At 42.4% G+C, this 115,343-nt stretch carries 104 protein-coding genes and 3 pseudogenes (1 of these 107 running past the window's edge); 72 read left to right on the forward strand and 35 right to left on the reverse strand.

All coding sequences use genetic code 11. The annotated features are described in order from the left end of the window. Positions 1-31 precede the first annotated feature (31 nt). Positions 32-613 (forward strand): hypothetical protein, encoded by a 582-nt coding sequence (locus JU57_RS01485; RefSeq protein WP_037956105.1) that lies wholly within the window; start codon positions 32-34, stop codon positions 611-613. A 66-nt stretch (positions 614-679) separates the two neighbouring features. On the opposite strand, the gene JU57_RS01490 is transcribed toward JU57_RS01485, so the two are convergent. Further along, positions 680-1,552 carry a carbon-nitrogen hydrolase gene (locus tag JU57_RS01490; RefSeq protein WP_037956108.1) on the reverse strand — a complete coding sequence of 291 codons (873 nt, stop codon included), beginning with the start codon at positions 1,550-1,552 and terminating at the stop codon, positions 680-682. Positions 1,553-1,660: 108 nt separating this feature from the next. Here JU57_RS01490 and JU57_RS01495 point away from each other — a divergent pair, with 108 nt between their 5' ends. Beyond that, complete coding sequence (locus JU57_RS01495; protein ID WP_037956111.1) at positions 1,661-1,885, forward strand: FeoA family protein; 225 nt, start codon at positions 1,661-1,663, stop codon at positions 1,883-1,885. Further along, the gene (feoB, locus tag JU57_RS01500) at positions 1,882-3,978 is read left to right on the forward strand and encodes a ferrous iron transport protein B (protein ID WP_037956114.1); all 2,097 of its coding nucleotides are present in this window, start codon (positions 1,882-1,884) and stop codon (positions 3,976-3,978) included. The genes JU57_RS01495 and feoB overlap by 4 nt, the downstream gene beginning before the upstream one ends. Positions 3,979-3,992: 14 nt before the next feature. On the opposite strand, the gene JU57_RS01505 is transcribed toward feoB, so the two are convergent. Both JU57_RS01505 and JU57_RS01510 read right to left on the reverse strand, forming a co-directional pair. Continuing rightward, positions 3,993-4,901 carry a cation diffusion facilitator family transporter gene (locus JU57_RS01505; protein WP_037956117.1) on the reverse strand — a complete coding sequence of 303 codons (909 nt, stop codon included), beginning with the start codon at positions 4,899-4,901 and terminating at the stop codon, positions 3,993-3,995. Continuing rightward, complete coding sequence (locus JU57_RS01510) at positions 4,901-5,893, reverse strand: agmatine deiminase family protein (RefSeq protein WP_037956120.1); 993 nt, start codon at positions 5,891-5,893, stop codon at positions 4,901-4,903. The genes JU57_RS01505 and JU57_RS01510 overlap by 1 nt, the downstream gene beginning before the upstream one ends. A 121-nt stretch (positions 5,894-6,014) precedes the next feature. On the opposite strand from JU57_RS01510, the gene JU57_RS01515 reads away from it, so the two are divergent. The 6 genes from JU57_RS01515 (at position 6,015) to JU57_RS01540 (ending at position 13,108) form a co-directional block, all read left to right on the forward strand. Next, positions 6,015-7,487 (forward strand): HAMP domain-containing sensor histidine kinase, encoded by a 1,473-nt coding sequence (locus tag JU57_RS01515; RefSeq protein ID WP_037956122.1) that lies wholly within the window; start codon positions 6,015-6,017, stop codon positions 7,485-7,487. A gap of 2 nt (positions 7,488-7,489) precedes the next feature. Beyond that, on the forward strand, positions 7,490-8,167 hold the full coding sequence (locus JU57_RS01520; protein ID WP_037956124.1) for a response regulator transcription factor: 678 nt from the start codon (positions 7,490-7,492) through the stop codon (positions 8,165-8,167). 128 nt (positions 8,168-8,295) lie between these two features. Next, the gene (locus JU57_RS01525) at positions 8,296-8,610 is read left to right on the forward strand and encodes a DUF485 domain-containing protein (protein ID WP_037956126.1); all 315 of its coding nucleotides are present in this window, start codon (positions 8,296-8,298) and stop codon (positions 8,608-8,610) included. Next, a complete protein-coding gene (locus tag JU57_RS01530) occupies positions 8,607-10,247 on the forward strand; it encodes a cation acetate symporter (RefSeq protein WP_037956128.1) in 1,641 nt (546 codons plus the stop codon). The genes JU57_RS01525 and JU57_RS01530 overlap by 4 nt, the downstream gene beginning before the upstream one ends. A gap of 102 nt (positions 10,248-10,349) precedes the next feature. Next, positions 10,350-12,296 carry an acetate--CoA ligase gene (gene acs / locus JU57_RS01535; RefSeq protein WP_037956130.1) on the forward strand — a complete coding sequence of 649 codons (1,947 nt, stop codon included), beginning with the start codon at positions 10,350-10,352 and terminating at the stop codon, positions 12,294-12,296. Positions 12,297-12,418: 122 nt separating this feature from the next. Further along, the gene (locus JU57_RS01540) at positions 12,419-13,108 is read left to right on the forward strand and encodes a SapC family protein (RefSeq protein WP_037956132.1); all 690 of its coding nucleotides are present in this window, start codon (positions 12,419-12,421) and stop codon (positions 13,106-13,108) included. A gap of 66 nt (positions 13,109-13,174) precedes the next feature. Here the strand turns inward: JU57_RS01540 and JU57_RS01545 are convergent, their stop codons facing one another. Then, positions 13,175-13,858, reverse strand: coding sequence for a flavodoxin family protein (locus tag JU57_RS01545; RefSeq protein ID WP_037956134.1), 684 nt, complete (start codon positions 13,856-13,858; stop codon positions 13,175-13,177). Between the two features lie 112 nt (positions 13,859-13,970). Between JU57_RS01545 and JU57_RS01550 the strand changes: the two genes are divergently transcribed. Continuing rightward, positions 13,971-14,333 carry a helix-turn-helix domain-containing protein gene (locus JU57_RS01550; RefSeq protein WP_051906500.1) on the forward strand — a complete coding sequence of 121 codons (363 nt, stop codon included), beginning with the start codon at positions 13,971-13,973 and terminating at the stop codon, positions 14,331-14,333. A gap of 45 nt (positions 14,334-14,378) precedes the next feature. Here the strand turns inward: JU57_RS01550 and JU57_RS01555 are convergent, their stop codons facing one another. Next, positions 14,379-15,065 carry a hypothetical protein gene (locus JU57_RS01555; RefSeq protein WP_037956136.1) on the reverse strand — a complete coding sequence of 229 codons (687 nt, stop codon included), beginning with the start codon at positions 15,063-15,065 and terminating at the stop codon, positions 14,379-14,381. Positions 15,066-15,068: 3 nt separating this feature from the next. After that, the gene (gene rpoD / locus JU57_RS01560; protein WP_037956138.1) at positions 15,069-16,925 is read right to left on the reverse strand and encodes an RNA polymerase sigma factor RpoD; all 1,857 of its coding nucleotides are present in this window, start codon (positions 16,923-16,925) and stop codon (positions 15,069-15,071) included. A 174-nt stretch (positions 16,926-17,099) separates the two neighbouring features. On the opposite strand from rpoD, the gene JU57_RS01565 reads away from it, so the two are divergent. Genes JU57_RS01565 through JU57_RS01580 form a run of 5 tightly spaced genes read left to right on the forward strand, consistent with a single transcriptional unit; the run spans position 17,100 to position 19,897 of the window. Then, positions 17,100-17,903: a flagellar hook-basal body protein gene (locus tag JU57_RS01565; protein ID WP_037956139.1), complete on the forward strand. Its 804-nt coding sequence runs from the start codon at positions 17,100-17,102 to the stop codon at positions 17,901-17,903. An 18-nt stretch (positions 17,904-17,921) separates the two neighbouring features. Then, a complete protein-coding gene (gene flgG, locus JU57_RS01570) occupies positions 17,922-18,710 on the forward strand; it encodes a flagellar basal-body rod protein FlgG (protein ID WP_037956141.1) in 789 nt (262 codons plus the stop codon). 6 nt (positions 18,711-18,716) lie between these two features. Continuing rightward, positions 18,717-18,887, forward strand: a complete 171-nt coding sequence (locus JU57_RS13940) for a hypothetical protein (protein ID WP_294875163.1) — start codon at positions 18,717-18,719, stop codon at positions 18,885-18,887. A gap of 22 nt (positions 18,888-18,909) precedes the next feature. Further along, positions 18,910-19,584 (forward strand): AzlC family ABC transporter permease, encoded by a 675-nt coding sequence (locus tag JU57_RS01575; RefSeq protein WP_037956143.1) that lies wholly within the window; start codon positions 18,910-18,912, stop codon positions 19,582-19,584. Further along, complete coding sequence (locus JU57_RS01580; RefSeq protein ID WP_037956145.1) at positions 19,574-19,897, forward strand: AzlD domain-containing protein; 324 nt, start codon at positions 19,574-19,576, stop codon at positions 19,895-19,897. Before JU57_RS01575 ends, JU57_RS01580 begins: the two co-directional genes overlap by 11 nt. On the opposite strand, the gene JU57_RS01585 is transcribed toward JU57_RS01580, so the two are convergent. The 6 genes and pseudogenes from JU57_RS01585 to JU57_RS01610 all read right to left on the reverse strand — a co-directional run. Further along, positions 19,894-20,235 carry a zinc ribbon domain-containing protein YjdM gene (locus JU57_RS01585; RefSeq protein ID WP_294875379.1) on the reverse strand — a complete coding sequence of 114 codons (342 nt, stop codon included), beginning with the start codon at positions 20,233-20,235 and terminating at the stop codon, positions 19,894-19,896. The two genes, JU57_RS01580 and JU57_RS01585, sit on opposite strands and share 4 nt — an antisense overlap. A 185-nt stretch (positions 20,236-20,420) precedes the next feature. Continuing rightward, entirely contained in the window at positions 20,421-20,903 is a 483-nt protein-coding gene (locus JU57_RS01590) for a hypothetical protein (RefSeq protein ID WP_037956149.1), read from the reverse strand. Positions 20,904-21,005: 102 nt separating this feature from the next. Further along, positions 21,006-22,460: a 2-methylcitrate dehydratase gene (gene prpD, locus JU57_RS01595; RefSeq protein WP_037956152.1), complete on the reverse strand. Its 1,455-nt coding sequence runs from the start codon at positions 22,458-22,460 to the stop codon at positions 21,006-21,008. A 13-nt stretch (positions 22,461-22,473) separates the two neighbouring features. After that, on the reverse strand, positions 22,474-23,601 hold the full coding sequence (prpC, locus tag JU57_RS01600; RefSeq protein ID WP_037956153.1) for a 2-methylcitrate synthase: 1,128 nt from the start codon (positions 23,599-23,601) through the stop codon (positions 22,474-22,476). Between the two features lie 122 nt (positions 23,602-23,723). Continuing rightward, the gene (gene prpB / locus JU57_RS01605) at positions 23,724-24,611 is read right to left on the reverse strand and encodes a methylisocitrate lyase (protein ID WP_037956155.1); all 888 of its coding nucleotides are present in this window, start codon (positions 24,609-24,611) and stop codon (positions 23,724-23,726) included. Continuing rightward, positions 24,608-26,545, reverse strand: a pseudogene (locus JU57_RS01610) (propionyl-CoA synthetase); the annotation flags it as partial. The gene prpB and the pseudogene JU57_RS01610, both read right to left, overlap by 4 nt. Before the next feature lie 131 nt (positions 26,546-26,676). Here JU57_RS01610 and JU57_RS01615 point away from each other — a divergent pair. The 7 genes from JU57_RS01615 to JU57_RS01650 all read left to right on the forward strand — a co-directional run bounded on the left by JU57_RS01615 (position 26,677) and on the right by JU57_RS01650 (position 31,958). Next, positions 26,677-27,627: a hypothetical protein gene (locus JU57_RS01615; protein WP_037956158.1), complete on the forward strand. Its 951-nt coding sequence runs from the start codon at positions 26,677-26,679 to the stop codon at positions 27,625-27,627. Between the two features lie 90 nt (positions 27,628-27,717). Further along, positions 27,718-28,134, forward strand: a complete 417-nt coding sequence (locus JU57_RS01620) for a DUF1924 domain-containing protein (RefSeq protein WP_037956160.1) — start codon at positions 27,718-27,720, stop codon at positions 28,132-28,134. A gap of 9 nt (positions 28,135-28,143) precedes the next feature. Beyond that, positions 28,144-28,599, forward strand: a complete 456-nt coding sequence (locus tag JU57_RS01625) for a diheme cytochrome c (protein WP_037956162.1) — start codon at positions 28,144-28,146, stop codon at positions 28,597-28,599. Continuing rightward, positions 28,596-29,699, forward strand: coding sequence for a cytochrome b/b6 domain-containing protein (locus JU57_RS13945; protein WP_294875176.1), 1,104 nt, complete (start codon positions 28,596-28,598; stop codon positions 29,697-29,699). Before JU57_RS01625 ends, JU57_RS13945 begins: the two co-directional genes overlap by 4 nt. After that, complete coding sequence (locus JU57_RS01640; RefSeq protein WP_037956164.1) at positions 29,700-30,074, forward strand: Spy/CpxP family protein refolding chaperone; 375 nt, start codon at positions 29,700-29,702, stop codon at positions 30,072-30,074. Continuing rightward, a complete protein-coding gene (locus tag JU57_RS01645) occupies positions 30,071-30,742 on the forward strand; it encodes a response regulator transcription factor (protein ID WP_037956166.1) in 672 nt (223 codons plus the stop codon). The genes JU57_RS01640 and JU57_RS01645 overlap by 4 nt, the downstream gene beginning before the upstream one ends. Position 30,743: 1 nt before the next feature. Further along, positions 30,744-31,958 carry an ArsS family sensor histidine kinase gene (locus tag JU57_RS01650; RefSeq protein WP_037956169.1) on the forward strand — a complete coding sequence of 405 codons (1,215 nt, stop codon included), beginning with the start codon at positions 30,744-30,746 and terminating at the stop codon, positions 31,956-31,958. Here the strand turns inward: JU57_RS01650 and JU57_RS13605 are convergent. Further along, positions 31,955-33,892, reverse strand: a complete 1,938-nt coding sequence (locus JU57_RS13605; protein ID WP_051906462.1) for a diguanylate cyclase — start codon at positions 33,890-33,892, stop codon at positions 31,955-31,957. The two genes, JU57_RS01650 and JU57_RS13605, sit on opposite strands and share 4 nt — an antisense overlap. Further along, complete coding sequence (locus tag JU57_RS01660; RefSeq protein ID WP_051906464.1) at positions 33,892-34,725, reverse strand: PhnD/SsuA/transferrin family substrate-binding protein; 834 nt, start codon at positions 34,723-34,725, stop codon at positions 33,892-33,894. The genes JU57_RS13605 and JU57_RS01660 overlap by 1 nt, the downstream gene beginning before the upstream one ends. Before the next feature lie 185 nt (positions 34,726-34,910). On the opposite strand from JU57_RS01660, the gene JU57_RS01665 reads away from it, so the two are divergent. From JU57_RS01665 to JU57_RS01685, 5 genes are all read left to right on the forward strand, one after another. Next, positions 34,911-36,224, forward strand: a complete 1,314-nt coding sequence (locus tag JU57_RS01665) for a DEAD/DEAH box helicase (RefSeq protein ID WP_037956171.1) — start codon at positions 34,911-34,913, stop codon at positions 36,222-36,224. A gap of 130 nt (positions 36,225-36,354) precedes the next feature. Then, entirely contained in the window at positions 36,355-36,828 is a 474-nt protein-coding gene (locus JU57_RS01670) for a hypothetical protein (protein WP_037956173.1), read from the forward strand. Next, positions 36,825-37,328 (forward strand): PaaI family thioesterase, encoded by a 504-nt coding sequence (locus tag JU57_RS01675; RefSeq protein ID WP_037956176.1) that lies wholly within the window; start codon positions 36,825-36,827, stop codon positions 37,326-37,328. The genes JU57_RS01670 and JU57_RS01675 overlap by 4 nt, the downstream gene beginning before the upstream one ends. Further along, positions 37,329-39,116 (forward strand): DNA helicase RecQ, encoded by a 1,788-nt coding sequence (gene recQ / locus JU57_RS01680; RefSeq protein WP_037956178.1) that lies wholly within the window; start codon positions 37,329-37,331, stop codon positions 39,114-39,116. A gap of 32 nt (positions 39,117-39,148) precedes the next feature. Continuing rightward, positions 39,149-39,346 carry a YwbE family protein gene (locus JU57_RS01685; protein ID WP_037956181.1) on the forward strand — a complete coding sequence of 66 codons (198 nt, stop codon included), beginning with the start codon at positions 39,149-39,151 and terminating at the stop codon, positions 39,344-39,346. Between the two features lie 17 nt (positions 39,347-39,363). Here JU57_RS01685 and JU57_RS01690 read toward each other — a convergent pair whose 3' ends face one another. From JU57_RS01690 to phnD, 3 genes are read right to left on the reverse strand one after another with little or no spacing between them, the layout of a single operon-like run. Next, positions 39,364-40,188, reverse strand: coding sequence for a phosphate/phosphite/phosphonate ABC transporter substrate-binding protein (locus JU57_RS01690; protein WP_294875189.1), 825 nt, complete (start codon positions 40,186-40,188; stop codon positions 39,364-39,366). Then, positions 40,178-41,650, reverse strand: coding sequence for a diguanylate cyclase (locus JU57_RS13610; RefSeq protein ID WP_051906467.1), 1,473 nt, complete (start codon positions 41,648-41,650; stop codon positions 40,178-40,180). The genes JU57_RS01690 and JU57_RS13610 overlap by 11 nt, the downstream gene beginning before the upstream one ends. After that, on the reverse strand, positions 41,634-42,494 hold the full coding sequence (gene phnD, locus JU57_RS01700; protein ID WP_037956185.1) for a phosphate/phosphite/phosphonate ABC transporter substrate-binding protein: 861 nt from the start codon (positions 42,492-42,494) through the stop codon (positions 41,634-41,636). The genes JU57_RS13610 and phnD overlap by 17 nt, the downstream gene beginning before the upstream one ends. 156 nt (positions 42,495-42,650) lie before the next feature. Here phnD and JU57_RS01705 point away from each other — a divergent pair, with 156 nt between their 5' ends. After that, positions 42,651-43,238, forward strand: a complete 588-nt coding sequence (locus tag JU57_RS01705; RefSeq protein ID WP_051906470.1) for a DUF2179 domain-containing protein — start codon at positions 42,651-42,653, stop codon at positions 43,236-43,238. Between the two features lie 227 nt (positions 43,239-43,465). Here the strand turns inward: JU57_RS01705 and JU57_RS01710 are convergent, their stop codons facing one another. The 7 genes from JU57_RS01710 to JU57_RS01740 all read right to left on the reverse strand — a co-directional run bounded on the left by JU57_RS01710 (position 43,466) and on the right by JU57_RS01740 (position 48,687). Further along, on the reverse strand, positions 43,466-44,065 hold the full coding sequence (locus JU57_RS01710; RefSeq protein WP_037956187.1) for a LysE/ArgO family amino acid transporter: 600 nt from the start codon (positions 44,063-44,065) through the stop codon (positions 43,466-43,468). A 21-nt stretch (positions 44,066-44,086) separates the two neighbouring features. Next, complete coding sequence (locus tag JU57_RS01715; protein ID WP_051906472.1) at positions 44,087-44,365, reverse strand: type II toxin-antitoxin system RelE/ParE family toxin; 279 nt, start codon at positions 44,363-44,365, stop codon at positions 44,087-44,089. Then, positions 44,362-44,601, reverse strand: coding sequence for a hypothetical protein (locus JU57_RS01720; protein ID WP_037956190.1), 240 nt, complete (start codon positions 44,599-44,601; stop codon positions 44,362-44,364). Before JU57_RS01720 ends, JU57_RS01715 begins: the two co-directional genes overlap by 4 nt. 44 nt (positions 44,602-44,645) lie before the next feature. Next, positions 44,646-45,197, reverse strand: a complete 552-nt coding sequence (locus tag JU57_RS01725; RefSeq protein WP_037956191.1) for a ferric reductase-like transmembrane domain-containing protein — start codon at positions 45,195-45,197, stop codon at positions 44,646-44,648. Beyond that, positions 45,194-46,111, reverse strand: a complete 918-nt coding sequence (gene msrP, locus JU57_RS01730) for a protein-methionine-sulfoxide reductase catalytic subunit MsrP (protein WP_037956192.1) — start codon at positions 46,109-46,111, stop codon at positions 45,194-45,196. Before msrP ends, JU57_RS01725 begins: the two co-directional genes overlap by 4 nt. Before the next feature lie 55 nt (positions 46,112-46,166). Next, positions 46,167-46,985, reverse strand: a complete 819-nt coding sequence (gene nudC / locus JU57_RS13615) for an NAD(+) diphosphatase (RefSeq protein WP_051906473.1) — start codon at positions 46,983-46,985, stop codon at positions 46,167-46,169. Positions 46,986-47,073: 88 nt separating this feature from the next. Next, positions 47,074-48,687 carry a methyl-accepting chemotaxis protein gene (locus tag JU57_RS01740; RefSeq protein ID WP_037956193.1) on the reverse strand — a complete coding sequence of 538 codons (1,614 nt, stop codon included), beginning with the start codon at positions 48,685-48,687 and terminating at the stop codon, positions 47,074-47,076. 188 nt (positions 48,688-48,875) lie between these two features. Between JU57_RS01740 and JU57_RS01745 the strand changes: the two genes are divergently transcribed. Then, positions 48,876-49,277, forward strand: coding sequence for a PAS domain-containing protein (locus JU57_RS01745; RefSeq protein WP_037956194.1), 402 nt, complete (start codon positions 48,876-48,878; stop codon positions 49,275-49,277). 16 nt (positions 49,278-49,293) lie between these two features. On the opposite strand, the gene JU57_RS01750 is transcribed toward JU57_RS01745, so the two are convergent. After that, on the reverse strand, positions 49,294-50,058 hold the full coding sequence (locus JU57_RS01750) for an exodeoxyribonuclease III (protein WP_037956196.1): 765 nt from the start codon (positions 50,056-50,058) through the stop codon (positions 49,294-49,296). Continuing rightward, positions 50,055-50,375, reverse strand: coding sequence for a metalloregulator ArsR/SmtB family transcription factor (locus JU57_RS01755; protein ID WP_051906475.1), 321 nt, complete (start codon positions 50,373-50,375; stop codon positions 50,055-50,057). The genes JU57_RS01750 and JU57_RS01755 overlap by 4 nt, the downstream gene beginning before the upstream one ends. Positions 50,376-50,483: 108 nt before the next feature. Between JU57_RS01755 and JU57_RS01760 the strand changes: the two genes are divergently transcribed. Then, positions 50,484-51,116 carry a LysE family translocator gene (locus JU57_RS01760; RefSeq protein ID WP_037956198.1) on the forward strand — a complete coding sequence of 211 codons (633 nt, stop codon included), beginning with the start codon at positions 50,484-50,486 and terminating at the stop codon, positions 51,114-51,116. Positions 51,117-51,229: 113 nt separating this feature from the next. Here the strand turns inward: JU57_RS01760 and JU57_RS01765 are convergent, their stop codons facing one another. Both JU57_RS01765 and JU57_RS01770 read right to left on the reverse strand, forming a co-directional pair. Beyond that, the gene (locus JU57_RS01765) at positions 51,230-54,340 is read right to left on the reverse strand and encodes a multidrug efflux RND transporter permease subunit (protein ID WP_037956200.1); all 3,111 of its coding nucleotides are present in this window, start codon (positions 54,338-54,340) and stop codon (positions 51,230-51,232) included. 102 nt (positions 54,341-54,442) lie between these two features. Next, positions 54,443-55,348 carry an ORF6N domain-containing protein gene (locus JU57_RS01770; RefSeq protein ID WP_037956207.1) on the reverse strand — a complete coding sequence of 302 codons (906 nt, stop codon included), beginning with the start codon at positions 55,346-55,348 and terminating at the stop codon, positions 54,443-54,445. A 113-nt stretch (positions 55,349-55,461) separates the two neighbouring features. On the opposite strand from JU57_RS01770, the gene JU57_RS01775 reads away from it, so the two are divergent. The 11 genes from JU57_RS01775 to JU57_RS01825 all read left to right on the forward strand — a co-directional run bounded on the left by JU57_RS01775 (position 55,462) and on the right by JU57_RS01825 (position 65,549). Beyond that, positions 55,462-56,250, forward strand: a complete 789-nt coding sequence (locus JU57_RS01775) for an ATP-binding cassette domain-containing protein (protein WP_037956208.1) — start codon at positions 55,462-55,464, stop codon at positions 56,248-56,250. A gap of 66 nt (positions 56,251-56,316) precedes the next feature. After that, positions 56,317-56,805, forward strand: a complete 489-nt coding sequence (locus JU57_RS01780) for a 3-isopropylmalate dehydratase small subunit (protein ID WP_037956210.1) — start codon at positions 56,317-56,319, stop codon at positions 56,803-56,805. Then, positions 56,802-57,875: a 3-isopropylmalate dehydrogenase gene (gene leuB, locus JU57_RS01785; RefSeq protein ID WP_037956212.1), complete on the forward strand. Its 1,074-nt coding sequence runs from the start codon at positions 56,802-56,804 to the stop codon at positions 57,873-57,875. The genes JU57_RS01780 and leuB overlap by 4 nt, the downstream gene beginning before the upstream one ends. A gap of 1 nt (position 57,876) precedes the next feature. Then, positions 57,877-58,125, forward strand: coding sequence for a hypothetical protein (locus JU57_RS01790; RefSeq protein WP_037956214.1), 249 nt, complete (start codon positions 57,877-57,879; stop codon positions 58,123-58,125). Then, positions 58,116-58,493, forward strand: a complete 378-nt coding sequence (locus JU57_RS01795) for a hypothetical protein (RefSeq protein ID WP_037956216.1) — start codon at positions 58,116-58,118, stop codon at positions 58,491-58,493. The genes JU57_RS01790 and JU57_RS01795 overlap by 10 nt, the downstream gene beginning before the upstream one ends. After that, on the forward strand, positions 58,490-59,623 hold the full coding sequence (locus JU57_RS01800) for a CCA tRNA nucleotidyltransferase (RefSeq protein ID WP_037956217.1): 1,134 nt from the start codon (positions 58,490-58,492) through the stop codon (positions 59,621-59,623). The genes JU57_RS01795 and JU57_RS01800 overlap by 4 nt, the downstream gene beginning before the upstream one ends. Further along, the gene (gene purU, locus JU57_RS01805; RefSeq protein WP_025345256.1) at positions 59,610-60,452 is read left to right on the forward strand and encodes a formyltetrahydrofolate deformylase; all 843 of its coding nucleotides are present in this window, start codon (positions 59,610-59,612) and stop codon (positions 60,450-60,452) included. The genes JU57_RS01800 and purU overlap by 14 nt, the downstream gene beginning before the upstream one ends. Positions 60,453-60,547: 95 nt before the next feature. Then, positions 60,548-61,027 (forward strand): tRNA (cytidine(34)-2'-O)-methyltransferase, encoded by a 480-nt coding sequence (locus JU57_RS01810; protein ID WP_037956220.1) that lies wholly within the window; start codon positions 60,548-60,550, stop codon positions 61,025-61,027. A gap of 13 nt (positions 61,028-61,040) precedes the next feature. Beyond that, on the forward strand, positions 61,041-61,745 hold the full coding sequence (locus tag JU57_RS01815; RefSeq protein ID WP_037956222.1) for an SIMPL domain-containing protein: 705 nt from the start codon (positions 61,041-61,043) through the stop codon (positions 61,743-61,745). Between the two features lie 17 nt (positions 61,746-61,762). Further along, positions 61,763-62,908, forward strand: coding sequence for an aminoacetone oxidase family FAD-binding enzyme (locus JU57_RS01820; protein WP_037956225.1), 1,146 nt, complete (start codon positions 61,763-61,765; stop codon positions 62,906-62,908). A 34-nt stretch (positions 62,909-62,942) separates the two neighbouring features. Next, positions 62,943-65,549 (forward strand): EAL domain-containing protein, encoded by a 2,607-nt coding sequence (locus JU57_RS01825; RefSeq protein ID WP_051906477.1) that lies wholly within the window; start codon positions 62,943-62,945, stop codon positions 65,547-65,549. Here the strand turns inward: JU57_RS01825 and JU57_RS01830 are convergent. Next, a complete protein-coding gene (locus tag JU57_RS01830) occupies positions 65,521-65,832 on the reverse strand; it encodes a pyrimidine/purine nucleoside phosphorylase (protein WP_037956228.1) in 312 nt (103 codons plus the stop codon). The genes JU57_RS01825 and JU57_RS01830 overlap by 29 nt on opposite strands. A 118-nt stretch (positions 65,833-65,950) precedes the next feature. On the opposite strand from JU57_RS01830, the gene JU57_RS01835 reads away from it, so the two are divergent. From JU57_RS01835 to JU57_RS01875, 9 genes are all read left to right on the forward strand, one after another. Next, a complete protein-coding gene (locus JU57_RS01835) occupies positions 65,951-66,598 on the forward strand; it encodes a carbonic anhydrase (RefSeq protein ID WP_037956466.1) in 648 nt (215 codons plus the stop codon). A gap of 16 nt (positions 66,599-66,614) precedes the next feature. Further along, positions 66,615-67,550 carry an endonuclease/exonuclease/phosphatase family protein gene (locus tag JU57_RS01840; RefSeq protein ID WP_294875240.1) on the forward strand — a complete coding sequence of 312 codons (936 nt, stop codon included), beginning with the start codon at positions 66,615-66,617 and terminating at the stop codon, positions 67,548-67,550. Positions 67,551-67,623: 73 nt separating this feature from the next. Further along, positions 67,624-67,827, forward strand: coding sequence for a phosphoribosylaminoimidazole synthetase (locus JU57_RS01845; protein ID WP_037956236.1), 204 nt, complete (start codon positions 67,624-67,626; stop codon positions 67,825-67,827). An 88-nt stretch (positions 67,828-67,915) separates the two neighbouring features. Next, positions 67,916-69,967 (forward strand): glycine--tRNA ligase subunit beta, encoded by a 2,052-nt coding sequence (glyS, locus tag JU57_RS01850; protein ID WP_037956239.1) that lies wholly within the window; start codon positions 67,916-67,918, stop codon positions 69,965-69,967. A 70-nt stretch (positions 69,968-70,037) separates the two neighbouring features. Beyond that, positions 70,038-71,711 (forward strand): HD domain-containing phosphohydrolase, encoded by a 1,674-nt coding sequence (locus tag JU57_RS13620; protein ID WP_051906479.1) that lies wholly within the window; start codon positions 70,038-70,040, stop codon positions 71,709-71,711. Between the two features lie 44 nt (positions 71,712-71,755). After that, positions 71,756-73,501: a molybdopterin-dependent oxidoreductase gene (locus tag JU57_RS01860; RefSeq protein ID WP_037956243.1), complete on the forward strand. Its 1,746-nt coding sequence runs from the start codon at positions 71,756-71,758 to the stop codon at positions 73,499-73,501. Next, on the forward strand, positions 73,453-74,199 hold the full coding sequence (locus JU57_RS01865; RefSeq protein WP_294875246.1) for a hypothetical protein: 747 nt from the start codon (positions 73,453-73,455) through the stop codon (positions 74,197-74,199). The genes JU57_RS01860 and JU57_RS01865 overlap by 49 nt, the downstream gene beginning before the upstream one ends. Further along, entirely contained in the window at positions 74,192-75,874 is a 1,683-nt protein-coding gene (locus JU57_RS01870; RefSeq protein WP_051906482.1) for an AAA family ATPase, read from the forward strand. The genes JU57_RS01865 and JU57_RS01870 overlap by 8 nt, the downstream gene beginning before the upstream one ends. Beyond that, positions 75,867-77,156 (forward strand): McrC family protein, encoded by a 1,290-nt coding sequence (locus JU57_RS01875; protein WP_037956246.1) that lies wholly within the window; start codon positions 75,867-75,869, stop codon positions 77,154-77,156. The genes JU57_RS01870 and JU57_RS01875 overlap by 8 nt, the downstream gene beginning before the upstream one ends. 34 nt (positions 77,157-77,190) lie before the next feature. Here the strand turns inward: JU57_RS01875 and JU57_RS01880 are convergent, their stop codons facing one another. Continuing rightward, positions 77,191-77,529 (reverse strand): P-II family nitrogen regulator, encoded by a 339-nt coding sequence (locus tag JU57_RS01880; protein WP_037956249.1) that lies wholly within the window; start codon positions 77,527-77,529, stop codon positions 77,191-77,193. Positions 77,530-77,541: 12 nt separating this feature from the next. Next, positions 77,542-78,858, reverse strand: a complete 1,317-nt coding sequence (locus JU57_RS01885) for an ammonium transporter (RefSeq protein ID WP_037956252.1) — start codon at positions 78,856-78,858, stop codon at positions 77,542-77,544. 170 nt (positions 78,859-79,028) lie between these two features. Between JU57_RS01885 and JU57_RS01890 the strand changes: the two genes are divergently transcribed. Further along, a complete protein-coding gene (locus JU57_RS01890) occupies positions 79,029-80,969 on the forward strand; it encodes a sulfatase-like hydrolase/transferase (protein ID WP_037956254.1) in 1,941 nt (646 codons plus the stop codon). A gap of 28 nt (positions 80,970-80,997) precedes the next feature. On the opposite strand, the gene JU57_RS01895 is transcribed toward JU57_RS01890, so the two are convergent. Both JU57_RS01895 and JU57_RS01900 read right to left on the reverse strand, forming a co-directional pair. Continuing rightward, the gene (locus JU57_RS01895) at positions 80,998-81,873 is read right to left on the reverse strand and encodes an EamA family transporter (protein WP_037956256.1); all 876 of its coding nucleotides are present in this window, start codon (positions 81,871-81,873) and stop codon (positions 80,998-81,000) included. A 1-nt stretch (position 81,874) separates the two neighbouring features. Beyond that, on the reverse strand, positions 81,875-82,495 hold the full coding sequence (locus JU57_RS01900) for a LysE family translocator (RefSeq protein ID WP_037956258.1): 621 nt from the start codon (positions 82,493-82,495) through the stop codon (positions 81,875-81,877). Between the two features lie 198 nt (positions 82,496-82,693). Here JU57_RS01900 and JU57_RS01905 point away from each other — a divergent pair, with 198 nt between their 5' ends. The 16 genes and pseudogenes from JU57_RS01905 (at position 82,694) to JU57_RS01985 (ending at position 105,852) form a co-directional block, all read left to right on the forward strand. After that, positions 82,694-83,875 (forward strand): methyl-accepting chemotaxis protein, encoded by a 1,182-nt coding sequence (locus tag JU57_RS01905; protein WP_037956260.1) that lies wholly within the window; start codon positions 82,694-82,696, stop codon positions 83,873-83,875. A 124-nt stretch (positions 83,876-83,999) separates the two neighbouring features. Beyond that, complete coding sequence (locus JU57_RS01910; RefSeq protein WP_037956262.1) at positions 84,000-85,118, forward strand: ABC transporter substrate-binding protein; 1,119 nt, start codon at positions 84,000-84,002, stop codon at positions 85,116-85,118. 121 nt (positions 85,119-85,239) lie between these two features. After that, positions 85,240-88,710: a methionine synthase gene (gene metH / locus JU57_RS01915; RefSeq protein ID WP_037956264.1), complete on the forward strand. Its 3,471-nt coding sequence runs from the start codon at positions 85,240-85,242 to the stop codon at positions 88,708-88,710. Positions 88,711-88,739: 29 nt separating this feature from the next. Then, on the forward strand, positions 88,740-89,531 hold the full coding sequence (locus JU57_RS01920) for an alpha/beta fold hydrolase (RefSeq protein WP_037956267.1): 792 nt from the start codon (positions 88,740-88,742) through the stop codon (positions 89,529-89,531). A gap of 13 nt (positions 89,532-89,544) precedes the next feature. Further along, positions 89,545-90,246, forward strand: coding sequence for a Sir2 family NAD-dependent protein deacetylase (locus JU57_RS01925; protein ID WP_037956268.1), 702 nt, complete (start codon positions 89,545-89,547; stop codon positions 90,244-90,246). A 120-nt stretch (positions 90,247-90,366) separates the two neighbouring features. Then, positions 90,367-93,068, forward strand: a pseudogene (locus JU57_RS01930) (DNA methyltransferase). Beyond that, positions 93,061-95,022 (forward strand): DEAD/DEAH box helicase, encoded by a 1,962-nt coding sequence (locus tag JU57_RS01935; RefSeq protein ID WP_037956271.1) that lies wholly within the window; start codon positions 93,061-93,063, stop codon positions 95,020-95,022. The pseudogene JU57_RS01930 and the gene JU57_RS01935 overlap by 8 nt, the downstream one beginning before the upstream one ends. Then, positions 95,015-96,220 (forward strand): GIY-YIG nuclease family protein, encoded by a 1,206-nt coding sequence (locus JU57_RS01940; protein WP_037956273.1) that lies wholly within the window; start codon positions 95,015-95,017, stop codon positions 96,218-96,220. The genes JU57_RS01935 and JU57_RS01940 overlap by 8 nt, the downstream gene beginning before the upstream one ends. 134 nt (positions 96,221-96,354) lie before the next feature. After that, positions 96,355-96,798 carry a nucleoside deaminase gene (locus JU57_RS01945; RefSeq protein WP_037956276.1) on the forward strand — a complete coding sequence of 148 codons (444 nt, stop codon included), beginning with the start codon at positions 96,355-96,357 and terminating at the stop codon, positions 96,796-96,798. A 231-nt stretch (positions 96,799-97,029) separates the two neighbouring features. Continuing rightward, positions 97,030-99,297 (forward strand): glucosylglycerol-phosphate synthase, encoded by a 2,268-nt coding sequence (gene ggpS, locus JU57_RS01950; RefSeq protein ID WP_051906484.1) that lies wholly within the window; start codon positions 97,030-97,032, stop codon positions 99,295-99,297. Continuing rightward, complete coding sequence (locus JU57_RS01955; RefSeq protein ID WP_294875271.1) at positions 99,246-100,361, forward strand: mechanosensitive ion channel family protein; 1,116 nt, start codon at positions 99,246-99,248, stop codon at positions 100,359-100,361. Before ggpS ends, JU57_RS01955 begins: the two co-directional genes overlap by 52 nt. Before the next feature lie 129 nt (positions 100,362-100,490). After that, positions 100,491-101,477, forward strand: coding sequence for an AraC family transcriptional regulator (locus JU57_RS01960; protein ID WP_037956281.1), 987 nt, complete (start codon positions 100,491-100,493; stop codon positions 101,475-101,477). A 103-nt stretch (positions 101,478-101,580) separates the two neighbouring features. Next, a pseudogene (locus JU57_RS01965) lies at positions 101,581-103,468 on the forward strand (TonB-dependent receptor). A gap of 104 nt (positions 103,469-103,572) precedes the next feature. Then, positions 103,573-103,782 (forward strand): hypothetical protein, encoded by a 210-nt coding sequence (locus JU57_RS01975; protein WP_294875274.1) that lies wholly within the window; start codon positions 103,573-103,575, stop codon positions 103,780-103,782. Continuing rightward, positions 103,775-105,364, forward strand: a complete 1,590-nt coding sequence (locus JU57_RS01980; protein WP_037956284.1) for a PepSY-associated TM helix domain-containing protein — start codon at positions 103,775-103,777, stop codon at positions 105,362-105,364. The genes JU57_RS01975 and JU57_RS01980 overlap by 8 nt, the downstream gene beginning before the upstream one ends. Further along, positions 105,361-105,852: a hypothetical protein gene (locus JU57_RS01985; RefSeq protein WP_037956285.1), complete on the forward strand. Its 492-nt coding sequence runs from the start codon at positions 105,361-105,363 to the stop codon at positions 105,850-105,852. Before JU57_RS01980 ends, JU57_RS01985 begins: the two co-directional genes overlap by 4 nt. A 63-nt stretch (positions 105,853-105,915) precedes the next feature. Here JU57_RS01985 and JU57_RS01990 read toward each other — a convergent pair whose 3' ends face one another. Then, positions 105,916-106,584 (reverse strand): response regulator transcription factor, encoded by a 669-nt coding sequence (locus JU57_RS01990; protein ID WP_037956286.1) that lies wholly within the window; start codon positions 106,582-106,584, stop codon positions 105,916-105,918. After that, a complete protein-coding gene (locus JU57_RS01995; protein WP_037956478.1) occupies positions 106,581-108,470 on the reverse strand; it encodes an FIST N-terminal domain-containing protein in 1,890 nt (629 codons plus the stop codon). The genes JU57_RS01990 and JU57_RS01995 overlap by 4 nt, the downstream gene beginning before the upstream one ends. A 480-nt stretch (positions 108,471-108,950) precedes the next feature. On the opposite strand from JU57_RS01995, the gene JU57_RS02005 reads away from it, so the two are divergent. From JU57_RS02005 to JU57_RS02025, 5 genes are all read left to right on the forward strand, one after another. Further along, on the forward strand, positions 108,951-111,671 hold the full coding sequence (locus JU57_RS02005) for a molybdopterin-dependent aldehyde oxidoreductase (RefSeq protein ID WP_037956290.1): 2,721 nt from the start codon (positions 108,951-108,953) through the stop codon (positions 111,669-111,671). Between the two features lie 80 nt (positions 111,672-111,751). Beyond that, on the forward strand, positions 111,752-114,115 hold the full coding sequence (locus JU57_RS02010) for a pyridine nucleotide-disulfide oxidoreductase/dicluster-binding protein (RefSeq protein WP_037956293.1): 2,364 nt from the start codon (positions 111,752-111,754) through the stop codon (positions 114,113-114,115). Between the two features lies 1 nt (position 114,116). Then, positions 114,117-114,323, forward strand: a complete 207-nt coding sequence (locus JU57_RS02015; RefSeq protein WP_037956298.1) for a DVU_1557 family redox protein — start codon at positions 114,117-114,119, stop codon at positions 114,321-114,323. A 34-nt stretch (positions 114,324-114,357) separates the two neighbouring features. Continuing rightward, a complete protein-coding gene (gene trsM / locus JU57_RS02020) occupies positions 114,358-115,065 on the forward strand; it encodes a DVU_1556 family methyltransferase (protein WP_051906486.1) in 708 nt (235 codons plus the stop codon). Beyond that, positions 115,058-115,343 carry the 5' portion of a DVU_1555 family C-GCAxxG-C-C protein gene (locus tag JU57_RS02025; RefSeq protein WP_037956308.1) on the forward strand. 161 nt of this gene lie beyond the right edge of the window, so only the first 286 of its 447 coding nucleotides appear in the window; its start codon is at positions 115,058-115,060; the stop codon falls past the right edge of the window. The genes trsM and JU57_RS02025 overlap by 8 nt, the downstream gene beginning before the upstream one ends.

Raw genomic sequence — 115,343 nt, forward strand, 5'->3', positions numbered from 1 at the left:
CGCTCCATAAACGTGCCCTCCACGGCTTTTTATGGAGTCTCAAGCAATTTTTAGACCCTTCTTCGCAACTAGCAGTTTGGGTTATAATAATCCAATAGAAAAGAAGAGGTTGACTACACAATATAGTGAAGCTAATACTTTCAATAAAATATCAATCAAGCTTGAAGAAAATAAAATAACAGAAAAATATTTATCAGCAAATGCGTTTTATAACAATTGTCCCAATAGTATTTATGTACCAACATTTGGAGAAGAACCTTTTTTACAAAAAGACGGGTTTAGTCGTGCTGTAAAAATTAATGAAATCTATTATTTCACTGATATAAAAGATTTTAAATCTAGAGGTTTTAGAGGATATTCGTGCGATAAAGATCATTTATATTTATATTCAGATGCTCATTTTGGACCTAATGGTGATAACTCTTTTATTCTTCAAAAAAGGTCTATTAACGATTTTACACTTATCTCATATGCTAAAATTCATTATGTTGAGGGAAAAAATCTTACGGGGAATGCTAAAATATTATCTGTATATGAACGTGGAGATACTATTTTTATAGATTTATATAATGAAAAAGAAAAGCTACTTACAACTATTTTTACTTCTCTATGAGTATTTTCAAAAGCCTTCAATTAAGGTTTACATGTAAAGCTTTGAGTCTTTACATGTAAAAAGGTTTCAGTCGATAAATCGTTTCGTCAAATCCCCGTACGTCTCGATTCTGCGGTCGCGTAAAAATGGCCAGATGCGCCTTACGTGTTCGCCTCTTTGTAAGTCCACGTCGACGATGAGTACTTCTTCTTGGTCGTGGCTGGCTCGTACGATGATCTCGCCTTGAGGTCCTGCGACGAAGGAGTTGCCCCAAAAACGGATGCCATCAAGCACACCGTGATTGTCTTCTTCTTTGCCGATGCGGTTTACGCTGATGACGGGGAGTCCGTTTGCGATGGCGTGACCTCGCTGTATCGTCTCCCATGCGTCGCATTGTCTGCGTTGTTCATCTTCGGTGTCTTCGTCAAACCAACCGATGGCGGTGGGGTAGATGAGCATTTCAGCACCCTTGAGCGCCATCAAACGGGCGGCTTCGGGGTACCATTGATCCCAGCAGACTAAAACGCCTAGTTTGCCGACACTGGTTTGGATGGGGTTGTAGCCCATGTCGCCTGGTGTAAAGTAGAATTTCTCGTAAAAGCCTGGGTCATCGGGGATGTGCATTTTGCGGTATTTACCTGCTACTGTGCCATCTTTTTCAAAGACGACAGCGGTATTGTGGTAAAGTCCGGCAGAGCGTTTTTCAAAGAGGGAGGTGACTAAAACGACATGGTTGGCTTTGGCGATGCCTGACCAAAAAGCGATGTCGGCTTCCCAGTCGTTTGCCAAATCAAAACATGCGACATCTTCGTTGATACAGAAGTAACGGTCTTGATGCAGTTCTTGCAAAACGATGAGTTGTGCACCGTGTTGAGCCGCTTTTTCGATGAGTGAAACGGTTTTGGTGAGGGTCTTTTCTTTGGTATTTTCAACGGCATGTTGGATGAGTCCGACTTTCATAAAATCCACCTATGTGCTTAATTTTGTTGTTTTTATTATACATTAATGAGCTTTTAATCCCTTTTAACTTAATATCTTGATGAGCATTATCAATTAAGGAACATTAAAATGACACTTTCAGAAATGAATGCTGGCGATAAAGCCATTGTGACACGCGTAGTTGCTGATGGCGAACTGAAACAGAGACTTTTTTCATTAGGACTTCACAAAGGAAGTCACCTCCAAATCAAAGCAACGAGTATCGCAAAAAGTACGATGGAGATCGAAGTGGGAAGCACACTTTTAGCCCTTCGCTTTGAAGAGGCGAAGAGCATCGGGGTGCAAAGAGCATGAATGAGCTGATCATCGCCCTTGTGGGACAGCCTAATGTGGGCAAAAGTATGCTCATCAACTCCATTGCCGATGCTCGCCTTAAGGTGGGAAATTTTTCGGGTGTAACGGTTGAAAAAGCAGAAGTTCAGTTTATGGCGCAAGAGCGGTTTATCAAGATTATTGACCTACCTGGAACTTATTCGCTCAATGAGTACACCCAAGATGAGCGTGTGACGAAAGATTTTTTGGAGAATGAGCATTACGATCTTATCATTAACGTGGTTGATGCGACCAATTTGGAACGCAATCTTTATCTCACCACGCAGCTTTTAGAACTGGGTAAAAAGATGATCGTGGCGCTTAATATGATGGATGAAGCCCATAAAGAGGGGATTTGCATCGATCATGAACAGTTAAGTTCTATCCTTGGTGTGCCCTGTATCAAGGTTTCGGCTGCGACGAAAAGAGGGATTGGGAAACTGCTCAACCGTGCGATTGATGTTTCATTATTTCCGTTTGAAAAATCAAAACTCATATACAGCGATGTCGTCGAAGAGGAGATCCTTCATTTAGAAGGTTTTTTGAGTGGAAAACATTATAAAAGTGCTTTAGATTATCGTGATCTAGCCCTTAAATTACTTCAAAATGATCGAGGTATCTATCAAAAAATGCACGATGAACCCCTTTGGGTTGAACTCTCACCGCTACTCAAAGAGGCGTTGGAGCATCTGTATCTGCACCATGAAACGAAAGATGTGAGTGAAATTTTTGCGCAGGAGCGAGCCGCTTTTGCCAAAGGTGCGGTGACGGAAACGGTTACATGTAAAAAGAGTGTTTCTTTAAATATCACCGAAAAAATTGATACGCTTTTGATTCATCAATTCTTTGGGATTCCTATTTTTATCTTTTTGATGTGGGGGCTTTTTCAACTCACCTTTGAGCTAGGTTCCATTCCGATGGACTGGATCGATGCGTTTTTTGGCGCTCTTGGCAATTACGCCAAAACGATTTTTGGAGAAGGTGAGTTAGGCTCCTTGATTGCCGATGGTGCCATTTCAGGCGTTGGAGCCGTGGTGATGTTTTTGCCCAATATCGTCATTCTCTTTTTTGGTATCGCCCTTTTGGAAACGACGGGCTATATGGCACGTGTTGCCTTTTTGCTCGATGGCTTTTTCCACCGTTTTGGGTTGCATGGTAAAAGTTTCATTCCGCTTGTGACAGGTTTTGGCTGTTCGGTTCCTGCGTATATGAGTGCGCGAACGCTGAAAAATGACAAAGATCGACTCATCACGCTTTTCATCATCGGGTTTATGAGCTGTGGGGCGAAACTTCCGGTGTATGTGCTTTTTGCAGGTGCGTTTTTTGCAGAAAACAACGCAGGCAATGTGCTCTTTCTCATCTATATTGCAGGGGCACTCATCGGTCTGATCGCGGCTAAATTTTTAAAAGTGTTTGTCTTTAAAGGGGTGGACGAACCGTTTGTGATGGAGATGCCAAAGTACCGTTTACCTTCCCTTAAGCTCATTTGGCATACGGTGGTTACCAAGGCGGTGATGTACCTCAAAAAAGCGGGAACATTCATCCTTGGCGCTTCGATGCTCGTTTGGTTTGCGAGCAATTACCCCAAATACCCAAGCCTTGAAGAGCGTTATGATCAAAAAATAGAGTTGGCAAGCAGTGATGAAGAAAAAGTAACCCTCAGCAATGAAAAAGCGCAACGCTTACTTGAAAAGAGTTTCTTAGGCATGCTCGGCAAATCAACCGATGTTCTGTTTCAGCCTATCGGTTTTGACTGGAAGATGACGGTAGCTTTGGAGTCTGGTTTGGCGGCAAAAGAGGTTGTGGTCTCAACGCTTGGGGTTCTCTATGCGCTTGGCTCAGACGTGGACGAGGGCAATGAGGGCTTAATCCGTGAGCTTCAAAAGCAGATTCCTTTTGCTTCTTCGGTTTCGTTTATCATCTTTGTGATGTTGTATCTGCCCTGTATGGCGGCGTCAGTTGTCTTTATGAAAGAGAGCGGAAGTTACAAATACCTTGTCTATCTTTTTGTCTTTACAACCGTGATTGCGTGGGGATTGGCATTTGTGGGGTATCGGATAGCGCTATTGTTTTAAAAAAGGAGAGGGAATTAATCCATCTCTCCTTTGACACGTTGCCTCATATCGTTGATTTCGGAGTCATCGTACGGGTCAAGATGGGCGTTGATGACCCAGTCTTCTTCAGGGATAAGCGCTTTAATCTTCTCTTCGATACGATCTCCTGCATGATGCGCTCGCATGAGTGAAATACCAGGGCTAAAAACCAAATGCACATCGACGAAGTTGGTATTAGCCGATTTTCGGGTTTTGAGAAAGTGAAAATCGCTGAGCTCTTTTTCTTCAAGAATGATGTTTTTAATGCTCTCCACAATCGCTTCATCGAGTGAGGCATCCAGCAAAATATAGACGCCATCGTGAATGATCTCATACGCAGAGTGAATAATGTAGATGGAGATAATCACACCCATAATGGAGTCGATCAGCTCAAATCCCGTGACTTGAATGAGCACCAAAGAGACTAAAATAGCCCCATTGCTGAGCACGTCTGTTTTATAGTGCAGTGCGTCAGACTTAACCACCATACTGCGTGTTTTTTTGGCGACATAATTGAGAAAAACAACCAGAGCAATGGTGAGACAAAGTGAAATCAGCATCACGAGAATGGACTCATCCAGATGCTCAAGCGGTTCATGAAAAATCGCTTTTTTAATCGCACTGTAAAAGATAAAAAGACCCGAAACGGTGATGACTGTGCCTTCGATAACCGCGGCTAACGCTTCGATTTTACCTTTGCCGTAGTTAAATTTTTTATTGGCAGGTTGTTCGGCTTTCGTGATGGCAAAATAGTTGAAGGCTGAGACAATTAAGTCTAAAACAGAGTCGATGGCAGAGGCTAAAACAGCAACCGAACCACTCAAAAGTCCAATAAAAAGCTTGATAACGATAAGAATGGTAGCGGTAGCACTCGATACAACGGTTGCTTTTTTTTGCAAAGTCATTAAGCGTCATCTCTCTCTTTGTAGATATTCATAGAGGCACAATGCAAACTTCCGTGTTCTCGAATCAGCACGGAGGATTCGATGCCAACGACTTCACGATCTGGAAAACAGCGCTCAAAAGTCGCTAAAACTTCGGCATCGCAGGCGTCTGAGTAGGTTGGAACCAACACGGCGTTATTGATCAGTACAAAGTTCATATACGTTGCTGGGATGCGGTGATTGTTAAAGTATTTCGCTGAAGGTAGTGGGAGCGGAAGCAAATGAAAGTCTGTTTTTTGCAGCTCTTTTTCCATCTTACGAAGCTCTTTGTAGTGCTCGTCTTTTTTGTCATAACACTTCACATACGCGATGGTGTTTTTGTTGATGAAACGAGCTAGTGTGTCGATGTGCGAGTCGGTGTCATCGCCCATGAGTGCGCCGTGTTCTACGATAATGAGCTCTTTAAGCCCAAAAAGTTCCATCAGTGTTTTCTTGATCTTTTTTTTGGAAAGATGGGCGTTTCGATTCTCTTCAAAAAGGCAATACGCGGTTGAGAGCATCACGCCTTGCCCATTGCTGTCGATGCTTCCGCCCTCCAATACAAAGTCTAAGCTTTTGAGTTTGCCTTCCAAATGGCCTTCTTCAAAAAGCTGTTTGGTGATGCTATTGTCTAAATTGGCTTCAAATTTATTGCCCCATGCGTTGAAAACAAAGTCATACGTACGGCGTTTATGATTTTTATAAACGTTAATGCCACCAAAATCGCGAATCCACGTATCATTCGTTGGCATTTGGATCAGTTCGATATTTTGCAAATTGGGCAGCGACGTTGCTAAGGCTGTTTTGTCTTCACAAATGACCAAGCACTTTTGAAAGCGTGCAATCGTTGCGATAAAGCTCAAATAGGTTTGATGAATCTCTTTAATGGAGTGTGCCCAATCGCTCTCTTTTGGAGGGAAAACGACGATCAGCGCTTCTTGCTCTTCCCATTCGGCAGGTATTCGGATTTTCATGGTGTCACTCCCTGTAGCGTAGGTTTGAGCCAAATTATACCAAAAATGGCTTGTATCTCCTTTTTTGGGGAGAATATAGGTAAAATAGAGTCTCCAAAAGTTTTACATGTAAAGGATTTTTTTGCTTCAAAAACGTAAAGACACCAAAAGCATTAACCAAATTAATTTTATGGCGATTCTTTTTGCAGGCGTTTTTGCGTTTATCTCCGCGTGTTTGGTCATCGTAAATGAATACATCGATTTTCAAAAAGAGATCAAAATCATCGAAGAGAGTTATATTCAGACACAGCAAAACAGTGCTAAATCCCAACTGCTTCTGCTTCAGAACATCACACAGTACCGCTTCGCACAAAGCCAAGGGCTTTCTAAGGAGCAGATCTATCACAAACTTAAAGAAGATATGAAAGCACTCATTCCTCCTAGCAATGGGCAAAATTACCTTTTTTTACAGCACAGTTCGGGAAAAATGCTCTACCGTAGCGCAGAACTTCCTGTGGAAGATGCGGGCAAAGACATCGTCGTTACGCAAAATTATGCGCCATTGGAGCTCATTTTAGGCAGTGGCGTGAGCACGCATAATATCGAAAATGTACTAGCGGAGAAGAAGAAAGCGTACCAAGACAAGATCATCAATTTTGTGCTTAAAATCTACATGCTGACACTCTTTTTATATTTGGTCAGTACGGTGGAGTACCGTTATGTGAGCGACATTATGAAGCGTGAAATTCGCTTTATCGTCTACTCGTTTCAAAAAGCTTCTCATAGTTATGAGTTCATCGATATGGAGAAGATCAAGTTTCAAGAGTTTCAAGAGATCGTGACCCATGCGAATGTGATGATCGAAGAGATTAAAGTTAAAAACAACGCATTGGTCGAGCTGAACAGCAACCTTGAGGGTATTGTCGAGCAAAAGACGGTGGAGCTGAAACGCTCGGTCGATTTTACGCAGGAGCTCCTTGAAAAGCAGGATCGTTTTGTTAAAAACGCGATTCATGAGATCAACACGCCACTCTCCATCATTCTTATGAATATCGATCTGTATAATCTCAAATTTGAAACCAATCCCTATCTGCTCAAAATCGAAGCGGCGGTGAAGGTGCTTGATAACATCTATGAAGATTTGGCGTACGTCGTGAAAAAAGACAGAGTCGTGTACGAAAAAAGCATGGTCAACTTTTCGACGTTTTTAGAAGAGCGCGTGGAGTACTTTGAAGATGTTGCACAGGGCAATAAACTGCACATCAGCACGAACATCGTACCTGAGCTGTTTATCCTCTTTAACGAGACCGAATTACAGCGCATCTGCGACAATAATCTCTCCAATGCGATCAAGTACAGTTACGAAAATCACCCTTTACATGTAAAGCTCTATGAACAGAGAGATGAGGTTGTATTTGAAGTGGAAAATTGCGGTGAAACGATCAAAGCGCCCGATCAACTCTTCAATCGCTACTACAGAGAAGATGAGGCGCGTGGTGGGTTTGGTTTGGGGCTAAACATCGTCAAAGAGATTTGCGATGCAAACGATGTCAGGATTGAGGTAGACTCGGATGAATCCAAAACCTGTTTTCGCTACCACTTTCTAAAAGGATAACCATGAAAATTTTACTGTTAGAAGATGAGTTGATGCTGCGAAGTTCCATCGAAGAGTATCTCGAAGCGCTAGGACACAAGGTTATCGCTTTTGGTAACGGTGAAGAGGCGTATGAAGCCATTCAACAAGAGGCGTTTGATCTTTTACTATTAGACATTAACATTCCTAAGATGAGTGGGCTGAGCCTGCTCAAAGCGCTCAATGAGATCGAACATGCGTTTCCAACCATCTTTATCAGTGCGAATGTGGACATTGATGACATCAGTCATGCGTTTGAATTAGGCGCTTCGGATTATCTCAAAAAGCCGTTTCATCTTAAAGAGCTGGGGCTTCGCATCGACAAGATCAAAAAAGAGTCTGCAATCAAAAATCTCAAACACATCATTTTAAACTCCAAATATGTCTTCTCTAAAGAGGAGCAGATGCTCTTTTACAACAACAATGTTCAAGTCCTCACGAAGAAACAGTTACAAATAGTGACACTACTGTGCGAGAATATGGGTGTGGTCGTTGACTTCGAAAAATTCCGTACTTATGTGTGGAACGATGAACCTATCGACAATGCCTCTATTAGGGCTGAAATAAGCCGTTTTCGTAAGCTTCTTAAAGAGGATTTTATCATCAATCTTAAGGGTGTTGGGTATAAGATTGAGAAGTATTTTCCTGAGAAAAGTCGATAAAGTTACATTTTTACTCATATTGTTTAGAAAAAAATCTCCTTTGTTAGAAAAATCCAAAATGCTACGTTAATGCTATGTTACTGCTTTAAAATGTCATCAGGCTACCATATCACATAGAAGGAGCATTTATGAGTCAGAACATCTACGACAGAGTACAGGCCAACCCAAAATTCGCCGAACTCGTAAAAAAAAGAAGTAGTTTTGCATGGAAACTAGCGATCGTTATGCTGGTTGTCTACTACTCTTTCATTCTTGTAATTGCTTTTTCCCCTGCTACATTTGCTATTAAGCTTGGAGAGGGCGTTACAACCGTTGGTATCCCTGTGGGACTTGGCGTCATCATCATAGCGTTTGTGCTTACAGGTATTTATACGCAAAGAGCAAACGGTGAATTCGATGAGTTAACCCATCAAATCAAAGAAGAAGCAAGGAGCGAAAAATGAAATGGGGCTTACTCCTCTTAACCTTAAGCAATTTCGCTTTTGCAGCGGATGCTCAATTTAGCGGCAAGCGAGACTTAAACGTTTCAGCGATCATTATGTTCGTCCTTTTTGTTCTTGCAACCCTTGGTATTACGTACTGGGCTGCAAAAAGAACCAAAACGGCTAAAGATTTTTACACCGCTGGTGGTGGCATTACTGGTTTTCAAAACGGTCTAGCTATTGCGGGTGATTACATGTCAGCTGCATCGTTTTTAGGAATTTCAGGGCTTGTTTACCTCAAAGGGTTTGATGGTCTTATCTACTCTATCGGCTTCTTAGTCGGTTGGCCGATCATCCTTTTCTTGGTAGCAGAACAGCTTAGAAACTTGGGTAAATATACCTTTAGTGATGTTGCATCGTATCGATTACAACAAACACCTATTCGCGTGCTTGCAGCCCTTGGTTCATTGGCAACGGTTGCATTTTATTTGATCGCTCAAATGGTGGGTGCGGGTCAGTTGATTCAAATTTTATTTGGACTTGATTATGAGTACGCGGTTATCATGGTCGGTATTTTGATGATTTTATATGTTACATTTGGTGGCATGTTGGCAACCACATGGGTTCAGATTATCAAAGCGGTTTTATTGCTCTCAGGTGCATCGTTTATGGCGATCATGATCATGTACAAAGTGGGCTTTAGCTTTGAAACACTTTTTTCTCAAGCAGTAGCGGCGAAGAAAAGCATTGCAATTATGGCACCAGGTGGCTTAGTCAGTGACCCAATTTCTGCGATCAGTTTAGGTATCGCCTTGATGTTTGGAACCGCTGGACTTCCTCATATCTTGATGCGTTTCTTTACAGTTAGTGATGCAAAAGAGGCTCGAAAATCTGTCTTTTTTGCAACAGGATTTATAGGTTATTTTTATATTTTAACCTTTACCATAGGTTTTGGTGCTATCGTATTACTTACCAATGATCCAACCTATCTTGACCCAGTCAAAGGTGGCATCATCGGTGGTGGTAACATGTCAGCGATTCATACCGCCCATGCGATTGGTGGAAATCTCTTCCTAGGATTTATCTCAGCGGTTGCATTTGCAACGATTTTAGCGGTTGTTTCTGGACTTACACTAGCAGGGGCAAGCGCGGTCAGTCATGATCTTTATGCCAACGTTTTTGCACGAGGTCGTGTGGATGAAATGACAGAGATGAGAGTTTCTAAGTACTCTACGATCGCTCTTGGTATCGTAGCGATTATCTTAGGCATTGCGTTTGAAAAGCAAAACATTGCGTTCATGGTTGGTTTGGCGTTTGCGATTGCAGCGAGTGCAAACTTCCCAATTCTTTTCCTCTCAATGTTTTGGAAAAAGCTGACAACCAGAGGTGCGGTTTATGGCGGTAGTTTAGGGCTGTTTACAGCGATTGTGTTGGTCATTCTCAGTAAAGCGGTTTGGGTGGATGTTTTGGGCAATAAAACAGCGATCTATGCGTATGAAAACCCAGCACTCTTTTCAATGAGTGTTGCTTTTATAGGTATTTGGATTATCTCTTTGATGGATAACAGCGAAAGTGCTGCCAAAGAGATCGCGGCGTTTGACCATCAGTATATCCGAAGTCAAACAGGTATTGGTGCAGAGGGCTCTTCGGGCCACTAATAAGTTCTGCCTCGCAAGAGGCAAGCTTCAAAGCATAGCGAGCGTAGCCTTGTGAGCTTTGCCCACAAGGCATTATAAAATGATAAAAAAAGGATCGTAACGATGTCGCAACTTTTTGAACCAAGTAGAGCTTTAAGTAAAGAAGCAAGAATTAAAAATATGTGCGAATACAAAGAGCTCTGCATTCAAGCGGATGAGGATTTTGAAGGCTATTGGGATAAACTTGCACGCGAAAAAATCGAGTGGTTTAAACCCTATGATAGAGTCTTAAATGAGGATAACGCTCCATTTTACAAATGGTTCGAAGGTGGCAAATTAAACGTTACGCATCAGTGTTTGGGTCGTCATCTAAAATCACGTAAAAATAAAGCAGCGATTATTTGGGAGGGTGAGGACGGCAAGCGTCGCATCATTACCTATCTTCAACTGTTTTATAGAGTCAATCGCTTAGCAAACTTAATGCGCAATAAATTTGGCATCAAAAAAGGTGATCGTGTTGTGCTTTACATGCCAATGATTCCAGAAGCTGCTTTTGCGATGCTTGCGTGTGCAAAAATTGGTGCGATTCACTCCGTTGTTTTTGGTGGATTCTCTGCTGAAGCACTTCGTGATCGTATCCAAGATGCAGAGGCAAAACTTGTCATCACCGCCGACGGTGCATTTCGTCGTGGTAAACCGTATATGTTAAAACCCGTTGTCGATGAGGCACTCAGTGTTGGGTGTGAGTGTTGTGAGAAAGTACTGATCGTTCAGCGAAACTTTGAAGACATTGACTATGTCCCAGGACGTGACTATGTTTACAACGAGATCATCATGAACGAGTCTCAGTACTGTGATCCTGAATGGATGGACTCCGAAGATCCACTTTTCTTGCTCTACACATCAGGCAGTACAGGCAAGCCAAAAGGTGTTCAACACGGAAGTGCTGGGTACATCCTTTGGGCGCAGTACACGATGGAACATGTTTTTGATGTGAAAGAAAATGATACGTTTTGGTGTACCGCGGATGTGGGTTGGATTACAGGACATACGTACATCGTTTATGGACCTCTCGCAATGGGTGCAACGACCATTATGTACGAAGGTGTTCCAACGTTCCCCGATGTAGGTAGATGGTGGAGTATGATTGAAGAGCACCGTGTCAATCAGTTCTATACCGCACCAACAGCGATTCGTTTGCTTCACAAAGAGGGTGCGGATGCTCCTTCAAAGTACGACCTAAGTTCGCTTAAAGTGCTTGGAACCGTTGGTGAGCCGATCAACCCAGATGCGTGGATGTGGTACTATGAGCAAATCGGTGGTGGAAACTGTCCGATTGTCGATACATGGTGGCAAACTGAGACAGGTGGTCATATGATTACCCCACTTCCAGGGGCTACGCCGATCAAGCCAGGTTCTGCGACATTCCCACTTCCGGGCATTAAAGCAGAGATCATTGATGAGCACGGCAATCCAACACCCAAAGGTGAAAAAGGGTTCTTGTGTATCACCAAGCCTTGGCCTTCGATGATCCGCAATATCTGGGGCGATAGTGATCGTTTTGTGAAATCGTACTTTGGGGATTGTAAAAAAGATGGCAAACCGGTTTACTTCTCGGGTGATGGTGCGATGTACGATGATGATGGTTACATCGTCATTACAGGGCGCACCGATGACGTTATCAACGTTTCCGGACATAGAATCGGTACAGCGGAGATCGAAGCGGTTCTTGCGCACCATGAAAATGTTGCAGAGGTTGCAGTTGTTGGACGTCCTGATCCGATCAAAGGTGAGGGCATTTTTGCGTACATCGTCATTAAAGGTACGGATAGCCTCAGTGAAGAGGTTTACATGATCCAAGAGCTTAACAAGCTGATTGTTAAGGAAATTGGAAATATCGCTAAACTTGATGCGATCCGTTTCGTTCCAGGGCTTCCAAAAACCAGAAGTGGTAAGATCATGCGAAGAATTCTTCGCTCCATTGCGAAAAAAGAGCCGATTACGCAAGACATCTCAACGCTTGAAGATCCAAGCATTGTTGAGAAAATCCAAAATCTTATCGAATTTTAGACCTCCACAGCGGTTACATGTAACATGTGACCGCTTCTTTTCCTCTTCCTCCACAGTGAAAATTTCTCCTTAAAATGTTATGATGCTCAAACATATTACGACCACTTAGAGGAACATAACCTATGGCATTGCATATTATCAACCAACCGCAAGATCAAACCAAAGCCGTCAATGACGCAATGCGTTACCCCAATTTAGAGACAATGATCAGTGTGCCTTTGGGCATTGGAGAGTTTTACGAGGCGTGTAAGGACTATCCAATTTTATTTACCAAAAATAAAGAGGGGGATTGGCTTGCCATCGCTTTATTAGGATTTAACGATAAAAACGTCTATTTGGATGAGAATCGTCGCTTTAAAAAAGGCAAATACCTTCCAGCATTTTTAAGACGTTATCCGTTTATTTTGGTTCAAAATGAGGGTAAAGAGGGTTTTTCTTTAGGCATTGAAGAGGAGGCTTTGGAAGACTTAAACGCATCCAACCAAGCAAGAGCCTTGTTTAAAGACGATAAAACACCGAGTGATTTGGCTAAAAATACGTTGGATTTTCTCACGCGTTTCCAAGGTGAATTGCAATCGTGCAGCGCTTTGATCAAAGAGCTAGAGGCATGGGAGCTTTTGGTTGAAAAAAGTGCCAATGTCTTGGAGGAAGAGGGCAAATCGCATACGATCAATGGCTTTTTCACAGTCAATGAAGAAAAACTCAACCACTTAAGTGAGAAGAAAAAACTCAACATCTGCAAAAAAGGAGCGATGCCTTTTATGACCGCGCATCTGATCTCGCTGAGCAATATTAGACGATTGGGACTGTAGAATTTTGAACTTTAAAAGCGTTTACATGTAAAGGTTTTATTGTTACATGTAAACGCAAATCTTCTTCTAATGCGGAGCCATTTCACTACTAAAAGTAGGTGAAACACCTTGTGTGGCAAAGCGAACTCCCATATCGTAAGCTTTTTCGCAATCTTTTGGAAACACCTCTTTACGCCTTTGGGCTTTGTGCGGTTCACTAAAGGCGGTTACTTCGTATTTTGAGTAGTCCTTGAACTGATAAGTGTCGGTGACATAGAGCGCTTCAGAAGAGCCAAAAATACTGCCAAGTCTCTTTTCAAGACCTTGAAGCGCTTCCACATAACCCCATTCTCGCATTCGTTTTTCATCTAAATTCATCGTATACATCAACCCTATGGGTATTTTTCGGGGGAATAAAGAGGAGTAATTGACATCGTAAATAGTGTATTGAAAGGCTAAACGTTCGATGAAAGAGCGCATCATGCCAGTGATATTTCCAAAGTAAATGGGTGAACCTAAAAGAATGGCATCTGCTTCTCGTAGGCTTTCTAAAAGCGGTATGAGCTCATCTTTATGCGCGCATTTTCCATAGGATTTCCCATTTTTGAGTTTACAGGCAAAGCAGCTCACACATCCTTGATAGTTTAAGTCGTAAAGGTGAACCAGTTCTGTTTGCGCTCCTTGTTTTGCGGCACCTTCGAGCGCTTTTTGAAGCAGGGTTGCAGTGTTGGCATTTTTGCGTGGACTTCCATTGATCGCTACAATTTTCATCGGTATTCCTTTTATCAATTTTATGAATTGAATTATAGGGTTATTTATGACTTAAGTATAGAATGAACTTTTTAGTTATATACTAACCAAAAAGGAAGTAATGGAGCAAAAAATGGAAAATTTCAGTGATAAATACGAAAAATGCCCGATGTATTATGCAATGTTGATTCTAGAGGGAAAGTGGAAGTGGATTATTTTGTGGAAGATCTATCAAACAAAAGTCATACGATACAATAAGCTCAAAGATACTTTGCAGCCCATCGCGCACAAAACATTAAGCCAACAACTCAAAGAGCTTGAGCGTCATAATATCATTCACAGAGAGCAGTACAACCAAGTGCCTCCCAAAGTAGAATACTCGCTCACCAAAGAGGGCGAAACGCTTATACCCATTTTAAGTTTAATGTATCAGTGGGGAAAAGAACATATGAAACCAGGTGAATCGCTTGCGGAAGGATCGTGTTTAAGCTCTTAAATGAAGGTTACATGTAAAGCCAAATGACTTTACATGTAAAGATTTCTAGGAAACCATGGCCGAGTGAATCAGTGTTTCGTCGTTTTCAAAGTGAATCGTACAGTTACCTTTTACGGCAATCTCTTCGATGCTTTTTTCGTAGTTTCGATCCCTACTATCGCCTTTGATGGAGATGGAAAAAATAGGGTATTTTTTGGTGTTAAAACGGATATATTCGCCCGTAATCAGTGCTAAACGTGTGGTGATGACCGTAGAGTTAATGTGTGATTGATAGACTTTGGTCAGCAGTTTCATAAAATCTTCGACTTTCAAGCGAACATCGGGAAACGTGGGGTCAAACTCTTTTTTAAATTTGATCGTTGAGTTGGTGGAAGAGGCACTGATGCAAAGGTCTAAAAGGGCGTAGATGTTGACACTTTCGCCGTACTCTTCAACGTTCGCAAACTTCTTTGTAGCACTTTTGTACAGCTTGATGCCGATAGATGTCTCATCGTCATACCCTACGGTAATGGCGTAAAATTTGTACGAACTAAACGCGATGTCGACGATGGTTGTTTTAAAACCATAGGTCATGCTCGCATAGGTTTGGGCAATGTCAAAAATTTTCTTATGGTTGACCTCACCAAGAAGGTATTGCGCTTCTTGGTTGAGGGAGATGATTTTTCCTGTGTTGTCAAAAACAATAAAGGGATTGTAATCGTGCTCAATCCACGCTTCTGCAAAACTACTCATTGACTAGCTCTCAATATAGTTTTTAAGTTTACGTCCAACTTTTGGATGTTTGAGCTTTTTAATCGCAGAACTCTCGATCTGACGGACACGCTCACGCGTAACGTTGAGCTCTTTACCGATCTCTTCAAGCGTTCTATCACTCTCATCGTGCATCAAACCAAAACGCATACGGATAACCGCTTTCTCTCGGTCATTGAGTTGGTCGAGTACTTCATCGATCTGGTCTTTTAGGTCAGATTTCAAGATGTGATCGATTGGGGCGATGGAGCTTTTATCTTCAACGAAATCGCCAAATTTACCATCGTCTTCGTTACCAATAGGCGCTTCCAATGAAATAGGCTCTTTGGTAATTTTAATAACGTTTTTGACTTTATCGGCACTTAATCCAACTTCGAGTGCAATGGTCTCGATGTCAGGCTCTTTTCCCTCTTCTTGGAGGTGTTTACGAATGATCTTATTGATACGGTTGATCGTCTCGATCATGTGGATCGGAATACGAATCGTACGGGCTTGATCGGCAATGGCACGTGAAATCGCTTGTCTGATCCACCATGTGGCGTAGGTTGAAAATTTGTAGCCTTTTTTGTACTCAAATTTATCGACCGCTTTCATCAAACCGATGTTGCCTTCTTGAATCAAGTCTAAGAATGGTAAACCCCTGTTGGTGTAACGTTTCGCGATGGAGACAACCAGACGTAAGTTTGATTTTGCCATACGGGTTTTAGACTCATCGGCAATTTTTTTACCCCGTTTGATCTGTTCTAGAACCTCTTTGAGTTTTTCAGGATCAAGATCAAACCCTTGTTTACTTGCTTCCTTGGTTTGGAAAAGCTTTTTGATCTCCATGTAGGTCGAAACCATCGTCGCTTCAGGAACCATCGTCGTGATGTCTTCTTTGGTCAGATCAACGATATTGGTTAAAAGTTTGACGTGATTTTCTCTAAGCGTGTCGTTAAAAAGGGGCAAACGGTACTCTAAGCGTTTAAGCTCTTTGTCGAACTCAAAGTCACTTTTAAGCGCAGTTTCCATCGATTTGACAAGCTCGTTAATCAACTTACTTGTCGGTCCTAGATCCATCAATGCGTCTTTAAGCAGTTTCTTTTTGTACGCAAGTCCTAGATCGTAGTTCATCATCTCTTCAGCATCATCCAAATTCTCTTCAGGTGGTCTGGTCAGACTTTTGAGCCAATCTTTTTTTGCTTTCTCGAGTGACTTAAAGCTTTCGATGACTTTTTCCGTTCGTGTGTTATCTTTTTTGGAGAAGGTTTTTTTCTCTTCACCTTCTTCGCCGTCTTCTTCATCGAACTCTTCATCATCATCGCCATCGTCGTTGTCATCTTCAAAGGTCTTAAAAAGCTCTTTGACACGACGTTCGCGGTTAATGAGCGCTTCTTTATAGTCGAGAATAAAGTCGATAAGATACGGAACAGAACAGAACGCATCGATGATGATGTCTTCACCAAATTCGATTTTTTTGCTGATGTCGATCTCTTCATCTTTGGTCAAAAGCGAGATTTGTCCCATTTCACGAAGGTACATTCGTACAGGACTATCGCTGCGAGACCACTCTAAAAGCTCTTTTTCACTGGCAAGATCAAACTCTTCTTCTAAGGCATCATCTTTAATTTTTTGGCGCTCTTCTTCGCGTCTTCGCGCTTCTTCTTTGTTGCGCATTTTGGCAATTTCAGCCGAAGAAATGAGGGTAACTTTGTATTTTTCTAAAAGGCTCATCAGTTTTTTGACGTTTGCAGGGGTAGGTGGCTTTACAAAAAGATCCATGACATTTTCGTAAGTGACGTATGCTTTTTCGTTTTCTGCAAAAAGTTCTTCTAATGCGGTATAGAGTTCTTTTGAAGCCATAAGTGTGACTCTCCTTGAGTAAGGTGTATGGAGGTGGAAATTTCTTGTTTTCTTTAAATAAAAGATGTGGATTATACCGAGTTTTCTTTTAAATGACGTTAAAAAATTATTTTGGCAAAGTGGAACGGGAGTTGCTTCAAGTGAGGAAAGATTTTAAAAACAGCGGGAAAAACAATGCAAAGTAGCTACTACAGCGTTACTGGAGCGATGGTCACTCAGTTTAATAAACTCGATCTCATCTCCAATAACCTTGCCAATTTAAATACCACCGCCTTCAAAAGAGACGATGTCGTTGTTGGAGATTTTAAACGTATTTTTCAAGAATACAAAGAAGAGATGCCTATCAAAGATAACACCAAAGAGGCGAGCAAGTTTATGAATGCCGTGGGTGTCAGGGTACCTCAGGTGGTTGAAGAGTATGTCAAATACCAACAAGGTGGCATTAAACGAACGGGAAATGCTCTAGATCTTGCGCTCAAGCGTGAAGATGCTTTTTTCATGGTCGAAACCCCCAATGGTATTCGCCTAACCCAAAATGGCGCTTTTACACTCAACTCAAAGGGCATTTTAACGACCAAAGAGGGCTATCCCGTTTTGCCTTCTACCTATTTTCAAAATCAGCAGTACATCACCATTCCGGATGATGGAGAGTTTAGAGTCGATAAGGCGGGTGGCGTTTACAACCGGGATGATCAAATAGGCAATTTGATGATCGTTCAAAGTGATGACATTAAATCATTGCTCAAAGAGGGTGCGAGTTTTTATACCTTTAAAAGCACCGATGAGTTAACGCAACTGGAAGATGGAAATCTGATAGAACAAGGGTTTTTAGAGACCAGCAATATCAATCCAGTCACCGAAATGGTTGGACTCATTGAGTCAAATCGGATGGTGGAAATGTACCAAAAAGTGATGAAAGCGCACATGAACGATCTCAATTCAGAAGCCATCTCAAAACTTGCCTCGACCAAAGCCTAAAAAAGTAAGGAATAACGCATGATACGATCACTTTACACAGCCGCAACGGGTATGATCGCGCAACAAACGCAGATCGATACCACCACCAATAACATTTCAAACGTTAATACGATTGGCTACAAAAAACAACGCGCTGAGTTTGCAGACTTGATGTACCAAACCATGACTTATGCAGGAACATCAACCAGTGGAACATCGACTTCACCTACGGGTATTGAAATCGGTCTAGGTGTACGCCCCACAGCGATTGCAAAGCAATTTACACAAGGTAACTTTAAAGAGACCGGTAACTCATTGGATATGGCGATTACGGGCAATGGCTTTTTTCAAATTGAACTTCCTGATGGAACAACGGGTTATACCAGAAATGGTTCGTTTAAACTCGATGCCGATGGAAATATCGTCAACAGCGATGGTTACCAGCTGATCCCCAACATTGTTATTCCTGAGGATGCGACAGAGATTAATATTAGCGTTGATGGTATTGTCTCCGTACTACAATCAGGACAAACTGCTACGACTGAAATTGGTCAGATTGAGCTCGCAAACTTCATCAACCCAGCAGGTCTTCACTCTTTAGGCGATAATAATTATATCAATACAGATGCTTCAGGCGATCCTATCTTAGACAATCCTGGACTTAATGGCATAGGACAAGTCAGACAACAATTTGTTGAGATGAGTAACGTCGAGCTTGTGGAAGAGATGACCGATCTTATCATCGGGCAAAGGGCGTATGAGGCGAACTCAAAAGCCATTACGACCAGTGATGAGATGCTTCAAACCGTCAACGCACTCAAATCATAAGCTACTATGCTTATTTTGATACCATTTTTGATCGTGATCGCGCTGATTGTCGCGATCGATCAACTCTATTTTAGCGATGTAACACCCAAAGAGACTGCCTCCAAAAAAGAGATGCCTCAAAAATCAAGTGATGCCAACGCAACCCAGAAGTATTTAGATCGTTATATCAAAAAATAACCTTTACATGTAAAGAAGAGATATGAACTTTTTGTCTATTTTTAAACTCACAATTCCTGTGATGATGGGCTACATTCCGCTTGGTATGGCGTTTGGTCTGCTGCTTTCTAAGCTTCTCATTCCGTGGTATTACGCTTTTTTTATGAGTGCTTTTATCTTCGCGGGTTCGGGTCAGTTTTTGGTTCTCACGCTTTTTGCCTCGCAAGCAACGATTTTAGAGATAGGCATCGCCACCTTTTTACTGAACCTTCGCCATACGTTTTACGGACTTTCGATGATTTCGACCTTTAAAAACTTTTCGTGGAAGAAGCACTATCTCATTTTTGGACTGACCGATGAGACGTTTGCGCTCTTGAAAACCACCGAAGTGCCTGAAGCGAATCGTGAGAGGGCGTACCTGCTGATTACCTTTTTAAATCAATGTTATTGGATCGTCGGCAGTGTGGTGGGCGCCATGCTGGGTAACATTTTGCCGTTTAATTACGAAGGCATTGAGTTCTCCTTAACCGCTCTTTTCGTGGTGCTCTCCATTGAGCTCTATAAGAAAAACAGACTGCATAAACCTTTTTTTGTAGCACTGCTCATCGGGTTGTTTGGGATGATTTTATTTCCACCGCAAAAGATGCTGATTTTATCGCTGTGCGCTGCGGCATTTGTGTTGATCGTTTTTAAGAGGAGTATGGAAAATGGAAAGTAGTTACATCATCGGAAGTATCGCTGTTGCGGCAATTTTGACCTATGTAACGCGTATCATCCCGTTTTTACTTTTTCGTACCCGTGAGCCTTCACCTTTGATTAAATATATTGAGCTCAATATGCCGCTCATGATTATGGTCATTTTGGTCTTTTACGCGCTGAAAGATGTGAAGTGGGAACGTTATCCGTATGGCTTAGCAGAAATTATCGGAGTGTGTGTTGCGGTTCTTTTACATGTAAAGTTTAAAAACGCTCTTTTGAGCATTTTTGCCGCAACACTGGTGTATATGATTTTAATTCAAAAAATACTTTAGGCTTTTTTCACAAACTCTGATTTGAGCCCCATCGCGCCAATGCCATCGACTTTACAATCCAAATTATGATCGCTCTCGTAATTTAAACGGATGTTTTTAACTTTGGTGCCACCTTTGATGACCGCAGAAGAGCCTTTGAGTTTGAGATCTTTGATGAGCACAACTGTGTCGCCATCGCTAAGGATAGCACCATGTGCATCTTTAATAACCGCCGCACTCTCTTCGTTTGCAGTGCCATTTTGAGACCACTCGTGGGCACATTCAGGGCAGATAATCATCTCGCCATCTTCGTAGGTATATTCACAGTTACATTTTGGACAAGCAGGTAATTGCATGATATTCTCTCTTAATGATTTCTTTTTAGTATGCCAAAACTCGTCTCAAAAAGAGATTAGAGTTTTTACAAAACTTAATTTGCAAGAAGTAAAAGCACCAAGGGTGCGTGGGCTTTCTGCCGAAGAAAACCTAGTGTTAACGTAGCTTTTAAAGCTTTGCTTTAAAAGCGTGTTGTAGAGTAACTCTATTAGTGTTTTAAGATACGGGGAAATTCGCGGTCTCGTTCATAGCGTTTCATCTTCTCTTCGTAACGATCAATCGCACTTTGCATATCGCGGGCAAATTCGTAGTCGATAATATAATCTTTTTGGTTTACATGTAAAGTTTGCATCCCTTGCAATGCCGCGTCATACAGCAAGGCTTCTTTGATCGTTTCGGCATTTCCATTGGTCAGACGACGAATATCATGACCCAAACCCGTCACCCACAAATCCATAAACTCAACCCGAAATGGCAAGACTTTGCCCCACGTACGCTCTACTAAAACGGCATTTTTCAATGAAAATTCATAAAATAAAATAGCGTCTCGATCCGTGTCATAAACAGCGACAATCTGTTCAGGTACGGGCTGAAGCGCAGGGTTCATGGTTGCTAAATTGACCTCTTTTGGGGCACAGCCACTGAACATCACGGTTGCAAACAGAAGGAGAGTCGTTATAAGAGTACGCATAAAAAATCCTTACATGTAAAAACGAGATATGCTATTGTACAGTAGAAATGTTAATAAGACTTTGGGAAGAAGAAACCCCTTAAAAAAGAGGCTTCATAAGATTTAAAGTGCAAAGAGATCGCTAAATTCGTTGAAATTCATCGCTTCTAAATAGGCTTGATTTTCACATACTTTTTCTATGGTTGCACACTGTTTGGGGCCGAGTCTTCCTGCGAGGTTGTGTTTGAATTTTGAGATCAAAAGTGGTATGCCCTCGACGCGTCTTCTCTTATGTCCGATGGGGTACTCAATTTCGACTTTCTCGCTTTTGGTGCCATCTTTGTAGAAGATTTGCACGGCATTGGCGATGGAGCGTTTATCCGCTTCTAAGTACTCTTTGGTGTAGCGCGCATCGACAATGACTTCCATTTTATCGCGAAGAGCATCGACACGAGGATCGCTTGCATAGGCATCTTCATAATGTTCAGCAATTAAGTTTCCATGAATGAGTGGAATTGCCACCATGTACTGAATGCAGTGGTCACGATCGGCTGGGTTGGCAAGAGGACCGACTTTGTTGATAATACGGTGCCCTGACTCTTGGGTGGTAATGACGATTTTTTCAACCAAATCCAGTTTGTCTTTGACTTCGTCATGCAATTTTACGGCACACTCAACCGCTGTTTGGGCATGAAATTCGGCTGGGAAGCTGATTTTGAATAGTACTTGCTCCATCACATAGCTTCCAAAAGGTTGAGGAATGGTCAGTTTCTTACCGCCCATTTTGACATCTTCGTAACCCCAAAATTTTGCACTGAGCGCTGAGGGGTAACCCATCTCGCCAGCAAGTGCTTTAAGGGCAAGATTCACACCACGACTGCTGGCATCGCCTGCCGCCCATGATTTACGAGAACCAGTGTTTGGCGCATGACGATAACACCGAAGTGCTCCGCCATCGATCCATGCGTTTGAGACGGCATTTCTGATCTCCTCAAAAGTACCTCCAAGCATCGCAGTAGCCACCGCCGTGGACGCTACCCGTACCAAAAGCACGTGATCCATACCTTCTTTGTTAAAGCAGTTTTCAAGCGCTAAAATACCTTGAATTTCATGCGCTTTGATCATCGCCGTTAAAATGTCTTTCACTTTTAGGGGCGCTTTTCCCTCGCTGATATTGCGACGGCTGATGTAATCACCCACCGCCCAAATAGCACCCAAGTTATCGCTTGGATGTCCCCATTCCGCTGCTAACCATGTGTCATTAAAATCAAGCCATCGCACCATCGCACCGACGTTAAAGGCGGCACGCTCAGGATCGAGTTGATACGAAGTCCCTGGCACTTTTGCACCCAAATAAGGCATGCAAGCACCTGGAACGACTGGACCTAACAGTTTAGTGCATTGGGGAAATTTTAAGCTCAAAAGCCCACATCCTAGGGTGTCCATCAAACTGTAACGTGCTGTCTCATAGGCATCATCACTTTGGATGACAAACTGCGAAGCATAGCGTGCAATGTCGGTTAAAAGTGGGTCAAACTCGGGTCGCTTGGTATCTAAAATACCCATATCTGTACTCATGGTGTTCCTTTATTTATCGGTTTTTGATGTCAACATAGGCTCGATTCTCGGGGCCTATGTACTCTGAATTGGGGCGAATGAGTTTATTGTCGCCGCGTTGTTCGACCACGTGCGCTGCCCAACCTGCGGTTCGGCTCATAACAAATATCGGCGTAAAGTACGCTGTGGGAATGCCCATAAAATGGTAGGTTGACGCGCTGTAAAAATCGAGATTTGGAAAGAGTTTTTTCTCATCCCACATGATTTTTTCAATGACCTCTGAAATAGGAAAGATGTTTGTATTGCCCACATCGTCTGCGAGTTTGCGTGACCACTCTTTGATGACGATGTTGCGTGGGTCGTTGCTCACATAAACACGGTGCCCAAAGCCCATGATTTTGGCTCTGTTTTCTAATTTTTCATAAATACCACGCGTTGCTTCATGCACCGATTTATATTCTGAAATGAGTTCCATCGCCGCTTCATTCGCCCCTCCATGCAAAGGCCCTCGAAGCACACCAATCGCTGCGGTGATCGCGGAGTAAATGTCGGAGAGTGTGGACGCTCCAATGCGTGCTGCAAAGGTTGAAGCGTTAAATTCATGCTCCGCGTAGAGAATCAAAGAGACGTGCATTGCTTTGATCCACAGCTCACTGGGTTGTTTGTTGTGGAGTTTTTCTAAGAAATAGCCACCGATCGTATCTTGAAAACTGGTTGTATCGAGCTCTTTTCCGTTCACATGGTAATGATGCCAGTACAACAAGATGGAAGGGAAAATGCCCATCAAACGGGTAATCTTCGCATCCTGATCTTTAAAATCATCGGCTTCGGGTTCCAAACATCCCAGTGTTGAACAGCCGGTACGCATGATGTCCATCGGATGGGCATTTTTAGGCAGTGTGCGAAGAACCACTTTGAGTGCTTCTGGTAATGCACGCGCTTTAATGAGCTCTTTTTTATAGGTTTCAAGCTCGCTTTGTGTGGGTAAAACGCCTTTGGTTAAAAGGTAGGAGACCTCTTCAAAGGTTGCATTTTTCGCAAGATCATAGATGTCATAGCCTCGGTAATTCAGACCATGCCCCGTTCCTACGGTACAAATAGCAGAACGACCTGCGACAACGCCTGCGAGTCCACCCGTTTTTTTTGTCTCTTTTGCTTCCATAGTCTTTTCCTTTTTCATTTTTATTCTCACACGGGAAAGAAGCAAAGCTCCTTTCCCTACGTTAGCCACTGGGGCGCTGAAGCTTGCCAACGGTGTTGGCAGAAATGTTTACATGTAAACGATTATTTTTGATCTTTACATGTAAACAAAGCGTCAATCTTCTCTTCAAAAGCGTGGTAGTTCAACATGTCGTAAAGCTCTGTGCGCGTTTGCATGAGTGGAATCGAATTTTTCTGACTGCCATTTTTCAAGATGTCTTTAAAGACGGTTAATGCGGCTTGATTCATTGCGCGAAAACCTGAGAGTGGATAGAGCACCATGGCGATACCAACGGACTCTAACTCTTTACATGTAAAGTAGGGTGTTTGCCCAAATTCGGTGATGTTGGCAAGCACAGGTACTTTGATAATTTTGGTAAATTGTTTGTACTCTTCGAGGGTATGAATGGCTTCGGCAAAGATCATGTCAGCACCTGCTTCTACGTACGCTTGAGCCCTCTCAAGTGCGGCTGCTTGTCCTTCCATCGCGTGTGCATCGGTGCGCGCCATCACCACAAACTCGTCATCGATTTTGCCATCCATCGCAGCTTTGATGCGATCAACCATCTCTTCTTTACTGACGAGTTCTTTATTGGGGCGATGACCGCAGCGTTTTTGTGCCACTTGATCTTCGATGTGACATGCCGCAGCCCCAGCACGGGTCAGCTCTTTGATGGTGCGAGCGATGTTAAACGCTCCACCCCAACCTGTATCGGCATCAACCAAAAGTGGCAATGAGCTCGCACTCGTGATGCGTCTGACGTCAATGCAGACATCTTCTAGGTTCGTCATACCTAGATCGGGAAGTCCGATGCTCGCATTGGCAACACCTGCACCGCTAAGGTAAAGGGCTTTATACCCCACACGTTCTGCTTGCATCGCACTGTAGGCGTTGATGACACCGACGATTTGAAGTGGATGATTTTCTTTAACGGCTTTTCTAAACTGTGCACCTGCGCTTTTAATACTCATTTTTTTCCTTTTTTAGGGATGGGGTATCCCAGTTTTCCGATGGATATTTGAATTTCTGCTAACACGCTCTCATCTTCAATGGTAGAAGGTATACTCCACTCTTTGCCATCTGCAATGGATCGCATGGTGGCTCTGAGTATTTTGCCACTGCGTGTTTTTGGCAATTTTTCGATGACGGTTGCTAGCTTAAGTGCTGCGACCGCACCGATCTCTTCACGCACCAACTGCACCACACCATCGGCGATGGAACGGTGATCGCGCTCGATGCTATCTTTGAGGACGACAAATGCCATCGGTACTTCGCCTTTAAGCTCATCATCCACACCAATCACCGCACATTCTGCGACATCGGGATGTTTGGAGATGACCTCTTCCATTTCACCCGTAGAGAGACGGTGTCCTGCGACGTTGATAACGCCATCCATCCTGCCCATAACCCACACATAGCCATCTTCATCAACGTAACCGCTATCGCCTGTAAGGTAGTAGCCTGGGTAAAAGCTGAGGTAAGACTTTTTATAACGCGTGTCATCCGACCAAATGCTCATCAAGCATGAAGGCGGAAGGGGGAGTTTCAGAACCAAATTGCCCAATTGACTTGGTTTGCACTCATTGCCTTGCTCATCAAGCACTTTGAGGTTAAAGCCCGGCATCGGTTTGGTGGGAGAGCCTGCTTTAATCGGCATCGGATCAAGTCCCATAGGATTGGCGGCAATCGCCCAACCGGTTTCGGTTTGCCACCAGTGATCAATGGCGGGTTTTTGGGTAATTTTGGTGATCCACTCTAGTGTATCGCTATCACAACGCTCGCCTGCGAGGAAGATGCTTTTAAGGGCACTGAGGTCGTATTTCTTCACCCATTCGCCTTGGCTATCTTCCTTTTTGATCGCACGAAATGCGGTGGGGGCGGCAAAGAGAATGTTGACTTTATACTCACTGCATACTCTCCAAAAGGCTCCAGGATTGGGTGTTCGTACCGGCTTTCCCTCATAAACGACGGTCGTGCAGCCGTTCATCAAAGGTCCGTAGACGATGTACGAGTGTCCTACCACCCAACCCACATCACTCGCTGCCCAAAAGACATCACCCGGTTTGGCGTTGTAGACATTGTCCATTGACCATTTCATCGCAACCGAGTGTCCGCCATTGCTTCGTATAACGCCTTTGGGTTTGCCTGTGGTTCCTGACGTGTAGAGAATGTAAAGTGGGTCGGTCGCATCAACCGGTACGCACTCGACCAAGCCTGCTTTTTCCTCTTCGACTTCCCAGTCGATGTCACGCCATGGAAGCATATTGGCGCGCTCTTGCGGACGTTGCCAGATAAGGCAGGTGGTGGGTTTATGCGTGGATTGTTTGATCGCTTCATCAAGGAGCGGTTTGTATTTGATGAGTTTACTGATTTCGATACCGCACGAAGCACTAATGATGACGCGAGGCTTCGCATCGTCGATGCGCGTGGCGAGCTCGTGGGCGGCAAATCCACCAAAGACCACGGAGTGAATCGCTCCAATGCGTGCACATGCCAGCATCGCAATGACCGCTTCGGGAATCATTGGCATGTAGATAACAACACGATCTCCTTTCACCACACCTTTGTTCACAAGAATGGAAGCGGTTTTAGAGACTCTTTGGCGAAGCTCTCTATAGGTATAGGTCTTTTTGGTGTCTGTAACAGGTGAGTCATAGATAATCGCCAGTTGCTCACCTCTGCCATTGTCAATGTGCAAATCCAGCGCATTGTAACAGCTGTTCATGCACCCGCCAACAAACCATCGGTAATGGTTGTCAACGACATCTAAGACTTTGTCCCATTGGTGGTACCAATGCACTTTCGTCGCCGCTTGTGCCCAAAATTTTTCTGGGTTCTCAATGGACTCTTTATACGTTGACTCATACTTCAATGACACTGACATCTCCTGTAGTACAAATTTTGAACAATTATATAACGACTTAAGGTTTAATTCAGTGTACTAGTTTTGATTTTTTAAGACAATTTTCAGACATAGATGCTAGACTCGTACAGTTTTCATACATAATGTATTAAAAAAGTACTAAGGTGAGCTCCATGTACGATAATGCCATCGAGAAAATTGTTGCGATTTACAATCGCTCGGGTCTTAGCATCTCTAAGTTTGCCTCCATCATCAACAAAGATCGCAGAACCTTGACTTCGTGGATCGACAAACTGGTCACCAAAGAGCCGTCTGCTGAGGTAAAAACCTCCATCTCGAAGTTCTTTCGCTATCCACCGACTATTTGGGAGAGTGAGTGTAACGGGGTTGATTTTGAAGATATGTTGGAGCATATTCCCAAAGATGAGATACGCATTATCGATCAAGGCTATGAGGGCGGACTTCGGTACATTTTAGACAAAGAGGCGCAAGATCGCTTTGTGATTCATCCGCAGTTTCCTGGACCTGCGTATCGGGATAAAGTGGTTCCAACTCCCTATAAACGGGTTATTTCCGCTGAAGCGGTGGCGCTTAAAAAATTGCGCTATGAGCAGATTTCAAACTATGCGTTTGAGTCCACCGAGTGGTACTCCATCGAATCACTGTTGCGTTTTGCCTTTTCGCACATAGGCAATTTTTACACAAAGAGTGAAAAGATCCAAATCTTAGAGCTGATGCACGACACCTTTTATGACAATTACAACAAAAGTCTCTACTTTTTTGACTCGCATTCGACGAAAATCTATGGGATGGATACGGCGTACATCTCCATCAACGTCAAGCAAAATTTTATGTTTTTCAAAATGCCGATTGACTCACTCATCGTTGAGATTCAAAACAAAAAGCTGATCTACCGTATGCACCGCTACTTCACCTCCGCGTCCCAAGCGCCAAGCCACATCATTCGCACCGATGCGGCTAAGATTTTACGCATCATTAAAGGCGCGATCGTTTCCGATAAAACGCTCATTGATTGCTACTATGACATCGAAAAGCAGACCCCGTATGGAGCACTGTTTCTCAACAATATCTCACCGTTTGAGCCACGAGCGGATCAGCCGTAAATCTTTACATGTAAAGAAAGTGTAAAGGAAACGTCAACCCTAAATTGACACTGTTATCCTAAGATTTCAGTATCAATTTAGGAGTTAACTATGAAAAAAACACTCTGTTTTATACTACTGACACTGACATTACTCAATGCCAAAGCGTTTAATGCTCCCATGCAAACCTACATGAACGAATTAAGCGCGGAAGCAAAGGCTGCAAACCCTAACTTTACGGGCTTTGATGCCAAGCGTGGGGAGGCAATCTTTGTTTCCAAACATACGGGCAAAAAAGGAACGCAGATGAGTTGCACCACGTGTCATACAACTAATCTCAAAAACGGTGGGCAAAATGTCAATACCAACAAGCCTATCACCGCTCTTGCACCTTCGGCAAATCCTGCACGACTTACCGATGTTGCTGAGGTCGAAAAGTGGTTGAGACGTAATTTTAACGATGTGTTTGCGCGTGAAGGTAGTGCGCTTGAAAAAGGTGATGTTTTAACGTACATCATTAACCAATAAGGAGATACGATGAAAAAATTACTCTTAATCACAGCACTTGGACTGAACTTCGCCTTTGCAAGCAGTGTTGCGCCTTCCGATAATGCACAGTATCAAAAAGAGTGTGCGAGTTGCCATTTTGGTTACCAGCCCGCTCTTTTAAACAAAGCTTCGTGGGAAAAAGTGATGGGAAATCTCAGCGATCACTTTGGCACCGACGCCTCTTTAGGGAAGGTTGAAAGCGAGCAGATTTTGAATTATCTTCTCACGAATGCAGGAAGCGGTAAGATTACTGCAAACAACAGCACGATGCAGATCACAAAATCGCCTTATTTTATCAAAGAGCATCGCAAAATTCCTGCAAAATTGATTGAGCAAAAAGAGGTTAGTTCTATCGCGAATTGTCTCGCCTGTCATACCACGGCCGATAAAGGCAACTACAGCGAACGCGCTATCGTAATTCCAAATTACGGGAGATGGGAATGAAAAAAATCTTAGTCTGGGGGCTTTACACCAGAGCCTCCCATGCACTGCTTATGGTGATGATGCTAGCGGTGTTTTTAACACCCGAAGTCAAACGACTCCTTACGTTACATGTAGCGCTAGGGTACACACTCGCATTGCTGTTTTTGTTTAGAATCCTGTGGGGTTTTATGGATGTAAAGTACTCCAAATTTAAAGATTTTAACTTTAATTTGATGGATCTTAAAGCGTATATGCTCTCCATTTTTGGCAACAAGAAAGAGACCATCGGACACAATCCCGCTTCAAGTTATGCCATTATTGCGATGATTGTTCTCACTTTTTTAGCGGTTGGTACAGGTGCATTAGCGTACGGTGTGAAAGAGGGCATGGGCATATTTTCATTTATGAACCACACGCTTTTTCGCGATATGAAGCTCTTTAAAGAGGTGCATGAGTTTTTCTCCAATGTTTTAATGGCGGTGATTTTTGCGCACATTGCAGGCGTTTTACTCGATAAATTGCTCCACAAATCACGCGCTTTAGAGTCGATGGTTGATGGGTATAAACAAGGCGACGAAGAGGGTGTTAAATTGACACTAATTCAAAAAATATTTGGTGTTCTAGCGCTTGGACTTTCCATTTTTGCATTTGTTTATATGCTCGTCGCACCCAATAGTCTTTTAATCGCCGATGGTAACCCAAAAATGGACTATGCCAAAGAGAACAGCGCGTTTTACAAAGAGTGTATCAGTTGCCATACACTCTTTCCTCCTTTTTTACTACCACAAAAATCGTGGGTGAGCATGATGGACACACTGGAAAACCACTTTGGCGATGATGCTTCGCTGGATGAGAAAACGACAGAGTCCATCAAAGCATTTTTAGTGCAAAACAGCGCTGAGTCTTCTACAAAAGAGTCAGCTTTACGCATTCTAGCAAGCTTGGAAAAAGAGAAAACCTATCTTGCTATCACCGAAACGCCTTTTTGGAAAAATCGCCACAAAAAGATCGATAAAGCTGTTTTTGCGCAAAAAGAGATAGGAAAACCATCCAATTGTAAGGCATGCCATGCTAACATTGAAAATGGCTTACTTAACAATCGAGACATTAAAAGGCTTTAAATGAAGTTACTTCTTATCTTTTTACTTGCACTTTCATTGTATGCGAGTGATGGTAAAAAAGAGCATCATCTGAGTAAAGACCTCTCTTCGCTGGAATTGACCTCTGAGCAAAAAGAGGTTGCAAAAGGCATTATTAAGCAGTTTCGAGTCGACATCAAAGCTTTTCGTGAGTTTAAGGAGAAGCTGGAAGATGAAAAAGAGGCTTTAGTGATGCGTGAGGTTTTAAACGAAGAGGATTTGCAAAAAATCAACCAAGCGATCAGCCAAAAAGCCAGCACGATAGAGAGTCGTTTTTTGCTGCAAATGCACAACCTGTTAACCCCCGAACAACGCAAAAAATTTGCACACAACCTTGAAGAGTGGGAAGTCGAATGAGCGAGAAAATTTTACTCATCGAAGATGATTTGGAGATGCTTTCCCTCATCAGCGATTACCTGCAAAATTATGATTTTGACGTCCAAGCTTACGATAAACCCAAAGAGGCTTTGGCACATCTTAAAGCCAATCCAACACACTACAAAGTGGTCATTCTTGATCTGATGCTACCGCAGATGGATGGGTTTGATGTGTGCAAGGAAATCCGCTCAATCAGTGACGCGCATATCATTATCTCCTCAGCTCGCAATGAACTGAGTGATAAAATCTTAGGGTATGGTGTGGGTGCGGATGACTACCTTGCAAAGCCGTATGAACCACGTGAATTGGTGCTAAAAATCAACTCCTTTTTGCGCCGAAATACTCTCTCAAAAAAACGCGTGGGGGATTTTGAAATCGATGAAGCGAAGATGGAAATCTCTTTGGAGGGGTACCGTTTAGATTTGACGAAAATCGAGTTTGACATCTTACTTCTTTTACTCTCCAATCAAGGCAAAGTGTTTTCGCGTGAGGTGCTTTTCAATGCCATAAACGGCATTGGTTACAACTCCAAAGACCGTACGGTGGATATGCACATCAGCAATATTCGCGCCAAAATAGGCGATGATCCGAAAAATCCCAAATACATCATGTCCGTTTGGGGCATCGGCTACAAAATGGTTGGTTAAGATGTCCATATTTACGAAGCTCTTTTTACTCTTTATTGTCAGTCTTTCCTTAATGCTTTTTGTCTCACGCGAAACAAACCAACTCACCCAATCCAAAATAGAGATGCTCTTAAAAGAGAAGTACCTTCAAGCCTCCACCGAGCTCTTTCGCGACCTTGCCAATGACGATCAAAATGCCCTTAGCAAAAGACTTCAAGCGTTTGATTTTGAAGTGATCGCGGAGTCTCAAACGGTGCTGGAGCACTCTACGATTATTGATGAAAAAAGCAGCTCATTTGGTGAAGTGAAAATTTTGATGGATGCTCAGGGGAGGTATTTTTTGCTCCTTAGCTATTTGGATGAGCGTTTATTGGTACGTGATCGTGCTCAAGAGGAAGGCTTTTACCATTTTGATCGGGTCACCTATTTGATCTTTGCCGATATTTTAGTGCTTGTTGTCACGTTTTTGATGGTTATCAAGCTTATTTTTCCGCTTAAAGAGATCGCCTCAACCCTTCAAAAATTTGGTGAAGGCGCTTTACATGTAAGAATGAAACGCTTTGGCTCTAATGAACTTGGTAAGCTTTCTAATACCTTCAATGCGATGGCGTCTAACATCGAAGCGTTGATTCTCTCACGTCAACGTTTGCTGCGCGACATCGGGCATGAACTTCGCACACCGCTTGCCAAATCCAAGCTTGCGTTGGAAATGCTAGGCGAGAGTAAATATCAACAAAGTCTTAAAAAGGCGATTGCCCAGATCGATGAGCTGACCAAAGAGCTTTTAGATATTGAGCGACTGAATGCCAATATGGAGCAACTGAATCTTACGCATTTCAATGCCGAAACGCTGATCTCAGAGTCCCTTTCACGTGCACTGATTGAAGATGAAAGCTTAGTGGAGCTTCACATGGATGAGCCTTTTGAGATCAAGGGTGATCTTAATTACCTCTCCATTGCGCTTAAAAACTTGATTGATAATGCGTTAAAATACACCACGCAAAAACCAATTCTCATCGAAGTAAAAGAGCGCACGATCAGCGTTAAAAGCAGAGGTGAAGCACTCGAACACGCGTTGGAGTACTACTGCGAACCGTTTGCTCAAGGTGATGATGCTAGAGGAGCTGAGGGTTTTGGTTTGGGGTTGAGTATTGTTAAAAAGATTGTCCAAAAGCATGGATTTAAACTGAGTCTTACATGTAAAGAGGGCTGGAATAGTTTTAGCATTACATTTTAAACGATTTTGATCTCATTTTTATGGTGTTTTTTCACTTCATACATGGCGGTGTCGGCATCTTTTAAAATCTCATTGATCGTTTTATTGGTTTCATGAAAGAGCGTTCCACCAATACTTGCGGTGCAGGTGTAATCAAAATTAATCAATCGAAAGTGCTCGCTAATCGCATGCAGAATTTTATACCCAATCTCTCTAAGTCGTGCTTTGGCGTCGTAGGGGTCGTCTCCTAGTTTCGTGACTAAAACAACAAATTCATCGCCACCAAAACGCGAGACGGTATCGCAAAGACGAAGCGTATTGGATAACCGTTGAGCAACCATTTTAAGCAGCATATCGCCGCATTCGTGTCCTTTGGTGTCGTTAAGAAATTTAAAATTATCCAGATCGATAAACAAAAGTCCACAAAATTCAGGATCACGTTTGGTATTGGCAAGTGTTTGGCTCAGGCGATCCAGTAAAAGTTTACGATTGGGAAGTTCCGTGAGTGAGTCATAATATGCCAAATGTTCAATGGTCTTTTGTGCCTCTTTTTCTGTGCTGATGTCCCTAAAAATAATAACCGAACCAATGTTGGTATTGTCATGTACAAAAGGGGTGGCATTGAGATGGACAGTAAAATGTTCTCCACTTTTTTTACGGAAAACCTCTTCCCCGAGGTAGGTCTTTTGATGGTGCATGGTATTTAAAATAGGGCAATCTTCCTTCGCGGTGTCATGTGGATGCACATGAATAAGCTCATGCGAATCTTTACCGATGACCTCTTCAAGCGAGTAGCCTAAAAGCGTTGTGGATGCGTTGTTAATAAAGGTGATCTGCCCTTTGGCATTGAGGAGAATCACCCCGTTAATGGTCTTATCGACAATGGTTTCAAAGAGGATTTTCTCTTTAAGTGTTTTGTGGCTCTGCTCAATAAGCAGATACAGGACAATGCCCAAAAGCACAAAGGTTAAAAAGCCAAAAAGAAGCGATGTAATGTATTTGTGTTGGATGGTGACAAGATCATCTAAACGGCTGTAGGTAACGGCGTAAGCGGCCAGTCTGCCTGAGAGGTCGTCAATGGCGTAAAAATTGGCAATATAGCCGTTATCATCTTGAAGAATAGGAATGGAAAAGTTTTTGCCTTCTTTGAGTTTTGCATCGATGTTGTAATGCTCTTTGAGCATCGTGTTAATCTTTTTAGTAAGTTCAGATTCGATGGAATGGGCGGTGATATTGGAAATTTTTTGGTTCTCTATGACAAAATCATCGCTTAATGGAGAGGGCATAAAATGGTGTTTGTGTCCTTCAAAAACCATATCCGTTGTGACCGATTTTTTAAGAAGGAGCACGTGATCTTTCCAACTCAAGAGCTTTGAAAGTTCAAACTCAATGTTTTCATACGCTAAAGAGACTTCAACACTGCCCAAATGTTTGCCTTCATGGATAATGGGAAAAACATAACGAAATCCAGGGTAAATACGACCACCCTCAAATCCCGTGACAAATTTTTTCTCTATATTGGCTTTTTTGATGGAAGGACGCACCTCCATCAAATTATCGCCATTTTCAGAAGGGGCATGAAAACGTAAAAAACTTTCGCCTTGAGGTGTGTGAAAATGAAACTGCCTGATGCCCAGTCGTTTCAGTTCATCATTGTAAAAAGGGTATAAAAGGCGGTATAAGAAGCCCCGAAGCAGCGCTTTTTCGTAAGAGTTTTGGGTCTCTACGACGTCATTTAAAATTTTCAAAACAGGGGGTTGCATAATGGCATAACGAAAATAGTTTTCGATAGAGATGCTAAACATCTGAGTAACCGCTTTGTACGAGGTTTCGATAATTTTATGCTCATTCAAGAGCAGAACATCGCGCTCTTCTTTCATTTTGGAGTGAACATACGTGAAAAAGATCGCGTAGGCGATGAGGACACTGAGGGCTGTTAAGAGAAATTTGCGCATTAAAAGCTTCCACTAAGGGGAACATTTATGTTTTGCATGTCGTGTTTGAGAAGTTGAAACATATTGGTGTTGGTCTCACTCATCCCATGGCTGATGTCTTGACCCCATTTTGCATAGACCTCTTTAGGGGTAGTGAGCAAAATAGATTTGATTTTAGCGATTTTCTCAGCACTCATCGTTTGGGTGTTGACCACGAGTGAAAAACCAGGAATGAGGGGTGTCGTGTCGATAATCTCCAATCCCAAAGAGGCATATTCTCGTGCAATGCTCTTTTTAATGCCTCCCATGTGAAATTCGCCTCGTATAACCGAGAGTGCTACTTCATCATGGGTTCCAACATAGCGGTAGAGCAGGGCGTCCAAATTGAGATGAAACGAGCTCTCTATGAGTCGTTTGGTATTGGTGTAGCCGCACGTTGAAAGGGGTTGGGTGAGTGCTATTTTGAGTTCTCTTTGGGGAATGCTGATGAGGGTATCGCCTCCAAATTTGACCAAAGCACAGCGGTAACCGTTCTTTCCATCGCTTTCATGAAAGGTGATGATCGGAAGTGCATAGGGAAAACTCTTTTGCAATGTCAAAAAAGGCAACGGTCCAAAGTAGGCAATATCCACTTGATTGGCTTTAAACGCAGCGATAAGGTCATCGTACTTTTTTTCGTAATGAATGGTGATGTTCTCATCCAATGCGTGTTCAAGGTAATTCACCATAGGGAAGAAATCTTCAAGGACTTTGTTGGTGTTAAAAAAAGGAAGTGGGGCAAAGACGAGAGAGCGTGCTTCTAAGCAAAGAGTGAGAGAAAATATGAAAAAAAGGCGTAAGAAATGCCGCATCATTGACTCTCTTTGTAACAAATTTATCACATCAATGATATAGAAGAAAGTATAAAAACGGACTTAAGGGTTCATTCATTTTTTAGGATGTAGATGGGCGAAGAAGGCAACGTCTAAAGTGCTTCACTAAGTTCTTTAAATAAAACTTAGATACAATAGAGACATTAAGATAGGTAAAGGACATATGAATGTTATTTGAAAAGCTAGGCTTGATTGCGCCACTACAAGAAGCAGTAACTGAACTTGGGTACACGAAACCAACGCCTGTGCAAAACAAGGTCATCCCTCTCGTTTTAGAGGGCAAAGATGTGATGGCAACGGCACAAACGGGGACGGGAAAGACGGCTGCGTATGCACTGCCACTCTTACATGTTTTGAGTAAAAAGACCCAAAAATCAACCACTAAAAAAGTGGTGCGTGCCCTTATTTTAGTGCCAACACGCGAGTTGGCATCGCAAGTGAATCTCAACATGCAAGCGTATGGCAAAAACCTTGAGTTAACCATCGGGGCGATTTACGGTGGTGTGAAATTTACACCGCAAGTGAAGAGGTTAGAAAAGGGCATCGATGTGCTTATTGCCACGCCTGGAAGGCTTCTTGAGCATATCAAAATTTCCAGCGTGGATCTTTCACGTGTTGAAATCCTTGTCTTCGATGAAGCCGATAGAATCCTCGATATGGGATTTTGGGATGAGGTTGAGACATTGCTCTCTTTGCTTCCTAAAAAACGCCAAACGCTTCTTTTCTCTGTGGGGCTTTCTAAGTCCGTAAAGCGACTCTCCGAAGTGAGCTTGAAAAAGCCCATCACCGTGGCGATTAATAATCAAGGTGAATTTGCTAAAAATGTGCAACAAACCATCTACGTCGTGGACAAAGAGCGCAAGTGTGAGATGCTCTCGTTTATGATCGGTACTGAAAACTGGCACCAAGTGTTGGTCTTTACCAAAACGAAACAGAGTGCCGATGAAGTGGGCGATTATATGAGTAAAAGTGGTCTGAAAACACTGGTGTTGCATGGCGATAAAGCGCATTCACAGCGCACCAAAGCGGTTGCGGCATTTAAAGAGAATTCTATTCGTGTGTTAGTCGCAACGGACATCGCTTCTCGTGGTCTTGACATCGAAGATCTACCGCATGTCATCAACTACGAACTCCCAGGAGACGCCGAAGACTACTTGCATAGAGCAGGGCGAACGGGACGTGCTGGCAAAGAGGGACGTGCTATTTCCTTTGTCTGTCAAGAAGAGAAGTTAAAGTTAAAAGAGATCGAAAAGATCTTAAAATACACACTTAAAACAGAGTTTTACCTCGGTTTTGAGACCAAAGAGTGGGTCGATAAAGAGTCAAAAAAACATACGATCAAAGCGAAGATAGATCGTGACAAAGCCAATAGAAAACCGATGAGTCTTCGCAAAAAACGTGAAGAGATCAAAGCAAGTAAAGCTAAAAAAGCGGCTAAAACAGCTTGTGGCATTGGCGCTAAAAATTGTAAAGTGAAATAAAGCACCAACGGTGCGTGGGCTTTCTGCCGAAGAAAACTCAGCGTTAGCGTAGCTTTTAGAGCTTTGCTTTAAAAGCGTATTGAGAGTTCAGAATGAACGTTACTAAATAATAGAAGTAAAGGTAAAGATAATGATGGTAGAAATGCAAAAATTGCACTATTTTAAAGAGTTTATTGAGAAAGAGGAAAACCCCATCGGGAAAAACCTTTATGTGATGGTATTGGCAGTCGAAGCGTACTATGAATTTGTAGCAGAAGTGCTCATTCCTGGTACTTCACGCAGTATGACGCAGTTTAAACTCCTTGAAGAGTTACGTGCTCTAAAAGTCATCAACGAGCAAGAGTTTGTCATTATGAATGAGACACGAAAGCTTAAAAATGAGTTGACACACCGTTTGGATTATCAAGTCGATTTGAAATATGTCTATGATTTTTGCAATAACTGCACGGTCAAAGATAAAATCGTTCCTGAAAATAAAGAAGATCACAACGAACTTGAAGCCACACTTTTAGATGCGCTTTTGAAAAGTTATAAAATTGTTGACCTTAAATTGTACTCCAAAGTACGCAAAGAGCTTGAAAAGGTGCATGGAGTAGCCGAGTGAAATTTAAAGTAACGGGGAAACAGCACATCTCTAAAAACTGTTTGGTGTGTGGCATCGAAAACCCTTTTGGTCTAAAAACGAAGTTTTACGAGCTTGAAACCAAAGAGGTTGTGGCGTATTTTACACCGCATACCTACCTTCAAAGTTATCCGGGCATTTTGCACGGTGGTATCTCTGCGACGATTCTCGATGAGACGATTGGTCGGGCGATTATGGCGTATTACGGCAAAGAGAGCTTTGGTGTGACGATAGAACTTACCCTCAAATATAAAAAACCCGTACCGTTGGATGTTGAACTCAAAGTCGTTGGGCGCATGACCAATGATAAAGGACGTATTTTTGAAGGTACGGGGGAGCTTATTTTACCGAACGGTGAAGTCGCCGTCACCGCGTCAGGTCGCTATATGAAACGTGATGTCACGCAGATCGTTGACAATGATTTTATCGAAGATGAGTGGTTTGAAAGCGATGGAAAAGATAGAGACGAGATAGACCTTTAAGTGGATAAAACATACCAACTCCTTCACAGTGTCTTCGGGCACCACCATTTTAGAGCCTATCAAGAAGAGGCCGTTAATGCAATTTTAGCGCAAAAAGACATTATGATGATCTTGCCCACAGGGGCAGGGAAATCTCTGTGTTATCAGCTACCTTCTTTGGTGATGGATGGCATGAGTGTCGTGATTTCACCACTACTAGCCTTGATGCACGACCAAATCACCGCACTTTCTGCCTTTGGCATCAAAGCTGCTATGATCTCTTCGATGCAGTCACCCCAAGAGATACAAGAGAGCATGCAAGCGTGTCGCAAAGGTGAGCTGAAACTCTTGTATGTAGCGCCAGAGCGCTTAAAAGGTGAGTCATTTTTAAACTTCTTACAAAGCCTTTCGATCAACTTTTTTGTCATCGATGAAGCGCATTGTGTGAGCGAGTGGGGGCATGAATTTAGAGAAGATTACCGACAACTCTTTCGTCTTAAACACTACTTTCCTCAAACACCTATTGCTGCTTTTACCGCGACGGCGACGAAGATCGTTGAACAGGACATTCTTCATCAATTAAGCCTTGCCAATCCTTTAATCATTCGTGCGAAAGTAGAGCGAGACAATCTTACTATCAAAGCGGAGTACCGAAATAGCAATGGGCGCGATCAGCTTTTAAGCTTTTTGAGTGCGTTTCAAAACGAGAGCGGCATCATCTATACGCTCAGTCGCAAAGAGACGGAGAGTTTGGCGCTCTTTTTAAACACGCATAAAATCTTAGCACGAGCGTATCATGCAGGACTTCCTACCGAAGAAAAAAACGAGACCTTTCGCGCTTTTTTAAACGATGAGATTCAAGTTGTTGTGGCAACGGTGGCGTTTGGTATGGGCATCGATAAGAGCAATATTCGTTTCGTTGCGCACATGTCCTTGCCTAAAACCATCGAGAACTACTACCAAGAGATCGGGCGTGCTGGGCGCGATGGATTGCCTTCTTCAACCTTGCTGCTTTTTTCCAACTCTGACATCGTGGAGCATAAACGTCGCATCGGTGAGCAACCCTCATCCGAGTACCAAAAAGTGGCGTATGAAAAGCTCGATGCCATCGCTAAATTTGCCTCGTCTCAAGTGTGCAGACATCAGCAAATTGCAAGTTATTTTGACGATACGATTCTTACATGTAAAACGCGTTGTGATAACTGCATCGATGGGGAAAAGCAGAGTGTGGACATCTCGAATGAATCACTCAAACTACTATCAAGCGTGTACCGCACAGGACAGCGTTTTGGACTGCAATATGTCGTGGATGTTTTGATGGGCTCGACCAATGAAAAGATCGTGCAAAATGGGCATCAAAGCCTCTCCGTTTTTGGCATCGGAAGCGATAAAACCAAAACCCAGTGGCTAACCATCGGCGACAGGCTGATGGAGCTTGAAGCGTTAAAAGTAGGCGAGTACCGTGTGGTGAGCCTGAGTGAATACGGTGCGCAAATCATCAAACAACGTTTACATGTAAGCATTCATGCGAAGCGTTTGGAAGAGCGACAAAAAGTTAAAAAAGCCAAAAAGGTTGTTTTGGGAACATTTGAGCTCTCTATTTTTGAGAAGCTACGCGCGTTGCGATCTGAAATTGCCAAAGAGAATGGCATTCCGCCGTATGTGGTTTTCAGCGATAAAACTCTCAAAGAGATGGCGGAGAAATTGCCGCATGATAAAGAGGCGATGTTGGAGGTGAGCGGTGTGGGTGAAGTGAAGTTTGAGCGCTATGGCAAAGCCTTTTTAGAGCTGTGTGCCACGCTTGCTTAGTCTTTACATGTAAAACAAATCAAAGGATAACCATGAGCACAGGACAGAGTCGAAGTAACATTCAAAAAGGGGTTAAAGTTTTGATCGTTTTAAAAGAAGATCAACGTAGTGGTAAGCTCACAGAGGGCGTGGTTAAAGACATTTTGACCAACTCCGCCAACCATCCACATGGCATCAAAGTGCGCCTTGAAAGCGGTGCCGTTGGGCGTGTGAAAGAGATTATTCTCTAAGCTTACATGTAAAGCGATTAGTACTCTATCGTATTGAGATGATCATAGAGGAAAAGAGGTTTTTCTTCAAAGCCTGCAATGGTTGAGGGAAGTGCTTGTTTGGGATGAAACGCTAAAAGAAGCTCACGAATTTTGACTACCAAAGCTGAATCGAGCCTTTTTGAGGCGATCATCGCATCGTAGGGGATCTCTTCAGATACCGCTAATATGCGAATTTTTTGCTGCTCTTCTTTGGGAAGTGCATGGTAAACTCCATCGTAAATAGCGCCTGCTTCGATTGATTTTTCAAATAAAGCTTGAATGATTTTAGGATGCTTTTTAAGCATATAAATTTTTCCAAGATCTTTAGTGGGATCGATGCTGTTTTGGTACATCATAAAGTGGGGATACAGGTATCCTGAAGTTGAATCAGGATCGGTAAAGCCGAAACTTTTGCCTTTTAAATCAGACATACTTGCAATGGGAGAGTCCGCTAGCGTCAAAATTAAACTACGGTACGTACTTTTTGAAATACTTTGTTCATCTGCAAATTGAATGGTTGCCAAATAGTGTGTTTCAGGCTCTTTTTGGCGTAGTATTGCATAAAGTTTGGGAGAAATAGAGGCGATGTCAATACTCCCTTGTTCTATCAATGTGATCAAATGGTTATAGTCTTTTGAGATGACCAACACAACCTCTTGTTCTAGCTCCTTTTCCAAATAGCTAATCAGTTCTGCATAGAGTATTTGGATCTCTGTTGTACTTTTATTGGGGTTCACACCAAAAACAAGCTTTTGTTTTTCGGTGGCAAAAAGTGAGATGCACACGAGGAGCACAATGCTCAAAAATCGTTTAATCTTCATGTTCAATCCTGTTCCTTCCACTATTTTTGGCTCGGTACAGTGCGTTATCAGCACGCCTTAAAATGCTGTTGGGTGTGTCGCCTGCATGGTGTGTGGCAACGCCAAAACTCATCGTGACACGTTGTGGGTAGTGCTCAAAGGTAAATTGGTAGATCTTTGAGCGCATCTGTTCTGCAATAACGAGTGCTCCTTCAAGGCTCGTTTGGGGTAAAATCAGTAAAAACTCTTCGCCACCCCAACGACCGAGCATATCACTTGTGCGAATGGATTCACGCATCAGGCGCGCGGTGTGAACCAAAACGTGGTCGCCTATCTCATGGCCGTAGGTATCGTTGATGGTTTTAAAACGGTCAATGTCGATCATAATAATCGAAAAAGAGCTACCTCTCGTGCTCTCTTTGAGTTTTTGCTCCAAACACTCTTCCAGTTTGCGTCGGTTGGAAAGAGCGGTGAGTTGATCGGTGCTGCTGAGAAGTTCAAGTGCATTTTGGGTGTCGGCGACTTTTTGGCTCATATTGAACAGTGCTTCAGCAATTTTCTTGACTTCAGGGGTGGTGCGCTCTTTGGTTGTCTGTTTAATCGTACTCATAACTTCTTTGATGTCTAAACGGTCTTCGTAAAAGTCGATCAATACTTGCGAAAGCGCTTTGTACTCTCTTAGATGCTTTAGTAGTGTGAAATGAAGGGCAAGAACGAGTATGATGAGCACAAATCCAATACCCACAAAAAAGTTAGTACGCGCCTCTTTAAGGGCATTAAGCTCTTCTTCAGAGGTGAGTCCGATGTTAAAGCTTGCCTCTTTAATGCTGCCTGCTTGGAGCATTACATGTAAGGATGAAGCGTTGATAAGTTTTTGCGTTTTGGTCGTTGAGAGGGTTTGATGCTCAGAGTGGTAAGCGATGTTCATGGTAGTACCTTGCGCCAAAGAGGCAAGCAATGCGTCATCAATAATCAGCGCAACACTGATGATCCCAATGGGTTTTTGTCCGTACTGTTTAACGCGTTTGGCGTAGACTAAACACTCTTTGTCATCCACCAGATCGATGCCTAAAAACGTGTCATTTTTTAGGGCTTGTTGCACATAAAAGCGTTTTGAAACATCATCCGCAAAGCGAAATTCTAACTCACCACGGCTGATGATGGTGCCATCTAGATCGATAAAATGAATTTTATCGGTGGATGAGGAGAGAAAGAGTTTGCTCCAATTATAAAGCATGTCGGTGTCATTGCTGATGATGCCTGCCACGACTTCTTGGGAATTGATGAGAATTTGCGCTGTTCTTTGAAGCGATTCAAGTTTTTCTTCAAAACGTTTTTGAATCATCTCCGATTGGATCAGATTTTTTTGATCAAAGGCTGTTTTTTGGGTCAGATAAAGGGATTGAATTTGGTAAATCCCAAACAGTAAAATAGCAGCAAGCTGCATGATAGTAAGAAAGAGGATTTTATTGTACAGTTTCATACAGAGGGACTTTAAGAGTTCGCTTGAAGCTATCGTAGAAGTGCTCATCTTTTTTCACAAAGCCTGCACTTGCCCATCCGAGATGTTCTTCAAAGGCTTTGTTCGAAGGTGCATCTAAAGGGATAGTTTCAAGAATATGTGCGATGCGTTGGCTCTCTTGGTGTGAAATATTTGCAGAGGCAACAATCGCATCAAGCGGAATGGGCTCAGACGTCGCCAGAATCGTAAAGCGATCCCCGTATGTTTCCAAAGCGTTGTAGTAGGTACCATCTGAAATAGCGCCAATTTCAATAGAATGGCTCATCAATGCTTCAATAACTTTATCATGCTTTTTGAGAAAAAAGACTTTTTGAAAAAACGTATAGGGGTTGATGTGATGCGCTTCAAAAATCATCATAGGATACGCATAACCCGAGGTTGACTCTTTATCCGTAAAGGCAAAATGTTTGTTTTTGGCTTCTTCTAAGGAGGTAATGTTGGCGTCTTTCATCGTCACAATAAAAGCTTGATAATAGGGAGTAATCTGCCTACTTTTAGAGTGTTCTAAGTAGGTGACAAGGTAGTGAAGGGAGGGGATTTTCTCTTTAAGGAGCACAAAATTTTTCGTATTGACCCAGGCAAAATCAACGCTTTTTTCTTCAATACGCTTTGTCAGTTCGTCATAGTCTTTAGTCACAACCAGTTTAAAAGTATCGCCACTTTGGGCACTTAAATACTCCATTAAAGGGGTGAGCGCTTGTATGATTTTAGAGGGTGTGTTGGAAGGATAGGTTGCAAACGTATACTCTTTGGCATACAGAGGCAGTAGCAACAAAAGGCAGAAAGAGAAGAGTTTTAGCACCATTAAAGTCTCAATCTATACAGTGGATTTGGTCTAGCTTAGATAATTCATTTTAGCATAATATCCTAGGATTAAAATTAAAGAAATTTTTTTTGTAACATTTTTGTAAGCTTTAAAGAAGATGTGTTATGCTAAAACAAGAAGATAAAAGGATACAGCATGAATGAATTGTTGCAACAAGAGTGGTTTGGGCTTTATGGTATTCCTGTGTTAATCGCGCTCGCACGTGTTGCGGATGTGAGCATTGGTACGCTTCGCATCATTTTTGTCTCCAAAGGGCTCAGACTGTGGGCGCCTATCTTAGGTTTTTTTGAAGTCACCATCTGGCTTTTAGCCATCTCTAAAGTGATGGAAAATTTGACCAATCCTATCAACTACATTGCTTATGCTTTTGGCTTTTCATTGGGAAATTACATTGGGATGTTTATTGAAAATCGTTTGGCGATTGGCATGGTGGTGGTGCGCATTATTACCAAGCGAGACTCTCATATTTTAGTTGCCACTTTGCGTGCGCTTAATTACAGTGTCACGGTTGCCGATGCTGAAGGCAATGCTGGGGCGGTGAATGTCCTCTTTACCGTGATCAAACGCTCTAGCATTGCCGTTGTGCGTGAGTTGATCGCAAAGCACAATCCGCTCGCCGTTTACTCTATCGAAGATGTAAGGCATGCAAGCGATCCTAGCTTTCCCACGGAAATCAGCAGGCGTTCACGTTTCTCACAGTTCATACGGGGGGTAAGAAAGTAGCCTAAAATACTCTGCTACAATGTTATGATGATATGGCATCAAGATGTACATCTTACCTATGGCAGTATGGTCATTTTTGTGCAAAAGAAAGTATTAACATTTAGAATTAGTACCAGAAGAAAATGAGTTTAAAGCTATTGTCGAGAACTTTAATGCGTGGTAAACTGAATCAATTTAAGTCGTAACCGCATTGTGGAGATAAAGTCAGTGCTTTATCTCCACCTCTTTTACAATCCAAGCAGCATAAATGCCAAAGAGAGCATCACGATGCCAATCAGCACTTCCAAAATCTTCCATGAAATCGGTTTTTGAAAAATCGGTGTTAAAATTCTCGCCCCATACCCCAAAGAGAAGAAAAACACAAACGATGAAGTCATAGCGCCCAGCCCAAACAGCGGAGCGAGGTCACCAAATTTGGTCGAAACGGAGCCCAGTAAAATGACCGTATCAAGGTAAACGTGCGGATTTAGCCACGTAAAGGCAAGCACAAGTAAAATCGTTTTAAACAGCGAAGGAGTCGGTTGATCGAGAGGACTCAGCTCATGCGACATGCTCCACGCCGAGTAAAAACTCTTTAAACCATAGACAAACAAAAAGGCAAAACCACCATACTTCGCCACCGTCTGGAGGGAAGGAAACTGCTCGACCAAATACCCAAAACCCGAAACGCCTGCAAAAATCAAAATAGCATCGGAAAGCGCACAAACCAAACAGATGATAAACACATGCTCTTTTTTAATGCCTTGTTTGAGGACAAAAGCATTCTGCGCTCCAATGGCTAAGATGAGTGAAATTCCGAGACTAAAACCTGAGATAAAAGCGTTCATGTGTGTTCTTTGCGGTGAAATTTAGTAGAGTGGATTTTGCCATTTAAAAATGTCAAGAATAAGAATTTTGTCGTTTTCAACTTTGTAGATAATCGTATAACCCTCAAAAACCATATCGCGATACAGCTCATTGGGAATGTATGAAGATGCTTTGTATTGCAGGGGAAATAACAGCAAGTCATTGAGCTTTTGCTCTAATGCTTTTTCAAAATTTTGGGCGGCGGAAGGTTTGTCGCTTGCGATGTACTTTAAAATGCTAAGTAAACTGGAAAGATAGTGTGGTTTTTTCTCGATGATCATCGAGTGGTTCCAAGTTCACCTTTGAAGAAAGCGTCTATTTTAGCGGTGTACTCTTCGGAGGATAAACTAGGCTCTGCTTCAGCTTCAAAAACCCTTCGTTTCACTTCTTCAATACTGTTAACGGTAAAGCTTTGCTCGCTAATAATCTCAATTTTTTTATCTTTGACAAAACTATCGAGTATGGCTTTAAAGTGAGGGAAAAAGGTATCATCGATTTTGAGATTGAGTGTTTGCATGGTTTCTCCTGTGAAAAGCTATGTTGGATTATAACAAAACCTCTCTAAAATGTTTTTACATGTAAAGCTTTCCACGCCCAAACTCTCTCGCCTAAAAGCACCACCCCAACGGCAATGACACTGTATTCAAACACGCCTGCTACTTTTTGTGCCCAGAAGCTATGAAGCAGTGCAAGTGCTAAGGCAATATAGACGGCTTTATGGTACTTTGAAAGCTTGGCAAAGAGCTTTTTAAACGAAGTTAGCGCCATCAAAAGAAGGATGACAAAAGCGATGAGCCCGATGTAAATGAACGGTTTTTTGAGGCTTTTTTCGAAGATCGTGACGAAGTCTAATTCGCTGTCTAGGACGACAAAAACGCTTACATGTAAAAGGGCGTAGGCAAAGCTCAAAAGCCCGATGGTTTTGCGGTATCGAAGAAAATTTACACCGCAAATGCGTTTACATGTAGAAGGTAAAAGTGAAAGCAAAAGCAGCGTTATCGCCCCGATGCCTGTGTAATTATAGAGCATTTTAATCGGATCGATGGCGCTTTCGAGCTTATAGTACGCAAGCCCTAGTGGAAGCAGGGCAAGAAGGACAAGGAGGGGTTTCAAAAGAATTTCCTTAAGTCTATTCCTGAGTAAAGTGAGGCGACCTCTTTTTCGTAGCCGTTGAAGGGAAGCGTGGCTTGTTTGGTGAGTTTTCCAAGCAAACGCTCTTTGGATTGTGTCCATCTTGGGTGATCGACTGCTGGGTTAACATTGGCGTAAAAGCCGTACTCTTTGGCGTCGATGGCTTGCCACGTGTTGAGCGGTTCACTCTCCACGCATTCGATAAGATCAAGCGATTTGATGGACTTAAAACCGTATTTCCACGGCACGACAAGGCGAATCGGAGCACCATTTTGCGGAAGCAGGCGTTTACCGTACATGCCCACGGCGATGAATGTGAGGGGATGACGCGCCTCGTCCATGCGCAAGCCTTCAACGTACGGATGCGGAATGGAGGCAAAAATGCCTTTGGCTTGGTCGGGGAAAAGGGCGGGGTCGTGGCGTGTGGTGAATTTGACATACTTGGCTTTGCTGTTTGGCTCTAAGTAGTCGAGGAGTTTGTAGAGTGGAAAGCCGATCCACGGAACGACCATCGACCAGCCCTCAACGCATCGAAAACGATAAATGCGCTCTTCAAGTCCAAATTTGGCGATGAGCTCATCGACTCTAAGCATCTGTTCGGTTTTCATTTCACCAAAAAAGCCCACACTCCACGGGTCTGTTTTCATCTTTTGCGAAAGCTTCACAGGTGCGGTTTTATCGGTGGAGAATTCGTAAAAATTGACATAATTGGTGATCTGCTCAAACGTGTTGGGTGAGAGTTTGAGCGGATTGGGATCGGGTGTATACGTGAGGCTCATATCTAAGGGTGTGTTGGCTAAAAGCTGTGAGATAGCGGTGCTACTCACGAGTGTGCCCGCTCCAAGTTTTAGAAAATGCCTGCGTGCTTCAAAAAGCGCTTCAGGGGTGATGTGCATGGCAAACTCCTCGCGTGAATTTGCCTTATTCTAACAGAAAACTATCAACAAAAAATCAATGATTTTTAAGCCACGCATCGATCATCATTCGAGCGATGGATGTCTCATGCGACAAGAGCGGAAGCGCATCTTTTGTGAACCACTGTGCATCTTCGATCTCCTCTTCTTGAATGTGAATCTCACCGCTTTCGTACTCGGCAAAAAAGCCAAGCATCAAGGAGTGTGGAAATGGCCAAGATTGTGAGCCAAAGTAGCGAAGGTTTTTCACGCGAATGCCGACTTCTTCAAACACTTCACGGTGAAGGGCGCTCTCGACACTCTCACCTGCTTCCACAAAGCCAGCTAGCAGACTGTACACCCCTTCTTTAAAGTAGGGTGAGCGCGCCAAAAGGATTTTTTCATCGCCTCTACTGATAAGCGTGATGCACGCAGGTGAAAGGCGCGGAAAGATGTTATTGCCACATTTCAAACATTCCAGCGCTGAAAATTTTTGCGTGTAGCCCACAGGTGCGCCACAGCGACCGCAGAATTGGTTGTCGTAGATCCAGTGCGCGAGCTGTTTGGCACGTGCGAGCATCTCAAAGAGGTGTGGCGGATAGAGTCCTAAAAAATGGCGTAAATTGGTTTTCACAAGACTCTGAGGCAGTGGTGTGTTTTTTTCCCATGCGAAGAGGATAAACAGCTCTTCATCAAAGGAGCCGATGTGAAAGCGATGTTTGGGCTCACCCAAAAGGGCAAAAAACTCCATGGAGGGCAATGTGCCATCTTCTCTCATCAAAATATCGCTACCGCAAAAGCCGATGACCGTCCCTGTTGTGTCGTCCGCTGGCATAAAAAATGGGGTGAGTTTACGTGACATTGTCTCTTCTTGCATACGAAAACCTTTTTACATGTAAAGTGTAAAATGATAGCTAATTCTGGTTAAAGCATGCCCAAAGAGGTGGTCTCCTTGGGCAAAAACGTTACGCGGTTTTAAATTGTGCTAAGGTATTGCTCAGCGTGGAAGAGAGCTTGGAGAGGTGCTCGGCTGCTGCTGCAATCTCTTCCACACTTCTGGCATTGGAGCTTGAGAGGGTGTTGATCTCACCGATTTTTTCGATGACGGCTGTTTTGATGAGCTTAACATTGCCATTGGCTTTACCCACGACCTCTTCGGTTGCATGAACACTCTGTTCTAGCATTCCTACGGCAGCATTCGTTTGGGTTGTGACTTGCGTGGAAAATTCGGAGAGTTCATGGATGCGTTTGGCATTGTGGTTCATCTCACCGCTGATATCGCTGATAGACTGAACGATGACATTGACCGTGGCATTGGTCTCGATGAGGCTTTTTTGAGTGCGTTCGGCGAGTTTTCGCACTTCGTCTGCCACCACGGCAAATCCACGTCCATGCTCTCCTGCGCGTGCTGCTTCAATGGCGGCATTGAGGGCAAGCAGATTGGTCTGGTCGGCAATATCACCGATGACATCCAGTACCGATTTGACCTGTTCGGCTTCGCTTGAGAGGCGATTGAGACGCTCATTGATCGCTGCTTCGGCTTCGGCCGTTTGGCTGAGTTGGGTAAGTGTTTCATTGAGCAGCTCTTGCGCGCCGAGTAAGCTTTTTTGCGCCTCTGTTGTGATCTCTTTGACGTTGTGCGATTGCACACTTGCCTCGCCAATTGCTTTGGCAACCTCTTTGGCATCGTTGGTGGTTTCAAAAACGACTTTGGCTTCTTCTTCGGCGCGTTTACCGATCTGAAGGCTTGTACTGGAGAGCTCTTCGGCAACGGAGGCATTTTCAAGCGCGTTGCTTTTGGCTTGATTGAGTGCTTCAGCAACATCGGCGATGAGCGCGTTGATGGAGCTTACAATGTCGTTGATCTCATCTTTAGTTCCTGTGCTGATGCCTAGGCTTAGATCTTTGCTCTGGCGCATTTGTTCACAGGCCGTTTTGGCGTGTGCTACGGAGTTTTTAATGGAGCGCGTAACAATAAAAAAGATCGTAAAGACAAAGAGAAAAATCACACCCAGCGAGATTTGCGATAGGAGTTTGTTGGTATCTAAACGGTTGAAGTTGTTGGTTTTTACCGAGAGTGCTAAGTCATTCAATTTCTCCGTAATCACGACAAATGCTTGGCTACTTTTTGCATAGTATTCGCTTAGCTTTTTTGCGTCTTCTGGGTAGGCTTGCGCAAAGGTTGGTTCGTGCATCGTTGCGCCATAACGCCCAAAGAGTTGCATGCGTGGAATGTTGATATCATACCATTGGACGAGCACATTTTTAAGGTTTTCAATGCGTTGGTGATTTTGTGAATTCATCAAAATCAGCTTAAGTGCTTCTAAATCAACCAACAATTTTTGATAGATTTTTTCGTAATTATCAAGGTTGGTCTGTTTAAAATAGATCTGATAATCACGCTGTTGAATGCGCAGTTCTAAAATGGAATTTTCGATGCCTGCGATACTGGTCAAGCGAATGGCCGCCATTTTGGCATCGTTTGCCTCTTTAATAATCTCAACACCGATGGCACTGAAACCTAGAAAAATAACGGCAAGCAAAAAGACAAGCTTATTTTTGATGGAAGCTAAATACATAACGCCCCTTTAGAGTTTTTGGTGCATATGGTATCGGCTTTGCGTAAATTATATGTAACTTTAAAAGAAAATCTAAGGAAAATAGGTCTGCTTTTGAAGCCCTGATCGTTACATGTAAAAAAGGTGTAACGCAAATATCACATTTGAAATGTATAATTGCCTATCAAAAATTTTAAAGGTTATGGGTGATGCGAAAAGAGTACTTAAAAATTTTAGAATGCGTAGGACATGGGGTTTGGGAGTGGCATCCACTGAGTAATCGCATGACGCTTTCACCGCAATGGATTACGATGTTGGGCTATGAATGTGAGGCATTTGAGCAGACCAAAGAGCGCTGGATGTCGCTCATTCACCCCGAAGATATTAGTTACTGCCTCAATGAGCTCACAGCGCTTCTGAGTGGCAGAAGCAAACATTACCACCATCAACACCGCATGTTGTGCCAGGATGGAAGTTACAAATGGGTGCTCGATCAAGCCAAAGTGATCGCGCACAATGAGGATGGGTATCCAACCAAAGTGGTGGGGACACACACCGATATTCATGATCTTAGAACCACCCTTGAGATGTACAAACAACAACGTAAATAGGCGTTACATGTAAAGCTTATAAATCGATCTCAATCCCCACAGGGCAATGATCTGAGCCTCCGATGTGACTTAGAATAAACGCATCTTTCAAACGAGGCTCTAACTCTTTGGAAATGAAAAAATAATCAATCCTCCACCCCACATTACGTTCCCTCGCACCAAAGCGGTACGACCACCACGAATAGGCATCTGTGATGTCGCCGTGGATATGTCTAAACGTGTCGATGTAACCATGGTCTAATAGCCTATCGATCCACGCGCGTTCAATGGGTAAAAAGCCCGAAGTGTCTTCATTGGCTTTAGGGTTTTTAAGGTCGATCGCACGGTGAGCGGTGTTCACATCACCGCAGATGATGATGCCTTTGCCCTCAGCTCGTAACGCTTCAGTGTGGGAGAGAAAATCGCTGTAAAATTTCATCTTATGTGCGAGTCGCTCTTCGCTTTGTTGACCATTGGGAAAGTAGACGTTAAACAAAACAACGTCGCCAAAATGGTGCTCCAAAATGCGCCCTTCGTGCGTATGGTCGATGTGCCACGCCGTGTCGGTTTTCTCAAACGTGCGCGTTGAAAAACTCATCGTTCCCGAATAGCCTTTCTTGGAAGCCGAATTGACATGTTTACATGTAAAGCCATGTGCAAAAAGTGGCTCAGGAATCTGCTCCGCTTCGGCTTTAATCTCTTGCAGACACAAGACGTCAGGCGCGAACGCATCCACCCACGCAAACGCGTTTTTGTTCGCAACGGCGCGAATGCCGTTGACGTTCCATGAGATCAGTTTCATAGGGTGTTTTCCTTTTTACATGTAAGTGCATAGTGTGACATAGACATTTCAAGATAGCCGATCTCTTCTAAGCATTCAAGCCTAAAACGATCTAAAGGGGATCGAACCGTATAGTACGCCCATTTCCCACGTCGATCAACGCGTAAAAAACCCGCATCTTTGAGGATTTTAAGATGACGCGAAACGCGCGACTGGATTAGTGAAAACGCCTCTTCGATCTCACACACGCAGACTTCGCCATTTTGATGAATAAAATGAAGAATTTGCAAGCGCGTTTCGTCATTCAGTGCGCCAACGGTTTTTAAAAAAGTTTCCATGAGCTTCTCTTTGTCTTTATTTGACGTAGTATAGCATAGAAGATTTCACATCAAGATATATTGATCTAATAAAATGCGTTATAATACTCAAAAACGAAAAGGCAAATGATGGAATTTCACACATGGCTTTTGTATGCAATGGTTGCGTTTATCGCGATAGCAAGTCCAGGTCCCGCAGTACTTTTGGCGATCAATAACTCTGTCATGTATGACCTTAAAGCGACCTTCTTTTCATCACTTGGCAATGCCATCGGTCTTTTTATTCTCTCCAGTGCTGCAATGTTGGGGCTTGGTGTGGTCTTAAAAACTTCAGCCGTACTGTTTTTAGCGTTTAAAATTTTAGGGGCGTGTTATCTTATTTACATTGGAATCAAGCAGTTTCGTGCCTTGGGAAGCATCTTTAAACAGGTGGATCTTGAGCGCCACAAAAGCGTTGCACATTACGCGAAGATTTTCCAAAAAGGGTTTGTAGTCTGCATCACCAATCCCAAACCGATCATCTTTTTTACCGCACTTTTTCCACCATTTCTCAATCCAGAAGCACCGCTTTTAGAGCAATTTCTTATTTTAACGGTGACGTTTATGATCCTTTCGTTTAGCACACTGATGTGCTATGCCTTTTTTGCGAAGCGATTCAAGTCGTGGTTTTTGACCCATCAACGAGCGTTGTGGTTCAACCGTGTGAGCGGAGCGATTTTCATCGCTCTTGGTTTTGGGCTTTTAGGACTTGAACGCAAGTAAGCTTCTTGCAAAATTAGATTTTGCAAGAAGTAAAAGCAACGAAGGTGCGTGGGCACTCTGCCGAAGAAAACCTAGTGTTAACGTAGTTTTTAAAGCTTTGCTTTAAAAGCGTGTCAAGAGTTAGGAAGAAACTTTTTTTTAATCTTCATGATAAGATAGAAAAAAAGCGGTACAAAAAAGACGCCGATGAGGGTGAGGGTGACCATGCCACCCACAACGGTGGTGCCGATGACATGACGACTGTTCGCACCTGCTCCTGAACTTAGGGCGAGCGGCAAGGTTCCTGCGATAAAGGCAAAAGAGGTCATGATGATCGGGCGAAAACGAATCTTCGCTCCTTCGATCGTTGCATCGATCAAACTGTACCCTTCTTCCATTTTTTGCAAAGCAAATTCAACCATCAAAATCGCATTTTTAGCCGAAAGCCCCACAAGGGTGATGAGTCCTATTTGGAAGTAGATGTCATTTTGAAGCCCACGAAGCCAGATGGAGAGTTCTGCTCCAAGCAGCGCAAAAGGAACCGCCAAAACGATCGCCCAAGGAATCATCCAGCTCTCATAGAGTGCGACCAAAATCAAAAAGATGAACACAATGGCGAAAACAAAGGAGAGATTGCCTGTTTCTAAGAGTTTTTTCTCTTGCAATGATGCGCCTCCCCATGCAATGGAGTAGCCTTCCGGCAAGACTTCTGCCGCGATCTCTTCCATGATTTTTAGCCCTTCGCCTGAAGAGTAACCTGTATTGGTTTCACCCAAAATTTGAGCCGATGGGAACATATTGAAACGTTTGGTGATGTTGGGATTGATGACACGTTTCAAGGTGACAAGGTCGCTCAGTGCAATGGCGTCTCCATCACTGGACTTGATAAAAATATCATTATAATTTTGTGTACCTTCTCTAAAATCACCTTTGGCTTGAATGTTGACACGGTAATTGCGTCCGAAAAGGTTAATGTCGTTGATATAAACACTTCCAAACGTGGTCTGAATCGTGGTGTAAATATCGGCAATATCAATGCCATACGCTTGCGCTTTTTGATGATTCACTTCGATGCGATATTGGGGTGTGTTGGAGCTTAAGGTACTGCGTACCGAGCGAAGTTCTTCACGTGAGGATGCTCTGGCTACGATCTCTTTGGCATAATTTTCTAAGGTGGCATACGTGCCGCTCGTCTTATTTTGAACGTACATCTCAAATCCCCCTGAGACGCCAAGACCACTGATGGCAGAGGGTGCAACGGCTACAATGCGTGCTTCTTTATTGGTGGAGAGCTCTTGAATAATCTCTTTTGAAATCGCATCAACACTTTGATGGGCATCTTTGCGCTCACTCCAATCAACAAAGCGAACATAACTGTATCCCGCTTCCGTGGTGTAGGCTTTTGAGCTAAAATCAGAGCCTGAAAAGCCACCGACTTTCTCAACCGAAGGATGTTTAAGTGCGACATCTCCTACGGCGATATTGATCTCATGGGTGCGTGAGAGTGAAGCCGCAGCAGGCAGGGTCGTGACCGCAAAAAAGACCCCTTTATCCTCTTTAGGAACAAGACCTGAGGGGATAATGCTCATGAGTTTGACAATCGCAAAGATCAAAATGCCAAAGAGAAGAAGGTTGAAAAGTGCGTAACGAATTGCATTTTTAACGATTTGCCCAAAATGGTGCGTGATGTAATCAAAGAGTGCGTTAAATTTTTGAATGATCCACAACGGTTCCTCTTCCTCTTTTTTCAGCAGCAAAGAGCAAAGTGCTGGGGTGAGTGTCAGCGCAACCAGACCCGAAATGGTGACCGAGATGACAATCGTAATGGCAAATTGCCGTGACATCGTTCCACTCAGCCCTCCCATAAAAGAGGCAGGAATGAAAACCGCACATAAAACTAAGACAATGGCAATGACAGGCGCGGTGATCTCTTGCATCGCTTTAATCGTCGCTTCTTTAACGCTGAGGGATTCTTTGCGCAAAATGCGCTCGACATTTTCAATGACGATAATCGCATCGTCCACGACCAAACCAATGGCAAGGGTGAGTCCAAAAAGGGTGAGAAGGTTGATGGAAAAGCCTGTGGCATAAAAACCTGCAAAGGTACCGATGATGGAAACAGGAATGGCAAGAACGGGGATGATCGTCGCTCGAATATTGCCCAAAAAGAGGTAAACCACAAAAATAACCAACGCAACCGCTTCTAAAAGGGTGACGATCACCTCTTTAATCGAGGCTTTAACAAACAGCGTTGGATCATACGTCGTGCCGATTTTTAGCCCCTGGGGAAAACTTTTTTTGAGCTCTTCAAGTTTTTTATCGAGCAGGTCAGAGACTTCAAGTGCATTGGCTTTGGAGGTGAGCGTGATGCGTATCATCGAGGTAGGTTCTTTGTTAAAGAGTCCTTTGAAAAAGTAACGCTCCGAGCCTAGTTCAAGGTCCGCCACATCTTTTAGCCTTAATGCCGAGCCATCAGGGTTGGATTTGATTAAGATTTGCTCAAACTCTTCTGGCGAATTGAGCCTGCCCGTTGAGGTGACCGTATAGGTAAACGCAACAGCATGTTGAATCGGCTCTTGACCGATTTGCCCCATAGGATACTGCTCATTTTGCGCTTTAATCGCATTCATCACTTCGGTGGTTGTTACGTTGTAAAAAGAGAGTTTTTGCGGATCGACCCAAACGCGAATGGCGTACTCTTGGTTTCCCACAACCACGGCTTCGGACACACCAGGGATGCGTTTGAACTCTTCTAAGATGTTGTTAATCGCGTAGTTGGACATAAAAATAGTATCGTAACGGTTGTTCTCTGAGGTGAGGGCGAGGACACGCAAAGTATCGTTGGAGCGTTCTGCCACTTCAACGCCTTGACGATTGACCGCGTCAGGAAGTTTGCTCTCCGCAAGGCGAACACGGTTGTTGACATCAAGCTTTGCTTGCGCCATGTCCGTGCCCACTTCAAAATAGAGATTCATAGTGAGAAGCCCACTAGGAGAAGTGGTTGACATCATATAGAGCATGTTATCCACACCGTTTATTTTCTCTTCTAAAACGGAAGCTACGGTATTTTCAAGGGTAATCGCATCCGCCCCCGAATAGGTCGTAGAGACGATAATTTGCGGAGGCACAACATCGGGGTACTCTTGAACCGGTAAAGAGCGAATCGCCATAACCCCAGCGATGATAATAATCAGTGAAACAACGATAGCAAAATTGGGTCGATTGATAAAAAATTTAGAAAACATCAAAGCCGCCTAAGGCACAAAATTTGTGGTGAAATAATTGACGCAATGGTAGTATAACTCGGTATAAATATATCTTTAATTCTGACATGATAACAAAGAGACTCACTGCTTTATAAATGGGTCCTTAAAATGTTTCTCAATCCTTTCTAAAATAGCTAAATTTTCAATATCGAGTTTTGAAAAAGCAAACCACTTTTTACCCAAATCTTTAAGGCTCGCACCGATGTGATAGACATTTGTATGGTCAAGAATTAAAAATCTATCGTGGGATTGGTTGAACTTTTTGAGCATGATGGGCGGGTATTGCGCATTATGTTTTTTGAGATCAAGTTCAAGCTCTTTGGTGATGTTTTGCGTGTAAAGAGTAGCTTTGACATCTTTGTTTCTTTTGGAAAGTAGCGTAAAGACGCTTTCGTCAAGATAGTTGTCGATAAGAATAATCTCGGATGTGGCACTTTTGATGAGATCAACCATAAAAATATAAGCATCGTACATTTGCCCGTTGTAAAATATACCTTGTTTTGGCTTGATGGATTTGTCTTCGATGGCACTTAAAATAAGGTCGATTTTTTCATGGGTGAGAAATTGCTTCTGTTCGAGGATGTCAAGACGCTGAAAGATCAAGGCATTGTTTGCCATAAACTTTTTCATCGCCACAAAACTTTTGATGATTTGAATGCTCATCTCTATGGCAGATTTGCTTTTTAAAACCGCTGAAAGCATGGAAACTCCTTGTTCACTAAAGGCAAAAGGGAGTTTTCGAAGACCCATGAGCTCTTTATTGGATGTCGCAAATTGAGATATCCAATTTTCCAACTCTTGTTTGGTGAGTTGAAACATAAACTCAGTAGGGAAGCGTTCACTGTTGCGTTTGACTTGTTCATTGAGTCTTCGTGTCTCCACACCATAAAGCTCTGCTAAGTCACGGTCTAGCATGACTTGAAGTCCACGGATGGTGTAGATTTTTGCTTTAATGTCCTCTTCTTGAGTCAAGATGATTGGGTTCATGAATTTACCTTGCGACTTTGGATTAGTGTTGATTTTATCCTTTTTTGATGTTGCTCGAAAATTTTATGTCAAAATGAAATGCGCTATAATCGTATCATTGAAGGAGTGAGCGAATGGAAATTATTCATTTTGAGCATGTGAATGTGGCGTATGATGAAGAGGATGTTTTGCATGACATTCATTTAAGCATCAACGAGGGACAACATACGGTGATTTTAGGGGGAAATGGTTCGGGGAAATCGACGCTTTTAAAGCTTTTTTCCAACGATCTTTATCCGCGTTTTAGCGACACAATGACCAAAGAGGTGTTTGGCAAAAAGGTGTGGGATATTTGGGAGCTCAAAAAGCATCTAGGCATCATCACAAACGATCTGCACTACCAATTTAGTGAACGCGCCCCCGATCTAAACGCCTTTGAAGTGATACTTTCAGGCTTTTACAGCAGTTTTCACATCTATGAGCATCAAGAATTTTCACCTTTACATGTAAAGAAAGTGGAAGAGGTTTTGGACTTTTTAGGCATACGCCATTTACATCATAAACGCATCTCCGAGATGTCCACGGGGGAGCTTAGAAAGTGCATCATAGCGCGCTCTTTAGTGCATGAACCCAAAGCGATGATACTTGATGAGCCAACGGTTGGCTTGGACATCAAGGCGCAACTCAATTTTATAGAGATGATACGCAAAATTGCAGCGCATCGAACGATCATCTTAGTCACGCATCACCTTGAAGAGATTTTTGAAGAGATTTCGCATGTCGTGCTGATCAAAGAGGGGCGCATTGTGGCGCAAGGCGCCAAAGAGGCACTGCTAGACGATGCGTATCTCTCAGAGGTTTTTGATCTGCCTTTACATGTAAAGTGTGAAAAAGGGCGCTATTTTGTTCAAAGCGCGGGGTGATTAAACTTTTTTACAACCCTCTTTGGGTAAAATTTTAACAAATCAAGTGATTCCTAAGGATAATCAATGAGTACGATTAGCGGAAAAGTATGGTGTTTTGGCGACAATATCGACACTGACTTAATCATTGCGGCACGTTATTTAAACACATCTGATCCAAAAGAGCTGGCAAAGCATGTGATGGAAGATAAAGATCCTGAGTTTGTGAACAAAGTCAACGCAGGTGACATCATTGTTGCGGGTGAAAATTTTGGCTGTGGAAGCAGTCGTGAGCACGCTCCCATCGCACTTAAGGCTGCAGGTGTGAGTGCCGTGGTTGCCAAAAGTTTTGCGCGTATTTTTTACCGCAATGCGTTTAACACAGGACTTCCTATTTTTGAACTGGCTGAAACGGACACCATTAAAGAGGGCGAAAGCATCTCGATTTCTATGGAGAGTGGCGAAGTGAAAAACGGTGCAAAAACCTACAAATTTACCCCGATTCCTCCGTTTATGCAAGAGCTTCTAGGATGCGGCGGATTGATGAATTATGCAAAAAAAGAGATAACGAAATGAAAAAAATCTACAAAATAGCGGTTATTAGAGGCGATGGTATTGGTCCTGAGATCGTGGATGAAGCGATCAAAGTTTTAGACAGTGTCTGTGCAAAAGAGGATTTTGAACTCCGCTATGAAGACTACCTCATGGGTGGTGTTGCGTATGATTTTAAAGGCACACCACTTCCGGATGAGACGATTGAGGGTTGTTTGAAAAGTGACGCCGTTTTATTTGGTGCCATTGGTGGTGAAAAATGGGACACATTACCTCGTGAATTTCGCCCAGAAACCGGACTTTTAAAACTTCGTAAAGCGCTTGGATTGTTTGCAAACCTTCGCCCAACGGCTATTTTTGATGAGCTTTTAGATGCGAGCACGCTTAAACCTGAAGTGCTTAAAGGCGTTGATCTTCTCGTCGTGCGTGAACTGATCGGTGGTATTTACTTTGGCGAACCGCGTGGCAATGACGGTTTCAAAGGCTATAACACGATGGTCTACACCAAGCCTGAGATCGAGCGCATTGCGCACATGGCGTTTGAATCGGCGATGAAACGCCGTAAAATCGTCTGCTCCGTTGATAAAGCCAATGTGCTAGAGGTTTCACAACTCTGGCGTGATACCGTCATCGAAGTTTCAAAACAGTACCCAGAAGTGACCCTCTCTCACATGTATGTCGACAATGCGGCCATGCAACTTGTGCGCAATCCTCGTCAGTTTGATGTCATTTTAACGGGCAATATCTTTGGCGATATTCTCAGCGATGAAGCCAGCATGATCAGTGGTTCCATTGGACTGCTTCCCTCGGCTTCCATCGGTGGTAAAGTAGGGCTGTTTGAGCCGATTCATGGCTCTGCTCCAGACATCGCAGGTCAAGGCATCGCCAATCCACTTGCGACCATTTTAAGTGCCTCTATGATGCTTCGTTTTGCGCTTGGTGAAACTAAAGCAGCGGATCGCATCGAAACTGCCATTAAAAAAGTGTTGCATGATGGGTATCGTACCAAAGACTTAGCCAATTACGGTGCCAAAGAAGTTTGCTCAACGACCCAAATTGGCTCTATTATTGCCGATTATACCGCTAAAGTATAATATGAAAACACTCACACTCGCGTCGATTTATGAACTCCAAGGCCTGAAAAATGAGGCTTTGGAGATTTACAAAGCGTTACTGCGCGAAAATCCTGATAACAAAGAGGCAAAAATTGCCATCAAACGGCTCTCAGGCATTCGCAAAAAGTACTTAGGGGTCGATGAAGAGATGAAGAAGTTTTTTTTAACAATGAACTCAGAAGTGGAATTTTTAGAATTTGAAAGGTGGTTGGTAAAGCTATGGAACTAAAAGATATGATTCTCTCAACGCTCAAAGAGCTTGAAGAGGTAGCCCCCAAGGAAGAACAACCACCACTGCAACCCCCACGCAAACGTGAAGAGGTTGAGTTTGAGCCCGAACCCCTTTTGGAGATCACGGAAGAGATCAACACGATTAAAGCGTATGCGATCTCGCATGAAGACGACGCGTCGTGCGCTGAGAGTCCCAAACAGTTTTATACGAACCTTAGGGAGCGCATTTTAGTGCTTTTTGAAGGGTTTCAATCTCCGAATAATAAAAATATTGAAGCCAAACTCGATTTAACCCTCAACTTTTTAGAATACCTTTTAGCGACGATTGATGAGCAATTGGAGCAGATGGAAGCCTCTAAGCGATGAAGCTAGAGTGCGTGTTTCCTGCGCATTTTGAAGATCAAATCAACGCAGCGATTGCGTTTTTAAAACCTCATACCAAACGTGCTTATTTGGTCGGCGGCAGTGTGCGCGACCTCTGTTTACATGAGCCTTTGCACGATTTGGATATAGAAGTCTATGACATCGAGCCACAAGCGTTTGAGTCGTTGATGAAGCGTATGGGCGCCATCGGTGTGGGGAAAAGTTTTTTTGTTTATAAGTTGGGCGACATCGATTTTTCATTGCCACGCATTGAGCATAAAAGCGGCGTCGGGCACAAGGCGTTTGAAGTGCACGTCTGTCAGGATGAAAAAGAGGCGTCCAAGAGGCGCGATTTTAGTGTCAATGCGATGATGCGTAACATCTTCACAGGTGAGTTACTCGATTTTTGGGGTGGCAAAGAGGCGATTGAGCGCAAAAGCCTTGCCATCATTGATGAGCAAAATTTCAAAGAAGACAGCCTTAGAGTGCTTCGTGCGGTGCAGTTTAGTGCACGTCTTGGCTTTAAAATAGAACGTAAAAGCGTGGAAGTGATGCGTAGCATTGATCTTTCTGATCTGAGTAAGCCGCGCATTTTGTGGGAGTTTGAAAAGCTCTTTCGAGCCCCTTGTTTGCACTACGGGCTCTTTTACATGTACGCCCTTCATCTTTTTGAAAAATGTTTTACATGTAAAGTGGAAAATCGCTTTTTTGAGATCGCGCGTGAATTGCTACGATACAAGCAAAATTTTGAAGACGCCCTTCGTCCTTACTATTTTGTTTATATCGTCGCCAATCGTCTGAAACAAGAACCTTTGAGGTGGTTGAAGCAACTCGAAGCGCCCAATCATTACCTGCAAACGTTTAAGCATCAGCCTTTTTTTGAAGGCGAAATAGACGATGAAATGCTTTTACATGTAAGCCTTGAAATGCCCATTTCGCAGTGGCTTGGCAATTATCGAAGTGGTGTTAAAGAGAGGGCGCAAAGACTTGGAATTTGGGAGAAGCCCTTTGATGGAGGCGTTTGTGTGCACGAAGTGATGCGTGATGGCTTTACGGGGCGAGGCATTGGTGAAGAGTTATTGCGAAGAAAAATTGAAATTATAAAGCAGGTGAGTGAAAATGCAAGAGAGTAAAAATTATATTTTAAAAATTGATTGTTCCGATGAAAAAGGTCTGATCTACCGCATTGCGGACGTGGTGTTCAAGTATCAGCTGAACATCATCAAAAACGACGAGTTTGTTGACCGTGATAACGGTAAATTTTTTATGAGAGCCGAACTCAGCGGCGAAATGAATATGAGTGCGTTTAAAGGCACCCTTGAGGCGATGTTGCCTGCCCATGCGGACATTTACGTCGCCGAAGCGCGTAAAAAAGACATCATTCTCATGGGAACGAAAGAGACGCACTGCTTGGGTGATATTTTGCTCAAACATGACAGCGATGATCTCAATGCGAACATTTTGGCGATTGTCTCCAACTACGAGGATCTCAAAGGTCTAAGCGATAAATTTAACATTCCGTTTCATTGTGTTAGCCATGAAGGGTTAAACAGAGCCGAACACGAAGCCAAAGTGCTGGAAGTGTTAAGCGCTTATACGGTGGACTACATCGTTTTAGCCAAATACATGCGTATTTTATCGAGCGAATTTGTCGGTCATTATGAAGAGAAAATGATCAACATTCACCACTCATTTTTACCCGCTTTTATCGGGGCAAATCCGTACAAACAAGCGTTTTCACGTGGTGTCAAAATCATCGGAGCCACGGCGCATTTTGTGAACAATAACCTTGACGAAGGTCCGATCATCGCGCAAGATGTCATTCATGTCAATCACGAAATGACATGGAAAGATATGCAACGAGCAGGCAGAAACGTCGAGAAAAACGTCCTCTCCAATGCGCTTGATTTGGTGTTTGAAGAGCGTATTTTTGTGCATGATAATAAAACGATTATATTTTGATTTTGACACGCATGTTGGGCAAAGCCCAACACACTACGTTAGCCACTGGGGCACTAAAGCTAGTTTCTTACGAAGCAGAATAGGGAGATTTTTTTATGTTTAACATCGTTTTAGTTCACCCACAAATTCCTCAAAATACAGGCAGCATCGGGCGCATGTGTGTCAATGCCGACTGTAAATTGCACATCATCAAGCCAACGATGTTTGAGATCAGCGATAAGACTGTAAAGAGGGCAGGGCTTGATTATTGGCATCTTTTAGACGTTACGGTTTGGGAAAATTTAGACGCTTTTTTAGAGGCGCATCAAGAGAAAGTAGATCGTTTCTTTTTTGCGACCACGAAAACTACCAAAACTTATTTTGAAGCCTCATTTCAACCTGGAGATTTTCTCTTTTTTGGCGGTGAATCCACAGGGCTTCCGATGGAATTGATGCAAATGAAATGGGAGAATGCCATCACGATTCCGATGGGAAAACTGGGTAGAAGTCTCAACCAAGCGACATCAGCAGGCATCATACTCTACGACGCGATTCGTCAAAATTTCGAGACGTTTAGAGCGACATCGTTAGCGTAACAAGGAGTTTACCATGAAAAAAGCGCTACTGTTTTTAAGTCTTGTTCCTCTTTTCGCAATGGCGCAGATGAGCATTACGACCAATGAGCATGTTTCAGAAGCATTGACACCGGATGTTTTGCGCGCTCAGATCGGGTTTGAAGAGGAGCATAAAAGTGCCGATGTGATTAAAGAGCATCTCAATGCCATTGTCGCTTCGGTGAAGCAGTTTGACTCCAAAGGCGAATTTTGCCGTGGTGGTGGTGGTTATTACCTAGCACCTCGTTACAGCTATAAAGAGCAAAAGCAGATTTTTAATGGCTACGGTGGCACGCTCTCGTTTGGATGCGATTTTAAGTCAATTGAGCATTACAATTCGCTTTTATCGGCTCTGAATAAAATCAAAGCGTCCAGTGTTTTGATCAACCAAAGTGCTTTGATATGGGACGTGAGCCTTAAAGCTCGCAACAGTGCGCGTCTTGCGATGCGTACTTCACTACTGCAAATGGCGACGGAGCAAGCACTCTTTTTTTCAAAAGAGACAAAGATGCGTTGTGAAGTCAGTGCCATTGCTTTTGAAGGGACTGAATCTGCTCAACCGGTGATGATGAAAGGTATGCTTTCTCGTGCAAATGCTTCATTGAAGGAAGAGTCAACTCCTACCGAAGCGCCGATCTTGCGCGATGAAACACTCACTTTAGATGCGACGGTTCATTACACCTGCGTCAATGAAAAATAGCGTGAAAGTACGTTAATTTGAAAATCCACGATATTCTTTTTATTGGAGCAGGTGCGAGTGCGTTGATGGCGGCGAGTCATCTTGAAGGGCACGATGTTGCCCTCGTGGATGCAAACCCTAAAATAGGCATGAAACTGCTGATCTCGGGTGGTGGCAAATGCAATCTCACCAACCGTTTTGCAACGGCTGATAATTATCTGGGTGATCAAGCGTTTATTGCGCCGATTCTGAGCGCGTTTGATGCAAATGCCACACTCTCGTTTGTGAAAAAACACCATCTACGTCTGGAAGAGCGCGATCATGGGCAGATATTTTGTGCTAACAGTGCCAAAGAGTTGGTCTCTATTTTGGGTCGCTTGAGCGCGTATGCGACGTTTTACCTCTCCACCAAAGTTTTACATGTAAAGAAAAATGACCACTTTGTTCTCACGACCGATAAAGGCGAAATTCACGCCAAAAAAGTGGTTGTGGCGAGTGGTGGGCTTAGTTATGCCAGCATTGGTGCGAGCGACATTGGCTATAAAATCGCGGAATCGTTTGGGCATACGATCATTCCTCCTTCGCCTGCGTTGGTTGGGTTAACCCTTCAAAAAGAGCAATTTTGGATGAAGGAACTGAGTGGAATTGCCTTGCCTGTTTGTTTATATGTAGAAGGAAAACGTTTTAGCGAAAACCTGCTTTTTGCACACAAAGGCATCAGTGGACCCTCTATTTTGAGTGGATCGTTGTACTGGAAAAAAGGGAATATGACGATTGATTTTCTCCCACACATTCAAAGCATGGAATCACTTTTTAAGGAGCAGGGTAAAAAGCAGATCATCACCGCATTGGGGCTTCCAAAACGCTTTAGTAAAGCCTTTTTAGACTCGGTTGGCATGGACGATAAAGTGCTCTCAAAACTCACCGCCTCGGAGCGTGAGACGCTTGCTTTACTCAAAGCCTATACCTTCGCTCCTGCAGGCAATTTTGGCTACACCAAAGCCGAAGTGACCAGAGGCGGTGTTAGCACTTCTGAGATCCATCCTACAAATATGGAAAGCCTTACATGTAAAGAGCTTTATTTTCTTGGCGAAGTGATGGATGTGACAGGAGAATTGGGAGGATTTAACTTCCAATGGGCGTTTGCATCGGCGATGCGCTTTGTAAAAGGGTCTGTTTTTTGATACAATAAAAGTAACTGAAGAGAAGAGGTGTGGTGTGATTAGAGCGGCACGTGTGCATTTGCGCGATCCTAAGAGCGTTTTGGTTGTCGTTTTTGTACTCTCGTTTGTACTGCTGACACTGGGTCTTCTCAATCTTCATACCTTAGAGACCGAAAAAGAGCGAGCAAAAGTCTATACGACCGCCGTCAACTACAGTTATGACATCAAATTTAACCTCGACCGAGCCCTCTCCTCAACCTACACACTCCAAGCGTTATTGACCCAAAATGATGGTGGATTTATTCGTAATTTTGAAGAGATTGCGGATGAGATTTTACCGTCTTATCCGGGTGTGATAGAGCTTGCGATTGCTCCTCGTGGTATCATTCAACAAGTAGCGCCGCTTGCTGGCAATGAAAAAGCACTGGGGCTCAACCTTTTTGAAGCCAAGACCCAAAACAAAGAGTCTTTTTTAGCACGTGAGAGCGGTAAATTGACGTTGGCTGGACCTTTGGAGTTGACTCAAGGGAATATTGGTCTTGTGGGACGGCTGCCTATTTTTGAAAATAGGGAGAACAAAGAGCATTTTTGGGGATTTACCGCTGCGGTGATTCGCATCTCAGAGATCTTTGATACTGCTAAGATTGCTCAGCTTGAACAAGAGGAGCTACAGTATGAAGTGTGGCGCATCCATCCTGATAGTAAAGAGAGACAGATTATTTTAAGCTCAAAACGCACACCACTCATTGATCCTGTGGTCTATGCCTTCGATGTCCCCAATAACACATGGAGCATTGCAATAGCGCCTGAGAAGGGATGGGGGAGTCCGGTTGTGTTTATGGTGCGAGAGTTGATGGCGTTGATTTTTGCACTGATGTTAGCCTATATGGCAAAACTACTCCTTGAGCTTAAGATGGCAAAAGTGGCACTGGAGTCTAAGGTGCTTCAAACCACAGGTGAAAAAAATGTTTTGGAGCGTCAATTTGAGGTGCTCTTAAATGCGATTCCCGATCTGATTTGGCTCAAAGACCCCAATGGCATCTATCTGTTTTGCAACAAAGCGTTTGAACGCCTTTATGGGGCAAAAGAGCAGGTAATTGTGGGGAAAAGTGACTATGCTTTTGTGAATTTTCAATTAGCTGATTTTTTTAGAACACACGATATTATCGCAATGGATGCCAAAGAGCCTGTGCGAAATGAAGAGGAACTCAGTTTTAAAGAAGATGGTTACAACGGATTGTTTGAGACGATTAAAACGCCTGTGTATGATCAAAACAGTGAACTCTTAGGCGTTTTAGGTGTTTCACGCGACATCACAGCACGCAGAGAAAATGAAGAAAAAATTCAAAAATTAGAGTATTTTGATCCACTCACCTCTTTACCGAATAAGCTACAACTGCGTCTTCGTGTGGAGCATGATCTGAATATTGTGCAACGCAACAATGAGCAGTTAGCGGTTCTGTTTATCGATTTTGATCACTTTAAAAATATCAACGATACCCTAGGGCATGCTACGGGTGATGAGCTTTTGGTCAAGGTCTCTAAACGTCTCAAACCTCTTTTGCGCCAAGTCGATACCCTTTCGCGCCAAGGGGGCGATGAGTTTGTCGTAATCTTGCCAGGGGTGAGTGTGGACGATGCTGCGCACATGGCAAAGCGCTTGCTTCAAGCGATTGAACAGCCCATTAAGCTAGAGACCACTGAGTTGATCGTGACCGCGTCTATTGGCATTGCACTCTATCCCAATGATGGAGAAGACATCGACACGCTCTTTAAAAGTGCGGACGCGGCGATGTATTTGGCCAAACAAAATGGCAGAAACAATTACCGTTTCTTTACCTCCGAGATTCAAAGCAGATCTGCTCGCATCTTAAGCTTGGAAAATGCGCTACGTTATGCGCATACCAGAGGCGAATTGAGCCTGCATTATCAGCCACAAATTTCACTGAGCGATGGCAAAATTGTGGGAGTTGAGGCACTCCTTCGTTGGAATCATCCTGAGTTTGGAATGATCTCGCCTGTGGAGTTTATTCCGATTGCAGAAGAGAGCGGTCAGATCTTGTTAATCGGTGAATGGGTGATGCGCACCGCTGCAACGAGGATGAAACAGTGGATGGATATGGGCTTTCCTGCGATGAGTGTGGCGGTCAATCTCTCCGCCGTTCAGTTTCACCATGCGCATCTCTCCACGTTGGTCAGTGCGATTATTGATGACGTGAAGCTTCCGCCATGGTTTTTGGAAATTGAGTTGACCGAGAGTGCTGCAGCTCAAAATCCACTCCATGCGATTGAAACGATGAATGAGCTCTCCAAAAAAGGGATTCGTCTTTCCATTGATGATTTTGGGACAGGGTACTCCTCTTTGAGTTATTTGAAGCGTTTTAAAGTCTATAAACTCAAAATCGATCAGAGCTTTATTCGCGATATTAGCATTGATCCAGAAGATCGTGAGATCGTTAAAATCATCATTGCTTTGGGAAAAAGTTTGGGGCTTAAAACGATTGCAGAAGGCGTTGAGACCAAAGAGCAGTTAGACTTTTTAAAAGAAAATGGCTGCGATGAAGCTCAAGGGTATTACTTTAGTAAACCCTTGAATGTGACGGATTTAGAAGCGCTTTTAAGAGCGCCTGAGATTATTTTAGATAAGAACAACAGTAACTAGCGCACGTCTTTACATGTAACGTAAAAGAGGCATTGGCAGGTACTTCAAAGGTTGCTGTTTCATGAATCACTAAAGGCTCTTTTTGGTTTGGAAACTCCACACTCAGCTCGCCACTTAAAAACTCCATTACTTCCGCTGCACCTGTGTTAAAGGTGTAGTCTCCTACTTGCATGAAACCGAGTGTTTTGGTAGAACCATCTTCAAACGTGAGCGTGTAACTCACCACTTTGCCATCAAAATAAACATTGGCTTTTTTCGTAACGGTAACATTTTTAAATTCCATTTTTTTCCTTTATTGGGTTTTTGAGATGGCGTAATTATACAAGAGTTCGTGTGTATAATTTCTTTTTCATTCGGATTGACTATAATTAGCCATCTAAAACTTTGGAGCGTGCTTGATGATGAAAATAGCAGAGTTAATTAGTGGGTATGAGAAGTTTAAAGATACTAAATTTAAAAAATACGAAAACAAATTTTTGGACTTGGTTAAAAATGGACAGCATCCAAAAGTTTTATTTATCGCTTGCAGTGACTCTCGCGTCGATCCTGCACTGATCACCAACTCAGCGCCGGGTGAGCTTTTTGTTCTACGCAACATTGGCAATTTTGTTCCACCCTTTGCGCCCGATAATGACTTTCATGCAACAGCTGCAGGGATTGAGTATGCCGTTTCCATCTTGGAAGTGACCGACATTATTATTTGCGGACATTCGCATTGTGGGGCGATTGAGACGATGTACACGAAGATTACCGACATTAATTTGGTGCATGTTAAAAAATGGCTAGAATTAGGGATGGATGCCAAAAATTACGTGACCCAAAAGCTCATCAGTCAAAATGTGACACAACCTGAGAGGCTAGAGCTTACGGAGAAAATTTCACTGCTGTTTCAATCCAAAAATCTCTTAACATACCCCGATGTTGAGCGTCGTGTCAATGAAGGCGAGCTTTTTATTCGTTCGTGGTATTATCACTTAGAGACGGGTGAATTAGAATATTTCAACACCGAATCGGGTGAATTTGAGCCCATGATCGGCAGTGAAAATTGATGAAAGGCAGCGAAAAGTGATACGTTGGAGTCTGCTTTTTGTACCGCTTCTGCTCAGTGCACTTGAGTTTAAAGTCGCAACGTACAATGTCGAAAACCTCTTTGATGCAACCAAAAATAGCAGCGAATACGAAGAGTATCAGCCAGGCCCAAAGCACGGCTGGAGTGAGGCGATGTTGCAGAGAAAAGTCAACAATCTAGCACGCGTGATAGGCGACATTAATGCTGACATCATCGTTTTAGCCGAAGTTGAAAACAAAGCAGTGCTTCAAAAACTCAACACTGCACTTGGGAACAAAGCTTATCCTTACCTCTTTTACCCTACCAAAAAAGAGCGTGTTTTTATTGAGACAGCACTTCTTTCACGTTTCCCAATCGAAAAAAGCTCTACGATAGCACTGCACAATCAAGCCAGAGGCATTCACCGTGTTACTGTAAGCGTGGATGCAAAAGCGCTGGATCTTTACATCAACCATTGGCCCGCTTTCATCGAAAAAGAGGATGAACGCCTTGTCTATGCTAAAACACTGCATACGATTTTGGAAAAAGAGAAGGGTCGCGAGTATATTCTCTTGGGCGATTTTAATTCGCCCTACCAAGAGCAAAGAAGGCACTGGGGCATGGGACTGGTTCATTTTTTACAAGCCGGCGATCAAAAAGCTCCTTTGTATAATCTCTGGTACGAGTTACCGCAAAATAGGCGCTATTCTCACAGTTATGGCAAGCAAAAAAATGCGTTGGATCATATCATTATCCCCAAATCCTTGATGGATCATAAAAGCATTGAGTACACACCAGATTCCTTTAACGTGTTTGTTCGCCCTTATATGTTGGATGAAAATGGCAATCCCAATCGGTGGCAAATCAGCAATAAAGGGCGAGGCGAACACCTGGGTTCTGGTTTTTCCGATCACTTGCCCATAACTGCAATTTTCCATACGCTGAAGGATTAAGTCACAAAAATAACACCTTTTTAAGCCCTTTACTTTTATAGTTATCCATTATATTTATCATAAAGGACTCAAAATGATCTGTGCTGAAAAACTTCAACGTTTAATGATGGCGGCAGTCTTGTTTATTGCATGCTGTTTGATGAGTGTTGGCTCAATTTACGGTACGATTTTGCTAGGTTTTGTCATCGCGATGATCGTTGTCTGGGCGATTACCGATTTTTGTCCTTCCATTTGGCTTTTTTCAAAGCTAGTAGGTCACTGCAAACGTAGCCACTAACACCGAAAATTCCTTTACATGTAAAAGGACGATTTAACCTCTCTTTGGTTAAAATAAGATCAAATTATTTACATGTAAAGGTCGATCAATGATCAAACCCCTTTTGATAGAAATCGGTGTTGAAGAGCTCCCTGCTATCCCCTTTTTGAAAGAACTTCCCCATATTGAAACACTCTGGCTTGAGATTTTAGAGAAAAATGCCCTCGCATGCGCGTTTAATTTTTACTACACGCCACGTCGTTTAGTGCTTTGGCATGAAGCGTTTCCAACACAGCAAAATGAACGAGAAGAGGAGTTCTTTGGAGCACCGCTTTCAGTTGCACTTAAAGACGGCGAGCCCACACCTGCAGCACTTGGCTTTGCTAAAAAATGCGGTGTTGATTTTAGTGAAATCTCGCGCGCGATGAAAGATGGCAAAGAGGTTTTATACTATAAAAAAACCATTGCAGGACAAAGCTCACAAAACCTTCTTCAAGGAATGATCGAGCAATTTATCAAAGGGCTAAATTTTGGAAAGTCCATGCGTTGGGGCTTTTTAGAAGAGCATTTCATTCGTCCGATTCGCTGGATCGGTTGTATGATGGGGGATGAACATGTGCCTTTCTCTCTTTTTGGTGTCGAATCAACCCCGTTTTCCTATCCACACCGAACGATTTCGTATGAGCCCTTTGCCTATATGTTTGCAGGCGATTATTTTGAGCGTTTGGCGGAGCGTGGCGTGGTGCTTTACCCTTCAAAACGTGAAGAGATTATCTTAAATGATTTTAAAGCGATTGAGGCCAAAGAGGGTATATCGATTGAAATTGATGAAGATCTTTTAGCCGAAGTCGTGGCGATTACCGAGTATCCAAAAGCGTTGATCGGCAGTTTTGAAGAGCGCTTTTTGCGTCTGCCTCCTGAGGTGATTATTACCTCCATGAAAGAGAATCAACGCTATTTTCCTGTCTTTAAAGACGGATATCTGACTAACCGTTTCATCGTCGTTTCCAACGCAATCAGCGATGATTATGACCTGATCGTCAGAGGCAATGAAAAAGTCCTTCGAGCACGACTTTCGGACGCACTTTTCTTCTTGGACAATGACCTTAAAAACGGTCTGCGCTATGAAGGGCTCAAAGACATTACGTACCTTGATGGATTGGGTTCACTTTTGGATAAAGAGCTTCGTGAAAAAGCGATTGCAACCTACTTAAGCTGCAAATACCAAACAGCACTTCTAGCCCAAAATGCGCGATTAAACGCTTCAAGTTTAACGGCACTCATGGACAAATCCGTGATGTACAGTAAAAGCGATCTTTTAAGCGAGATGGTCTATGAATTTACAGAACTTCAGGGCTTGATGGGTTACTACTATGCGACCGCTTCGGGGGAAGATGAACTGTTTGCCCTCGCGCTCAAAGAGCAGTATCTGCCCAATTCAGAAGAGAGTGCGCTTCCAAGCACGCTTTTTAGTGCGATTGTAGCGCTTTCGTATAAACTAGATTCTTTGATCGCGCTCTTTAGCATCGACAAAATCCCAACGGGTAATAAAGACCCGTATGCCCTTCGCCGTGCGGTCAATGGCATCGTTAAAATTGTGTTGGATCAAGGCATCGCTTTTGACATTAAAAACGATCTTTCTGCTCTGAGTCAAGCGTACAAAAGCTTTGATTTTAACGTGCTTGAGACCTTCTTTTTAGAGCGAATGTACCAATTCTTTGATGTCAATCCTTCCATCATTTCTGCTGTGATCAGCAGTGGTGAACGAGATATTGTGAAGATGGCACAAAAGATTAAAGCACTTTCTTTTATCGTCCAAGATGATGGCTTTAAAGAGATGTTTTCAACCTTCAAACGTGTTGCGAACATCATCAAAAACATGGAAGCAAAAGAGCAAACACCTGTGAATGAGGCGCTGTTTGATAACAGCTACGAAAAAGAGCTTTTCGCTTCTTTTAGAGCAGTGATTTCAAACGAATATGCCTCTTTTGAGGAGAATTTAGACGCACTGTTTGGTCTTAAACCTCAAATCGACGCCTTCTTTGACAATGTTATGGTCAATACCGAAGACGTCAGTGTCAGAACCAATCGTCAGAATCTGATTGCTTCGATTTACACTGCGTTTAAGGCGATTGCCGATATTAAAGAGATCAGCATTTAATCCCTGTTTGGAGCCTAAATCCTAAGGTATTTAGGCTCTTTTACTCCTTCAAAACGTGAAAAAGAGCACAATGTCAGTCAGTAAACGCATCAAACACTTTAAACAGCTCGCTATTTTACTCACCATCTTTTGGACACTGCTGACAAGCTGTTTTGTGATCTATCAATTTTACAACGAAGAAAAACACATCGAAGAGAGCTCATTAGAAAAAATAAAAGGGGTGGCGGAACAGTCGGTTGCTTTTATTTATTGGGCGTATGAGCAAAAAGCAAACGCTTTGAATGATGAGCAAAAGTATGTCATTCGCAGTAATTTTTCCCTCAAAGAACTTTTAGCCGTCCTTGCAAAACACAGTGACATGGAACTTGATATTTCCTCTTCCACCAAAACACTCAACCTATCACCCTCAGCTTTAGACACCGTACTGAAAGTCAAAGAGCGCAAAGAAGATGGTTACATCGTTTTTGAAAAAACAGGCGAAAAACACCTCTTTTATGTCAAACCGATGCTGGCAAATCGTGCGTGTATCTCATGTCATGTTCACCATGAAAGTACGGTTGGATCATTGATGGGCTATACGACGCTGATAATGAAAGTGCCGACGTTTAAAAATGCCAATCCTCAAACCTTTTATTTTCTCGTGGTGACCTATCTTGGAACATGGCTTTTGGGGCTTTTTGCCATTTGGTGGATTCATGCACGCGGTCGCGATTATCTCAATGAAAAAACCAAAATGTATGAAGAGAGTATGTACGCACTCGTGGACATGATGGAAAAGCGCGACAGTTACACCGCTGGACACAGTCAACGCGTCGCTGAATACGCAAAAATGATTGTTCTTGCCATGAACTATAGCAGTGATGAGGCGGATTTTATCTACAAAGCAGGGATGTTGCATGACATCGGAAAAATCGAAATTCCCGATGCTATTTTGCTCAAACCTGATAAACTCACAGAGATTGAATATTCCCTCATCAAACGCCACGTGAGGGCAAGTTATGAACTGCTCTCACGTGAACCTTTTATCCTACTTGCTGAAGTGGTGTTATCGCACCATGAACGCTACGATGGCGGTGGGTATCCGCAAGGGCTCAAAGCGGAGCAGATTCCATTTTTCTCACAAATTATTGCCGTAGCAGACGCGTTTGATGCGATGACCACCAATCGGGCGTATCGTAAAAGTTTAAGCCGTGAAGCGGCCTTGGCTGTTTTAAACGAGGAGCGAGGAAAACAGTTTCATCCTCTGATCGTTGATGTTGCTCAAGAGATTTTTGCTCAGGCAATTTTGCCCGAAAATACAACCCAAATGCCAAAAGATCTGCTCGAAGAGATGCGTTTTTCGTACTCTTTTCGCGATCAACTCACCGGTTTTTACAATGTCAATTACCTCAAATTTGTCTTCAATCATGCCCCTGATTATGCGCTGAAAGTCTTTCAGATTGATCATCTCAACTGTACAGATTTTGCGCTATACAACAAAAAAAATGGCTGGAAAAAAGGCGATGAACTTTTATGTTTGATCGCAAAAACAATCGCGTCGATCTACCCAGAAGCGATCATCGTACGTGTGTATAGTGATAATTTTTTGGTTTTACATGTAAACGAAAATGAGCCCATCGACTATGCCACAATCGATGTTTTGATGCGTAAGCATGGTCTGGTGATGCAGTATCAACATGTCAGCTTTGGCATTGATGAAACGTTGAGCATCGAAACGTTGGAAGATAAACTACTTCATTTATAGAACGCGGTATAATTGTCTGTATAAACTACGAAGAGGGGCTTTGAATGCGTTTGACTACCTGTCCGTTAGACTGTTTTGATGGATGTAGCATCACTGTGAACGATGAGCTTAAACTGAAAGGCAACAAAAACCATCCTATCACGCAAGGCTACCTTTGCCATCATCTCAATCACTACCATACCTTTGAACGGATTGAAGAGCCACGTTATTTGGGGCAAAGCATTAGTATGGAAGAGGCACTGAAGATTTTAGAAGAGAAGCTAAGAGCGTACAAGCCTTCCCATACGCTCTATTTTAAAGGAAGTGGAAATCTGGGTGTGATGCAAGGGGTCACAAAGCGTTTTTTTGCAGAACATAAAGCCGTTTTGGCTTCGGGATCATTGTGTGATGAAGCGGGTGATGCAGGCGTATGCGAGAGCAGGGGTGCCAATCTAGCCCTTTCTCCTTTACATGTAAAAGAGGCCGAAGTCGTTATATTATGGGGTCGTAACCCGAGTGTAACGAACTCGCATATGCTTCCATCGCTTAAGGGAAAAACGCTTATTGTCATTGATCCGATAAAAATTGACCTTGCTTACTCCGCAGCCCTTCATATTCAGATTCAACCAAGAGGCGATCTTTATTTGGCTCTTTTGCTCTGCCGTTTAGTGGCAATGGAAGATATGGAAGACCAAACATTTTTAAATGAGCGAACGCTAAATCACAGCGATTTTATAGAGTACATCAGTGGCATTCCTATGCGAAAATTACTGGATAGATCACAGGTAAACCTCGATGAAGTTGGCGAGTTGCTTCGTCTTATCAAAGGTAAAAAAGTCTCTATTTTAGTCGGTATTGGTGTACAAAAGTATAGCTTTGGTCACAGTGTTTTACGTGCCATTGACGCATTAGGTGCTATGCTTGGACTGTTTGGGAAAGTAGGCTGTGGTGTAAGTTACCTCTCCAACAGCGGTTTTGATTTTTACGCCCCTTTTAAAGTCAGTGCTAAAACAGAGCCTTTGCCGATTGTTGATTTTGGCAAATACGATTTGGTCTTTATTCAAGGGGGCAATCCTCTTTCTCAAATGCCGTGTAGTAGCAAAGTGAACGCAGGCATTGATCACGCCAAATGCGTGGTTTACTTTGGCTTGCATGAAAATGAGACCTCTGAAAAGGCACATTTGATTATTCCTGCAAAAAGCTTTTTGGAAAAAGAGGACTTAAAATTAAGCTATGGGCATCATTTTATTGGGCGCATGCCAAAGCTCGTCGAGAGTGAGATTGGAATCAGTGAATATGCTCTTGCTCAAACGTTACTAGGAGTTTTTGGACATCAGGCATTAGAGAGCGAAGAGCGTATTATCGAGCAGGTGATTGTTTCCAATAGCGTGGAAAAAGAGGGCTTTTTGATCTCAAAAACCTATGAAGATTTACCGTATGAAAAAACCTTTTACACCCCCAGTGGAAAGTTTGAATTTTTAGAAGAGTTTGATGATGAGCCTTTAGAAGAGGAGGGCTACTTTCTGATTGCTGCAAAGCAGAACACCTCCCTTAATTCACAGTTTGTGACGGATGATTATCTTTATGTGCCACGAAGTCTTGGCTTCGAGCAAGAGACACGTGTGCGACTCACGAATCGCTATGGAAGCGCAGAATACTCGGTCATGCCCAGTGATCGACTGAGGGATGATTGTCTTCTTTTGTACAGTGGAGCTAAAAATGCCAACCAACTGACGCCTCATGCAATGAGCCAAGAGGGGAAATGCGCCATTTACCAAGAGATGAAAGTGAAATTGGAAAAAGTCAGATGAACGATACAGACATTTTACTCGATGATGCCCTTTTGCTTGTGGAGCAAAACTTCTACTTTTTACACATGGGCGAGTTTTTAGGCAAGCTTACCAAAACGGAAGACCTGAGCGATCGCAGTCTTTTTGTGGTAAAAAAGTATGAAAATGACCAAGCCTACTACTTCAATGCCGAGATTATTCAAGAGCTTTTAGCCAATGCGCGTCAAACCAAAAAAGAGGATATTTCGCTTTTTGAGTATTTCGTTGAGTTTAACGCTTTTCGGGGCATTTGTATGGCAATGGTGGAAAGCCTTCGTTTCGAGAGTCCATTTAAAATCTTTATGCAAAAACTCTTTGGTGAACAGTATGAGAATTTTTTTGACATTGTCTCGTTTGTGCGCAATGTGCTCTCCCATAACATTCACTCAGAGATTCGCCTCAGTGAGAAAGATTTTGATGGCACACTCAAACGCATTCGTCGTATGGGGCGAAAAGCTGCTATGAGCTTTGCCTTTCAATACTCCCTCAATCTCCCAGAACTAGGCGCTCCCAATGATGCGTATGTCTTTACATGTAAGATTGATTTTGAAAGCCTTGAAGAGGGAATGCCTTTTTTAGAAATCCTCTCCATGTGGGACTTGATGATGCTCAGTGAGCTGTGTTTTAATTTGGTGATGACGTATCGGATGAATGAAGAAAAGGTGATAGATAATGAGTGAATTTAAACAAAATGAAAATTTTATATCAATAAATAAACTACCAATTATTGTTTTAACACATAATCCAAAAGGAAAATGGGGTGATGTTCGAGATAAAATAGAACAAGGGTTTTATAAAGGCTGGGGGAAAGCGATTAATGTTGAAATTGACCAATTAGCCTTAATCTATATTTCAAAAGGCGCGAATGAAATAGAATATATCATGCAAGTTGAAAATGTTTATGAAGACTCAATGGATTTAAAATTAGTCAGAAAATTAGATGAAAAAACACGAAAACAATTGACTTATACTAAATTGGTCGAGAATGGACTAAAACCCTCAACCATAAACTATATTCTTAACAATAATGAAAAACTCTATAAATATGTTACAAAAGTTATCAATGGTGAATTAGGAGATACTATGAATGCAGTTTCAACTCAGCCCCTCAATCAAATCCTCTATGGCCCTCCCGGTACAGGCAAAACATATCATACGATTAATAAAGCGATTGAAATTATTGAAAATAGAGTGGTGGAAGAAACTGAAGATAGGGATATTTTAAAAGCACAATTTGAAGCCTATAAACAAGCGGGTCAAATCGAATTTTTGACGTTTCATCAAAGCTATGGCTATGAAGAGTTTGTTGAGGGGATAAAAGCGGAAATAACAGAAAAAGAAAATATTAAATATGAAGTTCAACCTGGTATTTTCAAAAAACTTTGTGAAAAGGCAAACGATAAAAGTTTTTCTTTTAAAGAAAAAATAGAAAAGTATCGTGAATTATTACAGAATGAAGAAATAAATTTAAAAACTGCTACGGGTGTTCCGTTTAAATTATCTAAAAGTGATTATGGCATAAATACACAAACAAATCATTCATTTAGTGTCAATAAATTGATAGAAATAAATGATGGAAAATTATCAAGCAATCCTGATGGCACTTATGGAAAATTTATAGTTGAAGATATCCATAAAAGATTTCCAAACAATGAATTAAAAAACTACATTCTCATCATCGACGAAATCAACCGTGGCAATATCTCTAAAATCTTTGGAGAACTTATCACGCTTATTGAAGAGAGTAAGCGCATAGGTAAAGATGAAGCGTTACATGTAAAGCTTCCATACTCTAATACAGACTTTGGCGTACCACAAAATCTCTACATTATCGGCACAATGAACACCGCTGATAGAAGCATCGCTTTGATGGACACTGCACTGAGACGAAGGTTTTCATTTACGGAGATGATGCCTCGTACGGATGTGTTGGATTTTGAAGTTGAGGGTTTACATGTAAAGCGTATGCTTGAGATAATTAACAAGCGCATTGAGTATCTTTATGACCGTGACCATACCATCGGACATGCGTATTTTATGAGTTTAAAAGATGAAAAGATCACTGACAAAAAAGCAGAGCTTGATAACATTTTTAAACATAAAATTATCCCTCTGTTACAAGAGTATTTTTACGATGATTGGGAGAAGATAAGATTGGTTCTAGGAGACAACCAAAAAGAGAAAAAGGAACAAACAAAAGAGTTGCAATTTATAAAAATAAAAAAAGATTACGATACAAATAAACTTTTTGGAGACGGTTCTTACGAGCTACTAGATGATGAAGCAACAAAAGTCTATGAAATCAATCATAATGCTTTTAAAAATATAGAGAGTTACAAAAAAATATATGAGTAAAAATAGTTTTTCGATTTTAGAATTTAGGTCAATCTATTATAAACAATACGATATTTTTGGAATGGATTTACAAGGTAATCTTGTAGTCCCGAAAAAAGTTTTTAATGAAATAAAACAGTTTATTCTCAAAAATAGTGAGCAAACCCAATTTCTAAAACCAAGTTATAAAAATGGTTTAGGAGAAGTTCTTCAAGCTCAAAACTATGTCGGTGTCATCCAAACCAAGGATGGATCGACCATAGAAATACTTCCAAAAATTCAAAATATAAGCGAAGAAACGTCCAAAGAAATTTTAATCAGAATGCTTAAAACTCTCAAAAAATCACCTTTTAAAAACTTTACTATGGCACATCTTAAAAGCTCAAAAATGCCACTTTTAGAGATATTTATTACGATGTTTTTGGAAGAGTTAGCAGCTCTTGTTCGCAAAGGTATCAAAAGTGACTATATCACCAAAGAAGAAAATCTTAAATTCCTAAAAGGTAAACTCAAAATAGGCGAGCAAATCAAACAAAATACCATCCATAAAGAGCGATTTTTTGTGGAGTTTCAAGAATTTTTGAGTGATAGAGCCGAAAACAGGTTGATTAAAACCACCCTTCAATACCTCTATAAAAAATCCAAGCTCAATGCCAATCAACAACGCATACGAGAGTTTTTATTTGTTTTTGATGAAATTTCTGTGTGCAAAGATATAAAAAATGACTTTTTACATGTAAAGCCAAATCGTCAGATGAAAGACTATGAACATGTGCTTTTATGGTGTAAAACTTTTTTACTAGAAAATTCATTTTGCCCTTACAAAGGTAATGATATTGCTTTTGCGCTTTTGTTTGATATGAACCTGCTTTTTGAGAGCTATATGGGGGATTATCTGAAGAAAAAAGGTTTACATGTAAAGCTACAAGATAAAACGCATCATTTAGCCTATGAAAATAACGATGGAAAATTTAGGCTTAAACCTGACATACTCGTTTACGATAAAGATGTGCTTCTAATCGCCGATACCAAATGGAAAATACTCTCAAAAGAAAAGACAAATGAGGGCATATCTCAACCTGATATGTATCAGCTTTATGCGTACGGTACAAAGTATGAAGCGTGTCAAGAAATGTATCTTATTTACCCAAAAGATAATGACATTAATACTAGAAAATTTGTCTTTAATAAAGAGAGAGAGGGTTCTTTAATGTTAAATACTCTCTTTTTTGATGTAGAAAATAATTGTTTTGAGAGCAATGATAAAGGATATAGACTTTTAGAGTTAATTGGAAAGGTATAAGAAAAAAAGGTGGGGGGATCCCCACCTAAAAAGACTAAACAGCTTCGTTATCAAGCTCTCCCGTACGAATACGTACACTTTTTTCAACGTTGGAAACAAAGATCTTTCCATCACCAATTTTGCTTGTGCGAGCACTTTTCACGATAACATCGATGACTTTGTCAACGAGTTCGTCAACAACAACCACTTCGATTTTAATTTTTGGTAAGAAGTCAACGACATACTCTGCACCCCTGTAAAGCTCTGAGTGTCCTTGTTGTCTTCCGTAACCTTTCACTTCACTAACGGTCATACCCGTAATATCAAGCTCTGCGAGAGCATCTTTAACATCTTCGAGTTTGAATGGTTTGATAATTGATTCGATTTTTTTCATTTTAGATCCTTATTATCTTAAGTTGAAGGCTTTTTCGCCGTGCTCTACTTCATCCAAACCTTGAGACTCAGCGTCGCTGCTTACTCTTGCGCCACCTGTTAGGATAGAAGCAATTTTAAAGACAATCGCTGTCGCAATCGCTGTATAGATGATCGTTACGATGATACCTTCAATTTGAATCATCACTTGGTCTGCATTTCCATAGAGTAAACCCGTACCTAGCTCATTGACTTCTGGGTTTGCAAAGATACCTGTTGCAATCGCACCCCAGATACCTGCCACACCGTGGATACCAAAAGCATCTAAAGAGTCATCGTATTTCAATGCTTTTTTGAGACCATTGACACCGTAAAATGCTAAGATACCTGCCACTAAACCGATCACAAGAGCGCCTGCCGTGTCAACAAATCCAGCGGCGGGTGTGATCGCAACAAGACCGGCTACAATACCTGAAGCAATACCAAGCAGTGTGAATTTTTTATAGGTAATATACTCAATCGTCATCCAAGCAAGTGCTGCCATTGCTGCTGCTGTGTTGGTGACAAGGAATGCACTTGCGGCAATGCCGTCTGCTCCAAGCTCACTACCAGCGTTGAATCCAAACCAGCCGAACCATAGCATACTAGCACCTAGTACGGTAAGTGTTACAGAGGAAGGGAACATCGCTTTACCAAAATCAGCACGTTTGCCTAGCATAAGGGCCATTACAAGACCAGCAACACCTGCGTTGATGTGAACAACTGTGCCACCTGCAAAGTCAAGAACGCCAAGTTTGGATAAAAATCCGCCGCCCCATACCCAGTGAGCAATAGGAGCATAAACCGCTAAGATCCAAAGTGCTGCAAAAATGAGCCATGTTGAAAATTTCAATCTCTCAATCACTGCGCCGCTGACGAGAGCGACTGTAATGCCTGCAAAGGTCATTTGGAATGCTACGAAAAGAAGCACAGGAATGTTACCCGTTGCCCAAAGATCTGTTACTTTGATGCCACTTAAAAAGAGGCTGTCAAAACCGATGATGCCACCAATATCAGTACCAAATGCTAACGTATAGCCAGCAACAACCCATACAATGGCTGCAACAATATAGCCTATAACACTCATCGCAATGGTATTGAGCAAGTTTTTAGAGCGAGACATACCGCCATAAAAAAGTGCTAAACCTGCTGGGGTCATAAACATAACAAGCGCAGTTGCTGTTAAAACCCATGCCGTGTTTCCTACGTCAAGTGTCGGAGCCGCTTCAGCGACCTCTGCAGCCGCTTCTTCAGCCGCCCACAATGTTGATAACGGCAACAATGTTGCGAGAGAGAGTAGTTTACTTCTCATGAATTCCTCCTAATAATGTTGAACTGATGAAATTGTATCACTTCACGGATTTTAATCTACGCATATGACTGATTAAAATTTAACCAGTTTAAAAAAAGAGTCCACTTTTCTTCAAACTTTTAACAACAAGCTATAATACCATCCTAAAATAAAAGAGGATACACATCACAATGAATCATATGCCATGGCTATCTGCAGGGCTTTTTCTCCTGGCTCTTTTGACCTCCAAAAACCGTACGAGGACACGTAAAAGTGCGTTTATGGGTGCGGGAACTATTTTTATTTATATGCTACTGAGCGCTTTTTACATTATCTCGAACTATTTTACCGGAGAAGGCATCAATGACGCTGTGATCTTTCATCTACGCTACGGGCTAGAAGGTTCAGGGTTTGGTGATTATTATTTAATCATTGGTATCGGCTTTGGACTCTTTTTTGCTAGCTTAGCCCTCTCGATTTTCTACTATCGCTTGGTCAAAAACGATGTCTTTGAGCATCATCAGAAGCTAAAATACGCACTTTCTCTCAGTGCATTGAGCCTTTCATTGGTGCTGCATCCTACGGTGCGTTTTTTGGGCGAAAGTGCGCTTAAAGCCATTGGTATTGAAAATCCATTGAGTCTTCAGTATCGTTTTAGCGACTATTACCAAGACCCTGTTTTAACCCCTCTTAGCGAAGAACATCCCAATTTAGTCTATATTTTTGCGGAGAGTTTTGAAGAGACCTATTATGATGAGACGCTATTTCCTTCGCTTGTAACCCATTTGCGTCCTATTAGAGAACAAAGTGTTTCTTTTACACAGATCAAACAAGCCCTTGGAACCAGTTGGACGATTGCGGGGATGACAGCGGTGCAGTGTGGTATTCCTTTGGTGACACCCTCAGCAAACGCACACTCACCGCAGGGGAACTCGATGTCCAAGATGAGTACGTTTTACTCTGGGGCTGTGTGCATGAGCGATATGCTGCATAAAGAGGGCTACAAACTGATCTACCGTAGTGGTTCGCCTTTGGAGTTTGCAGGGGTCGATAAGTTGTACCGTACGCACCACTTTGATGACATCAAAGGCATTAAAGAGCTCAAACCACTCCTGCAAAACCCTAACTATCAAACACCGTGGGGACTGTACGATGACACGCTTTTGGGGATTGCGATGAATGATTTTAAAAAGCTCTCCAAAAGCAGACAAAAATTTGCGATGTTTCTCTCCACGATGGACACGCATCACCCTTACGGGCATGTCTCTAAAAGTTGCAAAATCCAAAAATATCAAGATGGCAGTAACTCGATGCTGAACGCTGTGGCGTGTTCGGATGAATTGATCGCAAAATTTATCAAGCAAATTGAAGAATCTCCGTACGGCAAAAATACGATCATTGTGGTTGCCTCAGACCATCTTGCAATGCACAATATGGCGATAGAGACACTGATGAAGGGTGAGCGCCGCAATCAATTGATGATGATCGATCCTCGTTTAAGCAGCGCTCAAAAGGTGGAAAAAGTCGGTACGACGCTGGATATTGGAGCAACGCTTCTGCCTTTTTTAGGCTATAAAGCAACACTGGGATTGGGGCGCGATCTTTTAAGCGAGGAAGATTCTCTAGAGGCTTCCTTGGATGCTTTTGATAAAATCTTAAGTGCTTGGTCGAAAGAGTTAAGCCGTTTTTGGGAGTTTCCAAAAATAGAGCAAGAACTGGTTCTGGATACAACGAAAAACAACCTCAAAATTGGCAAAACGCTCTATAAATTTCCTATTTTATTACGGTTGAGTGACAACTTGGAAGTGAGTCCTTTCTTTGAGGTCAAGCTTAAGTTTTTTGAGACGGCTAAACTCTTTGGGTATCTGCATGATTATCATGCGAACGATGCTTTTTTGTGGGTCGATACATGCTCTCGCCTGAGCGCTTTAGCGTCTGAGAGTAATGTCAGTGTGAAAGGCAAGTATTGTTACGCGCTTGGAAAATTGGGTGCAGATATACGCTTGGAGAGCTTAAATGCCCCCCAAAAAAAGCTTAGTTTAGACCTCCTAAACCAAACACTCAACCTTTCGTATGAAGATGAAAAAGCAGTCACACGACGGGAAAATTTGATGAAGATAGAAGAGAAGTAAGCGCGCTGACCTCTCTTTACATGTAAGGCTAGGTGAGACGCTTGAAGAAGCGGTCGCCGTAGAGGTTGATGATCAGTCCTAGGACGATTAAAAACGCTGCAAAAAGCTTCCATGTGGGCAGTGCTTCGCCTACTAAAAGAGCGGAAGAGGAAAATCCGACCACCGGTACAAGCAGCGTAAAAGGGGCGACGGTTGTAGCAGGGTAGCGACTGAGTAGCCAACTCCAAATGCCAAAACCAAACAAGGTAACTGGATACGCAAGATAGGCAATCGCGCCGATACTTTTACCCGAGAGGTGTGTAAATATTTCAACGCTCCACAGATGCGATTCAAAGAGATACGAGAGTGTGAGTAAAAAAGGAAGCGAGATAAAACTTCCCCAAATGACGAGGCTGAGCATGTCAACCTTGCCGATCTGTTTGGAGACAAGATTGCCAATCGCCCATGAAAGGGAGGCACATTCGACTAAAAAAAGTCCCACAAGATTGACATCGCCTCCTGCATGAAATCCTACAAAGACAATGCCTGAAAAAGCAATGATCGCTCCTACGATTTTAGCCAAGCTCATCTTCTCTTTAATGAAAATGACCGCTAAAAGAGCGGTAAAAAAGACTTGGGTTTGCAAAGCGAGTGAGGCAATGCCAGAACTAACGCCCACATACATTCCCGAAAACAAAAAGGCAAAATCGAGGATAAACATGCTCAACGAATAGAAAAAAAGCATTTTCCATGAGGTGTTTGCAGGTCTTTTGAAGAAAAAGATCGTGGGAAACGTTGCGAAAAAGAACCGTAAAAACGTCAGCAAGAGGGGAGGAATCTCTGTGAGGGCGACTTGAATCACCACAAAATTGACTCCCCAAATGACGACCACGCCAAGAGCAAGTAAAATATGTTTCAGAGCCATTTTAACGGTTACTGCCAGCGAGTTTGATGCCAAAGCCAACCAATGCGACGCCTGCTAAACGCGTTGCAATTTTGCGCGCCAATGGAAACGCTTTGAGTTTACGCGCTAAAGTATTGCCCAAAAGCACCAAAAGTGCTTGGTAAATAAGGCTGATAAGGCTTACATGTAAGATCATCGCAACTAAAGTTGTGTTGGTTGCATCGTGGCGTAAAAAGAGTGGAAAGAACGCCACAAAGAACAGCATAACTTTAGGGTTAGTAATGCTCACAAAAAATGCCTGCTTAAAATAGACCAAAGCCGATTTTTTAGGTTCAATTTTCCCCGAATTGGGTTCGATTTTCGCACGCAGTAATCCAATGCCTAACCAGACCAAATACGCCGCACCAAAGTATTGCAACAGCTCAAACACAAAAGGATTTTGCCGCATAATGGCGGCAAGTCCTGCAAGGGCTGCGATCATAAAAACAAAATCACCCAAAAGCGTACCCAAAACAGCGCCCATTCCTGCTCCTATGCCATTGCGCGCCGTTGCATTTAAGATCGCAATGGTGCCAGCACCAGGGATGAGTTGAAAGAGTACAACCGCCATAACAAAACTGTAATAGTTTTGAATCTCAAACATACAGCCTCCTTAGTAAAAATTGGCTTCATTATACTACGACTCAAAAAAAGTGTTGCCTCTTTTTCGTCCTTTTTTTATCATATGTTTTTCTTATAATGTCCAAATAAAGCGTGACTTTATCAAGAATGCCATAGAATGTGACATTGTAAGATTATGAATACGATCTCATCGATGCGAATACGGGGCAAGGGGAAGTATATGAGCGTGAATCTACTGTTAATCGGGGCAAATGATGCCACCACTGCGGAGCTTGTCTCTTTGGTGGATGCAACACTTTCAACCACCGCTGTCTATCAAAAAGCTACGTTAAGTAACTATCACAATTATGATGCTGCTAATTATGACCTCATCGTCTGTTTTGCCAATCGTTACGATGAGATGGTGAAGCAATATGGCTCACAGAAGGTGATTTCGGTGGAGTTTGTCCCTCCAACGGACTTTTTTGTAGGGGTGAGTCGCATCCCTGAGGGCGAAAATGTCATTATTTTTAACAACAGCACTTCGGGCGCCAATGTTCTTCTCAAATTTCTCAAATTTTACAAACTCGATCATGTGACCTACCAAGTGATTGCCTTTGATGAGTGTAGTGACACGGAGACCAAAGAGGCGTTAAGCAGCGCCAAATACATCATTGGAACTGACGGCTATGTCTCATCCGGCAAAGCACTTTACACCAAATACAGCCATCTTTTGCGTCCGGATGTGCGCGTGATGCCAAGTCCTCCACGCACGGCAACGGCGGAGAGTGTGAGTGGTTTAGCGCAAATGGTCACCGCCATTAACAGCGATAAAGCACTGCAAGAGGCACGCAGCATCTCTCGAAAATTGGCAGAGCAGACCAAAGAGATTTCACTCATCACCCAAAGCGCTTCGCAGTCCATCGAAGATACCGCCAATACAATCGTGGTGGTCAACACGAAACTCGCAGCAGAAGTCAAAAATGTCCAAGTGACCAACGGTATGGCAAAGGAGCTCAGCGAAGCGGTTGAGCAGATCGGCAACATCACAACTGCGATTAAATATATCGCCAGTGAAACCAACCTTTTAGCACTCAATGCGACCATCGAAGCGGCGCGTGCAGGCGATCACGGGCGTGGGTTTGCCGTCGTGGCAAGCGAAGTGCGCAAACTCTCCGACCAAAGCAACAAATCAACCGATAACATTCGCATCTCCATCATGGATGTCCAAAAAGTGGTCGATCAAATCGTTCCTGCACTGCAACGCACGGTCGATGAGATCATCAAAACACAAGCGGAGGTCGAGCGTATTAGCCTTGCCGCCCAAGAAGAGAGTCGTGCGATGAATGAGATCATCCAAAAACTTCAAGTCATTGTCGATGTCTCTGAAGCGTTGAATGTCGCTGAAAATCACCCCGAATAATCTTTACATGTAAAACGAAAGAAGCCCTCAAAACGCTTCTTTTTGCTGCATTTTTCTTCTCCTTTGAGATGATCATAATCAAGAGTGTGTTAAACTTTTGCTGTAATTTTTTAAAGGAGAAACGATGCGTTTTTTTAGGACACTGTTAAGCCTTGCCGCCATTATGGCAACAAGTGCTTTTGCAAAAGAGATTAATATGGGTGTGATACTACCGATGAGTGGGGCACTCGCGGGCTATGGTCAAGTGGCGTATGAGGGAGTTGAGCTTGCCAATACTTTACAGCCAAAACTCAAAAATGGCGACACGCTTAAACTGGTTTTAGTCGATACAAAAGGCGATAAAGTCGAATCAGCCAATGCTGCAACAAGACTCATTACGTCCGATAAAGTTGTGGGAATTATAGGCGAGATGATCAGTACGAACACCGCTCAGATTATCTCTATTGCGGAGAAAAAACAGGTTCCTGTCATCGCACCGGCTGCGACCAATGATAAGCTGACCGAAAATCGAACCTATGCCAATCGTGTCTGTTTTATCGACTCTTTCCAAGGAACGGTGGTTGCGAATTACGCTTCTAAAGATTTAGGGCTTAAAACAGCTGTGATTGTTACCGATCAAGCACAAGTGTATTCACTCGGACTTGCAAAAGCCTTTACTCAGGCGTTCACACAAAGCGGTGGAAAAGTGCTTAAAGAGGTGCGAGTAAGCTCAGGCGATAAAGATTTTAAAGCGGTCATCTCTCAAATCAAAGCGTTAAATGCTGATTTTGTTTTCTTACCTCTGTACCATACGGAAGCTTCGATGATCAAGCGTCAAGCCAAACAAGCAGACTTTAACAAACCGTTCTTCTCCGGTGATGGCGTTGCCAATCAAACGTTTATCGACTTAGGTGGTGACGCGGTTGAAGGGTATATGTTTACCGACGCATTCGATCATAGTGCGCCTCCAACCAACAAATCCAAAGATTTTATCGCTGCTTATGAGAAAAAAACAGGCAAAAAAGAGTTGAACTCCTTTACAGCTTTGGGTGCCGATGCGTATAACATCATGGTCGATGCGATGAATCGTTGCTCTAACCCAGAAGATAGCGTTTGTGTCAACAGCGAAATCCGAAAAACTTCAAAATTTGAGGGTGTTTCTGGCTTTATCTCTATCGATGATAAAGGCAATGCAACCCGTTCCGCCGTCATCAAAGAGATCAAAGGTGGCAAAGCCGTTTACAAATCTACTGTCAATCCCTAATCTTTACATGTAAAAACCAAAGGGGCATTTTTTGCCTCTTTGGACTACTCCGAACCCTTTATCCTCTCCTTACCAAAAATTTGATACTATAATTCTAGTTATAACACACTAGGAATTCGACTTGGCAACACTTCAAGAACTTATCAAAGAAAAAATTTTAGTCATCGATGGTGCGATGGGAACGCAGATTCAAGCCTTAGAAATTGCACCTGAACAGTGGGAAGGCAAAGAGGGGTGTAACGAGCTTTTGAACGTTACATGTAAAGATGCCATTTCAAAAATTCACCGTGGTTATCTCCTCGCAGGTGCGGACATCATCAAGACCAACACTTTTGGCGCATTGCCGTGGGTTTTGGACGATTATGGCATCGGTGAGAGGGCGTATGAACTTGCCCGTGCAGGTGTAGAGATCGTTAAAGAGGCGTGTACATCGTTTGCAACGCCTGAAAAACCTCGTTTTACGGCCGCTGCCTTTGGCCCTGGGACGAAACTACCCTCCTTAGGACATATCGGCTACGATGAGATGTTTGAAGGCTACAAAGAGGCGGCACGTGGTGCGATTGAGGGTGGGGCAGATCTTTTTCTCATTGAAACGGCGCAAGACCCACTTCAAATTAAAGCCGCTTTGCACGCCATTACGGATGCTCAAAATACTTTACATGTAAAACTTCCCATCATGGTTTCTGTCACCATTGAACTGAGTGGAACGATGCTCATTGGAACCGATGCCACAACGATTGCGGCGATCTTGGAGCCTTTTGACATTCTAAGCCTTGGCTTCAACTGCGGCACAGGTCCTGAACAAGTTGAAAAGCATGTCAAAACGCTCAGTTCCGTTTGGGGTAAACCCATCAGTGTACACGCCAATGCAGGACTTCCTCAAAACCGTGGGGGTTATACCTTTTACCCAATGGGACCTCGTGAATTTGCCGAACTTCAAGAAAAATTTACGGAGATTGCAGGCGTTGCGATTCTTGGTGGCTGTTGTGGTACCACGCCTCAGCATATTTTAGAGCTTTCCAAACGTGTTGAAGGTAAAAAACCGCTTGCTCCCAAAGGTGAGATGCCTCGTAGCATCGCCTCGTTGTTTGAAACCAGAGCGCTCAAACAAGACCCAGCGCCGTTTTTGATTGGTGAGCGAAGTAATGCCACGGGTTCCAAAGCCTTTCGTGAGTTGCTTCTTGCCGAAGACTACGATGGCACGCTAAGTGTGGCTCAACAACAAGTCAGAAGTGGCGCACACGGCATCGATGTAAGTGTCGGTTTTGCAGGACGCGATGAGCACAAAGACACCCAAGAGGTGATGGGACGTTACGTGCAAAAGATTCTTTTGCCACTCATGCCAGACACCACGCAAGTACCAGCGCTTGAAGTCGCATTGAAACTCATCGGTGGCAAGCCTATCATCAACTCCGTGAACCTTGAAGATGGCATCGAAAAGTTTGACAAAGTCTGCTCTTTAGCGAAACGCTTTGGTGCCGCACTTGTGTGTCTGACCATCGATGAAGTGGGCATGGCAAAGAGCAAAGAGCAAAAGGTCGCGATTGCGGAGCGCATCTATACCTTAGCGACTGAAAAGCATGGCATTCACCCCGAAGATTTGGTATTTGACTTACTTACGTTTACGGTAGGTAGTGGCGATCCTGAGTACCATACCGCAGCGATTGAGACCATTGAGGCGATTCGTGAATTTCACGCACTGCATCCCGAAGTCGGTTTTGTCCTTGGAGTTTCTAACATCTCGTTTGGTTTAGCCAAACACGCCCGTGAATACCTAAACTCCGTCTTCTTACACCATTGTGTCGAAGCAGGTCTGAGCATGGCGATTGTCAATGTTAAAAATACCCTTCCGATGCACAAGATCAGCGACGTGGATAAAAAAATCTGCGAAGATTTACTCTTTAACCACCGCGAAGAGGGCGATCCGCTCTTTAAATTCATCGACCATTTTGAAGGGGTGGTGGAGAACAAAGACGAGAGTGACGCGGCGTATCAAGCGATGGACACCAAAGAGAAAATCTCAACCCTGCTTATCGATGGTGATAAAGAGCGCATGCTTGCTCTCTTGCCTACCGCTAAAGAGGAGATATCCGCGGAAGTCATCGTCAATGAGATATTGATCGATGCGATGAAAGTCGTCGGTGAGCTTTTCGGCAGTGGGAAAATGCAACTGCCGTTTGTCCTCCAATCGGCGGAAGTGATGAAAGCCGCGGTGGATTATCTGCAACCGTACCTTCCAAAGACGGAAAAGAATACAACGACGACGCTCATCATCGGAACCGTCAAAGGCGATGTGCACGATGTGGGTAAAAACTTGGTGGACATCATCTTAAGTAATAACGGTTTTAAGGTCATCAACATTGGCATCAAAGCGGACTTAGATCAATTTTTAGAAGCGCTCAAAGAGCACAATGCCGATGCGATTGGTATGAGTGGACTTTTGGTGAAATCGACCAACGTCATGAAAGAAAACCTTGAAGCGATGCAGAAGATGGGCATCAAAATTCCTGTTATTTTAGGTGGTGCGGCACTCACCGATAACTTTGTGGAAGACTTTTGCCGTCCGATTTACGACGGCCCGATTTATTACTGCAAAGACGCGTTTGAGGGCATAACGGCGATGTCGCGCATCGAAGCGAAAAATTATGACACCTCGTTTAGCCGCATCGTTCTTGAAAACAGTGTCAATCGTGCCACGAAAGAGGCCAAAGAAATTCCACCGTTTCATGAGCTTAAAATGCCTAGTCGTGACATCGCCATCCCTACACCGCCATTTTGGGGCAGACGTGTTTTAAAAACCGATGTCAAAGAGTTGGCGTTTTCGTGGATCAACCACAAAATTCTTTTTGCGCAACGTTGGGGTTACAGTGGCAAAGGGCAGAGCAAAGAGGCGAAGCAAAAACAGCTAGATGAGGTTCTGTGGCCAACATTCGAGCGCATCAAAGCCGACATCGAACGACTGGGACTGTTTGAGCCAACGCTGATTTACGGTTACTATCCTGCACGATCAAGCGAAAACAACCTCTATCTTTTTGATGAGAGCGAGGGGTATTTTAGTGAAGCTCAGGTCAATCGTAAGAACATCGATGCCATCAAAGTGCGTGCCATTAAAACGTTTGATTTCCCTCGTCAAAATAGAAATCCGTACCGAAGTCTAAGCGACTTTATTCACCCTGATCGTCACGATGTTTTGGCGCTTACATGCGTAAGTGCGGGTTCAAAATTTTCAGCGTATGAGAAAGAGCTTTACGATGCGGGCAATTTTACCGAGTACTTTTTTGTGCATGGGCTAGGTGTTGAACTAGCTGAAGCATTAGCCGAGATCGTACATAAACAGATACGCCTTGATCTTGGTATCGCAGAGCTTGAAGGGCATAGTTTACGCGATGTTCAGATGAAGCGTTACCTTGGGTGTCGTTACTCGTTTGGTTACCCAGCATGCCCTGCCTTGGAAGACACGCAAATCATTTTTGATCTGCTCAAACCTGAGGAATTTGGCATAAATCTCAGCGAAACATTTCAGATTCACCCTGAGCAAAGTACCACAGCGATCGTGATGCACCACAGGGAGGCTTTATATTTTAATGTCTGATGTATAATGAGCTATACAAAGGATAAAATATGAAAAAAACCATCGGCGGATTATCGGTTTTAGTGGAAGGCAATCAGAAAGATACAGCAATTATTTTTTTACACGGTTTCCCGTATGATCACACCATGTGGCGCGAGCAAATCGCAGCACTGAGTGAAAACTACTACTGTGTGGCGTACGACATCAGAGGGCTTGGAGGCTCTTCGGTTGGTGATGGACAGTTTACGATGGAGTCGTTTGTCGATGATCTTGAACTGATGATCAGCGAGCTTAGAATTGAAAAACCACCGATTGTGTGTGGGTTTTCGATGGGCGGCTACATCGTCCTTCGCGCACTTGAGCGGATGGAAAATGCTTTTTCCGCGGTCATTTTATGCGATACAGCTTCCAATGCCGATGATAACGAAGGAAAACTCAACCGCTCCGACGTCATCAGACGCATCAATGCGCAAGGCTTGACCACGTTTTCCAAAAATTTCATCGGACACTGTTTCAGCGATGGCTATAAAAAAGCGCACAAAGAGTTGGTCGATAAACGCATCGCCAAGTCGACAAAGTTTAACTCCATCGGTGTTAAAGGGTGTCTGTTTGCGATATTGACGCGCAATGACATGACATCATTTCTTCCTTCCATCAACCTTCCAACTTTAGTCATGTGCGGTGAACACGACACCATAACGCCACCTGCTAAAGTGAAAGCGATGGCTGAAAAGATACCTAATGCTGAATTTGTGCTTATCAAAAATGCGGCACACATGAGTGTGGTTGAAAACCCCGTAGATTGCAACGAGGCAATCAAAGCATTTTTAGCAAAACTTTAAAAAGGTGTAAGCCATGGCACGAGTTGTAATATTCTCAGGAGCAGGCATCAGCGCGGAGAGTGGACTCTCCACCTTTCGCGACACAGGCGGACTTTGGGAAAAGTACCGCATCGAAGAGATTTGCCAAGCGGGATGTCTTTCTTGGAACCGTGAAAACACCCTCACATTTTACGACGCAAGGCGCGAACAACTCGCCTCTGTAGAACCCAATGCCGCGCATTACGCTCTCTCAAAACTGCAAGAGAAATACCCCAACGACATTGTGATCATCACCCAAAACGTCGACGATCTTTTCGAGCGAGCAGGGTGCAAAGACATTTTACACTTGCACGGCTTTTTGCCCAGACTTCGCTGTGAACAATGCGGCGCAACCCATCTCATTGGCTACGCCAAACAAGAGCGAACCTTTACATGTAAAAACTGCGGCGGCTCCTTTCGCCCCGACATCGTCTTCTTCGGCGAAGCCGCCCCGATGTACGAACACCTTTACGAAGCCATGGAAGATTGCCAATTTTTAGCCATCATAGGATCTAGCGGAAATGTCGTTGCGATGGATCATTTCGCTTTACATGTAAAAGTTTCCATACTCAATAATTTGGAAAAAAGCGACGCGATTAACGAGAGGGTTTATACGAAAGTTTTGTATAAAAAAGCGACTGAGGCGGTGGATGAAATTGTGGGGGATGTGGAGAGGTTTTTACAAAAAGAGTCTTAATTGAAACGTTGGCATTCAAAGATGTTAAAAGCTAGAACAAGATAAAATTTTAAATGCAAAAAATAGTATGAAGTTAAACTATATAAATTCCCTAAAAACTTAATAAAATAAAGATTCAACATGAATGCAAAAGATATAGAACATAATATACAAATTATTATTGATAATTTTTCAGCTGATGAATTTATCTATGATTTTCTCATCGCTTATGGAATCTCTAAAACTTCGGTCACTCGATTAAAAAAAGGTGATTTTAACTTATCGAAAAATACAGATGAAATTCTTTATAAAAGGAAGGTATTTTTTAAAGTAGAAGATGGTGATAAGCTTTTAAATACTGTTGATACTTTATCAAAAGAAGAATCTATCTTAAAACAACAGCCAAGATTTATCATCGTCACTGATTACAAATCTTTTGTTGCAAAAGATTTAAAATTAGGTAGAAATTTAGATATAGAATTAAAAGAATTACCAAGGTATTTTGATTTCTTTTTACCTTTAGCTGGGAGCGAAGTTTACAAAGCTAGTAACGATAATGAAGCAGATAGAAATGCTGCTTATAAAATGACAATGCTTTATGATTTATTGCGTGAAGAAAATCCAAATATTTATAACTCAAAAGAGCATATTCATCATCTCAATATTTTCTTGTCCCGTTTGTTGTTTTGCTATTTTGCAGAGGATACTGAAATTTTTGAAGAAGATAGTATATTTACAAATACCTTGGCACAACATACTAATCATAACGGCAGTGATACTCATGACTTTTTAAGTCGTTTATTTAAAAGATTAAATACACTTGAAAAAGACAGTTTTCCTGCATATCTTGCAGAGTTTCCTTATGTAAATGGCGATTTATTTAAAGACACGATTAATATTCCTATTTTTTCAGCTAAAGCACGAAAAGTATTGATTGAGTTAGGTGAACTCAACTGGAAAGATATAAATCCTGACATTTTTGGCTCAATGATACAAGCTGTTGTTATGGATGAATACCGTAGTGATTTAGGAATGCACTACACTTCTGTTCCAAATATCTTTAAACTCATTAAGCCGCTTTTTTTAGATGAACTCTATGAAGAGTTTAAAAAAGCACAAGATAATGTAAAACAATTGCGAGAGTTTATAATCAGAATATCTAAAATTAAATTTTTTGACCCTGCTTGTGGCAGTGGAAATTTTTTAATCATCACTTACAAAGAGATACGACTTTTAGAGGTAAAAATTTTACAACGCATTATCGAATTAGAACAATCACATTTATTGATTGATAGTGTCATTTCATTAGAGCAATTTTATGGTATTGAAATAGATGATTTTGCGCACGAAGTTGCGATTTTGTCTCTTTGGTTGGCTGAGCATCAAATGAACCAATATTTTGAAGAACAGTTAGATGGTTATACCGATCATAAATCTATTATTCCGTTAAAAAAATCGGGAACAATCATTCGAGGGAATGCTACACGATTAGAGTGGAAAGAAGTTTGTTCAATTAATAAAGATGATGAAATCTATATAATTGGAAATCCTCCATATTTAGGAAGTAGAAATCAAGATAAAGAACAAAAAGATGATTTGAAATTTGTTTTTAAAAAAGATTATAAAAGTTTGGACTATGTTTCGGCTTGGTTTTATAAGGGTGCTAATTATATTGAAGGATTTAATGCAAAATGTGCTTTTGTTTCTACAAATTCAATTTGCCAAGGTTTATTAGTTGCTTTAACTTGGGATAAAGTGTTAAATAAAAAGATAGAGATAGATTTTGCATATCAATCTTTTAAATGGACTAATAATGCTAAAGGTAATGCTGGAGTAACAGTTATTATTGTAGGATTAAGAAACATTTCCAATATTCCCAAATATCTGTTTGTTAATAACTATAAAAAATTAGCCAAAAATATAAATCCATATCTTCTTGATGCGTCAAATCTAGTTGTAATAGGTAGAAGCAAACCTTTTTCTAAGTTTCCTGAAATGAGATTTGGCAATATGCCAAATGATGGAGGTAATTTAATCTTATCAACGAAAGAAAAAAATAAGCTTTTAAATATAGGTTCATTTCAAAAACAATGGATTAAAAAGTTCATAGGTGCATCTGAATTTATCAGAGGAAGTGAAAGATTTTGTTTATGGATTGAAGATCGGGATTTAGAGCAAGCAAGACAAATAAATGTAATTGCTGAAAGATTGAACAAAGTAATTGAACATAGAGAAAACAGTTCAGAGAAAAGTACTAGAGAAAAGGCATATACACCTAACCACTTTTATTTTACATCTTATAAAAGTACAGATTCAATTTTAATTCCTGGGCATTCATCAGAAAGACGAGAATATATCCCTATTGGGTTTTTTAATGAGGATACAATTATTTCAAACTCAGCGATGGCAATTTACAATGCAGAGCCTTGGCTTTTTGCAATACTTACAAGCCGCATGCATATGGTGTGGGTAAGATCAGTTGGGGAAAGTTAAAAACAGATTATAGATACTCGGCAAAACTTTGCTACAACACTTTTCCATTCCCAAATATTGACAGTAAGCAGAAAGAAAATTTAAATTTATATGTTTTTGCCATTTTGGATGAGCGAGCTAAGCACCGAGGAAAAACTATGGCTTGGTTATATAACCCTGATACAATGCCAAAAGGCTTAAAACAAGCACATCAAGAGCTTGATGAAGCAATAGAACAATGTTACCGTTTACAGCCTTTTAAAAATGATACAGAACGGTTGGAGTATCTGTTTAAGCTCTATGAAGAAATGACTAAAAAAGATACCCTATTTTCGAAACAGAAAAAAATAAGGAATAAAAAAGATGCCTGATTTAGTACATGTAAAATATCAGCAAACTGGAAAAAGCAAGAAGACAAACGCTTTAGGTATGCGTGAAATGCAAGAAAAGGCTTATGAGGGTAGAACAGCACAATATTTACTTTTAAAAGCACCTCCTGCATCTGGAAAGTCTAGGGCATTAATGTTTCTAGCATTGGATAAACTTGAAAATCAAGGTATCAAAAAAGTCATTGTTGCCGTACCTGAAAAATCAATTGGTGCATCTTTTGAAACTACTGAACTAAAAAAATATGGTTTTTTTACCGATTGGCGTCCAAATCCAAAGTACAATCTCTGCACACCTGGAGAAGAAAAAAGTAAAGTATCTGCTTTTTTAGAGTTTATAGAAAGCGATGAATCGATACTTATCTGTACACATGCCACTTTACGTTTTGCTTTTGATGGATTGGATGAAAAAAAGCTTGATAACACATTGGTTGCTATAGATGAATTTCATCACGTATCTGCTGAAGGCGATAATAGATTGGGTGAAGTCTTGAAAAATATAATGGCAAAATCAAATGCACATATTGTTGCTATGACAGGTTCTTACTTCAGAGGCGATAATGTTCCTGTTTTAATGCCAGAAGATGAATCTAAGTTCACTAAAGTAACCTACAATTACTATCAACAGTTAAATGGTTACGAATATTTAAAATCTTTAGGCATCGGGTATCATTTTTATTCAGGTAGGTATTTTAAAAAACAGCCCGATAAAGAGATGTCCGCCTTGGCAGAAGTGTTGGATGAAAATAAAAAGACTATTGTTCATATTCCAAGTGTTAATTCAGCGGAATCATCAAAAGAAAAATATGAAGAAGTAAATCATATCATTAATGTTTTAGGTGAATTGGAATATCAAGATGAAAAAACAGGTGTACTATATGTCAAAAGCAATAAATCAGGCAAAATATTAAAAGTCGCTGATTTAGTAAATGATAATCCCAAATCAAGAGATAAAATTTCAACATACTTAAGAGATATTAAATCGGTTGATGATATTGATATTATCATTGCACTGGGAATGGCTAAAGAAGGTTTTGATTGGCCTTATTGTGAACATGCTTTAACTATTGGGTACAGAGGTTCCTTAACTGAAATTATTCAAATTATAGGAAGGGCAACAAGAGACAGTAATAATAAAACTCATGCCCAATTTACGAACTTGATAGCTCAAGTTGATGCAGAAGATGATGATGTGAAATTGTCTGTAAACAATATGTTAAAAGCTATTACAGCATCTTTGTTGATGGAACAAGTTTTAGCACCTAATTTTAATTTTAAACCAAAAGATTTAGAAAGTGACGATGATGAAAAAGATGATGAAAGTACAATTAGAATAAGAGGTTTTAAATTACCTACATCACAAAGGGCAAAGGACATTATAGAGTCAGATTTGAATGACTTAAAAGCACGAATCTTGCAAGATGCACAAATGTTAAAAGCAATGCCAGGTAATCTTGAGCCTGAAGTTATAAATACGGTACTAATACCAAAAATCATACGAGAGGTGTATCCTGATTTAAATGACGAAGATTTGGAAGCAGTAAGACAATATGTCGTTGTTGACTCTGTGATTAAAAATAGTACTATAGAAGAGCAAGGTGATAAAAAATTTATTAGAATGGCAGGAAGCTTTGTCAATATTGATGATATTCATATTGACTTGATAGATCAAATAAATCCATTTCAGAAAGCTTTTGAAATTTTATCAAAATCAGTAACAACTCAAGTATTTAAGTTGATAGATGAACATATTCAATCAACAAAAATTGAGATGACAGAGGAAGAGGCCATCCTTTTATGGCCTAAGATAAAGGAATGGGTCAGTAGAACAGGTTTTGAACCTAATTTACAGTCTTTTGACAAGAAGGAAAAAAGAATGGCTGAGGCATTGGTTTTTTTAAGAGAACAGAAACGAAAAAGAGCGTTGAGTAATGAATAATAAAAAAACATTAGAGGACATTTTTGATGATGATAATTTTGGGTTATTGGACTCAAAGCCAAAAACATCAAATGTAAAAAATGAAGATGATAGACTTATTGATTCTCTTGAAGAAATAAATTCTTTTATTGATAAAAATGCTAGAGAGCCGAGTTCCTCTAGTATGTCAGAATATAACTTACTTGCAGCACTCCGTCATTTTAGGGAAGATGAAACAAGTAAAAAGATTTTAAAACCATTTGATAGACATAACTTATTGGGCTATGTAGAAATGGATAAACTTACAATAGATGATATTTTCAATGATGATGATTTAGGCTTACTTGAGGCAGATAGTGATTTGGATATTTTCAAGTTCAACCATACCCCAAGACCTGAAGATAGAGCTGAAACGGATTTTGTAGCACAGCGAAAACCATTACAAGAAAAAGAATTTGAAAAATATGAGAAGATGTTTCAAAAGGTACATCAAGAAATAAAAGAGAGTAGAAGACAGATAAAAAAGTTTGACAATATTGAGAAAAATCTTCATATTGGTAATTTTTATATGATTAGTGGTGTTCTCTTATATCTAGAATCGGCAAACTTGAAAAAAGAGGTATGGGAACAAAAGTCAGGCAATAGAGTACGAATTGAAGGAAGAACAAGAACAATATTTGAAAATGGTACATATAGTAATATGCTTTATAGGTCATTAGGTAAACAAATTCAAAAAGATGGCAAGTTAATAACAAATATCGATGATAAAGTAGAGCATGGGTTGTTTGTTGATGCAAATTTAGTTGATGAGGAAGATATTCAAACAGGTTGGATATATGTTTTAAAGTCCAAATCTGTCAACCCAAATATTTCAAATATTAAAGACTTATATAAAATAGGTTATTCAAGTACATCTGTAGATGAACGAATAAAGAAGGCAAAAAATGAAGCAACATATTTATTTTCAGATGTTAAAAAAGTAGCGACTTATAAAGTTTATAATCGAAATGCTGATAAATTAGAAAGTCTTTTACATAGGTTTTTTGCTCAAGCCTGTTTAAATGTAGATTTGTTCGATACTAAAGGTCAGAGGATAACACCTAGAGAGTGGTTTGTAGTTCCTTTTGATGTAATTGAGGAAGTAATACATCTAATTTTAAATGAAAGCATTGTCAATTATGAATATGATGCAGTAAACAAAAAGGTAAGTTTGAAATAGTCCACAAAAAAAGGGATCGGAGCTAAACTTTTAACTTTCTGAAATTTCATTTTTTTATATGTAAAAAAATCACAAGTCAAGTCATCAAAGTATAATCAAACATAGCAATATAGGATAACTAAAAGGGAAACATAATGGATAAATTTTTAGAAGCAGCCATAGAAGAAGCGCAAAAAGGGTTGGATGAGGGTGGTATTCCTATTGGTTCGGTTCTTGTGATAGACGGTAAAATAGTAGGGCGTGGTCACAACCAAAGAGTTCAAAAAGGAAGTGCTGTACTGCATGCAGAAATGGACTGTTTGGAAAATGCTGGACGACTTAGCGCACGTGATTATCAACGAGCAACGCTTTACTCTACGTTGTCTCCTTGCGATATGTGCAGTGGTGCCATTTTGCTTTATGGCATATCAAAAGTCGTTATCGGTGAAAACCATACCTTTTGTGGACCAGAAAAATACGTAAGATCAAGAGGTGTAGAAGTTGAAGTTGAAGTCATCAACAACCCAAAATGTCGTCAACTTATGGAATCTTTTATACAAAAGAATCCTAAACTTTGGAATGAAGATATTGGTGTATAGCATAAAAAGGGAGCTAAACTTTTAATATTTATACCCACTAAAACCTTTACATGTAAAGATTTACCACACGCATTTACACCGCATCCCCTAAGCTAGAATGTAAAAGTTTTAGCTACAATAGATTGACATACGAAGCTATTATATGGCTATTAATTCAATATGACGAGGTGTTTTTACATAAATGTTGCCCCACCAAAGGGTTTTGTACAACAAAATACAATGGAGGCATAGATGCTTAAAAAATTACTTACTTCTTCCTTTCAACCCATTTCAAGCGTTGTTCTAGCAACGGATTTGGATGGTACTTTACTCGCAGGTCCACTGCCAGCACGTCGTCATTTACGTGAACTTTTTAGCGGAAATATTCCTTATGCTAAACTTATTTTTGTCACAGGACGAGGCTTAGAGTCGATTTTGCCTGTGTTAAATGACCCGATGGTTCCCAGACCTGATTATATTATTGCGGATGTGGGGGCGACGGTGGTTTATGGCGATACGTTGTTGCCTGTTTTTCCGTTGCAACAAGAGATCTCCGCTCTTTGGCCTGGCACGCAATCGGTGGTGGATGCGCTGGAATCTTTTTCCTATTTAGAGCGTCAAAGTGTTCCTCAAGAGCGTCGGTGCTCGTTTTTGGTGCATGAAGCGATGATTGATGATGCGCTAAGAGCTGTTGTTGCCTCTTTGGGGTGTGAGCTTCTTTTCTCCGCACGAAAATACCTTGATGTTTTGCCCAAAGGCGTTGGCAAAGGTGCGACCTTGCGGAAGCTGTGTGCGCATCTTGAATTTACTCACGAAACGGTTGTGACCGCAGGTGATACGATGAACGACTTGTCGATGTTTCAAGAAGGCTTCTCTAGCATCGTTGTCGGTGGAGCAGAGCCAGCCCTTGTGCACGCGGTGCGTGATGACAAAGGGGTTTATCTTTCATCGGGCGAGGGGTGCGCGGGGATTATTGAGGGGCTTTCACATTATCAATTTTTGAAAAGTGAGAAGCCAAGCGTGGTACATGAAGAGGGAACATCGGATTTGGTGATGGTATACCATCGTTTACCCTTTGATGAGCTGGCAAATGGAGAGAGGAAAAAACCTAAAAGTCCCAATGGCATTATGCCCACACTGTTAAATTTTTTCTCCTCAGGTGTTGAGGGTTCATGGGTTGCGTGGTCGCAACAAAGCTCACGCACACCTCTTGATTTTGAAGTTCATGTGGACGTCGATGTGGAAAAATACCCCAACTTAAAAGCAGCGCGCATTCCTCTTTTAGCCAAAGATGTGGATCTCTTTTACAAGAAATTTTCCAAAGAGGCGTTTTGGCCCATCATCTTCTCTTTTCCTGATAAGGCTGAGTTTAAACAAGAACACTGGGAACATTACCTTGATATTAACGAAATTTTTGCCAAACAAACTGCACTGGAAGCATCCAAAGGTGCTTTGGTTTGGATTCATGATTATAACTTATGGATGGTGCCTGCGTTTTTGCGCATGTTACGACCCGATCTAAAAATCGCCTTTTTTCACCACACAACGTTTCCGCCTTCCAATATTTTCAATATCATTCCGTGGCGTCGTGAGATCATCGGAAGTCTCTTGCAGTGCGATTATATAGGCTTTCACATTCCTCGTTATGTGGAAAATTTTGTCGATGTCGTGCGCAGTTATGCCCCGACAAAAATACTTTCCCAAGTCCCCTGTGCTCCACGGTTTATGACGTATGGTTGTGCACTTGGGGTGGATTTGATGAGCGATGACATTGAGGTTTTAGGAAAGAGAGTGCGTTTGGGTGCGCATCCTGTTGGGATTGATTGTACGCAGATTGATCATTTGCTTCACAAAACGACAGTGCGTCATAAAATCGAAGATATTCGCGTTCAATTTTTGGGTAAACGTGCCATTCTCTCGTTGGAACGACTGGACTACGTCAAAGGTGCGCTTGAAAAACTTTTGGCGTTTGAGACTTTACTTGAGAAGCACCCAGAGTTTGTTGGAAAGTTGGTTTTGCTTAATTTTGTCACCCCAGCGGCGCCTGGCATGGAAGTGTATGAATCTTTGAGAGTAGAGGTTGATAAAATGGTTGGGCGCATTAATGGGCGCTTTTCAACGCTGGATTGGACGCCTGTGCGCTACTTTTACCGCTCCATTCCTTATGAAGAGGTAATTGCGTATTACGCTATGGCGGATGTTGCGTGGATTACCCCGTTGCGCGATGGACTGAACCTTGTCGCCAAAGAGTACGTGGCAACGCAAGGGCATTTAGGAGGAAGTGGTGTGCTTGTTCTCTCCGAATTTGCAGGAGCTGCGGTTGAGCTTCATGGCGCATTATTGACCAATCCTTACGATGCGAAAAGTATGGAAGAGGTGCTCTATCTTGCCTTAACCTTAGGTGAAGATGATAGGACGTACCGAATGACACGTATGAATGCGATTGTGCGCAGTAACGATGTTCACACATGGGGCGAAGGATTCATGCGTGCGGTGATTCCCAATCGTACAATAACATGACGATCAATTTACTCTTAGATTATACGATTATGGGCAATCCATTTTTGGACTATTGCATTGCCTTTGGGTTTTTTACATTAGGTTCTTTATCTGTTTTTATCTTTAAATATTACATTTTGGCAAAGCTAAAACTATGGATCAATGCGATTCCAACACACGTGAGTGGCTTAATCATCAGTGTCATCGAAACGTATTTGATTCCTGTTTTTTACTTTTCCATCTTTTATCTATCGCTCAAATTTCTTGTGTTGTCTTCAAAATTCGAACATAGCCTTGATGTGATGATCTTTGTTGTGCTGACCATGTTTTCTGTTCGTATTGTGATTGCTATTGCGCATTATAGTTTGCAACGCTATTTACAAACATCGGTTGATTCGATACAAAAGAAAGATCAACTCAAGGGGATTAGCGGACTGGTGAGTTTTGCTATTTGGATGATTGCCATCATGTTTCTCCTTGATAATCTTGGGGTCAAAATATCAGCCGTGGTGGCAGGTCTTGGCATTGGTGGTATTGCCGTTGCTTTGGCTGCTCAGACCGTACTTGGGGATCTTTTTAGTTATTTCGTCATTTTTTTTGATAAACCCTTTGAGTCGGGTGATTTTATCATGGTTGGCGATAAAATAGGGGTTGTGGAGCATATTGGCATCAAAACGACACGTATTCGCGCCCTCAGTGGCGAACAACTTGTCTTTTCCAATACTGATTTGACGAATTCCCGCGTGCATAATTATAAAAGAATGGAAAAACGAAGGGTTGTATTTTCCTTGGGGGTGACGTATCAGATTGCGCCAGAACAGTTGAAAAAAATTACCACCATCGTGAAAGAGATTATCACCATGGTGGATATGACAACGTATGATCGGGGGCATTTTGCACGCTATGGCGATTCAAGTTTAAATTTTGAATTTGTGTACTACGTCAATAGCAATGATTACACGATCTATATGGATATTCAAGAGTCGATTAATATGGCAATATTTGAAGCCTTTGGCAAAGAAGGGATCGAATTTGCCTATCCCACACAAACACTTTTTATCCGTAAAAATGCAGAAGAAGTGTGATCTCTGCAGAGATCAAGGCTTTACATGTAAGAACCTTTTAGGTTTTAAGGCGAAGATTTGCTACAATATAAAATACCTTTATTTGATAATATTTCTCAACTTGTGGTAATTTTATTTTAGGGGAAGAGGGTGAGCGAAAGTTCTGTGTTGCGTATTAACTCTTACGATCTGTTGCAGATCGCTCAAACGAAGCAGTACCCTTTTTCGCGTGAAAATTTTTTGGCGAAGGTCAAACCAGAACTGGGTGATGGGACGTTTATTTGGTACAACCTTGGAAACGGTGTGGCGGCGTATACGTATGCGTATGTTTTGCATCAAGACACGATAACATCGCTCTCTTCGGATATTCCAGGTGCTGTGTTGGTGTTTAATCTGGGCGATGACTTTACGCATGTGTTTAAAAATAAAACACAATACCTTATCAAGAAAAACAGCTTTTTCATCGGATTTTCATCGCATGCGTTTTGTATGGAGATGCAGATGCAAAAGGGTAAACGCTACCGTACGATTACGATTGGCATCAAAGAGGAGCTGTTGTTCCATCTCATCAGTAATTATCAAGAGGTGTACACAAAGATGGCAGAGGAGACGCAGCAGAATGGTTATGCTGTTTTAGAAGGTGGCGAGATTGATCTGCGGCAATTGGAGATTTTAAAGGCGTTTGATGCGCACGAAATGGATGAAAACCTTTTGAATGTGCTCTATTTGGAGGCGCATATCATGTATTTGGCGCACTATACGATTGAGCGTATGATGAGCACGATGCACAAAATCGCCGATTTTTCGTTGGATATTAAGACGATTCATTCGCTTGAAAAGGCGAAACATATCATCTTGCACGAGTACGACAAAGAGCTTTTTATCAAGCAGATCGCTTATCGTTCGGCGATTAATGAGTGTTATTTGAAAAAAGATTTTAAAGCGTATTATGGCATGACGGTATATGAGATGCTCCAAAAGCAGCGTTTGGACGTGGCAAAAACCTTGCTTCAAAAAAATCATAGTGTGAAAGAGGCGGCGTTTAAAGTTGGCTACAAGCATACGGGCAATTTTAGCAAGCGCTTTATGGAACATTTTGGTGTATCGCCGAGCGTTTACCGCAAACAGCTCTTTTAAAGTAGATTTTCCCCTTTTGTGACTCTTTATTTATTGATAATCATCCTCATAAATGGCACACTTCCACCATCAAAACAACAACATGATACAAAAAGGACGATGGATGATAGACAAAAAATTGTGGAAAATAAGTTTAGCTGTATGTTTACTGCTCCCTTCACTTGCATTTTCGGAGAACAATTCAACAGTAGAACTCAATGAAGTGACCGTTACGGGCGAAAAAATAGAGCGTTCTTTGCAAGAGACCACAACCGCGGTGAGTGTTTTCAAGGGCGATAGCATGGATGCTTCCGAGACAAAATCGGCGTATGAAGTAGCGTCACAAGTGCCCAATATGATCAATAATCCTGCCGATCTTCCCGTCATTCGTGGTGTCGGTGGTGCAGGTCCTGCAACGGGAATGCACGCGTTTATCTCGGGGGCTCGTCCACGCATTAGCACGAGTGTGGATGGGTTAAGTGAGAGTTGGAGCGGACAGCGTTATTTGGACATCGGCGCTTGGGATATTGAGCAGATTGAAGTACTGCGTGGCCCACAATCGACCACACAAGGACGCAATAGCATCGGTGGTGCCGTTGTGATCAATACCAAAAATCCGACGTTTGAACCTGAGGGTGCAGTGCGCATTGGTTATGAAAATGAAGATGACAAAGCGCTTCTGGGTGCGATGATATCAGGTCCCATCCTAGAGGATGAGTTGGCGTTACGACTGGCTGCGCAGGGCGTTTACGGGCATGGATTTATCAATTACACGGGAGCGAGTACTCCTTGGGATCCCTCCGAGATCAAGCAAGGAAGTGTACGCGGTAAAATGCTTTGGATTCCTAAAAATATCGAAGGGTTGATCGTTAAGACGACTGTATCGCATCGTAGCCAAGAGGGCGAATATATGAATGAAATCAGTAACCCTGATATTTCATTATTTCAAGATGTTGTCTCTTCGGTCAATCCTGTGCGTTACACCGACACCACTAACACGACGGTGAGTGTCGATGTCGAATACGCAATCAATGATGATTTGAAACTCTATACACTGCTTGGTCACAGTGACTATCAAGCCTCTTTTGAACAAGCCACCCTCGTGATGCCTTTGGGGCTGGATGAAAAGAGCACGACTCTTGAAACGCGGTTGGTGCATGACCCTAAAGGTGGGTTGTTGACGAGTATGGTGGGGCTTTATTTTTACGACCGTACGCAAGACATTGCTACCGATGGCGCTACGTTGTTGAGCGGCGATGATGAGATTAAGACTGCTGCTTTATTTGGTGAAGAGTCTTTATATGTAAGCGATTCTTTAGATGTGCTGTTTGGTGGACGTGTGGAGAGAGAGCATCAAGAAAGGGATGTTTCTTACAAAAGAGGCGCTAATATGGCCTCCACCGATACGGACGCGGCTGAAACGGTTTTCCTTCCAAAAGTGGGTTTGGACGTATGAAGCGACAACGCGTTCGTTAATGCTCAATAAAAGCCTAACGCTCAATACCAACCTTTTTTACAACGATTATGAAGGGTATCAAGGTTTGCTAAGCAACCGTATTACGAACATTCCTGAGGGGAAAAGTTATGGTTTTGAAGCGGAAGTTAACTATCGTTTAACGTCTGATTTAGCACTTCACGGTGGGTTTGGTCTTTTACGATCTGAAATTACCGAAGCACCGACAGGCACAACGTATAAAGGCAATGAGTTCAACTATGCGCCTCATTTTACGGGTAATGTTGGCTTCACGCAACACTTTGGTGGTGGCTTCTTCTTTGGAAGTGATCTCTCATACGTGGGTGAATACTATTCCGATATTGCCAATACTGAAACGACCAAAGCGGGCAAATACACCCTAGTCAATGTCAATCTTGGCTATGAAACCAAAAGTTATACGATTCGTACCTACGTCAAAAATGCGTTGGATGAAGATGTGCTCTATTTGTATCGCGGAACCAATCTACAAGTGGGTCAACCACGTACCTTTGGCGTGACGTTTGACTACCGTTTCTAAGAAGAGTCGCTTCAAATGAACCTTTATCGCTATTTAGCCACTCCTGAGCCCCATGGTAAAAAATTGGGCTCTTTCGCATCCTTACCGCCATTTTTGGCGGTTTGGTGCTTTCGTATCTGAGCCTCTCTGTTTTGGTGGCACTGAGCACGCCTTTCAAGCAAGACTTAGCCGTGATCGCACTGTTGTACAACACGTTGGCGTGGGCAGTAGCTGCGTTGTGGATCGCCTTAGCGCCTACTAAGCTTGGTGCACTGCTTCGCTTTGTGCTTCCAACCCTGATCGTTGTGGGCATTTTAGGATGGGTCTATGAATGAGATCAACGCGTCCAAATTATGGAAACAGCGCCTTTTAAGGCTTCATGCCGCGCTGGGTATGGTCGTTTCATTGGTCATGTACGTCAGCGTTTTTTTTGGTATTTTTGCCATTTTTCTGCCGTATCTTCAGGTGTGGGAGAAACCATCACGTCATATACAGAGAGTTGATGTCACGCAGATTGATTATGAAACCATGCTCAATCAGGTTTTAGAAGACCCCAATTTTCCCAAAAATAACCTGCTCATCACGCTTCCTGGCACCAAAGGTGAAACAGCGTTGAGCATTTCGCACCGTTTTAGCGCCCCTCTTTTTTTCAACCCACTCAGTGGCGCAAAAATCAAAGATGAAGGTGCGCAATCGCAACTAGCAAGCTTTTTAAACAAGCTTCATTACGGCAAAGTGTTGGATTTTGACAAAGAGCTTTTTGGGGTGGCATTTAGTTTTTTTGGGCGTTTACTCTTTGGTTTTATGGCTGTGGGCGTGATGAGCATCGTTATTTCAAGTGTTATCTTGATCATCATCTTCGCCTACAAGAACAAACCCAAAACGCCCCAAGCACTTTTTTCGCGTTTACATGTAAAGATTTTTACATGGATTTTCCCTATCTTTTTGCTTATAACGCTCAGCGGTGCTTTTATGAATCTTTCGCTTCTAAGCTTTGTTCCGATGGCAAAGCTGGCGAGTAGTGGCAAAGAGAGTCGCATCGATGCGATCATCGGTCCCGTGCTTTTCCCTAAAGAAAATGCGATGGCTGCTTCCAGTGAAACGGCACCGATGCTACCGATTAAGACATTAATTGCCAAAGCGCAAAATCTGAATCCACAGATCAACTTTCAGCAACTAAAGCTGGTCAATTGGAACGCCAAAAATGCCCAGATAGAGCTTAAAGGCTACGATGTTTACAAGCCTTTTTTAAACGGTGGTTCCTTTAATAAACCGAGTCTAACACTCAGTGCGGTTGATGGTTCGCTCATTTCAGAGCAAAGAGTGCTGGATCGTTCGTGGAGTGTTTTCTTTGCGGAAGCGACCTTTTTTCTTCACTTCTTAGCCGGTGTGGATATTATCAGCCGAACGTTGGTAGCGTTGGTGTTGGTCGCATCTGCTTTGGCGATTGGCTTTGGTGTGATGTTGTGGCTTGAGAAACAGGCGAAGAAATTTGATGAACGCATTCCTTTTTATCACTGGATGGGAAAATTCTCTTTGAGCGTCATGGTGGGTGTCATTCCTGCAACGGGCGTACTTTTCGTGTTGCAGTGGCTTTTACCGTTTGATCTTGCTGATCGGCTTTTGTGGCAAAAAGGGCTCTTTTACAATGCGTGGCTCGCAACGCTGTTTTGGGCGTTTTACCGCTTCAATGCCTACCAAGCTGCCAAAGAGTTTTTAGCCGTGGGTGGTGCGTTGTTTCTAGGCTCAGTTTTACTGCATTGGTTTGCGCTAGGATTTCCTCCTGTGGGCTCTACTTTAGGGGTTGATCTGTGGCTTTTGGTGTTGGGAAGTCTGCTTCTTTGGGGTGCTCGAAAACTACCGTGTCAGCCTGAAGCGATACACTCATTTTGGATTAGAAAAAAGGAGAAAGCATGAAAAAATTCATTCTATGGGCGATGGTATTGCTCTTGCCAACGTTTATGTGCGCGCATACGCTTTTGTTACATGTAAGCGACAATGACGATGACACGATCACCATCAAAGGTGAATTTAGTACAGGTGAGGGCGCTTCTGGTGCTTTGGTCAAACTGCAAGCGGTGGGAAGCCAAGAGATTTTGCTTCAACAAAGACTGCCCGATAGCAGTGAGCTTGTGTTGAGCATCCCCACAGTGCCGTATGAAGTGATCTTAGATGGCGGTCCTGGGCATCAAATCAGCCGCAATGGCATCGCTCCCAAAGCTGGGTTTGAAAAAACAGCACCCCAAAGTGAAGTGGCATCTCCTTCCAAAGCGATGAGCCAAAGCATACCTCTGGCACTCAGCGTCTGCCTTGGTTTAGCCTTTGTGCTTTTGGGTGCGACGCTGTTTATCAGCATCTATAACACCAACAGACTGCTTAAAAAGCTGAATGTTGCCAAATCTTAATCTCTTGTGGTGCCAATAGGTTGTGGTGTCACCGCAAGGTTACATGTAAAAGTCTTTTAAGCCTCACATCGAAGGGGTTTTCACCATATAGCCAATACCTCTAATGTTGGTGATAAAATCTTCTTTCAGGTGACTTTTGAGACGATTGACCTCTGTTCGGATGGTGGCTTCGTCGACGTCCATATCAAAATCATTCCATACGTTTTCTCGAAACATGTCGTAGCTACAGACAAATCCTCGGTTGTGGGTGAGGAATTGGATGATTTGAAGTTGTCGTTTGGATAAAACTTGGGGCTCTTCGTGAAAATAGAGCGTCATGGCATCACAATCAAAACTGTAGGAAGCGGAGAGTCTTTTGTGGTGCCTCTCTTTTTTGAGGGTTTTTGAAATGCGGTCGATTCTGATATTGAGCTCTTTGAGATGAAACGGTTTTTTCAGATAATCAAAACAGCCAAGCTCAAACGCTCGTGATATATCTTCGATGTCAATGAGTGTTGAGATGAAAATAACAGGCATCACTTTTTTTTGCGCATGCAATGTCTCTAAAATCGTTAATCCATCAATATTGGGTACGTTAATATCGAAAATCAGCAGGTCAAACCGCTCTTTTTCTAAGACGCTCAAACAGGCATTGCCATCTCGGATGGATGTCATGGCGTGACCGATGGTTGAGAGGTATTTTGTGATCGATTCGTTGAGGAGAATGTCATCTTCTAAGAGTAAAATTTTCATGCGTTCTCGATTTTAAATTGGTACGAAAAGGATGTTATGTTTTCATCCGAATGCAGTGTAATTTTCACGTTTTCTTCCTTACAGATTCTTTTAACGAGGTTGAGTCCAAGTCCAAAGCCGTTTTGCGCCTCTTCTTCACGGTAGAACTCTTCAAAGATTTTCTCTGGTTTTTGAATTTTTCGCGAATGCGATGCAATGCAAAAATGACAATTATCCGCATCTTTGTAGAGAGAAACGATAATTTTTTCATTCTCAAACGTATATTTAATCGCATTGGTGAGGTTGTTGTCGATGATGCGTTGTAATTTGGTTTCGTTAAAGAAAATCATGGCGTCATCACAATCGGCTTTGAAACTAAGCATGGATTTTGCTTTATCCGCCACTTGGGCAAAAAAGTCGATACGAGACCGGACATAATCGACCAAATCAATAGAGCGTTTCACATAGTGAATTTGATCTTTTTTCACCAAATAACTTAAATCATCGTACATCGAGAAGATGCTTTTGGCTGCGACTTCGATATTTTCCAAGTAGACACTTTTCCCAAACTCCATCTCATGCAGCTCAATACTGCTCATGATGACGCTTAAGGGCGTATTCATCTCATGCACGGTGTAGCGCAAAAACTGTTTGTGAGATGCCAAAAGGGTGTTGGAGTAGCGCATCTGCTTCTCTAAACGTTTGGACTGATCGTCATAATCGCGCGCACTTTGTTCAATCAAATGGGTCAAGGATTCAATGCTTTTAGAGTAGGGAGTGTTTTTTTTACTCTCCTCTTTGTGCGCGATGGTTGGGATGGAATCCACGGTAGAAGATTCGCTTAAGGCAACTACGGTGAGCGTTTGGTTGAGAAGTTTGTTGTGACCGTTTTGGTGGTAAAACTCTGAGTAGGTAAAAAACCCTGAGGTTGCCGCTGTTTTTGAAAACGAACCGATGCCCAGTTTGATTAAAAAGGGCATAAACCGTCTTCGCGCCATACAGGAGAAGACATAATACGTTTCTGCGTTGATCGTGTGCAAGTTTTCTAAAACGTCTAGAGGATCTTTCATCAAAGACTCAGCATCACCAAAACCGATGCGGACTTTATCGCCTTCGCTAAAATTGCCGCTGTAGCTCAGGCTGCCATCCTCATGCTTAGCGATGACCGCTCGTGCCATGATGACACCGTGTTTTTCAAGGATAAGGGGAAATTCTGTTTGTGAGAAGTTTCCACCGAGGTATTTGTCGTAAAATTCTGCTGCTTTCATACCATCGATCAGGTAAACTCTGTTCTCCGTTACTTTCGTAATGGTATGCTTAAGCCCGATAGGTTTCCAGTCAAACTTATAATCGGTGGCTACATGTAAAATGTCAGAATTTAACGAAACACCGACCACACCTTCGCCTAAAAGCGTGTTTTGGGATGAAATATAGGTTTGCTCAAACTTGCCATTGTCGCCTGCCATGCCCCCACAAATCGGTATGGTCGGATCATACGATTCCACTCCTTTTAAAAACTCTTCGGCATTCATACGCGTGCCATCTGAAAAAAGAATGAGGAGTTTTGTGTTGGAACTTACCAAATCAGAGGCTATTTTGACACCGCATTGAAAGGAGTCTGCCATATTGGTGTAAGAGGTTTTGATACAGGTGTCTTCAAATATGCTGATGGAGATGACGGTTCTAAGCGTTGTGATCCGCTCACCAAAGATCTCTCCATCGGTGGTCGTACCAATACAGATGGCATGGGGAATATGCGCAAGAATAACGTCGCTGATCTCCTGCAGTACCGTTTTTCCTTGCCCACAAAAGAGTTGGACTAAGACATTTTTTTCCACTTCAAAAAGTGAAAAATCTATGATACTCTGCACTGAACCTGTTTCATAACAAAAATTGTACGTCTTCATAAACCATCCCCCATGCTCATTAGCGCTTGAATGAAAGATACCCAATACCAGCTTATAAGGAAGATATTTTTGAGCACAAAACTTTAAAATGTGTGCATTACATGTCAATAGATTACCTATTTATGCTTCCTAAATTTTTTTTTGATACGTTACGTTACAATCGATGCTATTGCTATATTCATGCTACATTCGTACTATATAATCTTCGCAGATAGTTAAAAAGTCAATCTAATAAAAATACATAAGTTATGGGAGGCCAAAAAATTCGATAGAACATGAATACCAAAGGTATCGGCGTATTTCATGGTGGGATTTAAGGGTGAGTTTTTTGACGATTCATGGTTGGTAATATGCAAAAAAGGCATATTAAGAGCATTTAACGTGAGATTTTCAAAAAGCTTATGTGCAAAAATATGCACATTTTGCATATTTCTTATTTACATGTAAGAAAGTGCTGACAACTATTTAAGAGGGAAATACATGTTAAAAAGAACCTTAATCATTAATGGCGTTAAAACCACTTTGGTGACAGACGCCGAGGAGAAACTATCCGATGTGCTGCGAAAACAGTTAGGACTCACAGGCACAAAAGTAGGCTGTAATAGCGGTGAATGCGGTACATGTACCGTTATTTATAATGGCAAAGTTGTGAGATCGTGTATTTTAAAAATGAAAAAAATTGAAGACAATGATGAGATCATCACCATTGAAGGGGTCGGTACGAAAGATAAACTTCACCCACTTCAAGTTTCGTGGATGGTGCATGGTGCGGCGCAATGCGGTTATTGTACCCCTGGTTTTATTGTCTCTGCCAAAGGCCTTTTAGACCAAAACACCAACCCAACACGTGAAGAAGTACGCGATTGGTTCCAAAAAAACAAAAACCTCTGCCGTTGTACGGGATATATTCCTTTAGTGGACGCGGTAATGGACGCTGCAAAACTCATGCGCGGTGAAATTACCATCAAAGATATTTGGAAAGAGCTTCCTGAGGGCGCTTCGTTGGTGGGTTCAGAGTTTATTCGTCCCTCCGCACTTGCGAAAGTCATGGGAACATGGGATTTTGGAGCTGATTTGGGTCTAAAACTTCCACTCAATACCCTTCACGCCAAACTCGTTCAAGCCGAGGTTTCTCATGCCAATATTATCTCGATTGACACCGAAGAAGCGAAAAAAGTTCCCGGTGTTGTGGCAGTCCTTACCTATAAAGATGTCAAAGGAACGAACCGCATCAATGGTTTGGCATTTCCTACCAATAAGGGCGATGGCTTAGATAGACCGATTTTGAATGATAAAAAAATCTTCCAATACGGTGATGCCATTGCGATTGTTTTAGCTGAAAATGAAAAAGCAGCTCATGCAGGTGTCGAAAAAGTCAAAGTAGAACTCGAAGTCTTACCGGCGTACATGAACGCACCTGACGCGATGGCAGATGATGCGATTGAGATTCACCAGGGTACTCCAAATGTCTACTTTACCAACCATATCAGTAAAGGAGCCGAAACCGGCCCTATCATGAAAGATGCACCTTTTGTGGTGGAAGATAGCTTCTATACGCAACGACAACCGCACTTACCGCTCGAGCCTGATGTTGGTTTTGCGTATGTCAATGATGAAGGTAAACTCATTGTTCACTCAAAAAGTATCGCACTGCATTTTCATGCGTTGATGATTGCGGAGGGTGTGGGCATGAAAGCCGAAGATGTTTTCATCGTTCAAAACAATACGGGCGCTACGTTTGGTTATAAATTTAGCCCAACGATGGAAGGCTTACTTGGAGTTGCAACCCTTGCTACGGGAAGACCAGTCTATCTTGAGTTTGATATGAAACAACAAATCACCTATACAGGTAAACGTTCCCCATTCTGGACAACGATGAAAATGGCGGCGGACAAAAATGGCAAAATCTTAGCATTAGAATCTGATTGGAGTGTTGACCATGGTCCTTACTCCGAATTTGGTGACTTATTAACCCAAAGAGGTTTCCAATTTGGTGGAGCAGGATATATGATTCCTAATATTCGTGGTAATGGACGAACCGTTTGTACGAACCACGGTTGGGGTTCAGCGTTCCGTGGATACGGTGCTCCTGAGATCATGTTCCCATCCGAAGTACTCATTGATGAATTGGCTGAAAAAGTCGGTATGGATCCGTTTGACTTCCGATATAAAAATATCTACAGACAAGGTGATACAACCCCAACAGGATGTTCTCCCGATGTTTTTTGTTTAGAAGAGCTGTTTGATAAAAGCCGACCAGTGTATGAATTGGCGAAAAAGACAGCAGCGAAAAAGAATGCCAATGCAGCAGCCGATAAAAAATACGGTGTGGGCGTTTCGGTCAATATCTATGGTTGTGGCTTAGATGGCCCTGACTCTTCTGAAGCGTGGGCGGAACTGACCAAAAACGGTGTTGCGGTCGGCAATTCATGGGAAGATCACGGACAAGGTGCAGATATTGGCACGCTTACCTTTGCACATGAAACTTTGAGACCTCTTAACCTTAAACCAGAGCAAATTGATTTGGTGCTCAATGATATGACCAAAACACCCAACAGCGGTCCAGCAGGTGGAAGTCGCTCCAATGTGGTCACGGGAAATGCAACCGTTGTGGCATGTCGCAATTTGCTTGAAGCGATGAAAAAAGCAGATGGAACATACCGAACTTACGATGAGATGGTCGCCGAAGGAAGAGAGCTTAAATACATGGGTAAATGGACAGCACCATGCACCGATACACCTCCAACCGATGGTCAAGGTAACCCGTTTGCGGCTTACATGTACGGTGTCTGCATCGCAGAAGTCGAGGTCGATACCAAAACGGGTAAAACCAATGTTGAGAAAATGACACTCGCATCGGATGTCGGTACGATCATCAATAAACTCGTTGTCGATGGACAAATGTATGGTGGTTTGGTTCAAGGTATCGGTCTAGCACTCACTGAGGACTTTGATGATCTTAAAAAACATACCACCTTGACAGGGTGCGGTATCCCAAAAATCAAAGATGTTCCCGATAATCTTGAGCTAATGTATACCGAATACCAACGACCAAACGGCTTGCTAGGTTCTGCAGGTGCAGGTGAAATGCCTTTGGCAGCGCCTCATGCGGCGATTATTAACGCGATTTACAATGCGTGCGGTGCGAGAGTAACACACTTACCAGCACGTCCTGAGAAAGTTCTAGCAGCGATGGCGTAGAGCTTTACATGTAAGGCGTGCGATACGTGTGTATCGCACGCCTGATTTTGCTTTTAACACGATATTTTGAGGAAAACAGAATGGATTTAGACGCATTATTAGAGATGAGCAATCAGTGTATTCATTCAGAACCTCCCGTATGCATGGCATCGTGTCCGGTTCATATGGATGTGATTGCTTTTGTTACTGAAATTGAAAAAGGTGATTTTGCTAAAGCGTATAAGGTGATGGAAGCCAAAATACCCTTTAGCAGACTTATTGGAAAAATCTGCGACCACCCTTGTGAGAGTCACTGTGTACGAAAAGAGGTGGGTGGAAGTATCCGCATCAGTGAACTGGAAAAAACGGCGATTGATTTAGGGTATACGAGTCCTAAAAAACCACTACTTATGCCCAAAAACAAAGGGACGGTTGCGGTTATTGGCGGAGGGCTTAGTGGGTGCGTTGCAGCGATTGAGCTGGATAAAAAAGGCTACAACGTCACTATTTATGAAAAAACAGACCGTTTAGGAGGAAGCCTTTGGGCGTATGAGGGGCAAGACTTAGAGAGTGCCATCATCGAAGAAGAGCTCTCCGTGATTGCAAAAAAAGGCATTACGGTTTGGTATAACACGGAAGTGACTGAAGCAAATCTGCAAACGTACATTGAAAAATACGATGCGCTCTATTTAGGAACAGGGGCGTGGAGTAAAGCGTATGCCATTCATCCTGAGACCTTTCAAGTCAATGATACTTCCTTATTTATCGGCGGCACACTTCAAACGCAAAACCATTCTAGTATCTTTTCGGCAAGTTCAGGCAAAAGAGCGGCGGTCTCTATTGACCGCTACATTACCAAAACCTCGATGAGTGCTTCTAGGGAGCGCGAGGGCGTTTTTGAAACGAAATTAGACTATAAAATTGATACGGTACAACCCATTGTAGAGGTGGCTAAAACAGCCTCTGTTTATTCTGAAAGCGAAGTGCAAGAAGAGGCAAGTAGGTGTCTTAAATGCCAATGCGATGCCTGTATTAAAGCCTGTGTGCATATGCAACGTTTTTCCATTACGCCTGATCGTTATATCCGAAGCATCAATCATAACGAGCGCATTGTTTTAGGAAACAGAAGCGCTAATTTGATGATCAACTCCTGTACGGAGTGTGGTTTGTGTAAAGAGGTGTGTCCTTTTGGCATTGGTATGAAAGATATTATCCACGCTACAAGACAGAGTATGGTAGAGCGCGGTAAAATGCCCATTTCGGCGCATGATTTTGCCCTTAAAGATATGCAGTTTAGCCACAGCGATTATTTTTCACTCGTACGCAAACAACCGAGCAAAGAGCAATCCAAAAACCTTTTTTATTATCCCGTCATTGCTTTTTCGCAGTATGCACGAGGTTTGTACAAAGGCTCTGGAAAAACGGGCTATCTTTTTTACCCAGGTTGTCAGCTGAGCTCCACGCACACGGATTATATTGGCGCTATTTACAAATATTTGGTGGGCGTGATCAAAGAAAAAGAGGCTGATAACGATGTCGGTCTTTATCTGGGGTGTTGTGGCGCACCTGCGGATTGGGCAGGAAGGCTTGATCTGATGCCTGAAAGTGTTGAAAAAATACATAAAACGTGGGAAGAGATGGGTGAGCCGACCTTCATTTTAGCCTGTTCGAGCTGTGCTTCGACATTTGAGAAATACTTGCCGATGATTAAGACCATCTCGTTATGGGAAGTGTTTGCCACCTACGGTTTGCCCGAGGTGGATATTAAAAAAGGTAAGCGTGAGCTTTGCATTCACGATGCCTGTGCGACGAGGCATAATGCGAAAATTCATGAAAGTGTACGAAGCATTGTGAAAACTTTGGGTTATAGCGTTGAAGAGCTTGAATACGCCAAAGAGAAAGCAAAATGTTGTGGTTATGGCGGATTGGTCGCTTGTGCCAATCCTGAGCAGGCGGAAGATTTTGTCCAAGACCGCGCCCATGAGAGTGAACACGATGTGCTGGTCTATTGCGCGATGTGCAAAGATATGTTGGTGAAAGGAAATAAACGGGCGTACCACATTTTGGACATCATTTATGGCAATGAGATCAACCCTGATGCGCCTCAAAAAATGCTAACGCTTTCCGAGCGCCAAAACAATCGCAAACGCCTCAAACAGCAGTTGCTCAAAGAGATTTGGAACGAAGAGGAGAGCGATATGAGCAAGACCTATGACTTTACCCTGCATCTTTCCGATGCGATCATTGCTTTGATGGAGAAGCGATTTATTTTGCTGAGTGATGTTGAAAAAGTGGTGGAACACTCGCTTACATGTAAAGAGCGATTTTACAATCCTGAAACCTTGGATTTTCTCGCACGCCTGAGAGTGAACAATGTGACCTTTTGGGTGAAATACGAAGAGCATGGCAGTGACATCACGGTAAAAGATGTCTACTCACATCGCATGGAAGTGGTGGAGGACTGAGATGGAAACGAAAACCGAAACAACAACCACATGGATGTGTGACAAATGCCACAAAGCATTGGTATCACAAAAGGTTAAAGTGCGTTATCTTGAAGGTAATTTTGAAGTGGAACTTTTAAAATGCCCTACCTGTAACATGGTTTTTATTAGCGAAGATTTGGCTTTAGGGAAAATTCTTGAAGTCGAAAAAAGCTTGGAGGACAAGTAGCGTGTTGACATGTAATGTCTATGAAAGCAGCTGTATGCACGAAGCTACGGGGGAAACCTTGCGTCCGGGGGGATTTAAACTCACCGATCAAGCGGTTCGCTTTTGTGGCTTAAATGAACATAATCATGTGCTCGATCTAGGCTGTGGCATGGGCGCAACGGTTTCGTACCTTTATGAAAATTATGCGATTAAAGTGGTGGGAATTGATCCATCCTCGAAGTTGTTAAGTCTTGCAAAGGCGAAAAATCCTTTTGCAACGTTTATTGCAGGATCGGGGGATGCGCTTCCCTTTGTCACTAAAAGCTTTGAATGTGTTTTTGCTGAGTGTACGCTTTCTCTGATGAATGATTTACATGTAACGTTAAAAGAGGTCTATCGAGTTTTGGATACAGGCGGTTGGTTTGTCATCCACGATGTGTATGCGAAAAACCCTGAGAGCCTAGATGCGATGGATAATTTCTCCATCACATCGTGTATGCGAGGGATGCACGATCTGCTCTCTTTAAAAGAGATGTTGGAAAAAGTTGGCTTTGAAATCATGCTTTTGGAAGATTGCTCTGAGCTACTCAAAGAGCTTATGGTCAAAATCATCTTTTCGCACGGTTCGATGGGGGCTTTTTGGGGTAAAACCATCGAAGGTGAAAAAGCGCAAACGTGTTGCTCTTTTGAGCAAAACATTAAGCAATGCAAACCCGGTTATTTTATGTTAATTGCTAAAAAAGGAGATGAAAACAATGGATGATGTATCGCTACGACTCTTTAAACTCTCATCAGCAGGGTTTTGCTGTGCGCAGATCATGTACAAATTGGCGCTTGAAGACGAAGGTTCTTGCAATGATGACTTAGTGCGCTCTGCACAAGGGCTCTGCCGTGGCATCGCCGATACGCAACAAACCTGTGGCGTACTCAGTGGTGGCATTGGCGTTTTAGGATTGTATGCGGCAAAAGCAAAAGAGGAAGAGAGTGCTAATGAAGATTTTGCACCGATGGTTCAGGCGTTTCACGAATGGTTTCAAACAG

Origin of the sequence: Sulfurospirillum sp. SCADC, from assembly GCF_000743525.1 — a bacterium.
Taxonomy (GTDB): Bacteria; Campylobacterota; Campylobacteria; order Campylobacterales; family Sulfurospirillaceae; genus Sulfurospirillum.

What these genes read in the sequence shown, in the direction of transcription:
- JU57_RS02015 (WP_037956298.1), top strand. Translation starts at nt 114,117, where the DNA reads ATGGAAACGAAAACCGAAACAACAACCACATGGATGTGTGACAAATGC.
- trsM (WP_051906486.1), top strand. Translation starts at nt 114,358, where the DNA reads ATGCACGAAGCTACGGGGGAAACCTTGCGTCCGGGGGGATTTAAACTC.
- JU57_RS13610 (WP_051906467.1), bottom strand. Translation starts at nt 41,650, where the DNA reads ATGAAACTGTACAATAAAATCCTCTTTCTTACTATCATGCAGCTTGCT.
- JU57_RS01720 (WP_037956190.1), bottom strand. Translation starts at nt 44,601, where the DNA reads ATGCAAACACTCAATCTCAAAATCGATGATACCTTTTTCCCTCACTTT.
- JU57_RS01550 (WP_051906500.1), top strand. Translation starts at nt 13,971, where the DNA reads ATGGAAAATTTCAGTGATAAATACGAAAAATGCCCGATGTATTATGCA.
- JU57_RS02005 (WP_037956290.1), top strand. Translation starts at nt 108,951, where the DNA reads ATGTTAAAAAGAACCTTAATCATTAATGGCGTTAAAACCACTTTGGTG.
- JU57_RS01745 (WP_037956194.1), top strand. Translation starts at nt 48,876, where the DNA reads ATGCGAAAAGAGTACTTAAAAATTTTAGAATGCGTAGGACATGGGGTT.
- purU (WP_025345256.1), top strand. Translation starts at nt 59,610, where the DNA reads ATGCAAGAGAGTAAAAATTATATTTTAAAAATTGATTGTTCCGATGAA.
- JU57_RS01510 (WP_037956120.1), bottom strand. Translation starts at nt 5,893, where the DNA reads ATGAAAATCCGAATACCTGCCGAATGGGAAGAGCAAGAAGCGCTGATC.
- JU57_RS01920 (WP_037956267.1), top strand. Translation starts at nt 88,740, where the DNA reads ATGAAAAAAACCATCGGCGGATTATCGGTTTTAGTGGAAGGCAATCAG.
- JU57_RS01760 (WP_037956198.1), top strand. Translation starts at nt 50,484, where the DNA reads ATGGAATTTCACACATGGCTTTTGTATGCAATGGTTGCGTTTATCGCG.
- JU57_RS01705 (WP_051906470.1), top strand. Translation starts at nt 42,651, where the DNA reads ATGAATGAATTGTTGCAACAAGAGTGGTTTGGGCTTTATGGTATTCCT.
- JU57_RS01860 (WP_037956243.1), top strand. Translation starts at nt 71,756, where the DNA reads ATGCGTTTGACTACCTGTCCGTTAGACTGTTTTGATGGATGTAGCATC.
- JU57_RS01640 (WP_037956164.1), top strand. Translation starts at nt 29,700, where the DNA reads ATGAAGTTACTTCTTATCTTTTTACTTGCACTTTCATTGTATGCGAGT.
- JU57_RS01520 (WP_037956124.1), top strand. Translation starts at nt 7,490, where the DNA reads ATGAAAATTTTACTGTTAGAAGATGAGTTGATGCTGCGAAGTTCCATC.
- JU57_RS01715 (WP_051906472.1), bottom strand. Translation starts at nt 44,365, where the DNA reads ATGATCATCGAGAAAAAACCACACTATCTTTCCAGTTTACTTAGCATT.
- JU57_RS01485 (WP_037956105.1), top strand. Translation starts at nt 32, where the DNA reads ATGGAGTCTCAAGCAATTTTTAGACCCTTCTTCGCAACTAGCAGTTTG.
- JU57_RS01910 (WP_037956262.1), top strand. Translation starts at nt 84,000, where the DNA reads ATGCGTTTTTTTAGGACACTGTTAAGCCTTGCCGCCATTATGGCAACA.
- leuB (WP_037956212.1), top strand. Translation starts at nt 56,802, where the DNA reads ATGAAAAAAATCTACAAAATAGCGGTTATTAGAGGCGATGGTATTGGT.
- JU57_RS01985 (WP_037956285.1), top strand. Translation starts at nt 105,361, where the DNA reads ATGAAAAAATTCATTCTATGGGCGATGGTATTGCTCTTGCCAACGTTT.
- JU57_RS01830 (WP_037956228.1), bottom strand. Translation starts at nt 65,832, where the DNA reads ATGGAATTTAAAAATGTTACCGTTACGAAAAAAGCCAATGTTTATTTT.
- nudC (WP_051906473.1), bottom strand. Translation starts at nt 46,985, where the DNA reads ATGCAAGAAGAGACAATGTCACGTAAACTCACCCCATTTTTTATGCCA.
- JU57_RS01625 (WP_037956162.1), top strand. Translation starts at nt 28,144, where the DNA reads ATGAAAAAATTACTCTTAATCACAGCACTTGGACTGAACTTCGCCTTT.
- msrP (WP_037956192.1), bottom strand. Translation starts at nt 46,111, where the DNA reads ATGCACATCACCCCTGAAGCGCTTTTTGAAGCACGCAGGCATTTTCTA.
- JU57_RS01780 (WP_037956210.1), top strand. Translation starts at nt 56,317, where the DNA reads ATGAGTACGATTAGCGGAAAAGTATGGTGTTTTGGCGACAATATCGAC.
- JU57_RS01990 (WP_037956286.1), bottom strand. Translation starts at nt 106,584, where the DNA reads ATGAAAATTTTACTCTTAGAAGATGACATTCTCCTCAACGAATCGATC.
- JU57_RS01490 (WP_037956108.1), bottom strand. Translation starts at nt 1,552, where the DNA reads ATGAAAGTCGGACTCATCCAACATGCCGTTGAAAATACCAAAGAAAAG.
- JU57_RS01740 (WP_037956193.1), bottom strand. Translation starts at nt 48,687, where the DNA reads ATGTATTTAGCTTCCATCAAAAATAAGCTTGTCTTTTTGCTTGCCGTT.
- JU57_RS01980 (WP_037956284.1), top strand. Translation starts at nt 103,775, where the DNA reads ATGAATGAGATCAACGCGTCCAAATTATGGAAACAGCGCCTTTTAAGG.
- JU57_RS01940 (WP_037956273.1), top strand. Translation starts at nt 95,015, where the DNA reads ATGAATAATAAAAAAACATTAGAGGACATTTTTGATGATGATAATTTT.
- JU57_RS01875 (WP_037956246.1), top strand. Translation starts at nt 75,867, where the DNA reads ATGAGTAAAAATAGTTTTTCGATTTTAGAATTTAGGTCAATCTATTAT.
- JU57_RS01925 (WP_037956268.1), top strand. Translation starts at nt 89,545, where the DNA reads ATGGCACGAGTTGTAATATTCTCAGGAGCAGGCATCAGCGCGGAGAGT.
- JU57_RS01790 (WP_037956214.1), top strand. Translation starts at nt 57,877, where the DNA reads ATGAAAACACTCACACTCGCGTCGATTTATGAACTCCAAGGCCTGAAA.
- JU57_RS01590 (WP_037956149.1), bottom strand. Translation starts at nt 20,903, where the DNA reads ATGCGTACTCTTATAACGACTCTCCTTCTGTTTGCAACCGTGATGTTC.
- JU57_RS01845 (WP_037956236.1), top strand. Translation starts at nt 67,624, where the DNA reads ATGATCTGTGCTGAAAAACTTCAACGTTTAATGATGGCGGCAGTCTTG.
- rpoD (WP_037956138.1), bottom strand. Translation starts at nt 16,925, where the DNA reads ATGGCTTCAAAAGAACTCTATACCGCATTAGAAGAACTTTTTGCAGAA.
- feoB (WP_037956114.1), top strand. Translation starts at nt 1,882, where the DNA reads ATGAATGAGCTGATCATCGCCCTTGTGGGACAGCCTAATGTGGGCAAA.
- JU57_RS01835 (WP_037956466.1), top strand. Translation starts at nt 65,951, where the DNA reads ATGAAAATAGCAGAGTTAATTAGTGGGTATGAGAAGTTTAAAGATACT.
- JU57_RS01770 (WP_037956207.1), bottom strand. Translation starts at nt 55,348, where the DNA reads ATGAACCCAATCATCTTGACTCAAGAAGAGGACATTAAAGCAAAAATC.
- JU57_RS01710 (WP_037956187.1), bottom strand. Translation starts at nt 44,065, where the DNA reads ATGAACGCTTTTATCTCAGGTTTTAGTCTCGGAATTTCACTCATCTTA.
- prpC (WP_037956153.1), bottom strand. Translation starts at nt 23,601, where the DNA reads ATGGAAGCAAAAGAGACAAAAAAAACGGGTGGACTCGCAGGCGTTGTC.
- phnD (WP_037956185.1), bottom strand. Translation starts at nt 42,494, where the DNA reads ATGGTGCTAAAACTCTTCTCTTTCTGCCTTTTGTTGCTACTGCCTCTG.
- JU57_RS02010 (WP_037956293.1), top strand. Translation starts at nt 111,752, where the DNA reads ATGGATTTAGACGCATTATTAGAGATGAGCAATCAGTGTATTCATTCA.
- JU57_RS01580 (WP_037956145.1), top strand. Translation starts at nt 19,574, where the DNA reads ATGGAAAGTAGTTACATCATCGGAAGTATCGCTGTTGCGGCAATTTTG.
- JU57_RS01945 (WP_037956276.1), top strand. Translation starts at nt 96,355, where the DNA reads ATGGATAAATTTTTAGAAGCAGCCATAGAAGAAGCGCAAAAAGGGTTG.
- prpD (WP_037956152.1), bottom strand. Translation starts at nt 22,460, where the DNA reads ATGAGTACAGATATGGGTATTTTAGATACCAAGCGACCCGAGTTTGAC.
- JU57_RS01505 (WP_037956117.1), bottom strand. Translation starts at nt 4,901, where the DNA reads ATGACTTTGCAAAAAAAAGCAACCGTTGTATCGAGTGCTACCGCTACC.
- JU57_RS01935 (WP_037956271.1), top strand. Translation starts at nt 93,061, where the DNA reads ATGCCTGATTTAGTACATGTAAAATATCAGCAAACTGGAAAAAGCAAG.
- JU57_RS13605 (WP_051906462.1), bottom strand. Translation starts at nt 33,892, where the DNA reads ATGCGCAAATTTCTCTTAACAGCCCTCAGTGTCCTCATCGCCTACGCG.
- JU57_RS01765 (WP_037956200.1), bottom strand. Translation starts at nt 54,340, where the DNA reads ATGTTTTCTAAATTTTTTATCAATCGACCCAATTTTGCTATCGTTGTT.
- JU57_RS01615 (WP_037956158.1), top strand. Translation starts at nt 26,677, where the DNA reads ATGTACGATAATGCCATCGAGAAAATTGTTGCGATTTACAATCGCTCG.
- JU57_RS01670 (WP_037956173.1), top strand. Translation starts at nt 36,355, where the DNA reads ATGATGGTAGAAATGCAAAAATTGCACTATTTTAAAGAGTTTATTGAG.
- JU57_RS01665 (WP_037956171.1), top strand. Translation starts at nt 34,911, where the DNA reads ATGTTATTTGAAAAGCTAGGCTTGATTGCGCCACTACAAGAAGCAGTA.
- JU57_RS01545 (WP_037956134.1), bottom strand. Translation starts at nt 13,858, where the DNA reads ATGAAAATTGTAGCGATCAATGGAAGTCCACGCAAAAATGCCAACACT.
- JU57_RS01755 (WP_051906475.1), bottom strand. Translation starts at nt 50,375, where the DNA reads ATGGAAACTTTTTTAAAAACCGTTGGCGCACTGAATGACGAAACGCGC.
- JU57_RS01815 (WP_037956222.1), top strand. Translation starts at nt 61,041, where the DNA reads ATGAAAAAAGCGCTACTGTTTTTAAGTCTTGTTCCTCTTTTCGCAATG.
- JU57_RS01885 (WP_037956252.1), bottom strand. Translation starts at nt 78,858, where the DNA reads ATGAGAAGTAAACTACTCTCTCTCGCAACATTGTTGCCGTTATCAACA.
- JU57_RS01800 (WP_037956217.1), top strand. Translation starts at nt 58,490, where the DNA reads ATGAAGCTAGAGTGCGTGTTTCCTGCGCATTTTGAAGATCAAATCAAC.
- JU57_RS01650 (WP_037956169.1), top strand. Translation starts at nt 30,744, where the DNA reads ATGTCCATATTTACGAAGCTCTTTTTACTCTTTATTGTCAGTCTTTCC.
- glyS (WP_037956239.1), top strand. Translation starts at nt 67,916, where the DNA reads ATGATCAAACCCCTTTTGATAGAAATCGGTGTTGAAGAGCTCCCTGCT.
- JU57_RS01995 (WP_037956478.1), bottom strand. Translation starts at nt 108,470, where the DNA reads ATGAAGACGTACAATTTTTGTTATGAAACAGGTTCAGTGCAGAGTATC.
- JU57_RS01905 (WP_037956260.1), top strand. Translation starts at nt 82,694, where the DNA reads ATGAGCGTGAATCTACTGTTAATCGGGGCAAATGATGCCACCACTGCG.
- acs (WP_037956130.1), top strand. Translation starts at nt 10,350, where the DNA reads ATGTCGCAACTTTTTGAACCAAGTAGAGCTTTAAGTAAAGAAGCAAGA.
- JU57_RS13940 (WP_294875163.1), top strand. Translation starts at nt 18,717, where the DNA reads ATGCTTATTTTGATACCATTTTTGATCGTGATCGCGCTGATTGTCGCG.
- JU57_RS01870 (WP_051906482.1), top strand. Translation starts at nt 74,192, where the DNA reads ATGAGTGAATTTAAACAAAATGAAAATTTTATATCAATAAATAAACTA.
- JU57_RS01865 (WP_294875246.1), top strand. Translation starts at nt 73,453, where the DNA reads ATGCGCCATTTACCAAGAGATGAAAGTGAAATTGGAAAAAGTCAGATG.
- JU57_RS01880 (WP_037956249.1), bottom strand. Translation starts at nt 77,529, where the DNA reads ATGAAAAAAATCGAATCAATTATCAAACCATTCAAACTCGAAGATGTT.
- JU57_RS01810 (WP_037956220.1), top strand. Translation starts at nt 60,548, where the DNA reads ATGTTTAACATCGTTTTAGTTCACCCACAAATTCCTCAAAATACAGGC.
- JU57_RS13945 (WP_294875176.1), top strand. Translation starts at nt 28,596, where the DNA reads ATGAAAAAAATCTTAGTCTGGGGGCTTTACACCAGAGCCTCCCATGCA.
- JU57_RS13620 (WP_051906479.1), top strand. Translation starts at nt 70,038, where the DNA reads ATGTCAGTCAGTAAACGCATCAAACACTTTAAACAGCTCGCTATTTTA.
- prpB (WP_037956155.1), bottom strand. Translation starts at nt 24,611, where the DNA reads ATGAGTATTAAAAGCGCAGGTGCACAGTTTAGAAAAGCCGTTAAAGAA.
- ggpS (WP_051906484.1), top strand. Translation starts at nt 97,030, where the DNA reads ATGCTTAAAAAATTACTTACTTCTTCCTTTCAACCCATTTCAAGCGTT.
- flgG (WP_037956141.1), top strand. Translation starts at nt 17,922, where the DNA reads ATGATACGATCACTTTACACAGCCGCAACGGGTATGATCGCGCAACAA.
- JU57_RS01890 (WP_037956254.1), top strand. Translation starts at nt 79,029, where the DNA reads ATGAATCATATGCCATGGCTATCTGCAGGGCTTTTTCTCCTGGCTCTT.
- JU57_RS01575 (WP_037956143.1), top strand. Translation starts at nt 18,910, where the DNA reads ATGAACTTTTTGTCTATTTTTAAACTCACAATTCCTGTGATGATGGGC.
- JU57_RS01525 (WP_037956126.1), top strand. Translation starts at nt 8,296, where the DNA reads ATGAGTCAGAACATCTACGACAGAGTACAGGCCAACCCAAAATTCGCC.
- JU57_RS01690 (WP_294875189.1), bottom strand. Translation starts at nt 40,188, where the DNA reads ATGAAGATTAAACGATTTTTGAGCATTGTGCTCCTCGTGTGCATCTCA.
- JU57_RS01775 (WP_037956208.1), top strand. Translation starts at nt 55,462, where the DNA reads ATGGAAATTATTCATTTTGAGCATGTGAATGTGGCGTATGATGAAGAG.
- JU57_RS01530 (WP_037956128.1), top strand. Translation starts at nt 8,607, where the DNA reads ATGAAATGGGGCTTACTCCTCTTAACCTTAAGCAATTTCGCTTTTGCA.
- JU57_RS01750 (WP_037956196.1), bottom strand. Translation starts at nt 50,058, where the DNA reads ATGAAACTGATCTCATGGAACGTCAACGGCATTCGCGCCGTTGCGAAC.
- JU57_RS01795 (WP_037956216.1), top strand. Translation starts at nt 58,116, where the DNA reads ATGGAACTAAAAGATATGATTCTCTCAACGCTCAAAGAGCTTGAAGAG.
- JU57_RS01895 (WP_037956256.1), bottom strand. Translation starts at nt 81,873, where the DNA reads ATGGCTCTGAAACATATTTTACTTGCTCTTGGCGTGGTCGTCATTTGG.
- JU57_RS01645 (WP_037956166.1), top strand. Translation starts at nt 30,071, where the DNA reads ATGAGCGAGAAAATTTTACTCATCGAAGATGATTTGGAGATGCTTTCC.
- JU57_RS01565 (WP_037956139.1), top strand. Translation starts at nt 17,100, where the DNA reads ATGCAAAGTAGCTACTACAGCGTTACTGGAGCGATGGTCACTCAGTTT.
- JU57_RS01955 (WP_294875271.1), top strand. Translation starts at nt 99,246, where the DNA reads ATGGGGCGAAGGATTCATGCGTGCGGTGATTCCCAATCGTACAATAAC.
- JU57_RS01685 (WP_037956181.1), top strand. Translation starts at nt 39,149, where the DNA reads ATGAGCACAGGACAGAGTCGAAGTAACATTCAAAAAGGGGTTAAAGTT.
- JU57_RS01620 (WP_037956160.1), top strand. Translation starts at nt 27,718, where the DNA reads ATGAAAAAAACACTCTGTTTTATACTACTGACACTGACATTACTCAAT.
- JU57_RS01540 (WP_037956132.1), top strand. Translation starts at nt 12,419, where the DNA reads ATGGCATTGCATATTATCAACCAACCGCAAGATCAAACCAAAGCCGTC.
- JU57_RS01660 (WP_051906464.1), bottom strand. Translation starts at nt 34,725, where the DNA reads ATGATGCGGCATTTCTTACGCCTTTTTTTCATATTTTCTCTCACTCTT.
- JU57_RS01555 (WP_037956136.1), bottom strand. Translation starts at nt 15,065, where the DNA reads ATGAGTAGTTTTGCAGAAGCGTGGATTGAGCACGATTACAATCCCTTT.
- JU57_RS01495 (WP_037956111.1), top strand. Translation starts at nt 1,661, where the DNA reads ATGACACTTTCAGAAATGAATGCTGGCGATAAAGCCATTGTGACACGC.
- JU57_RS01900 (WP_037956258.1), bottom strand. Translation starts at nt 82,495, where the DNA reads ATGTTTGAGATTCAAAACTATTACAGTTTTGTTATGGCGGTTGTACTC.